Origin of the sequence: Pseudomonas sp. Marseille-Q0931, from assembly GCF_940789645.1 — a bacterium.
Taxonomy (GTDB): domain Bacteria; phylum Pseudomonadota; class Gammaproteobacteria; order Pseudomonadales; family Pseudomonadaceae; genus Aquipseudomonas.
In genome coordinates this window covers 56,619-169,368 of record NZ_CALNWT010000009.1, presented here as the reverse complement: position 1 = coordinate 169,368, position 112,750 = coordinate 56,619, and the positions used below count along the sequence as shown (strand labels likewise).

Annotated in this window: 104 protein-coding genes, 2 tRNA genes, 1 pseudogene and 1 riboswitch (2 of these 108 only partly in view); of the genes and pseudogenes, 61 read left to right on the top strand and 46 right to left on the bottom strand. The window is 63.0% G+C overall.

Annotated elements, in window-relative coordinates; genetic code table 11:
- Positions 1-332, top strand: the 3' portion of a protein-coding gene (locus P3C50_RS15740) for a TetR family transcriptional regulator (RefSeq protein ID WP_074679290.1). The gene continues 325 nt to the left of window position 1, outside the view; 332 of the gene's 657 nt are visible here — the last part of the coding sequence; the start codon falls outside the window, past its left edge; the stop codon is at positions 330-332.
- 81 nt (positions 333-413) lie between these two features.
- Here P3C50_RS15740 and P3C50_RS15735 read toward each other — a convergent pair whose 3' ends face one another.
- The 3 genes from P3C50_RS15735 to P3C50_RS15725 all read right to left on the bottom strand — a co-directional run bounded on the left by P3C50_RS15735 (position 414) and on the right by P3C50_RS15725 (position 2,266).
- Positions 414-596 carry a hypothetical protein gene (locus tag P3C50_RS15735; RefSeq protein ID WP_074679292.1) on the bottom strand — a complete coding sequence of 61 codons (183 nt, stop codon included), beginning with the start codon at positions 594-596 and terminating at the stop codon, positions 414-416.
- 339 nt (positions 597-935) lie between these two features.
- Complete coding sequence (locus P3C50_RS15730; protein WP_275546728.1) at positions 936-1,952, bottom strand: zinc-binding alcohol dehydrogenase family protein; 1,017 nt, start codon at positions 1,950-1,952, stop codon at positions 936-938.
- Between the two features lie 20 nt (positions 1,953-1,972).
- A complete protein-coding gene (locus tag P3C50_RS15725; protein WP_275546727.1) occupies positions 1,973-2,266 on the bottom strand; it encodes a putative quinol monooxygenase in 294 nt (97 codons plus the stop codon).
- A gap of 107 nt (positions 2,267-2,373) precedes the next feature.
- Between P3C50_RS15725 and P3C50_RS15720 the strand changes: the two genes are divergently transcribed.
- From P3C50_RS15720 to P3C50_RS15695, 6 genes are all read left to right on the top strand, one after another.
- Entirely contained in the window at positions 2,374-3,288 is a 915-nt protein-coding gene (locus tag P3C50_RS15720; protein ID WP_275546726.1) for a LysR family transcriptional regulator, read from the top strand.
- 96 nt (positions 3,289-3,384) lie between these two features.
- Positions 3,385-3,771 (top strand): DUF2946 domain-containing protein, encoded by a 387-nt coding sequence (locus tag P3C50_RS15715; RefSeq protein WP_275546725.1) that lies wholly within the window; start codon positions 3,385-3,387, stop codon positions 3,769-3,771.
- An 81-nt stretch (positions 3,772-3,852) separates the two neighbouring features.
- The gene (locus P3C50_RS15710; RefSeq protein ID WP_275546724.1) at positions 3,853-5,253 is read left to right on the top strand and encodes a PepSY-associated TM helix domain-containing protein; all 1,401 of its coding nucleotides are present in this window, start codon (positions 3,853-3,855) and stop codon (positions 5,251-5,253) included.
- Positions 5,254-5,298: 45 nt separating this feature from the next.
- A complete protein-coding gene (locus P3C50_RS15705; RefSeq protein ID WP_275546723.1) occupies positions 5,299-5,790 on the top strand; it encodes a copper chaperone PCu(A)C in 492 nt (163 codons plus the stop codon).
- Positions 5,790-6,164 carry a DUF2946 family protein gene (locus P3C50_RS15700; protein ID WP_275546722.1) on the top strand — a complete coding sequence of 125 codons (375 nt, stop codon included), beginning with the start codon at positions 5,790-5,792 and terminating at the stop codon, positions 6,162-6,164. Before P3C50_RS15705 ends, P3C50_RS15700 begins: the two co-directional genes overlap by 1 nt.
- 59 nt (positions 6,165-6,223) lie before the next feature.
- Positions 6,224-8,308: a TonB-dependent copper receptor gene (locus tag P3C50_RS15695; protein WP_275546721.1), complete on the top strand. Its 2,085-nt coding sequence runs from the start codon at positions 6,224-6,226 to the stop codon at positions 8,306-8,308.
- Positions 8,309-8,443: 135 nt separating this feature from the next.
- Here P3C50_RS15695 and P3C50_RS15690 read toward each other — a convergent pair whose 3' ends face one another.
- The 15 genes from P3C50_RS15690 to P3C50_RS15620 all read right to left on the bottom strand — a co-directional run bounded on the left by P3C50_RS15690 (position 8,444) and on the right by P3C50_RS15620 (position 22,902).
- On the bottom strand, positions 8,444-9,391 hold the full coding sequence (locus tag P3C50_RS15690) for an adenosine deaminase (protein WP_275546720.1): 948 nt from the start codon (positions 9,389-9,391) through the stop codon (positions 8,444-8,446).
- A 206-nt stretch (positions 9,392-9,597) separates the two neighbouring features.
- A complete protein-coding gene (locus P3C50_RS15685; RefSeq protein ID WP_275546719.1) occupies positions 9,598-10,557 on the bottom strand; it encodes a 2-oxoglutarate and iron-dependent oxygenase domain-containing protein in 960 nt (319 codons plus the stop codon).
- 230 nt (positions 10,558-10,787) lie between these two features.
- Positions 10,788-11,870, bottom strand: a complete 1,083-nt coding sequence (locus P3C50_RS15680; RefSeq protein ID WP_275546718.1) for a BMP family ABC transporter substrate-binding protein — start codon at positions 11,868-11,870, stop codon at positions 10,788-10,790.
- A gap of 321 nt (positions 11,871-12,191) precedes the next feature.
- Positions 12,192-13,547, bottom strand: a complete 1,356-nt coding sequence (locus tag P3C50_RS15675) for an 8-oxoguanine deaminase (protein ID WP_275546717.1) — start codon at positions 13,545-13,547, stop codon at positions 12,192-12,194.
- A 198-nt stretch (positions 13,548-13,745) separates the two neighbouring features.
- Positions 13,746-14,195: an REP-associated tyrosine transposase gene (locus P3C50_RS15670; protein ID WP_275546716.1), complete on the bottom strand. Its 450-nt coding sequence runs from the start codon at positions 14,193-14,195 to the stop codon at positions 13,746-13,748.
- Between the two features lie 142 nt (positions 14,196-14,337).
- Positions 14,338-15,264, bottom strand: a complete 927-nt coding sequence (locus tag P3C50_RS15665) for an ABC transporter permease (protein ID WP_275546715.1) — start codon at positions 15,262-15,264, stop codon at positions 14,338-14,340.
- A 100-nt stretch (positions 15,265-15,364) separates the two neighbouring features.
- A complete protein-coding gene (locus tag P3C50_RS15660; RefSeq protein ID WP_275546714.1) occupies positions 15,365-16,462 on the bottom strand; it encodes an ABC transporter permease in 1,098 nt (365 codons plus the stop codon).
- Positions 16,463-16,472: 10 nt separating this feature from the next.
- Positions 16,473-18,020: an ABC transporter ATP-binding protein gene (locus P3C50_RS15655; RefSeq protein ID WP_275546713.1), complete on the bottom strand. Its 1,548-nt coding sequence runs from the start codon at positions 18,018-18,020 to the stop codon at positions 16,473-16,475.
- A gap of 308 nt (positions 18,021-18,328) precedes the next feature.
- The gene (locus tag P3C50_RS15650) at positions 18,329-18,889 is read right to left on the bottom strand and encodes an MFS transporter permease (protein WP_275546712.1); all 561 of its coding nucleotides are present in this window, start codon (positions 18,887-18,889) and stop codon (positions 18,329-18,331) included.
- 149 nt (positions 18,890-19,038) lie between these two features.
- Complete coding sequence (locus tag P3C50_RS15645) at positions 19,039-19,473, bottom strand: GNAT family N-acetyltransferase (protein ID WP_275546711.1); 435 nt, start codon at positions 19,471-19,473, stop codon at positions 19,039-19,041.
- A 64-nt stretch (positions 19,474-19,537) separates the two neighbouring features.
- Positions 19,538-20,224, bottom strand: a complete 687-nt coding sequence (locus P3C50_RS15640) for an SDR family oxidoreductase (protein ID WP_275546710.1) — start codon at positions 20,222-20,224, stop codon at positions 19,538-19,540.
- 217 nt (positions 20,225-20,441) lie between these two features.
- Positions 20,442-20,585, bottom strand: a complete 144-nt coding sequence (locus P3C50_RS15635; RefSeq protein WP_275546709.1) for a hypothetical protein — start codon at positions 20,583-20,585, stop codon at positions 20,442-20,444.
- Positions 20,582-21,166, bottom strand: a complete 585-nt coding sequence (locus P3C50_RS15630; protein WP_275546708.1) for an IMPACT family protein — start codon at positions 21,164-21,166, stop codon at positions 20,582-20,584. Before P3C50_RS15630 ends, P3C50_RS15635 begins: the two co-directional genes overlap by 4 nt.
- Positions 21,166-21,828, bottom strand: coding sequence for a TetR/AcrR family transcriptional regulator (locus P3C50_RS15625; RefSeq protein ID WP_161867267.1), 663 nt, complete (start codon positions 21,826-21,828; stop codon positions 21,166-21,168). The genes P3C50_RS15630 and P3C50_RS15625 overlap by 1 nt, the downstream gene beginning before the upstream one ends.
- A 156-nt stretch (positions 21,829-21,984) precedes the next feature.
- The gene (locus tag P3C50_RS15620; RefSeq protein ID WP_275546707.1) at positions 21,985-22,902 is read right to left on the bottom strand and encodes a LysR family transcriptional regulator; all 918 of its coding nucleotides are present in this window, start codon (positions 22,900-22,902) and stop codon (positions 21,985-21,987) included.
- A gap of 177 nt (positions 22,903-23,079) precedes the next feature.
- Between P3C50_RS15620 and P3C50_RS15615 the strand changes: the two genes are divergently transcribed.
- The 4 genes from P3C50_RS15615 to P3C50_RS15600 all read left to right on the top strand — a co-directional run bounded on the left by P3C50_RS15615 (position 23,080) and on the right by P3C50_RS15600 (position 28,197).
- Entirely contained in the window at positions 23,080-24,426 is a 1,347-nt protein-coding gene (locus tag P3C50_RS15615; protein ID WP_275546706.1) for an aspartate aminotransferase family protein, read from the top strand.
- Between the two features lie 82 nt (positions 24,427-24,508).
- The gene (locus P3C50_RS15610) at positions 24,509-26,005 is read left to right on the top strand and encodes a CoA-acylating methylmalonate-semialdehyde dehydrogenase (protein WP_275546705.1); all 1,497 of its coding nucleotides are present in this window, start codon (positions 24,509-24,511) and stop codon (positions 26,003-26,005) included.
- A gap of 328 nt (positions 26,006-26,333) precedes the next feature.
- On the top strand, positions 26,334-27,161 hold the full coding sequence (locus P3C50_RS15605) for an arylamine N-acetyltransferase family protein (protein WP_275546704.1): 828 nt from the start codon (positions 26,334-26,336) through the stop codon (positions 27,159-27,161).
- Positions 27,162-27,468: 307 nt separating this feature from the next.
- Positions 27,469-28,197: a lysozyme inhibitor LprI family protein gene (locus P3C50_RS15600; RefSeq protein WP_275546703.1), complete on the top strand. Its 729-nt coding sequence runs from the start codon at positions 27,469-27,471 to the stop codon at positions 28,195-28,197.
- On the opposite strand, the gene P3C50_RS15595 is transcribed toward P3C50_RS15600, so the two are convergent.
- From P3C50_RS15595 to P3C50_RS15575, 5 genes are all read right to left on the bottom strand, one after another.
- The gene (locus P3C50_RS15595; RefSeq protein WP_197855409.1) at positions 28,198-28,434 is read right to left on the bottom strand and encodes a hypothetical protein; all 237 of its coding nucleotides are present in this window, start codon (positions 28,432-28,434) and stop codon (positions 28,198-28,200) included.
- Positions 28,435-28,986: 552 nt separating this feature from the next.
- Positions 28,987-30,633 (bottom strand): chaperonin GroEL, encoded by a 1,647-nt coding sequence (groL, locus tag P3C50_RS15590; protein ID WP_197855407.1) that lies wholly within the window; start codon positions 30,631-30,633, stop codon positions 28,987-28,989.
- A gap of 47 nt (positions 30,634-30,680) precedes the next feature.
- Positions 30,681-30,974, bottom strand: a complete 294-nt coding sequence (locus tag P3C50_RS15585) for a co-chaperone GroES (protein ID WP_017675400.1) — start codon at positions 30,972-30,974, stop codon at positions 30,681-30,683.
- 258 nt (positions 30,975-31,232) lie between these two features.
- Positions 31,233-31,682 carry an FxsA family protein gene (locus tag P3C50_RS15580; RefSeq protein ID WP_275546702.1) on the bottom strand — a complete coding sequence of 150 codons (450 nt, stop codon included), beginning with the start codon at positions 31,680-31,682 and terminating at the stop codon, positions 31,233-31,235.
- A 67-nt stretch (positions 31,683-31,749) separates the two neighbouring features.
- A complete protein-coding gene (locus tag P3C50_RS15575; protein ID WP_275546701.1) occupies positions 31,750-32,484 on the bottom strand; it encodes a HugZ family protein in 735 nt (244 codons plus the stop codon).
- 107 nt (positions 32,485-32,591) lie between these two features.
- Here P3C50_RS15575 and P3C50_RS15570 point away from each other — a divergent pair, with 107 nt between their 5' ends.
- Positions 32,592-33,350 (top strand): SDR family oxidoreductase, encoded by a 759-nt coding sequence (locus tag P3C50_RS15570; protein WP_275546700.1) that lies wholly within the window; start codon positions 32,592-32,594, stop codon positions 33,348-33,350.
- A gap of 146 nt (positions 33,351-33,496) precedes the next feature.
- Here the strand turns inward: P3C50_RS15570 and P3C50_RS15565 are convergent, their stop codons facing one another.
- Entirely contained in the window at positions 33,497-34,465 is a 969-nt protein-coding gene (locus tag P3C50_RS15565; RefSeq protein WP_275546699.1) for a polyprenyl synthetase family protein, read from the bottom strand.
- A 246-nt stretch (positions 34,466-34,711) separates the two neighbouring features.
- Here P3C50_RS15565 and rplU point away from each other — a divergent pair, with 246 nt between their 5' ends.
- From rplU to P3C50_RS15540, 5 genes are all read left to right on the top strand, one after another.
- A complete protein-coding gene (rplU, locus tag P3C50_RS15560; RefSeq protein ID WP_004424548.1) occupies positions 34,712-35,023 on the top strand; it encodes a 50S ribosomal protein L21 in 312 nt (103 codons plus the stop codon).
- A gap of 37 nt (positions 35,024-35,060) precedes the next feature.
- Complete coding sequence (gene rpmA, locus P3C50_RS15555; protein ID WP_013717060.1) at positions 35,061-35,318, top strand: 50S ribosomal protein L27; 258 nt, start codon at positions 35,061-35,063, stop codon at positions 35,316-35,318.
- 140 nt (positions 35,319-35,458) lie between these two features.
- A complete protein-coding gene (gene cgtA, locus P3C50_RS15550) occupies positions 35,459-36,679 on the top strand; it encodes an Obg family GTPase CgtA (protein ID WP_197855402.1) in 1,221 nt (406 codons plus the stop codon).
- An 81-nt stretch (positions 36,680-36,760) separates the two neighbouring features.
- On the top strand, positions 36,761-37,879 hold the full coding sequence (proB, locus tag P3C50_RS15545; protein WP_197855401.1) for a glutamate 5-kinase: 1,119 nt from the start codon (positions 36,761-36,763) through the stop codon (positions 37,877-37,879).
- A 15-nt stretch (positions 37,880-37,894) separates the two neighbouring features.
- Complete coding sequence (locus P3C50_RS15540; RefSeq protein WP_197855400.1) at positions 37,895-38,353, top strand: CreA family protein; 459 nt, start codon at positions 37,895-37,897, stop codon at positions 38,351-38,353.
- Positions 38,354-38,541: 188 nt separating this feature from the next.
- On the opposite strand, the gene mqo is transcribed toward P3C50_RS15540, so the two are convergent.
- Both mqo and P3C50_RS15530 read right to left on the bottom strand, forming a co-directional pair.
- Positions 38,542-40,038, bottom strand: a complete 1,497-nt coding sequence (mqo, locus tag P3C50_RS15535) for a malate dehydrogenase (quinone) (protein ID WP_275546698.1) — start codon at positions 40,036-40,038, stop codon at positions 38,542-38,544.
- Between the two features lie 462 nt (positions 40,039-40,500).
- On the bottom strand, positions 40,501-40,731 hold the full coding sequence (locus tag P3C50_RS15530; RefSeq protein ID WP_072424313.1) for a hypothetical protein: 231 nt from the start codon (positions 40,729-40,731) through the stop codon (positions 40,501-40,503).
- A gap of 166 nt (positions 40,732-40,897) precedes the next feature.
- Between P3C50_RS15530 and P3C50_RS15525 the strand changes: the two genes are divergently transcribed.
- Complete coding sequence (locus P3C50_RS15525; protein ID WP_275546697.1) at positions 40,898-41,482, top strand: YajG family lipoprotein; 585 nt, start codon at positions 40,898-40,900, stop codon at positions 41,480-41,482.
- Between the two features lie 61 nt (positions 41,483-41,543).
- On the opposite strand, the gene P3C50_RS15520 is transcribed toward P3C50_RS15525, so the two are convergent.
- On the bottom strand, positions 41,544-41,750 hold the full coding sequence (locus P3C50_RS15520; protein WP_004424534.1) for a hypothetical protein: 207 nt from the start codon (positions 41,748-41,750) through the stop codon (positions 41,544-41,546).
- A gap of 274 nt (positions 41,751-42,024) precedes the next feature.
- Here P3C50_RS15520 and P3C50_RS15515 point away from each other — a divergent pair, with 274 nt between their 5' ends.
- Positions 42,025-42,300, top strand: coding sequence for a hypothetical protein (locus tag P3C50_RS15515; protein WP_074916392.1), 276 nt, complete (start codon positions 42,025-42,027; stop codon positions 42,298-42,300).
- 64 nt (positions 42,301-42,364) lie between these two features.
- Here the strand turns inward: P3C50_RS15515 and P3C50_RS15510 are convergent, their stop codons facing one another.
- Positions 42,365-43,528: a 1-acyl-sn-glycerol-3-phosphate acyltransferase gene (locus P3C50_RS15510; protein ID WP_206418561.1), complete on the bottom strand. Its 1,164-nt coding sequence runs from the start codon at positions 43,526-43,528 to the stop codon at positions 42,365-42,367.
- A 99-nt stretch (positions 43,529-43,627) separates the two neighbouring features.
- On the opposite strand from P3C50_RS15510, the gene P3C50_RS15505 reads away from it, so the two are divergent.
- The 3 genes from P3C50_RS15505 to P3C50_RS15495 are packed head-to-tail and all read left to right on the top strand — an operon-like array spanning position 43,628 to position 44,715.
- Positions 43,628-43,810 (top strand): CPXCG motif-containing cysteine-rich protein, encoded by a 183-nt coding sequence (locus tag P3C50_RS15505; RefSeq protein WP_017675389.1) that lies wholly within the window; start codon positions 43,628-43,630, stop codon positions 43,808-43,810.
- On the top strand, positions 43,810-44,070 hold the full coding sequence (locus P3C50_RS15500) for a putative signal transducing protein (RefSeq protein WP_072424310.1): 261 nt from the start codon (positions 43,810-43,812) through the stop codon (positions 44,068-44,070). The genes P3C50_RS15505 and P3C50_RS15500 overlap by 1 nt, the downstream gene beginning before the upstream one ends.
- Before the next feature lie 27 nt (positions 44,071-44,097).
- Positions 44,098-44,715 carry an SOS response-associated peptidase gene (locus tag P3C50_RS15495; RefSeq protein WP_275546696.1) on the top strand — a complete coding sequence of 206 codons (618 nt, stop codon included), beginning with the start codon at positions 44,098-44,100 and terminating at the stop codon, positions 44,713-44,715.
- 92 nt (positions 44,716-44,807) lie between these two features.
- On the opposite strand, the pseudogene P3C50_RS15490 reads toward P3C50_RS15495, so the two are convergent.
- A pseudogene (locus P3C50_RS15490) lies at positions 44,808-46,958 on the bottom strand (methyl-accepting chemotaxis protein).
- Between the two features lie 195 nt (positions 46,959-47,153).
- On the opposite strand from P3C50_RS15490, the gene P3C50_RS15485 reads away from it, so the two are divergent.
- Entirely contained in the window at positions 47,154-47,975 is an 822-nt protein-coding gene (locus tag P3C50_RS15485; RefSeq protein WP_275546695.1) for a M48 family metallopeptidase, read from the top strand.
- A gap of 53 nt (positions 47,976-48,028) precedes the next feature.
- On the opposite strand, the gene P3C50_RS15480 is transcribed toward P3C50_RS15485, so the two are convergent.
- The 4 genes from P3C50_RS15480 to P3C50_RS15465 form a co-directional block, all read right to left on the bottom strand.
- Complete coding sequence (locus P3C50_RS15480) at positions 48,029-48,472, bottom strand: ester cyclase (protein ID WP_072424306.1); 444 nt, start codon at positions 48,470-48,472, stop codon at positions 48,029-48,031.
- Between the two features lie 111 nt (positions 48,473-48,583).
- Positions 48,584-49,165 carry a TMEM165/GDT1 family protein gene (locus P3C50_RS15475; protein WP_275546785.1) on the bottom strand — a complete coding sequence of 194 codons (582 nt, stop codon included), beginning with the start codon at positions 49,163-49,165 and terminating at the stop codon, positions 48,584-48,586.
- A gap of 83 nt (positions 49,166-49,248) precedes the next feature.
- Positions 49,249-49,381, bottom strand: a riboswitch (yybP-ykoY riboswitch).
- A gap of 37 nt (positions 49,382-49,418) precedes the next feature.
- On the bottom strand, positions 49,419-50,414 hold the full coding sequence (locus P3C50_RS15470; RefSeq protein WP_275546694.1) for a class I SAM-dependent methyltransferase: 996 nt from the start codon (positions 50,412-50,414) through the stop codon (positions 49,419-49,421).
- Between the two features lie 117 nt (positions 50,415-50,531).
- Positions 50,532-51,497, bottom strand: coding sequence for a 2-hydroxyacid dehydrogenase (locus P3C50_RS15465; protein ID WP_275546693.1), 966 nt, complete (start codon positions 51,495-51,497; stop codon positions 50,532-50,534).
- A gap of 79 nt (positions 51,498-51,576) precedes the next feature.
- Here P3C50_RS15465 and P3C50_RS15460 point away from each other — a divergent pair, with 79 nt between their 5' ends.
- Positions 51,577-52,206 (top strand): LysE family translocator, encoded by a 630-nt coding sequence (locus P3C50_RS15460; protein ID WP_275546692.1) that lies wholly within the window; start codon positions 51,577-51,579, stop codon positions 52,204-52,206.
- 43 nt (positions 52,207-52,249) lie between these two features.
- Here the strand turns inward: P3C50_RS15460 and P3C50_RS15455 are convergent, their stop codons facing one another.
- Entirely contained in the window at positions 52,250-53,425 is a 1,176-nt protein-coding gene (locus P3C50_RS15455; protein ID WP_275546691.1) for an acetyl-CoA C-acyltransferase, read from the bottom strand.
- Positions 53,426-53,615: 190 nt separating this feature from the next.
- On the opposite strand from P3C50_RS15455, the gene P3C50_RS15450 reads away from it, so the two are divergent.
- The 4 genes from P3C50_RS15450 to P3C50_RS15435 all read left to right on the top strand — a co-directional run bounded on the left by P3C50_RS15450 (position 53,616) and on the right by P3C50_RS15435 (position 61,736).
- Positions 53,616-55,298, top strand: coding sequence for a fatty acid--CoA ligase (locus P3C50_RS15450; protein WP_275546690.1), 1,683 nt, complete (start codon positions 53,616-53,618; stop codon positions 55,296-55,298).
- A 217-nt stretch (positions 55,299-55,515) separates the two neighbouring features.
- Complete coding sequence (locus P3C50_RS15445) at positions 55,516-57,441, top strand: DUF1302 domain-containing protein (protein ID WP_275546689.1); 1,926 nt, start codon at positions 55,516-55,518, stop codon at positions 57,439-57,441.
- 32 nt (positions 57,442-57,473) lie between these two features.
- Positions 57,474-58,841, top strand: a complete 1,368-nt coding sequence (locus P3C50_RS15440) for a DUF1329 domain-containing protein (protein ID WP_275546688.1) — start codon at positions 57,474-57,476, stop codon at positions 58,839-58,841.
- A gap of 150 nt (positions 58,842-58,991) precedes the next feature.
- On the top strand, positions 58,992-61,736 hold the full coding sequence (locus P3C50_RS15435; RefSeq protein ID WP_275546687.1) for a LuxR C-terminal-related transcriptional regulator: 2,745 nt from the start codon (positions 58,992-58,994) through the stop codon (positions 61,734-61,736).
- Between the two features lie 134 nt (positions 61,737-61,870).
- Here P3C50_RS15435 and P3C50_RS15430 read toward each other — a convergent pair whose 3' ends face one another.
- A complete protein-coding gene (locus P3C50_RS15430) occupies positions 61,871-62,704 on the bottom strand; it encodes a metal-dependent hydrolase (protein WP_275546686.1) in 834 nt (277 codons plus the stop codon).
- Between the two features lie 324 nt (positions 62,705-63,028).
- Between P3C50_RS15430 and P3C50_RS15425 the strand changes: the two genes are divergently transcribed.
- From P3C50_RS15425 to P3C50_RS15400, 6 genes are all read left to right on the top strand, one after another.
- Positions 63,029-64,048, top strand: a complete 1,020-nt coding sequence (locus P3C50_RS15425; RefSeq protein WP_275546685.1) for an AraC family transcriptional regulator — start codon at positions 63,029-63,031, stop codon at positions 64,046-64,048.
- Complete coding sequence (locus P3C50_RS15420; protein ID WP_275546684.1) at positions 64,048-64,695, top strand: MBL fold metallo-hydrolase; 648 nt, start codon at positions 64,048-64,050, stop codon at positions 64,693-64,695. Before P3C50_RS15425 ends, P3C50_RS15420 begins: the two co-directional genes overlap by 1 nt.
- A 64-nt stretch (positions 64,696-64,759) precedes the next feature.
- A complete protein-coding gene (locus P3C50_RS15415) occupies positions 64,760-65,428 on the top strand; it encodes an OmpA family protein (RefSeq protein WP_275546683.1) in 669 nt (222 codons plus the stop codon).
- Between the two features lie 142 nt (positions 65,429-65,570).
- Positions 65,571-66,227 carry an OmpA family protein gene (locus P3C50_RS15410; protein ID WP_197855374.1) on the top strand — a complete coding sequence of 219 codons (657 nt, stop codon included), beginning with the start codon at positions 65,571-65,573 and terminating at the stop codon, positions 66,225-66,227.
- A gap of 242 nt (positions 66,228-66,469) precedes the next feature.
- Positions 66,470-70,183 carry a response regulator gene (locus tag P3C50_RS15405; RefSeq protein WP_275546682.1) on the top strand — a complete coding sequence of 1,238 codons (3,714 nt, stop codon included), beginning with the start codon at positions 66,470-66,472 and terminating at the stop codon, positions 70,181-70,183.
- 45 nt (positions 70,184-70,228) lie between these two features.
- Positions 70,229-72,379 carry a putative bifunctional diguanylate cyclase/phosphodiesterase gene (locus P3C50_RS15400; protein WP_275546784.1) on the top strand — a complete coding sequence of 717 codons (2,151 nt, stop codon included), beginning with the start codon at positions 70,229-70,231 and terminating at the stop codon, positions 72,377-72,379.
- Between the two features lie 15 nt (positions 72,380-72,394).
- Here P3C50_RS15400 and P3C50_RS15395 read toward each other — a convergent pair whose 3' ends face one another.
- The 4 genes from P3C50_RS15395 to P3C50_RS15380 form a co-directional block, all read right to left on the bottom strand.
- Complete coding sequence (locus P3C50_RS15395) at positions 72,395-73,291, bottom strand: acyltransferase (protein ID WP_275546681.1); 897 nt, start codon at positions 73,289-73,291, stop codon at positions 72,395-72,397.
- A gap of 287 nt (positions 73,292-73,578) precedes the next feature.
- Complete coding sequence (pta, locus tag P3C50_RS15390) at positions 73,579-75,672, bottom strand: phosphate acetyltransferase (RefSeq protein WP_275546680.1); 2,094 nt, start codon at positions 75,670-75,672, stop codon at positions 73,579-73,581.
- 9 nt (positions 75,673-75,681) lie between these two features.
- The gene (locus P3C50_RS15385) at positions 75,682-76,866 is read right to left on the bottom strand and encodes an acetate kinase (RefSeq protein WP_275546679.1); all 1,185 of its coding nucleotides are present in this window, start codon (positions 76,864-76,866) and stop codon (positions 75,682-75,684) included.
- Complete coding sequence (locus tag P3C50_RS15380; protein ID WP_275546678.1) at positions 76,867-77,151, bottom strand: DUF3565 domain-containing protein; 285 nt, start codon at positions 77,149-77,151, stop codon at positions 76,867-76,869.
- Positions 77,152-77,162: 11 nt separating this feature from the next.
- Between P3C50_RS15380 and P3C50_RS15375 the strand changes: the two genes are divergently transcribed.
- From P3C50_RS15375 to clpB, 4 genes are all read left to right on the top strand, one after another.
- On the top strand, positions 77,163-77,648 hold the full coding sequence (locus tag P3C50_RS15375; protein WP_197855367.1) for an FKBP-type peptidyl-prolyl cis-trans isomerase: 486 nt from the start codon (positions 77,163-77,165) through the stop codon (positions 77,646-77,648).
- Between the two features lie 185 nt (positions 77,649-77,833).
- Entirely contained in the window at positions 77,834-78,319 is a 486-nt protein-coding gene (locus P3C50_RS15370) for a glutathione peroxidase (protein WP_197855366.1), read from the top strand.
- 132 nt (positions 78,320-78,451) lie between these two features.
- Positions 78,452-79,189, top strand: coding sequence for a nitroreductase family protein (locus P3C50_RS15365; protein WP_275546677.1), 738 nt, complete (start codon positions 78,452-78,454; stop codon positions 79,187-79,189).
- A 270-nt stretch (positions 79,190-79,459) separates the two neighbouring features.
- Positions 79,460-82,024: an ATP-dependent chaperone ClpB gene (gene clpB, locus P3C50_RS15360; RefSeq protein WP_275546676.1), complete on the top strand. Its 2,565-nt coding sequence runs from the start codon at positions 79,460-79,462 to the stop codon at positions 82,022-82,024.
- A 163-nt stretch (positions 82,025-82,187) separates the two neighbouring features.
- On the opposite strand, the gene dld is transcribed toward clpB, so the two are convergent.
- The 3 genes from dld to P3C50_RS15345 all read right to left on the bottom strand — a co-directional run bounded on the left by dld (position 82,188) and on the right by P3C50_RS15345 (position 86,838).
- The gene (dld, locus tag P3C50_RS15355; RefSeq protein WP_275546675.1) at positions 82,188-83,918 is read right to left on the bottom strand and encodes a D-lactate dehydrogenase; all 1,731 of its coding nucleotides are present in this window, start codon (positions 83,916-83,918) and stop codon (positions 82,188-82,190) included.
- A 4-nt stretch (positions 83,919-83,922) separates the two neighbouring features.
- Entirely contained in the window at positions 83,923-85,062 is a 1,140-nt protein-coding gene (gene lldD / locus P3C50_RS15350; protein WP_275546674.1) for an FMN-dependent L-lactate dehydrogenase LldD, read from the bottom strand.
- Positions 85,063-85,146: 84 nt separating this feature from the next.
- Entirely contained in the window at positions 85,147-86,838 is a 1,692-nt protein-coding gene (locus P3C50_RS15345) for an L-lactate permease (RefSeq protein WP_275546673.1), read from the bottom strand.
- A 295-nt stretch (positions 86,839-87,133) separates the two neighbouring features.
- Here P3C50_RS15345 and P3C50_RS15340 point away from each other — a divergent pair, with 295 nt between their 5' ends.
- Positions 87,134-87,901: an FCD domain-containing protein gene (locus tag P3C50_RS15340; protein WP_197855360.1), complete on the top strand. Its 768-nt coding sequence runs from the start codon at positions 87,134-87,136 to the stop codon at positions 87,899-87,901.
- A 56-nt stretch (positions 87,902-87,957) separates the two neighbouring features.
- Here P3C50_RS15340 and smpB read toward each other — a convergent pair whose 3' ends face one another.
- The gene (gene smpB / locus P3C50_RS15335) at positions 87,958-88,440 is read right to left on the bottom strand and encodes an SsrA-binding protein SmpB (protein ID WP_013717015.1); all 483 of its coding nucleotides are present in this window, start codon (positions 88,438-88,440) and stop codon (positions 87,958-87,960) included.
- A gap of 127 nt (positions 88,441-88,567) precedes the next feature.
- Between smpB and P3C50_RS15330 the strand changes: the two genes are divergently transcribed.
- The 3 genes from P3C50_RS15330 to P3C50_RS15320 are packed head-to-tail and all read left to right on the top strand — an operon-like array spanning position 88,568 to position 90,719.
- A complete protein-coding gene (locus P3C50_RS15330) occupies positions 88,568-89,971 on the top strand; it encodes a sodium-dependent transporter (RefSeq protein ID WP_275546672.1) in 1,404 nt (467 codons plus the stop codon).
- A complete protein-coding gene (locus P3C50_RS15325) occupies positions 89,972-90,406 on the top strand; it encodes a type II toxin-antitoxin system RatA family toxin (protein ID WP_104729453.1) in 435 nt (144 codons plus the stop codon).
- Entirely contained in the window at positions 90,399-90,719 is a 321-nt protein-coding gene (locus tag P3C50_RS15320) for an RnfH family protein (RefSeq protein ID WP_275546671.1), read from the top strand. The genes P3C50_RS15325 and P3C50_RS15320 overlap by 8 nt, the downstream gene beginning before the upstream one ends.
- A gap of 75 nt (positions 90,720-90,794) precedes the next feature.
- Here the strand turns inward: P3C50_RS15320 and P3C50_RS15315 are convergent, their stop codons facing one another.
- Positions 90,795-91,313 carry an outer membrane protein assembly factor BamE gene (locus P3C50_RS15315; protein ID WP_275546670.1) on the bottom strand — a complete coding sequence of 173 codons (519 nt, stop codon included), beginning with the start codon at positions 91,311-91,313 and terminating at the stop codon, positions 90,795-90,797.
- Positions 91,314-91,407: 94 nt separating this feature from the next.
- On the opposite strand from P3C50_RS15315, the gene fur reads away from it, so the two are divergent.
- Positions 91,408-91,812: a ferric iron uptake transcriptional regulator gene (gene fur, locus P3C50_RS15310; protein WP_013717010.1), complete on the top strand. Its 405-nt coding sequence runs from the start codon at positions 91,408-91,410 to the stop codon at positions 91,810-91,812.
- A 104-nt stretch (positions 91,813-91,916) separates the two neighbouring features.
- On the opposite strand, the gene recN is transcribed toward fur, so the two are convergent.
- Entirely contained in the window at positions 91,917-93,593 is a 1,677-nt protein-coding gene (gene recN, locus P3C50_RS15305) for a DNA repair protein RecN (RefSeq protein ID WP_275546669.1), read from the bottom strand.
- Between the two features lie 158 nt (positions 93,594-93,751).
- On the opposite strand from recN, the gene grpE reads away from it, so the two are divergent.
- The 8 genes from grpE to P3C50_RS15265 all read left to right on the top strand — a co-directional run bounded on the left by grpE (position 93,752) and on the right by P3C50_RS15265 (position 103,970).
- The gene (grpE, locus tag P3C50_RS15300) at positions 93,752-94,321 is read left to right on the top strand and encodes a nucleotide exchange factor GrpE (RefSeq protein WP_275546668.1); all 570 of its coding nucleotides are present in this window, start codon (positions 93,752-93,754) and stop codon (positions 94,319-94,321) included.
- Positions 94,322-94,420: 99 nt separating this feature from the next.
- Complete coding sequence (gene dnaK / locus P3C50_RS15295) at positions 94,421-96,337, top strand: molecular chaperone DnaK (protein ID WP_275546667.1); 1,917 nt, start codon at positions 94,421-94,423, stop codon at positions 96,335-96,337.
- Positions 96,338-96,472: 135 nt separating this feature from the next.
- Positions 96,473-97,600 carry a molecular chaperone DnaJ gene (gene dnaJ, locus P3C50_RS15290; protein ID WP_197855353.1) on the top strand — a complete coding sequence of 376 codons (1,128 nt, stop codon included), beginning with the start codon at positions 96,473-96,475 and terminating at the stop codon, positions 97,598-97,600.
- A gap of 85 nt (positions 97,601-97,685) precedes the next feature.
- The gene (gene dapB / locus P3C50_RS15285) at positions 97,686-98,489 is read left to right on the top strand and encodes a 4-hydroxy-tetrahydrodipicolinate reductase (RefSeq protein WP_197855352.1); all 804 of its coding nucleotides are present in this window, start codon (positions 97,686-97,688) and stop codon (positions 98,487-98,489) included.
- A gap of 190 nt (positions 98,490-98,679) precedes the next feature.
- Positions 98,680-99,828 (top strand): glutamine-hydrolyzing carbamoyl-phosphate synthase small subunit, encoded by a 1,149-nt coding sequence (carA, locus tag P3C50_RS15280; protein ID WP_275546666.1) that lies wholly within the window; start codon positions 98,680-98,682, stop codon positions 99,826-99,828.
- 29 nt (positions 99,829-99,857) lie between these two features.
- Entirely contained in the window at positions 99,858-103,079 is a 3,222-nt protein-coding gene (carB, locus tag P3C50_RS15275; RefSeq protein WP_275546665.1) for a carbamoyl-phosphate synthase large subunit, read from the top strand.
- Positions 103,076-103,552, top strand: a complete 477-nt coding sequence (greA, locus tag P3C50_RS15270; RefSeq protein ID WP_197855349.1) for a transcription elongation factor GreA — start codon at positions 103,076-103,078, stop codon at positions 103,550-103,552. The genes carB and greA overlap by 4 nt, the downstream gene beginning before the upstream one ends.
- Positions 103,530-103,970, top strand: coding sequence for a DUF4149 domain-containing protein (locus P3C50_RS15265; protein ID WP_275546664.1), 441 nt, complete (start codon positions 103,530-103,532; stop codon positions 103,968-103,970). Before greA ends, P3C50_RS15265 begins: the two co-directional genes overlap by 23 nt.
- A gap of 86 nt (positions 103,971-104,056) precedes the next feature.
- Here P3C50_RS15265 and yhbY read toward each other — a convergent pair whose 3' ends face one another.
- On the bottom strand, positions 104,057-104,368 hold the full coding sequence (gene yhbY / locus P3C50_RS15260) for a ribosome assembly RNA-binding protein YhbY (RefSeq protein ID WP_275546663.1): 312 nt from the start codon (positions 104,366-104,368) through the stop codon (positions 104,057-104,059).
- A 90-nt stretch (positions 104,369-104,458) separates the two neighbouring features.
- On the opposite strand from yhbY, the gene rlmE reads away from it, so the two are divergent.
- From rlmE to nusA, 10 genes are all read left to right on the top strand, one after another.
- Positions 104,459-105,085 carry a 23S rRNA (uridine(2552)-2'-O)-methyltransferase RlmE gene (gene rlmE / locus P3C50_RS15255; protein ID WP_275546662.1) on the top strand — a complete coding sequence of 209 codons (627 nt, stop codon included), beginning with the start codon at positions 104,459-104,461 and terminating at the stop codon, positions 105,083-105,085.
- Between the two features lie 168 nt (positions 105,086-105,253).
- The gene (gene ftsH / locus P3C50_RS15250; protein WP_197855345.1) at positions 105,254-107,167 is read left to right on the top strand and encodes an ATP-dependent zinc metalloprotease FtsH; all 1,914 of its coding nucleotides are present in this window, start codon (positions 105,254-105,256) and stop codon (positions 107,165-107,167) included.
- Positions 107,168-107,175: 8 nt separating this feature from the next.
- Positions 107,176-108,027, top strand: a complete 852-nt coding sequence (gene folP / locus P3C50_RS15245) for a dihydropteroate synthase (protein ID WP_275546661.1) — start codon at positions 107,176-107,178, stop codon at positions 108,025-108,027.
- Between the two features lie 171 nt (positions 108,028-108,198).
- Positions 108,199-109,536, top strand: a complete 1,338-nt coding sequence (glmM, locus tag P3C50_RS15240; protein ID WP_275546660.1) for a phosphoglucosamine mutase — start codon at positions 108,199-108,201, stop codon at positions 109,534-109,536.
- 66 nt (positions 109,537-109,602) lie between these two features.
- Positions 109,603-110,358, top strand: a complete 756-nt coding sequence (gene tpiA, locus P3C50_RS15235) for a triose-phosphate isomerase (RefSeq protein WP_275546659.1) — start codon at positions 109,603-109,605, stop codon at positions 110,356-110,358.
- 3 nt (positions 110,359-110,361) lie between these two features.
- Positions 110,362-110,739 (top strand): preprotein translocase subunit SecG, encoded by a 378-nt coding sequence (gene secG / locus P3C50_RS15230; RefSeq protein ID WP_275546658.1) that lies wholly within the window; start codon positions 110,362-110,364, stop codon positions 110,737-110,739.
- 7 nt (positions 110,740-110,746) lie between these two features.
- Positions 110,747-110,832, top strand: a tRNA-Leu gene (locus P3C50_RS15225).
- A gap of 97 nt (positions 110,833-110,929) precedes the next feature.
- A tRNA-Met gene (locus tag P3C50_RS15220) sits at positions 110,930-111,006 on the top strand.
- 126 nt (positions 111,007-111,132) lie between these two features.
- Positions 111,133-111,591 (top strand): ribosome maturation factor RimP, encoded by a 459-nt coding sequence (rimP, locus tag P3C50_RS15215; RefSeq protein WP_013716994.1) that lies wholly within the window; start codon positions 111,133-111,135, stop codon positions 111,589-111,591.
- A 159-nt stretch (positions 111,592-111,750) separates the two neighbouring features.
- Positions 111,751-112,750, top strand: partial view of a transcription termination factor NusA gene (nusA, locus tag P3C50_RS15210; protein ID WP_197855340.1) — the 5' portion only. It continues 482 nt past the right edge of the window; 1,000 of the gene's 1,482 nt are visible here — the first part of the coding sequence; it begins with the start codon at positions 111,751-111,753; its stop codon lies off the right edge, out of view.

Here is a 112,750-nt window from a genome sequence, read left to right as displayed (position 1 = left end):
TCCACGACATCCTGCGTTACAAGTGCGAATACACCGGTGAGCTGCTCGGTCTGCGCGAGCGCATGCAGGCGCTGAGCCTGGAATGCGATCAGCGCATCGCCAAGGCGCTGAGCAACGCGGTCAACAAGGGCCAGTTGCCGGGCGAGCTGGACTGCGCGCGTGCGGCCGTCTGCTTGCATGCCTATATGGAAGGCATCGAGGCCAACTGGCTGCTGGTGCCCAACTTCGACCTGGCGCAGCAGGCGCCTGCACTGGTCGATACCGTGCTGGACATGCTGCACAGCCCGGCGTTGCGCCTGACGCCGGGCGGTCAGGTGTCTGGCAAGGGGTAGGGTGCGTTGTGCGCATCAGGGGCTAGCCCGTTTTTTCGGTGCGCACAGCGCACCCTGCGACAGCGCAATCAGGGCTGAGCTTCAGCTCGCGCGGCGCTGTTCGGGCAGCTCCGGCAAACGATGTGGCGCGCGCAGTCGTGCTTCCAGCCTGGCGACGAACTGGTGCGCCTCTGCTTCGCTGCGAAAACTCACGCAATGTTGATCCAGGCGAACCTGCCACAGGCGTTCGCCGCCCTGGTTCTGCGGTTGGACGACAATCTTCATGCTGACCACCTCCTTGAGCTGCGACGAGTCGTCGGCGCTACTTGGGGACAGTCAGGATAGTCCGCTTGCATGACCATTTTCTGATCTGGGTCAAACAGCCGACCAGCGTGACGGCCGCTTTGCGATAAGCGGTAGCGCGAGGGAAATGTGACTGGGCCGGGCGAGGTGGGGCTGAAGCAGAGAGGCAGGGTGCGCTGTGCGCACCAGGTACTAGCCGGTTTTTTCGGTGCGCACAGCGCACCCTACGACATCGCAATCAGGGCTGAGATTCAGTCTGTAGAGCGGGCCGGGCGGCGTTCCGTTTCAGCTCACCACACCGACCCAGCCCACCGTCGCGCCTCAAAAGCCTTCGAGCACGATCTTGCCCTTGGCCTTGCCACTTTCCAGCAGCGCATGAGCGCGACGCAGGTTGGCGGCGTTGATGGTGCCGAAATGCTCACCGAGGGTGGTCTTGATCACGCCGGCGTCGACCAGCCCGGACACCCGCTGCAGCAGGCGATGCTGCTCGATCATGTCGTCGGTCTGGTACAGCGAGCGAGTGAACATCAGTTCCCAGTGCAGCGACAGGCTCTTGCGCTTGAGCTGCATCACGTCGAGCGGTTGCAGCGGGTCATCAATCAGCGCCAGGCGCCCCTGCGGCTGCAGGCACTCGACCAGTTGCGCGTAGTGCTGGTCGGTCTGGGTCAGGCTGGCGACGTGGGTGACCTGGCCGACACCAATACGCGCCAGCTCTTCGCTCAGCGGCTTGCCGTGGTCGATCACGTGATGCGCACCGAGCTGGCGTACCCAGGCCTGGGTCTCCGGGCGCGAGGCGGTGCCGATCACGGTCAGGCCGGTCAGGCGCCGCGCCAGCTGGGTGAGGATCGAGCCGACGCCGCCGGCGGCGCCCACGATCAGCAGGCTCTGGCCCTGATCGGCCGAACCCTCGGCGATCTGCAGGCGCTCGAACAGCAGCTCCCAGGCGGTAATGGCCGTCAGCGGCAGCGCCGCTGCTTCGGCGAACGACAGGCTGGCGGGCATGGCGCCGACGATGCGCTCGTCGACCAGGTGCAGCTCACTGTTGGCCCCGGCACGGTCGATGGCGCCGGCGTAGAACACCCGGTCGCCAGGTTGGAACAGGGTCACTTCGCTGCCCACCGCCTTGACCACGCCAGTGGCGTCCCAGCCGAGCACCTTGGCCGCGCCGTGCTCAGGCGCGACACCCTGGCGGATCTTGGTATCGACCGGGTTGACCGAGATCGCCCGAACCTCCACCAGCAGGTCGTGCGCGCCGGGAGACGGGGCGTCGAGTTGCACGTCCTGCAGCGCTTCAGGATGGTCGGCCGGGAGGGATTGGTAGTAGGCAATGGCTTTCATCTGGTGGGTCCTCTCTGAGTTCAGGCAATGTGTTGCAGCGGGAGCAGATCGACGCCAATGAGCCGCTCGCCGAATGCGTGGGTGAAATGCAGGAAGTGGGGCGTTGCGCGGTGCTGGTCCAGCGCTTCGGCGTCGCGCCATTGTTCGACCATCACGAACTGATCCGTCGCTTGCTGGTTGCGGTGCAGCGCGTACTGCAGGCAGCCCGGCTCTGTGCGACTCGCGGTGACCAGGGCTTGCAGGCCTGCGGCCACTGCCTCGGCATGCCCCGGCAGAACGTTGATGGTGGCGATGAGCGTTAGTGCGCTGGTCATGACTGGTTCCGGTTTGGTGGCGGGAAGCCATGCTCGTTTATTTGTGTGGCGAGAAAAAGGAGGTGGTTATAGAGTCTCTTTCATCATTATTTTGAAAGTGAGCGGCCATGCTGCGTTTCGATGACCTGCAACTCTTCGTGCGGACCGCTGAAAGCGGCAGCCTGTCGGCCGCGGCGCGGCTACTCGATGTATCGCCGGCGGTGGCGAGCGCCGCGCTCAAGCGCCTGGAACAGCAACTGCAGGTGCGGCTGCTGGCGCGCTCGACGCGCAGCCTGCGCCTGACGCCCGAAGGCGAGCTGTATCTGGTGCACGCGCGCCTGGCCTTGCAGAGCCTGGAGGAGGGACGCCAGCAACTGGCCGGCAGCCAGGACGGTATTCGTGGTGTGCTGCAGCTTTCGGCGCCCTCGGACTTCGGCCGCAACACCCTGTTGCCCTGGCTCGACGAGTTCCAGGGCGAGCATCCGCAACTGCAGTTGCGCCTGCTGCTGGCCGACCGCGTCACCGATCTGTTTCGCGAGCCGGTAGATATCGCCCTGCGCTATGGCGCACCGGAAGACTCCAGCCTGGTTGCCCTGCCGGTGGCGCCGGACAATCGCCGCGTGCTCTGCGCCTCGCCGGCCTATCTTGCGCGGCACGGGACGCCGCAGACGGTAGAGGAGCTGCGCCAGCACAACTGCCTGCTGTACATGCTGCACGGCCGCGTGCATGACCGCTGGCGCTTCCAGGACGGCAAGCGCGAGATGGTCATGAACGTTGCCGGCAACCGGGTGTGCGACGATGCCGATGTCACCCGGCGCTGGGCCGTGGCCGGGCAGGGCGTGGTGTACAAGTCCTGGCTGGACGTGGCCGACGATGTCCGTGAAGGGCGCCTGCAGGTGCTGTTGCCCGGCTGGCTGGGCGAGCCGACGCCGCTGTATCTGGTCTGCGCACACCGGGCGCAACTGAGCAAGGCGGTGCATCTGCTGCGCGAGTTCCTCCAGGCGCGTTGCGAGCGCCTGCTGGCGGCGGCGCCCTGGCGTTGACGATAAAGTGCCGGGCGCCTGCTAAACTCCCTACCAGGCCGCTGCGGCAACGTACCGCAGTGTCGCGCTGCCATCCTCTGTTTAGAGTCACGCTCCATGAAACTGGCCCGCAAAGACCGCTCACTGACCGCCTGGGTGCTGTACTTCAGCATTCTGTTCAGTGCGTTCGTCTGCGCCATCAGCCACGGCCAGATGGCCGGCATGCAGCTCAGCGGTCTGGACGGGCAGTACTGTTCGTTCGAGGGCAACTTCGGCGCAGGGGCTGATCTGGACGGCTCCGGTATCGTCGCGCCGAACCCGGCCACCGGCTCCAACTGCGCCCTGGCCAGCCTGTTCAGCGCCATCATTCTCGCGGCCTTCTTCGGCCTGCTCGGGCTGCTGGCTGTCGAGCGCAGTTGGTCGCTGTCCGCGCTGCATCTGCCGCGTATCACCCGTTATCGCTGGCCTCCGGCCAATCCCCGCGCTTCTCCTCTCTTCGCCTGATCCGTCCGCCCGTTCCGGGCGTCCCTATCATGCGAATGCCTGACCGCGCGTCCACGACCGCGGCGGGCTGGAGAAAGCTTTATGGCGTCTTCCCCCAATAGCACCGCACCTGCTCGTGAGCGTGTGGCCCCGTCTTTCTACAATCTGGCCTGGCGCTGGCATTTCTATGCCGGGTTGTTCGTCATCCCGTTCATGATCCTGCTGTCGATCACCGGGATGATCTACCTGTTCAAACCGCAGCTCGATACCTGGCTATACCCGCACCTGATGCTGGCGCCGGTGGCCGAGCAGCGCGTCAGCGCCGACCAGCAACTGGCATTGGTCGAGCAGCTGTACCCCGGTGCCGTAGTGAGCAAGTACCTGCCTCCGCTCGGCGAAGGGCGCAGCGCGCATTTCGTCATCGACAACAACGGGCGACTGCTCAACCTGTTCGTCGATCCCTACCGCGGCACCCTGCTCGGCGAGCAGGACGCGCAGTGGAACCTGCAGGCGGCAGCGCGCACCCTGCACGGCGACCTGATGATCGGCACCTTGGGTGATCGGCTGATCGAGTTGGCTGCCGGTTGGGGCATCGTGCTGGTGGTGTCCGGTCTGTACCTGTGGTGGCCGCGCGGCAACAACCCGGCCGGCGTGCTCTGGCCACGCCGGCATGCGCGAGGGCGCCTGCTGTGGCGCGACCTGCATGCGGTGACCGGGTTCTGGGGCTCCCTGCTGCTGATGTTCATGCTGCTTACCGGGATGACCTGGACCGGCTACTGGGGCGCCCAGTTCGCCGGCGCCTGGAACCAGTTCCCCGCGGCGATGTGGGATGACGTGCCGAAATCCGGGCAGCTTGCCGGCAGCCTCAACAGCAGCCGCGAGCAGACCGTGTCCTGGGCGGCGGAGGTCACGCCGCTGCCGGCATCCGACCCGCACGCTGCGCATCGCGGCCATGCCGGTCACGATCACGGCCCGGCGGCGCCACGCATCAGCCTGCAGCAGGTGGTCGACACCGCCGATGCGCGCGGCGTGCAGCGCGGCTACAGCATCAGCTTCCCGCAGGGGGCCACGGGCGTATACAGCATCGGCCTGTTCGCCGACGACCCGCGCAACGATGCCACCCTGCATCTGGACCAATACAGCGGCGAGGTGCTGGCCGATGTGCGCTGGGCGGACTACGGCCTGGTGGCGCGGGCTGTGGAGAGCGGGGTGAAGCTGCACGAAGGCAAGATGTTCGGCCTGGCCAACCAGATACTGATGGCGCTGGTCTGCCTGCTGATCATCTTCAGCTCGGTCAGCGGCCTGGTGCTCTGGTGGAAACGCCGCCCGGCCGGTCGCCTCGGCGTACCGCCGCTGCGCCATGACCTGCCACGCTGGAAGACCGCCATCGGCGTGATGATCGTGCTGGGCATGGTCTTCCCGCTGGTGGGCGCCTCGCTGTTGCTGATGTGGGCGCTCGACCGCTGCCTCTGTCTGCTGCCCAGAACCCGACTTGCCAATTGAAGAAGTGCCATGATTTTTGACGATACCCACCTGGAGACAATCCATATGAACCTGCGCAAAACCCTGTTCGGCCTCGCTCTGATCCTCCCCGCGATGCTGGCCCAGGCCCACGAGTACGATGTCGGCCAACTGCATATCGATCACCCCTGGTCGCGCGAGATGCCGCCAGTGGCACCCACCGCTGCCGCCTACTTCGTCGTGCACAACAAGGGCAATGAGGCTGATCGCCTGCTTTCGGTCAGCAGCCCGGTGGCCGGCAAGGCCGAACTGCACGAGCATGCGCACGCCGATGGCGTGATGAAGATGCAGCAGGTGCAGGACGTGGCCGTTCCCGCTGGCGGCGAGGTGAAGTTCGAGCCCATGGGCTACCACGTCATGCTCTTCAACCTGAAGCAGCAGGCCAAGGCCGGTGAGCGCTTCCCGCTGACCCTGACCTTCGAGAAGGCCGGTAGCGTCGAGGTGGAAGTGGTGGTGCAGCAAGAGGCTCCGGCCGGCCATGACCATGCCGGCCACGGCGCGGACGAGCACCAGCACTGATGATGATCACGGCACGCAAGCGGACCTTCGCCGCCCATCTCGGGCTGCTGGCGTTGGTCCTCGCGCTGCTGGCGCCCCTGGCGTCGCAACTGCGTGCCGAGCCGGCCGACTGGCGCTGGCTGAGCGAGCTGACCTGTCACGAGGGCGCTGATCCCGCTGCGCGTGCCAGCGATGTCAGCGAGCCGCTGCTGCAGGTGGATGCCTGTGGCTACTGTTCGCTGTTTTCCCATTGTCCTGCATTGGCAGACAGTTGCTGGTCGGTAGCCGGACGGTTGCCGCCGGCTCATGGAACTGGCGCAGCGCTGCCGCTATCGCCGCGCACTGACCCTCACTTCCCCCGTGCGCTGTCACGCGCACCGCCCATGCGCGCCTGATTTCTCTTCAGCGAGGGCTGGACCGCCCTTATTCGCAAATCGACCATTCAGGTATCCGCATGTCCGTTTCCTTCATTCCGGGCCGCACTTGCGTGCGCGCTCGTTTTCCCCTCTCTGCCCTGGCCATCGCCTGTGGCCTGTGCACCATCACCTCGCTGCATGCCGAGGAGCATGTGCATGAACTGCCGCCCACGGTGATCACGGCAATCCAGCAAAGCTCGCCGCTGACCGTGGTGGCCGATCCCAAGGACCCGCGTCAGCCGGTGCCGGCCAGTGATGCCGCCGATTACCTCAAGACCATTCCCGGCTTCTCGGCGATTCGCAGCGGTGGCAGCAACAGCGACCCGGTGCTGCGCGGCATGTTCGGCTCGCGTCTGCTGCTGCTCACCGACGGTGGCCAGATGCTCGGCGCCTGCCCCGGGCGGATGGACGCGCCCAGCTCCTATATCGCCCCGGAAACCTATGACCTGCTGACCGTGACCAAAGGCCCGCAGACGGTGATCTGGGGCCCCGGTGCTTCGGCCGGCGTGGTGCGCTTCGAGCGCGAGCCGGAGCGCTTCGGCGAGCTTGGCGCGCGCCTGCACGCCAGCGTGCTGGCTGGTTCCAACGGTCGCTTCGACCGCCTGATTGACGGCGCCGTCGGTGGCGAACAGGGCTACCTGCGGGTGATGGCCAACCGTTCGCATTCGGATGACTACGACAATGGTAATGGCGACACCATCGGCTCGCGCTGGGACAAATGGAACACCGACGTGGCGCTGGGCTGGACGCCGGATGCCGACACCCTGATCGAGCTCAGTGCCGGCCGTGGCGATGGCGAGGCGCGCTACGCCGGGCGTGGCATGGATGGCACCCAGTTCAAGCGCGAAAGCCTGGGTTTGCGCGTCGAGCGCAGCAACCTCGGCGGTGCGCTGGATAAGGTCGAGGCCAAGGTCTACTACAACTACGCCGACCACATCATGGACAACTTCCGCCTGCGCGTACCGGACCCGACCAGCATGATGGCCATGCCCATGGCCTCGCAGGTCGACCGGCGCACCCTCGGTGCCCGACTGGCGGCGACCTGGAAGTGGGACGACCTCGAACTGGTCACCGGTATCGATGCGCAGCGCAGCGAGCACCGTGGCCGCCGTTCCACCTACAGCATGATGACCGGCTACACGGACGCCGACCGTTTCCCCTGGGACAAGGACGCCCTGATGCACAACTACGGCGCGTTCGCCGAGGCCACCTGGAGCCTGGCCGAGCGTGACCGTCTGGTGAGCGGCGCGCGGGTGGATCGTGCCTCTGCCAAGGATTACCGGCAGAGTTTTCGCAGCATGATGGGCATGGCGCGGCCCAACCCGACGGCGGGCGAGACGCGTGCCGAGACCCTGCCCAGCGGCTTCGTGCGCTACGAGCATGACCTGTCCGGCTCGCCGACCACCCTCTACGTCGGCCTCGGCCATGTGCAGCGTTTTCCGGACTATTGGGAGTTGTTTTCCGCAGGGCTGAACGGCCCGGCCGGTTCGCCCAATGCATTCGACGGCATCGAGCCGGAGAAGACCACCCAACTCGACATTGGCATCCAGTACCAGGACGACAAGCTGCAGGCCTGGGCCTCGGCCTATGCCGGGCAGATTCGCGACTACATCCTGTTCGACTATCGCGGCATGGGCACCCAGGCCGACAACGTCGATGCGCGCATCATGGGCGGTGAGTTGGGCGTGGCCTATGCCTTCGCCGCCAACTGGAAAGCCGATGCGACCCTGGCCTATGCCTGGGGAAAGAACAGCCGCGACGGCGAAGCATTGCCGCAGATGCCGCCGCTGGAAGCGCGCCTGGGGCTGAGTTATCAGCGCGAGAACTGGAGCGCCGGCGCCCTGTGGCGTGTGGTCGACGGCCAGGGCCGCACCGCCGACGGGCGCGGCAACGTGGTGGGGCAGGACTTCGGCGACAGTGCCGGTTTCGGCGTGCTCTCGCTCAACGGCGCCTACCGCGTCAGCCAGCAGGTCAAGCTCAGCGCCGGTGTGGATAACCTGCTCGACAAGCGCTACGCCGAGCACCTCAACCTGGCGGGTGACGCCGGTTTCGGCTTCCCGGCCGAAACCCGCATCGACGAGCCGGGCCGCACGCTCTGGGCCAAGGTCGATTTCGACTTCTGAGCACCTGCCCAAGGCTGCTGCGCGTCCCCGCCTGTTCTGGTGGGGGCTGCGCCGAAATCTTTTGGGTCGGGAATGTGGGAGCGGACTGGTCCGCGAACGAAAAAGCTCGCGGACAAGTCCGCTCCCACAGGTGGTTTAAGCCAGGCGCGCGTCCAGGCTGTTCTGCGCCAGGCGCTTGGCCTGATCTTCGGTCATGCCCAGGTGCTCGTGCAGGGCGGCGAAGTTCTCGCCGACGTAGCCGCCGAAGTAGGCCGGATCGTCCGAGTTCACCGTTACCTTCACGCCGCGCTCGAGCATGTCGAGGATATTGTGCTGGCCCATGTGCTCGAACACGCAGAGCTTGATGTTGGACAGCGGGCACACGGTCAGCGGGATCTGCTCGTCGATGATGCGCTGCATCAGACGCTCGTCCTCGATGGCACGCACGCCATGGTCGATGCGCTTGACCTTGAGCAGGTCCAACGCTTCCCAGATGTACTCGGGCGGGCCTTCCTCGCCAGCGTGTGCCAGTGCGTGCAGGCCTTCGCTGCGCGCCTTGGCGAACACGCGCTCGAACAGCCGCGGCGGGAAGCCCTTTTCCGAACTGTCGAGGCCGACGCCGATGAAGGCATCGCGAAACGGCATGGCTTGCTCCAGGGTCTTGAACGCCTCTTCCTCGGGCAGGTGGCGCAGGAAGCTGAGGATCAGGCCGTGGCTGATGCCCAACTGCTTCTCACCGTCGAGCAGCGCTTGCTGGATGCCGCGCAGCACCACTTCGAAGGGCACGCCGCGGTCTGTGTGGGTTTGCGGATCGAAGAAGGGCTCGACGTGGATGACGTTCTGCGCCTTGCACTTCTGCAAGTAGGCCCAGGTCAGGTCGTAGAAGTCCTGTTCGGTACGCAGCACGTTGGCACCGGCGTAATACAGGTCGAGAAATTCCTGCAGGTTGTTGAAGGCATAGGCCGCGCGCAGGGCCTCGACATCGTTCCAGGGCAGGGCGATCTGGTTGCGTTCGGCCAGGGCGAACAGCAGCTCGGGCTCCAGCGAGCCCTCCAGGTGCAGGTGCAGTTCGGCCTTGGGCAGGGCGTTGAGCCATTCGGGCATGGTGGGTTCTCGTGGTCAGGCTTGGGTAACCGGTAAGTTTAACCGTTCGGACAGGATCGTGCTGCGCCGGCGGGCGGGGTTCCCCTTGTGGGAGCGATTTGTCCGCGAATGCCGGGCGTGTCTTGAGTATCCTGTAGGAGCGGATTCATCCGCGAATTTCGCGACTGAAGTCGCTCCTACAGTTGGCGGCGACGGCGGCTTCAGCCCTACGCCTCCTCGCGCCGATAGGCATAGGTATCGGCGAAGCGTGACAGCAGGTACTCGGCGCTGGTGACCGGTTGATACTTGGCCGGGTTGTCCGCGCTGGAGCAATTCGGCAGGCAGTCGATCAGCGTATCGGGATGCGGCTCGGCGAAGAACGGCATTGAGTAGCGATCCACTCCCAGCGGGCTGATCACCCGGTGCGGCGTCGAGGTATAACGATCGTTGCTCCAGCGCGCCATCATGTCGCCGATGTTGACCACGAAACTGCCGGCCATCGGCGGCGCGTCGATCCAATCGCCATTACGTGCGCGCACCTGCAGGCCGCCGGCATCGTCCTGGTAGAGCAGGGTGACGCAGCCGTAATCGGTATGCGCGCCGGCGCCCTGCTGTTCGGCGCTGCTGGCAGTATGGCGGGGTGGGTAGTGGATCATGCGCAGCACGCTGATCGGCTCATGAAAGCGCGCGTCGAAGAAGTCGTCTTCGATGTCCAGCGCCATGGCCATGGCGCGCAGCAGGGTCCTGGCCAGGTCCTGCATGTCGGCGTAATGGGCCTCCAGCAGTTCTGCCCAGCCCGGTAGATCCGGATGGCGATTCGGCCCGCGCAGCGGTTTGCCGGCCAATACCTCGGGGTGATCGGCGGGCAGGTGAAACCCCATGTCGAAGGTTTCCTTCAAATCGCTCGGCTTGCTCGGGTCGAGCTGCTCGGTGGCAATCGCCCCGTAGCCGCGGTGGTGAGCGGTCTGGGTGATGTCGATCCTGAGTTTCTCTTCGGCGGGTTGGGCGAAGAAGGTCTTCGCCGCACTGAGCAGGGCGTCGATGCGCTCGGTGCCGATGGGATGGCCGACGATATAGAAGAAGCCCCATTCGCGGCAGGCGCGGTCGATCTGTTCGGCGACGGCGGGCCAGGCTGATTCGTCGTTGCTGTAAAGGGGGACGATATTGATGATGGGTAGGCTGTTCATAAAAGCTCCGGGGTGTTGCTGCGAGTCTTCTCGTACCCAGGGCAGCGGAAAAGGACGCCTCTGGCGAAGCGTCCCCTTGATGCGGTTCTGCCGGTAGCAGGGACGGCATCTCTGTCAGTTCGTGGGAGGGGCTTTAGCCGCGAGCCATTTGCTTGTCGCGGCTAAAGCCCCTCCCACAAGGTTTAGCCGGTGGGGCGGGAGTAACCCGCCACAGGGCCGCGATGGCCTGTTTACTTCGGCATTTCGGCCTTCACGTTCTCCACGTAGTAGTTCATCGAGGCCAGTTCGGCGTTGGTCGCGCTGACGCCTTCGGCGATGCGCACCGCGCCGCTCTGATCCTTGATCGGGCCGGTGAAGGGGTGGAACGTGCCGCTGCGGATATCGGCGATGATCTGCCCGGCCTCGCTCTTGACGTCAGCCGGCACTAGGTCGCTGATCGGCAGGGAGACGGTGTCTTCGGCCAGGCCGCCCCAGAAATCCTGCGGCTGCCAGTTGCCGTCGATCACCGCCTGGGCGGATTTGACGTAGTGCGGGCCCCAATCGTTGACGATGGAGGTGAGCACGGCCTTTGGCCCGAAGTGGGCCATGTCCGAGGCGTAGCCGACGGAGTAGATGCCACGGCGCTCGGCGGTCTGGATCGGCGCCGGGCTGTCGGTGTGCTGGAACAGCACGTCCACGCCCTGGTCGATCAGCGCGTTGGCGGCGTCGGATTCCTTGCCCGGATCGAACCAGGTGTTGACCCACACCACCTTGATTTCGGTGCCCGGGTTGTACTTGTCCAGGGCCAGCTGGATGGCGTTGATGTCGCGGATCACCTCGGGGATGGGAAAGGAGGCGATGTAACCGATCTTCTTGGTCTTGGTCATCTTCGCCGCGAGGAAGCCGCCGACGTAGCGCCCCTCATAGGAGCGCGACAGGTAGGTGCCGACGTTCTTGTCCTGCTTGTAGCCGGTGGCGTGCTCGAAGGTCACCTTGGGAAATTGTTTGGCCACCTTGAGCGTCGGGTTCATGTAACCGAAGGAGGTGGTGAAGATCAGGTCGTAACCGCCCTTGGCCATGTTGCGGATGACCCGCTCGGCGTCGGCGCCTTCCGGCACGTTCTCGACGAAGCTGGTGGTGACCTTGTCGCCCATTTCCCTGATCAGCATCTGCCGGCCCTGTTCGTGCTGATAGGTCCAGCCATGGTCGCCGATGGGGCCGATGTAGACGAAGCCGACCTTCAACGGATCGGCGGCCGAGGCGCTGAGCATGGCGCCAAAACCCAGGGCGGCGACGAGGGTGCGCAGCAGCGGTTTCTTGCTCTTCTTGTGCATGGTGGGTGCAGCTCCAGTCTTGGTGTTGGGATGGCCTTTGGTTGGCTGATCCCATGACTGCAAAAAACTGACCAACAGGACAGATAGGCGTGCTGCTGCCGTTCTGGCTGCTGGCCTGGCTCGATGCTGGAGCTGGATTGGTGCGCGGTGTTGTGGTGTGCCGTGTTGTGGTGCGTTGCTCCTGGGCTCGCATTGATGAAACGACAGTCGCGGCTGAAGCCCCTCCCACAGGTCGGCGCTGTTTTTGTGGGAGGGGCTTTAGCCGCGACTCAGCCGGTAGGCTGGGCATCGCTGTGCTCGACCCAGCCTGTGTAACCGATGTCAGCCTGCGATCAGCTCACGCGCCGCCTGCCGGTGATCGGCAATCAGCTGCGCCACGTCCAGCCCTTCGATCTGCCCGTCGACCACTCGCCAGCTACCGCCGATCATCACCCGGTCGGCACGGTCGGCGCCGCACAGCAGCAACGCTGAAATCGGATCATGGCTGCCGGAAAAACGCAGCTCATCGAGCTTGAACAGCGCCAGGTCGGCCTGTTTGCCCACCGCCAGCTCACCGATATCGCTGCGCCCCAGCAGCTTCGCCGAGCCACGGGTCGCCCAGCCCAGGGCACGCTCCGGAGTGATCGCCTCGGCGCCGTAGCGCAGGCGCTGGATGTACAGGGCCTGGCGCGCTTCGAGAATCATGTTTGAGGCATCGTTGGAGGCCGAGCCATCCACGCCCAGGCCGACCGGCGCGCCGGCTGCTTCCAGGTCGTGCACGGGGCAGATGCCCGACGCCAGGCGCATGTTCGAGCAGGGGCAATGGCAGACGCCGGTGCCGGCGGCGCCGAGACGGGCGATTTCGTCCGGGTTGAAGTGGATGCCGTGTGCCAGCCAGGTGCGCGGGCCGAGCCAGCCGACGCTTTCCAGGTAATCGACGGTGCGCAGGCCGAACTGGCGCAGGCAATAATCTTCCTCGTCGAGAGTCTCGGCCAGGTGGGTGTGCAGGCGTACGTCCAGTTCGTCGGCCATTTCGGCGCTGGCGCGCATGATGTCGCGGGTGACCGAGAAGGGCGAGCAGGGCGCCAGGGCGATTTGGATCTGCGCGCCGTCGCCACGCTCGTGGTACTGGTCGATCAGGCGCCGGCTGTCAGCCAGGATCGCCTCGCCACTTTGCACCGTGTGCTGCGGCGGCAGGCCGCCGTCGTCCTCGCCCAGGCTCATCGAGCCGCGGCTGAGCATCGCGCGCATGCCCAGTTCGCGCACGGCCTCGACCTGCACGTCGATGGCATTCTCCAGGCCGCCGGGGAACAGGTAATGATGATCGGCTGCGGTGGTGCAGCCAGACAGCAGCAGCTCGGCCAGCGCCACCTTGCTGGCCAGAGCCAGTTTCTCGGGCGTGAGGCGTGCCCAGACCGGATAAAGCGTCTTCAGCCAGGGGAACAGCGGCTGGTTGACCACCGGCGCCCAGGCGCGGGTGAGGGTTTGGTAGAAGTGGTGATGGGTGTTGATCAGGCCCGGCAGCACGACGTGCTCGCGGGCATCGAAAACCTGCTGGCAGGGCGCTGAGGGTTGCTGGCCGGCGGCGAGCACTTCACTGATGCGGCCATCGGCGATCATCAGGCCGCCGGCAGCGTCCAGGTCGTTGGCGGTGAAGATGGCGAGCGGGTTCTTGATCCAGATTCGGGTAGCAGCCATGAGTGGCTCCTCTGAGGTTGATGTCAGGTAAGCCAGCTCAGTGTTGACCCTGTCTGCTGATCCAGGTTCGTCGGAAAAGACGTGCGGGGACGATAGCTGACTCCGAGGTCAGGAGCAATAAGGCTGTCGCGGCTAAAGCCCCTCCCACAGATTGGTGTAGTCCTTGTGGGAGGGGCTTCAGCCGCGAGCCTCCCAAGCTCAGAGCCACACCGAATCCCATAATGGATAATCGCCAACCCGGCTGACCAGACCCGCCCTTAGAGGATTGGCGACGATGTAACGCGCGGCAGGCAGAACATCTTCCTCGCGGCGCAGCGCTCGGTCGTGAAAGCCGTCCTGCCACAGCTTTCCTTGGCGGCCTGACACCGTGTTGATTCGCTTGGCGCTGCGTCCCTTGATGCGCCGCATCAGGTCGCTGATCGAGCCTTGCTCCAAGGCGATCAGCCAGTGAAGGTGATCCGGCATGAGCACCCAAGCCAGTGATTCGGCTAGACCATCTTGCTGGGTGTTTTTCAGTTCCGCGACGACGAGTCGACCCACAGTGAAGTCCGAAAAAAGCGTTTCGCGGTTTTCGGTCGTTGCGGTGAGGAGATAGATGCGCTGCGTTTCCGAGAAACGGCCTGCGCGCAAGCTGGCTGAGTGGGGCATTCCTTTGCCTCTCGATTAGGGTGTGACACAGGTATAGCCGAAATTTTCTTGTCGCGGCTAAAGCCCCTCCCACAAAAGCCGGGCGGCAGGTCGCTCTATTGCTGTGGGAGGGGATTCAGCCGCGACTAATAATTGTCGAGCCTCAATGCCCCGGCTGCCACGGCTGGCCGAGCGACACCGGTGCATACAATCGGGTCTTGATCGCATCGCGCGAGAGCAGCACCAGCACCACGATGGTGGCGACGTAGGGCAGCATGGCCAGCAGGTTCGACGGGATCGACAGGCCGATGCCCTGCGCCACGAGGTGGAGGATGCTGGCCAGGCCGAACAGGTAGGCGCCGAGCAGCACACGCAGCACCCGCCAACTGGCGAACACCACCAGCGCCAGGGCGATCCAGCCGCGCCCGGCGGTCATGTTCTCGGCCCACATAGGCGTGTAGGCCAGCGACAGGTAGCCGCCCGCGAGGCCTGCCATGGCACCGCCGAACAGCACCGCCAGGGCGCGCACGCGCAGCACCGGCAGGCCCATGGCGCTGGCGGCGTCCGGGTTCTCGCCGACGGCCTGGATGATCAGGCCGATGCGGCTTTTCAGCAGCACCCAGGCCACCAGCGCGAACAGGGCGAAGGACAGGTAGATCAGCACGTCCTGGGCGAACAGCATGCGTCCGATCAGCGGGATGTCCGCCAGCAGCGGAATGACGATGGGCTCGAAGCCGCTCAGCGGCTTGCCGACCCAGGCGGCGCCGACGAAGGTGGAAAGGCCGACGCCGAAGATGGTCAGGGCCAGGCCGGTGGCCACCTGGTTGGCGTTGAAGCCCAGCGCCACGGCGGCGAACAGCAGCGACAACAGCATGCCGGCGGCAATCGCCAGCAGCACGCCGAGCCACAGGCTACCGCTGCTGAAGGCGACGATAAAGCCGATCACCGCGCCAAACAGCATCATGCCTTCCTGGCCGAGGTTGAGCACGCCGCTCTTCTCGCACACCAGCTCGCCGAGGGCCACCAGCAGCAGCGGCGTACCGGTGCGCACCATGGCGTAGAAGATATTGGTCAACAGGTCGAGATCCATGGGGATTCCTTTGCATTCGTGCTCTTCGTGGGAGGCGCTTCAGTGGCGAGCTTTTGTCGCGGCTAAAGCGGAATGCCGCCCAGCCACTCCCACAAAAAAATTAAGTGGTCGCCTCGGTGAGCTTCTCGCGTTTCGCCCATTTCCACTTCAGCCGCGGCCGGTAGAGGATCAGCACGTCGCAGGCCAGCAGGTAGAACAGCATCATTCCCTGGAACAGCTGGGTGATCGCCTGCGGCAGATTGAGGGTCATCTGCGCGTTCTCGCCGCCCAGGTAGAGCAGCGCCATCAGCAGGCTGGCGGCGAGGATGCCGAGCGGGTTGAGACGGCCGAGAAAGGCCACGGTGATCGCCGCGTAGCCGTAGCCGGGCGACACCTGCGGCACCAGTTGGCCAATCGGCCCGGCCACTTCGCCGACGCCGGCCATGCCCGCCAGCGCGCCGCTGACCAGCAGGGCGAACCACACCAGGCGCTTCTCGCGAAAGCCGACGAAACCGGCGGCGCGCTTGTCCAGGCCGAGCACCTTGATCTGAAAGCCGAGAAAGCTCTTGTGCAGCAGCACCCACACTGCCACCAATGCCAGCAGCGCCAGGTACAAGCCGCCATGCAGGCGCCCGTCCTCGCTGACCAGCGGCAGGCGGCTGGCATCGCCGAACATGGCCGATTCGGGGAAGTTGAAGCCGGCCGGGTCTTTCAGTGGCCCATGCACGAAGAACAGCAACAGGTTCAACGCGATGTAGTTGAGCATGATGCTGGTGAGGATTTCGTTGGCATTGAACCGCGTGCGCAGCCAGGCGGTAAGCCCGGCCCAGGCCGCTCCGGCAGCGGTGCCGGCCAGCACCACCCAGGCCAGTGCCCAGCGGCTTTCCCAGTCGATCAGTTGCAGCGCCATGGCGCTGCCGGCCAGGGCGCCGAGCAGCAGTTGGCCTTCGGCGCCGATGTTCCAGATGCGCGCCTGGTAGGCCACCGCCAGACCGAGGGCGCAGAGCAGGATCGGCAGCGCCTTGACCAGCAGTTCGGACACGCCGTACCAGTCGCCGACCGGGGCGATCAGCAGGGTGTGCAGAGTCTGCAGCGGATCATGGCCAAGCAGGGCGAACAGCAGCATGCCGCTGACCAGGGTGAGCACGGCGGCCAACAGCGGCGACAGCCAGAGCATGGGGCGCGACTCTTGGCCGCGCGGTTCCAGGGATAACAGCATGACGGCTCCGTCAGCAGGCCGCAGCGGCGGCGGGTTGATCGAATTCACCGGCCATCCAGCGGCCGACTTGCACGGTGCATACCTGCGCCGTCTCGACCAGCGGCGACAGCCGCCCGCTGCACAGCGCACCGATGCGGTCGCTGATCTGGAACAGCTCGTCGAGGTCTTCGGAGATCACCAGGATCGCTGCGCCGGCATCGCGCAGGGCGATCAGCGCGCGGTGGATGGCGGCAGCGGCGCCGACGTCCACGCCCCAGGTCGGGTGCGCGGCCACCAGCAGCTTGGGCTGTTGCAGAATCTCGCGGCCGAGGATGAATTTTTGCAGGTTGCCGCCGGACAGGCTGCGCGCGGCAGTGTCGGCATCCGGCGTCTTCACCGCGAAGCGCTGGATGATCTCGTCCGCCAGCGCGCGCACCTTGCCGCGCTGCACCAGGCCGCCCTTGACCAGGCCCTGGCCGAATGCGGTGAGCAGGGCGTTGTCCACCAGGCTCATCTCAGGCACAGCGCCATGGCCGAGGCGTTCGGCCGGCACGAAGGCCAGGCCCAGCCTGCGCCGCGCATCCGGGTGCAGGTTGGCTACCGGCGCGGTATCGATGCTGACCCGCTCACGCTCGCCACGGGGCAGGCGGGTTTCGCCGCTGAGCAGGGCGAGCAGCTCGTCCTGGCCATTGCCGGCCACGCCAGCGATACCGACGATCTCGCCGCTGCGTACTTCCAGGCGAATGCGTTCTAGCGAGCAGCCGAACGGATCGGGGTTGCGCCAACTGAAGTCGTCGACGCGCAGCCGCGGCCGGCCGCCGCTGGCTTTTGCATAGCTGTTTTCCAGCCCCTCAGCGTCGCTGACCATCAGCCGCGCCAGTTCCAGGTCGCTGCACTCGGCCGGCAGGCAATGGCCGGACACCCGCCCGCCTCGCAGCACCGTGGCGCTCTGGCACAGCGCGCGCACCTCGCCGAGCTTGTGGCTGATGAAGAGGATGCTGCAGCCCTCGGCAGCCAGGCGGCGCAGGGTGACGAACAGCTCGTCGGCCTCCTGTGGGGTGAGCACCGAGGTCGGCTCGTCGAGGATCAGCAGCTTGATGTCCTGCATCAGGCAACGCACGATCTCCACCCGCTGGCGCTCGCCGATGGACAGGCTGTGCACCAGGCGGGTCGGCTCCAGTGCCATGCCGTAATGCTGCGACACCTCGCGGATCTTCGCCTCCAGCTGCTTCGGCGTGCCGGCATCGCTGCCCATGGCCAGGGCGATGTTCTCGGCCACGGTGAGCGTCTCGAACAGCGAGAAGTGCTGGAACACCATGCCGATGCCCAGGCTGCGCGCCATGGCCGGATCGCGCATCTTCAAGGCCTGGCCTTGCCAACGGATTTCGCCGCTGCTGGGCTGGGTGACGCCGTAGATGATCTTCATCAGCGTGCTCTTGCCGGCACCGTTCTCGCCGAGCAGGGCGCGGATCTCGCCGGGGACGATGGCGAGGTCGATACGGTCGTTGGCCAGGCAGCCGGGGTATTGCTTGCTGATGGCGGTCAGCTGCAAGCGTGGAAGATCGGATGAGGCAGGCATGGGAAGCGCTCGTTGCGATAACTGAGCGGTGCTAAAGCAAAAACTTGGCCAGCAGGTCAGAAAAGCCAGGCGGCAGGCGTTTACGTCTGCCGCCAGTCCTGGCTCATGCGCGGGATTGGTGCGAACCACTGCGTAGGGTGCGCCGTGCGCACCGCATTCGAGCGTTCGCGGCTAAAGCCCCTCTCACCAAGCTGTTCTGTAGCCGGATGCAATCCGGGGACGCCGCTGCGTCGCTCGGTGCCCACGCCCGGCAGACGCCAAGACGAGTCGCAGGTGCGGGCGCGGTCAGGGCGCAAGCGCTGCGGGTCTTAGACGAAGAATGCGCCCATCAGGAACAGCCACAGCAAGGCCCCGGGGGCCATGCACAGAATGTTGAGACCGCTGATGGACGCGTTGCTCTGTCCCTCGTCGTCGCCGCTCGCCTGGTTGGCCTGTTGCTGGATCAGCGCCAGGGGCAGGGCTGGCACCATGATGACGGCGAACAGCATCAGCAATTCAAGACCGCCGCCTGGGCCGTCGATCCGCGACAGGCGATTGGTGACGATAGTCAGCAGCACGTACATCCAGGCGGTACCCGAGTAGCTCCAGGCCGCCTGGCCCAGACGCTGCTTGTGCTCGTTGATCAGGCTGCATAACGAATGGGTGAAGAAGATCTGAAAGATCGAGCGCGCCGCCGGCCAGATCTTTTTCGGCAGCATCGCGCCGCGCTGAAGATCCCACTGTTTGTAGAACCAGTAGAAGGAGTACAGGCTGAAAGTGGTGAAGTACAGCAGGTAGAACTTCTTCAGTGAGGTGACGAAGAAGGCGCTACGGGCCTGGGATCGTTCGTCGAGCAGTTCGGCTTTGGGCGGCTGATACAGGTTGTCCATTGACCTAGTCCCGGATAATGGCTGTGGGAGGCTCGCATCCTGCGAGTGTTCAGGGCGCCGATTATACGGATATCGTGGCGCGCTGACTGTGCGCGCCGGCGCATCTGGCACGGTAGCGCCGCAGAGCGGCGCGGTATTGCCTTATGCGGTTATGTGCACGCCAGTTGGCATCGCATTTCAATGAGCTGATGTTCGCCCACGATTTCAACCTCCTTGATGAACTCGAAGCCAAATTTTTCGTAGTAGCCTTTCAGGTGGCTGTGAGCATGAAGTTCAATGGAGGTGGCGCCTATATCTTGCGCATGCTGCATCAATGCCTGGACAACGGCCGAAGCAACTCCCGTGCTCCGATAAGCCTCACTGACCGCCACCCTGGCCATGGTAGAAGAGCCGTCCTCTTTCAGTGTCAGGCGGGCAGTGGCAATTGGCTCACCCTGTTCTGTCGCCAGTGCATGGAAGGACTCTTCATCCAGTCCATCGAGGTCCAGCTCCGCAGGAATCCGTTGTTCACATGTGAAGACCTGATAGCGGATACCTTGAGCCAGGCGGATCAACGCCGGGTCATTACCGATGTTTACGTCCATCGTTATTCTTCTCCAACAGAATTACACGGCCTGCCTGGTGGCAGGCCGATACCAGCGCTGACGCTCACCAGGGCAGAGGCTCACCTTGGTAGTCCAGGTAGCGCAAGCCGGGCCGGCCGACGGCGGCGCTGACCTGTTCGACCATGCCCTTGCAACTGCTGTCGATATCCAGCGGGGCGTCGGCGCCGCCCATGTCGGTGCGCACCCAGCCCGGGTGCATCAGCAGTACGCCGAGCTGCGGATTGTCCTGAACACGGACGAAGCACTGTACGAGGTGGTTGAGTGCGGCCTTGCTGGCGCCGTACAGCGGCATGCCCAGGCCGGCGCCGGCCTCGATGCTGCCAAGGATGGAACTCATGAACACGATCAGCCCGTGCCCGGCGGCCAGATTCGGCAGCAGGCGTTCGGCCACGCGCAGTGGCGCGACGGCGTTGGTCAGAAACAGTTGGCCCATTTCTTCGGCGCTGGCCTGTGCGGTGCTGTGGTGCGTGGGGCCGGCAACCCCGGCGTTGACGAAGATGACGTCGAACTGCTGGCCGCTCAGGCGATTGGCCAACTGTTCGAGGCTGGCCGGGTCGGTCATCTCCAGTTGCTCCACGCGCACGCCGGGCACTGCCTGCAGCGGCGCTTGCGGCGTGGCGCTGCGCACGGTGGCGGTCACGGCCCAACCCTGGGCAGCGAACTCACTGGCCAGACCCAGGCCGAGGCCGCGCGAGGCGCCGATGATCAGAATGGATCGGGAGGCGGACATTTTCAGGCTCCGTGGTGGATGAGAAAGAAAATCAGCATAGCGAATGTCGATTCGATAATCCCGGCAAGGTAATCCTCTGTCCGGGGCGAAATTTTTCGAGTGCGCCTGCCACCATTCGCGGCGGGGCGCCGCTCCTACATCTTGAGCTGTTGTTCCGTCACCTGGCGTCCTGGCTGCGGCCGTGCCCGGTACTGCCGCTCATGCTCACGCAGTGCGCTCAGGTATCGCTCGAAACGCTGGCGCGGCTGAGGGGCACGCCGCACGCCAGTGGCAGGTCGTAGTGGTGCTCCTGGACGTCTACCTGGGCCGGCAGGGCCAGCCACTGCGGCAATGCCAGCAGCGCAACGATCGGCCGTTTCATGGCGCTGTCAGGCTCTCGCGGCCACGGCTGATGTCGCCGAGCAGCCGTTCCAGTGTCGCGTGTTCGGCCGGCGCCACGGCCAGTTGCAGGCGCGCGCCGGTGGCGTCGTAATCCTCGCGCTCGATCAGGCTGTCGAACTCGCTCAGGCGCGCCTTGAACAGCGGCAGTTCTGCGAACTGCAGATGGCAACTGAAGGCCCGGCGCAAGACCAGTTCGCGCCGCTCGCCGGCCTGCAGGCACTTGGCTGCGCTGCCGCCGTAGGCGCGGGCCAGGCCGCCGGTGCCGAGCTGGATGCCGCCGTACCAGCGGATTACCAGCACCACCACCTGGTCGCAGTCCTGTCCTTCGATGGCGGCGAGTATCGGCCTGCCAGCGGTGCCGCCCGGTTCGCCGTCGTCGTTGAAGCGGCACTGGTTGCCGACCTTCCACGCCCAGCAGTTGTGCGAGGCGGCCGGATCGCCGTGGCTGTCGATGAAGGCCTGTGCGTCCGCCGCGCTGGCAACCGGCGCGGCGAGGGCGAGAAAGCGGCTCTTGCGAATCTCCTCGCGGTATTCGCAAGGCGCGGACAGGGTGAAGGCCATCAGGCTTTGGCGACGGGCGTCAGGCCGCAGCCCTTGAGGATGATCTGTACCAGCTGGTCGGAGGCTTCCTCGAAGTCCTGCTTGGTCAGGCGCGAGCACTGCTTCACCCGGCAGATCTGCGAGGCGAAGTCGGCGTAGTGCTGGGTGCTGCTCCACAGCAGGAAAATCAGGTGGATCGGATCGACCGGGTCCATCTTGCCGGCGGCGATCCAGCCTTCGAACACCGCGGCACGGCCACGGAACCAGTCCAGATAGTTCTGGTTGAAGTACTGCGACAGGCAGTCGCCGCCGCTGATCACTTCCATGGCGAAGATGCGCGAGGCCTTCGGCTGGCGCCGGGAGAACTCCATCTTGGCGCGGATGTAGCGCTCCAGTGCCTCGGCCGGGTCGTCCTCGACGCTGAGGTTGTTGAAGGTGCTGTCCCAGAGCTCGAGGATATTGCTCAGCACCGCCAGATAAAGGCCCAGCTTGTTGTTGAAGTAGTAATGCAGGTTGGCCTTGGGCAGGCCGACGTTCTGCGCGATGGTGTTCATGCTGGTGCCCTTGAAGCCGTGCCGGGCGAACTCTTCCTCGGCAGCCTTGATGATGGCTTCTTCGTTCTTCTGGCGAATGCGCCCGGCGGGTTTGCCGGTGGTGCCGTGGGCGGGGACTTCGAAGGTCATGGGTGATTCCGAACTGATCAGGGAGCCGAGCGATTGCACAGATACCCCAGCGCCGCCTGGGTGACAAGTGCGCTGCAAGGAAAATCGCCGTGATAGCACAAATGCACCAGGGCTGTGCATGCTCGAGCCGTTTTTCGGTACGGTCGTTCTATGTGTTCAGGCTTCAGCCAGGGCGTTTAGAAAGCTCTCCAGCACCAGGTGCGCGCGACGGCCCTTGCGCGTTACCGCTGCCAGGTTGATGTCGTAGTAGCGAGTGGACGCCTTCAGCGCGCGCAGGCGACCCTGCTGCACCCAGGCCTGGGCGTAGTGGTCGGGCAGGTAACCGATATAGCGACCGGTGAGGATGAGAAAGGCCATGCCTTCGCGGTCCGATGCGCTGGCCGTACAGTTCAGCGCCTGGTAATGGTTCTGCACCTCGGGCGGCAGGCGGAAGGTCGGGGCGATGGCTTCCTGGGCATTGAGCCTGTCGTCTTCAAGCTGTTGGTCGTCGACGTAGAACAGTGGATGGCCGACCGCGCAGTAAAGCAGCGAGCGTTCATCGTATAGCGCCTGGTATTCCAGGCCGGATAGGGCACCGACCTGTGGCACCACGCCGATATGCAGGCGGCCGTCGAGCACCCCCTGTTCCACTTCCGACGGGGGCGTCATGCGGATGTTGATACGCACGTCCGGCCCCTGCACCTTGAGGCGGGCCAGGGCGTTGGTGATGCGCATGTGCGGGATGGTCACCAGGTTGTCGGTCAGGCCGATGTTCAGCTCGCCGCGCAGGTGCTGATGCAGGCCGTTGACCTCGGTGCGAAAGCTCTCCAGTGCCGCCAGCAGTTGCAGGGTGCTCTGGTACACCTCGCGGCCTTCTTCGGTCAGGGCGAAGCCGGCACGGCCGCGCTGGCACAGGCGCAAACCGAGGCGTTGTTCGAGGTCGCTCATCTGCTGGCTGATGGCCGAGCGGCCGATGCCCAGCGCGCTCTCGGCTGCGGAAAAACCACCGCATTCCACCACGCTGCGAAACAGTTTGAGCAGGCGGATTTCAAAGTCGCTGACCTGGGCCAGCGGGTCGGGGCGGCGGCTGCTCATTTGTTTAGTCGACCTTGAACTGAAGATAATAAGAGTATTGTTTTACTGACTCTATGCCCGTGGCACCTTAACTGGCAACTGACGCTGTATCTGTGGGAGGCGCTTCAGCGGCGACAGTCGCGGCTAAAGCCCCTCCCACATTGTCCCGAACACGCCGCCACTGCCGAGGCCATCCCGATGAACATGCCGCAGACCGCAACTCCGTCCCTGGCCAGCCAGCTCAAGCTGGATGCGCACTGGATGCCGTTCTCCGCCAACCGCCAGTTCCAGCGCGACCCGCGCATCATCGTCGGTGCAGAAGGCAGCTGGCTCACCGATGACCAGGGCCGGAAGATCTACGACAGCCTGTCCGGCCTGTGGACCTGCGGCGCCGGCCACTCGCGCAAGGAAATCCAGGAGGCCGTGGCCAAGCAGCTCGGCACCCTCGACTATTCGCCGGGCTTCCAGTACGGCCATCCGCTGTCGTTCAAGCTGGCCGAGCAGGTCGCCGACCTGATGCCTGGCGAGCTCAACCATGTGTTCTTCACCGGCTCCGGCTCCGAGTGCGCCGACACCGCGGTGAAGATGGCCAAGGCCTACTGGCGCCTGAAAGGCCAGGCCTCCAAGACCCGCTTCATCGGCCGTGCTCGTGGCTACCACGGCGTCAACATCGCCGGCACCTCGCTCGGCGGCATTGGCGGTAACCGCAAGATGTACGGCCAGCTGATGGATGCCGACCACCTGCCGCACACCCTGCAACCGGGTATGGCCTTTACCAAGGGCATGGCCGAAACCGGCGGCGTGGAGCTGGCCAACGAACTGCTCAAGCTGATCGAACTGCACGACGCCTCCAACATCGCCGCGGTGATCGTCGAGCCGATGTCCGGTTCGGCCGGCGCCATCGTGCCGCCGGTGGGCTACCTGCAGCGCTTGCGCGATATCTGCACGCAGCACAACATCCTGCTGATCTTCGACGAAGTGATCACCGGCTTCGGCCGCATGGGCAAGTGGAGCGGCGCGGAGTTCTTCGGCGTCACCCCGGACCTGATGAACGTCGCCAAGCAGATCACCAACGGCGCCATCCCGCTGGGCGCGGTGATCGCCAGCAGCGAGATCTACAACACCTTCATGCAGCAGCCGTCGCCGGAGCACATGATCGAGTTCACCCACGGCTATACCTACTCGGCGCACCCGGTGGCCTGCGCCGCCGGCCTGGCGACGCTGGAGCTGCTCAAGCGCGAGAACCTGATTCAGCAGTCCGCCGAGCTGGCGCCGAAGTTCGAGGCCGCGCTGCACGGCCTGAAAGGCACCAAACATGTGGTCGACATCCGCAACTGCGGCCTGGCTGGCGCGCTGCAGATCGCACCGCGTGATGGCGATGCGGTGATCCGCCCCTTCGAGGCCGGCATGGCCCTGTGGAAGGCTGGTTTCTACGTGCGCTTCGGTGGCGATACGCTGCAGTTCGGCCCAACCTTCAATGCCAAGATCGAAGATCTCGACCGCGTGTTCAACGCCGTTGGCGACATACTGAACAAACTCGACTGATTCCTGTGGGAGGGGCTTTAGCCGCGACTGAATGAGCGTCGCGGCTAAAGCCCCTCCCACCAACCTGACTTTGGAGATCCCCATGAGCCATATCCCCCACCTGATCAACGGCGAGCGCGTTGCCGGCAACGGTCGCAGCGCTCCGGTGTACAACCCGTCCACCGGCGACTCCACCAGCGCAGTCGGCCTGGCCGACCGCGCCACCATGCAACTGGCCATCGACGCTGCCAAGGCCGCCTTCCCGGCCTGGCGCAACACCCCGCCGGCCAAGCGCGCGCAGATCATGTTCCGCTTCAAGCAACTGCTGGAGCAGAACGAGAACGAAATCGCCGCGCTGATCAGCGCCGAGCACGGCAAGACCATCGAGGACGCCGTTGGCGAACTCAAGCGCGGCATCGAGAACGTCGAGTTCGCCTGCGCTGCGCCGGAAATCCTCAAGGGCGAGTACAGCCGCAACGTCGGCCCGAACATCGACGCCTGGACGGATCTGCAGCCCATCGGTGTAGTGGCCGGCATCACCCCGTTCAACTTTCCGGCCATGGTGCCGCTGTGGATGTACCCGCTGGCCATCGTCTGCGGCAATTGCTTCATCCTCAAGCCGTCCGAGCGTGACCCGAGCTCCACCCTGTTCATCGCCGAGCTGGCGCAGCAGGCCGGCCTGCCCAAGGGCGTGCTGAACGTGGTCAACGGTGACAAGGACGCAGTCGATGCGCTGATCGAAGCGCCCGAGGTCAAGGCCCTGAGCTTCGTCGGCTCGACGCCGATCGCCGAGTACATCTACAGCGAGGGCACCAAGCGCGGCAAGCGCGTGCAGGCCCTGGGCGGCGCCAAGAACCACGCCGTGCTGATGCCCGATGCCGACCTGGACAACGCCGTCAGCGCACTGATGGGCGCGGCCTACGGGTCCTGCGGCGAGCGCTGCATGGCCATCTCCGTGGCCGTGTGCGTGGGCGACCAGATCGCCGATGCACTGGTGGAGAAGATTGTTCCGCAGATCCAGGCACTGAAGATCGGTGCCGGCACCTCCTGCGGCCTGGACATGGGCCCGCTGGTCACCGCCGCTGCGCGCGACAAGGTCAAGGGCTACATCGACGCCGGCGTGGCCCAGGGCGCAAAGCTGGTGGTCGACGGCCGCGGCCTGGTGGTACCGGGCTTTGATAATGGCTTCTTCGTCGGCGGCACCCTGTTCGACCGGGTCACCCCGGAAATGACCATCTACACCGACGAAATCTTCGGCCCAGTGCTGTGCATCGTCCGTGTCGGCAGCCTGGAAGACGCCATGGCCCTGATCAACGATCACGAGTACGGCAACGGCACCTGCATCTTCACCCGTGACGGTGAAGCCGCGCGCCTGTTCTGCGACGAGATCGAAGTCGGCATGGTCGGCGTCAACGTGCCGCTGCCGGTGCCGGTGGCCTACCACAGCTTCGGCGGCTGGAAGCGCTCGCTGTTCGGCGACCTGCATGCCTACGGCCCGGACGGCGTGCGCTTCTACACCCGCAAGAAGGCCATCACTCAGCGCTGGCCGGCGCGCAAGAGCCACGAGGCGGCGCAGTTCGCCTTCCCCAGCAATGGCTGAGTGAGCTGACACGTTGCACGAAAGGGCCGGTCGCGAGACCGGCCTTTTTCATTGGTGGGCGTTATGAGGCAGACACCGGGACACCTGTAGGAGCGGCTTCAGCCGCGAAACTCCGCAGCCACCTGGGCGTTTGCGTGATCGCTCCCACGCTCAGCATGGGGGCCTGTAGCCTCGGCCTCTCTGCGGCCGTTACGGTGGATGCGCGGAGCGTCACGGGCTGCATACCCACGCGGAGCGTGAGGACGATCAGACGGGCTATCGACCCGATAGATATCTCCCCTCTGCCGCCTCTGGTACAACAGCCGGCAGGTAAAAAGGGAGAAGCACGATGACCGAAGCATTCCAGCTGGATCTGCACACATACCTAGGGCGCCTGGGTTACTCGTCGGCGCCGCCAGCGACGCTCGAAGCCCTGCGCGAGCTGCAGGCGCGGCACACCGCCGAATTTCCCTTCGAAACCCTGGCCAGCATGCTGCGCGTGCCGGTGGAGGTCGAACCTGCCGTGATCCAGGACAAGCTGCTGCGCCAGGGCCGTGGCGGTTACTGCTTCGAACTCAACCGTCTGTACCTGCTGCTGTTGCAGGCGCTGGGCTTCGACGCGCGCGGGCTGACCGGCCGCGTGGTCATGGGCGGCCCGGAAGATGCCCTGCCGGCGCGCACTCATATGCTGGTGCTGGTGACCATCGATGGCGTGCGCTACATCAGCGACGTCGGCTTCGGCGGCATGGTGCCGACCGGCCCGCTTTTGCTCGACAGCGAGGCGGAGCAGGCCACGCCGCACGAGCACTATCGCCTGACGCTGGTGGATGGCACCTACACCCTGCGCGCATTGGTGGCGGGTAGCTGGCGAGCCATGTACGTGTTCGATCTGCAGCAGGTGGCTGATATCGATTACGTGGTGGGCAACTGGTACGTGTGCACCCACCCGGACTCACCCTTTCTCGGCCAGATGATCGCCGCCCGCACCGGGCCAGGCCTGCGCAAGACGTTGAACAATGGCAGCTTCGCCATCCACCGCCTGGGGCAGGCGAGTAAGCGGGTGCAGTTGCAGAGTGTCGATGAGGTGCTGAGGGTGTTGCGCGATGAATTTGGCATTCAGGTGCCGGAGCATCCTGAGCGGCGGGAAATTATCGAGCGGCTGATCACGGGGGCCTGAAGGCAAGGCCACTGGTATTGCCACGTTCTTGTAGGAGGGGCTTCAGCCGCGACCCGAAGCCACCTAAATCCTGTAGGAGCGGCTTCAGCCGCGAAAACCTTTCAACCAACCGAGATTGCTGACGGAACGCACTTGGTGAAGGATTCTTACTTTAGGCAAAACTGAACGAGCTGTTTTAAACGCCACTATCGGCGTTTCCGCTTGATGCGGTGAGACCCACGGCTCGCTACCAAGGCCACCTGCTTGTCAGGCCGCGTCGCGCTGGAGATGATGTGGGTCCAGTTGCCGTTACCAGGGAAGGTTATCCATGCGCATGCCCGTGTTGCTCGCTCTGTGGCTGTCACCGCTCTTCGCGGCTGCCGAAGGCACACTTACTGCCACCGTCGTTCACGCCGACTTTTCCCAGGCACCGGAAGTGCGTTTGTTGGTACGTGTGCTGGACGAGGCCTTCAGTACCGATCAGGAGTCCATCGTCAGCAAATGCCCACTGGCCAGCGAGCCGGGCCAGCACCTGGCTCCAGACAGTTGCTTCGAGGTAAGTATCGACGAAGGCAACGGCCCGCAGCAGCCGATCTATCAGACCCTACTGGCCAGGCCGGAGCGCGCCAGCGACCCGATCTATCTTGAACTGGTCTATCGCACCCAGTTGCAGCCGCTCTACGACGACGTCTACAGCCGACCCACGGCACGCTTGCGGGTGGAGACCAATGGTTTCTACAACTGGAACCAGGAGATGCCCCAGGCGCTGCCGCAGAACGTGATGGCGCTGGGTGGAATCAGTGCGCTGGTATTGGGCGATGCCGATGCGCTGCTCAATGCAGCCTATCGCGAACGCCAGCGGCAGCTGTCGGACGAGGCGAGTACCGCACTGCGCCAGGCGCAGCGTAACTGGATCGCGATGCGTGATGCCGAATGCAAGCCCTACGGTGAGGAGCAGCCCTACTCGGTGTTCGGCGAATTCAGCTACGACTGCCTGGTGCGCCTGACGCTTGATCGTGCTCGCCAACTGGCAGTGGTGCGCGGTGATCAGAGTTGATCAGTACTCGCCTTTCATCGCGCCGCTGAGTCCGAACATCAACACCAGCAGGTTGGCATCCGGCTTCACGGCTGGTTGCACCTGTTTGCGCAAGGGCGCGGTGGGGCAGGGCTCGGCCATGGCACATTCGCGCGCTTCCAGCACGCGTGGGCCGGGCTCCTGCCAGGCAGCGGCGGCAATCGCCGTTACGCTGAGGGCAAGGCCGAGGAACAAACCTCGTGCTATTTCTAGTTTCATTTTGCTAACCCCTTGAAAGCGCTGCCAAACGCTGTTCGCTAAACCTAGATCACATATCGCCTGGTCGTTGCCTTATGCGACGAATGGTCATCGAGCCTGGCTAGCACCCGCCGGGACTGTGCTGGGACACGGCCCTTATCGGTTGGTTCAGAACGATGCAGGTAACGCCTAACGTAACCTTAGGTGCCGGTTATGACCCTTCTGTAACGACCGGCCCTGGCCACTTCTATCGCCTGCTGCCTTCTCGCTACTTGGCGCAAAGGGGGAGGGTAGAGCTACTTCCTGGTAAGGGTGAGGCAAATGGAGCGAGGTATTGCAAGTGGAACATTACCGACGCTGCTTCAGCGGTCGATTGATTAGGCAAGAGCTGTGCCGAAGCAGCCGCAATCGATCACGTCGGTCCGGTCCGCTGCGAAAAGGAGCGCTTGCTGCAGGCCCATGACAAATGACCCGATGCCGCTTTCTTCTTGGCACTACGGATTCGCTTTCTTCGGGCAATAAAAAACCCCGCGACTGGCGCGGGGTTCTCGTGCTGCGTGGGAGCCGGTCGGCTTACATCATGCCGCCCATGCCACCCATACCGCCCATGCCACCCATATCAGGCATGGCCGGGGCTTTGTCGTCAGCCGATTCGGCAACCATGGCCTCGGTGGTGATCATCAGACCGCCGATGGAGGCAGCAGCCTGCAGCGCCGAACGGGTGACCTTGGCCGGATCGAGAATACCCATCTCGATCATGTCGCCGTAGGTGTCGGTAGCGGCGTTGAAGCCGAAGTTGCCCGAACCCTGCTTGACCTTGTCGACCACTACGCTCGGCTCGCCGCCGGCGTTGGAAACGATCTGACGCAGCGGCGCTTCGACAGCGCGACGCAGCAGAGCGATACCGACGTTCTGGTCTTCGTTGTCGCCTTTCAGGCCTTCGATGGCCTGCAGGGCACGCACCAGAGCTACACCACCGCCAGGTACCACGCCTTCTTCCACGGCAGCGCGGGTAGCGTGCAGGGCGTCTTCAACGCGGGCTTTCTTCTCTTTCATCTCGACTTCGGTGGCAGCGCCAACCTTGATCACGGCAACACCGCCAGCCAGCTTGGCCAGACGCTCTTGCAGCTTCTCTTTGTCGTAGTCGGAAGAAGTTTCTTCGACCTGCTTGCGGATCTGCGCAACGCGGGCTTCGATGTCGACCTGAGCACCAGCGCCATCGATGATGGTGGTGTTGTCCTTGTTCAGGACGACGCGCTTGGCGTTACCCAGATGCTCCAGAGTGGCGCTTTCCAGGGACAGGCCAACTTCTTCGGAGATCACGGTGCCACCGGTCAGGATGGCGATGTCCTGCAGCATGGCCTTGCGGCGGTCGCCGAAACCCGGAGCCTTGACCGCAGCGACTTTGACGATGCCGCGCATGTTGTTGACCACCAGGGTAGCCAGCGCTTCGCCTTCGACGTCTTCAGCCACGATCAGCAGCGGACGACCGGCCTTGGCAACGGCTTCCAGAACCGGCAGCAGTTCGCGGATGTTGCTGATTTTCTTGTCGACCAGCAGCAGCAGCGGGCTTTCCAGCTCGGCAACCATGGTGTCCGGCTTGTTGATGAAGTACGGCGACAGGTAGCCGCGGTCGAACTGCATGCCTTCTACGACGGACAGTTCGTTTTCCAGGCCCGAGCCTTCTTCAACGGTGATGACGCCTTCTTTACCGACCTTATCCATGGCTTCGGCGATGATGTCACCGATGGAGCTGTCGGAGTTGGCGGAAATGGTGCCTACCTGAGCGATGGCCTTGGAGTCGGCGCACGGCTTGGCCAGGTCTTTGAGCTGAGCAACGATGGCGGTGGTGGCCTTGTCGATGCCGCGCTTGAGGTCCATCGGGTTCATGCCGGCAGCGACGGACTTCAGGCCTTCGTTGACGATGGCTTGAGCCAGAACGGTAGCGGTGGTGGTGCCGTCACCGGCAGCATCGTTGGCCTTGGAGGCAACGTCTTTCACCAGCTGGGCGCCCATGTTTTCGAAGGCGTCTTTCAGTTCGATTTCCTTGGCAACCGAAACACCGTCTTTGGTGATGGTCGGGGCGCCGAAGGATTTGGCCAGAACCACGTTACGACCTTTCGGGCCGAGGGTGGCTTTGACGGCGTCGGCCAGTACGTTGACGCCAACGAGCATTTTCTTGCGAGCGGAATCGCCAAACTTGACTTCTTTAGCAGCCATGTTGATCAGTCCTCAAATTCTTGAAGGTTAAACGGAGATTCGTGGAATCAGGCTTCGACGACAGCGAGGATTTCGTTCTCGCCCATTACCAGCAGGTCTTCGCCGTCGACCTTGACGGTGTTGCTGCCGGAGTAAGGGCCGAATACCACCTTGTCACCGACCTTGACGGCCAGCGGACGGACTTCGCCGTTATCCAGAACCTTACCGGTACCGACGGCAACGACTTCACCCTGGTTCGGCTTCTCGGCGGCCGAACCCGGCAGCACGATGCCGCCTGCGGTTTTGGTCTCTTCTTCGCTGCGACGGATCACGACGCGGTCATGCAGAGGACGAAGTTTCATTGTCGATCTCTCCTAACAATTGAATGGCCAACTTGCCGACTCTTGATTGGTCAGCGGGTTTGTAAAATCCGGCGAGGCCGGGTGCGGCGCGCTGGGCGCACCGCGAAAGTTGGACTGCCTCAGTGGGCAGGTACCTTGCGGTGACTGCTACATGTGGGCGGGCAATAGCATTTCAAGGGGGCTGACGTAAATTTTTTACATGCGCCCGGCAGGGCGACGGAGGCGGGCACCAAGGCGTGGTGCCCGGCGTGAGGCAGGTCAGTCGCGGCGCTCGTACTCGCCTTCGAGAACATTTGGACGGGTTTGCCCGGAGCGGGCTGCCTGGTCGTCAAAGAAGGCCCGCTGACGCAGGGCCTGCTCCTCGGCGCGGCGGCGAATCTTGCCGACCAGCAGGCGCCGGGTGAAGGGAATCAGGCAGAACACGCCGAAGATGTCACTGATGAAACCCGGCAGCAGCAGTAGGCCGCCGCCGACGGCGATCAGCAGGCCTTCGAGCATTTCCTGCTCGGGCAGCTCACCGCGCGCGAGTCGTTCCCGGGCGCGCCAGGCAGTGGCGACGCCGGCGACGCGCAGCAGGATGCTGCCGAGCACCGCGGTGCCGATGATCAGCAGCAGCGTAGGCAGCACGCCAATGGTACTGCCGACCTTAATCAGCAGGGCCAGCTCGATGATCGGGAACAGCAGAAAGAGAAACAGAAACGCGCGCATGAGTCGAAATGTCCTTGGCGGAAGACAGGCTTCCCGTAGGGTTTAAATATGGCGCTCTGCGCTTAATTCAAGCTGAAGGCGTGCCATTGGTCGGCCAGCTTTCGGCGCGAGCCAGCATCACCAGGGCTTCGCGCACCTGGCCAGGGTTGTTGCAGGATGTTGGGAAGGCTAGCCAGTGCAGGCTCTGGCCAATGCGCAGGTGGAAACCTTCGGAGTCGATGGCGGCCATCTGTGCCGGCTCGTGCTTGGGCAGGCCGGCCAGTTCGACATAGTGGGCGATGGCCTTGGCGTGATCTTCGTTCATGTGCTCGACCATGCTCGCTTCGCTGCCATCGGCGGCAAAGGGGTTGGCCAGGGTCACCTGATCGAGCCAGTGGATGGCACCGAAGCCGCCGATGAAGCGCCAGCGCACCGGTTCCAGTCGCCAGAAATCGAAGTCATGCGCTCGATGGTAGTCGCGCGATTGCGGAAAAAAGCGGTAATAACGCTGGGCGGCCGCTTCGATTTCGCGCTCGTCATGCAATTGTCGCGCTTCGGCGAGCAACGTAAGGCGGCCGACCGCCTGCACATCCTCTGCGCCACGCTCGCCGACCAGCAGCGAGCATTTGGCGTCCTGCCCGAGATTATGGGTGTGCTGGGCGATGCGGCTGATCAGGATCAGCGGCCGGCCCTCGGCGTCCAGGCAGTAAGGCACCACTGATCCGAATGGAAAACCCGGCATGGCCTTGGAGTGGGTGCTGAGCACGCCACGGTATTCCTTGAGCAGCAAATCTCGTGCATGCTTGCCGGCTTTCACGCTCACCTTATGACTCCTCGCAGAAGATCCGTCATTAACGGACAGACGCCCTAGCATAGCGGTTAGCGGCATCAGCGGGGTCGGTAAATGCTGCACCTTGAGGGAATAAAGCGATGCAACTGAAAGACAAAGTCATCATCATCACTGGCGGTTGCCAGGGACTGGGTCGCGCCATGGGTGAGTACCTGGCGGCCAAGGGCGCCAGGCTGGCGCTGGTCGATCTAAACCAGGAAAAGCTCGACGAAGCCGTGGCTGCCTGCAAGGCCGCCGGTGGCGATGCCCGCGCCTACCTATGCAACGTGGCCAATGAAGAGCAGGTCACGCACATGGTCGCCCAGGTGGCGGAGGATTTCGGTGCCATCAACGGCCTGGTCAACAATGCCGGCATCCTGCGTGATGGCCTGACCATCCGCGTGAAGGATGGCGAGATGACCAAGATGAGCCTGGCGCAATGGCAGGCGGTGATCGACGTCAACCTGACCGGCGTGTTCCTCTGCACTCGCGAAGTGGCGGCGAAGATGATCGAGCTGAAGAACGAAGGCGCGATCGTCAACATTTCCTCGATTTCCCGTGCCGGCAACATGGGCCAGGCCAACTACTCCGCGGCCAAGGCAGGCGTCGCCGCCGATACCGTGGTCTGGGCCAAGGAGCTGGCACGTTACGGCATTCGCGTAGCGGGCGTGGCGCCAGGCTTCATCGAAACCGAGATGACCGCCAGCATGAAGCCGGAGGCACTGGAAAAGATGACCTCGGGCATTCCGCTCAAGCGCATGGGCAAGCCGGCCGAGATCGCTCATTCGGTGGCCTACATCCTGGAAAACGACTACTACACCGGTCGCATCCTGGAGCTGGATGGCGGCCTGCGTCTGTAATCGACTGCGCCTGAACGCAAAACGCCCCGACTGGTTCGGGGCGTTTTTGTTTGAGCTGGTGCTGGTATCGCGAATTCGTAGCCCGGATGCAATCCGGGAAAGGCCATATCCCGTCAACCCGCCCCGGATTGCATCCGGGCTACTTCTTAGTGTGTACGGGCCACGGCGAAGCGGCTCAGCTCGATCAGCGCGTCGCGGTACTCGCCGGCGGGCAGCACGTCCAAGCAGGCGATGGCGCGTTCGGCGTAATCGCGGGCGAGTTGTGCGGTGTAATCCAGGGCACCGGCTGCGTCGACGGCGGCGCGGATGCTTTCCAGGTCTTCGATACCGCCTTTCTGAATCGCGCGGCGCACCAGAGCGGCCTGCTCCTCGGTGCCTTCACGCATGGTGTAGATCAGCGGCAGGGTGGGCTTGCCCTCGGCGAGGTCGTCGCCGACGTTCTTGCCCAGGCTGGCAGCGTCGCCTTTGTAGTCGAGCAGGTCGTCGACCAACTGGAATGCGATGCCCAGATGGTCGCCGAAGGTGCGCAGGGCTTCGCGCTGCGCTTCGTTGGCGCCGCCCAGTGCGGCGGCTGCATGAGTGGAAGCCTCGAACAGCATCGCTGTCTTGCCGCGGATGACCTCCATATAGGTCTCTTCCGTGGTGCTGGCATCGCGCACCTTGGACAACTGCAGCACTTCACCTTCGGCGATCACGCGGGTGGCGTGGGAGAGAATCTTCATCACCGGCATGGAACCGAGCTCGACCATCATTTCGAACGAGCGTGAATAAAGGAAGTCGCCCACCAGCACGCTTGGTGCGTTGCCCCATTGGGCATTGGCGGTGCTGCGGCCACGGCGCATGTCGGACATGTCGACAACGTCGTCATGCAGGAGGGTGGCGGTGTGCAGGAATTCGATGGTGGCGGCCAGCAGGCGCAGGTCGTCGGCCTGGTAACCCAGAGCGCGGCCGCTGAGCAGTACCAGCAGTGGACGCAGGCGCTTGCCGCCAGCGGAAATGATATAGTCGCCGATCTTTTCCACCAGCGGCACGCGGGAAACCACCTGTTGGCGAATGATGCCATCGACGGCGGTGAAATCGTCCGCTACCACGCGGTAGAAAGCCTGGGGTTGCATCGGCGACTAGTGCTCCTCTGAGGTTGCGCGGCATGCTAGGTGGCAGGGTAGGGGCTGTCAAGGCAAGCACGGGCGCCCCTTGCGTAGCGTTCGGCGCTTGCGTACAATCGCGCACCCTGAACTTCCCCCTGGGCATTTCCCTGCCTTACGCAATTGCAAGGGTGTCACTTCCGGCCCCAAGCAGCCATGCCAGCCAATAACGCCTTTTCTAAAGCGCTGGGTGAGCAGGATTAACGGAGATTTACCATGTACGCAGTAATTGTTACTGGTGGCAAGCAATACAAAGTCACCGAAGGCGAATTCCTCAAGATCGAGAAGCTCGAAGTCGCTACCGGCGAAGCCGTGACTTTCGATCGCGTTCTGCTGATCGGCAATGGCGACGACGTTCAGATCGGCGCTCCGGTCGTAGACGGCGCTAAAGTGGTTGCCGAAGTCGTTTCGCAAGGCCGTCACGACAAAGTGCGCATCATCAAGTTCCGCCGTCGTAAGCACCACATGAAGCGTCAGGGCCACCGTCAGTGGTTCACTGAGATCAAAATCACCGGTATCCAGGCCTGATTCGTCGGCCCCGATCCCTTTATAGGAGTATTGACTCATGGCACACAAAAAAGCTGGCGGTTCTACCCGTAACGGCCGCGATTCCGAAAGTAAACGCCTTGGCGTGAAAATGTACGGTGGTCAGGTCATCAAGGCCGGCAACATCATCGTTCGTCAGCGCGGCACCGAGTTCCACCCGGGCTTCGGCGTGGGCATCGGCAAAGACCACACCCTGTTCGCCAAGATCGAAGGCGTGGTCAAGTTCGAAGTGAAGGGTGCTTTCGGCCGTCGCTACGTGAGCGTCGTTCAGGCCTAATCGCCTACGCGCTGGAAAAGCCCTGTCCGTAGGACGGGGCTTTTTTGTTTGTGTATCTTTGGTTCGCTTGCCAGATCCGCTAGTTCTGGATGATCCGGCAAGCGTTCCCCTAGCCCGCAGATGAGGCGGGAGGCATATCCATGAAATTTGTCGACGAAGTTTCGATTTTTGTAAAAGCCGGTGACGGCGGTAACGGCATGATGAGCTTCCGCCGCGAGAAGTTCATCGAGAAGGGTGGCCCCAACGGGGGCGACGGTGGCGACGGTGGCTCGGTGTTCCTTGAGGCCGATGAGAACCTCAATACCCTGATCGATTACCGCTACACCCGCAAATTCCACGCGCAGAATGGCGAGAAGGGCGGCAGCACCGACTGCACCGGCGCCAAGGGTGAAGACCTGATCCTGCCGGTGCCGGTCGGCACCACGGTGATCGACGTGGCCACCCAGGAGGTGATTGGTGACCTGGTCAAGGCCGGTCAGCGCCTGATGGTCGCCCAGGGCGGCTGGCACGGGCTGGGCAACACTCGCTTCAAGTCCAGTACCAACCGCGCGCCGCGCCAGACTACGCCAGGCAAGCCGGGCGATTCGCGTGATCTCAAGCTCGAGCTGAAGGTGCTGGCCGATGTCGGCCTGCTGGGCCTGCCCAATGCCGGCAAGAGTACCTTCATCCGCGCCGTGTCTGCGGCCAAGCCGAAGGTCGCCGATTATCCCTTCACCACCCTGGTGCCGAACCTGGGTGTGGTCAGCGTCGACCGCTTCAAGAGCTTCGTCGTCGCCGACATCCCGGGGCTGATCGAAGGCGCTTCGGACGGTGCCGGCCTGGGCATCCGCTTCCTCAAGCACCTGGCGCGCACCCGCCTGCTGCTGCATCTGGTGGACATGGCGCCGCTCGACGAGAGCGATCCGGCCGAGGCGGCTCAGGTGATCATCGATGAACTGGGCCGCTTCAGTCCGGCGCTGGCCGAGCGTGACCGCTGGCTGGTGCTGAACAAGATGGACCAGATTCCCGAGGACGAGCGCGAGGCGCGCAAGGCCGATATCGTCGCCCGCCTGAATTGGCAGGGGCCGGTTTACGTGGTGGCGGCCATCAGCCGTGACGGCACCGAGCGCATCACTCGCGACATCATGCATTACCTGGAGGTGCGAGCCGAGCGTATCGCCGAAGATCCGGTGTTCGCCGAGGAACTGGCCGAGCTGGATCAACGCATCGAGGACGAGGCGCGTGCCCGTCTGCAGGCGCTGGATGACCAGCGTGCGCTGCGTAAATCCGGTGTGCGTAGCGTCGACGATATCGACGAAGACGACGACTTCTTCGATGAAGAAGACGACGACGGCCCGGAAATCATTTACGTCCGGGATTAAGCAAATTTCCAACGCCGCTTAATTGCGGCGTTTTTGTAGGTGGGGCGGAACCCATCGTTTTCTGGCTAAGGTTGGAAGATCATGCGTGACAAGGTGACCGGCGCGCGGCGCTGGGTGGTGAAGATCGGCAGTGCGCTGCTGACGGCCGACGGGCGTGGCCTGGATCGTGCGGCCATGGCGGTGTGGGTCAAGCAGATGGTGGCACTGCGTGAGCAGGGCGTCGAGTTGGTGCTGGTGTCCTCCGGCGCCGTGGCGGCTGGCATGAGCCGCCTGGGCTGGACCAGCCGACCTAGCGCGATGCACGAGCTGCAGGCGGCCGCGGCCATTGGCCAGATGGTGCTGGTTCAGGCCTGGGAGTCGAGTTTTGCCGAGCACGGCCGGCGCACCGCGCAGATCCTTTTGACCCACGACGATCTCTCCGACCGCAAGCGCTACCTCAATGCGCGCAGCACCCTGCGCACCCTGGTCGACCTCGACGTGGTACCGGTGATCAACGAGAACGATACCGTGGTTACCGATGAGATCCGCTTCGGCGACAACGACACCCTGGCTGCGCTGGTGGCCAACCTGGTGGAAGCCGACTTGCTGGTGATCCTCACCGATCGCGACGGCATGTACACCGCCGATCCACGGCACAACCCCGATGCCGAGCTGATCCATGAGGCGCGCGCCGACGACCCAGCACTGGATGCCGTGGCCGGTGGCGTTGGTGGTGCGTTGGGCCGTGGCGGCATGCAGACCAAGCTGCGTGCGTCACGCCTGGCGGCGCGCTCCGGCGCGCATACGGTGATCGTCGGCGGCGCCATCGAGCAGGTGCTGGCGCGTCTCAAGGCCGGTGAGCGCCTGGGCACGATGCTGGCGCCCGAGCGTGGTCTGCTGGCGGCGCGCAAGCAATGGCTGGCCGGCCACCTGCAGACCCGCGGCACCCTGGTGCTCGACGCCGGCGCGGTTAAGGCGCTGAGCCAGGACCGCAAAAGCCTGCTACCGGTGGGCGTGAAGGCGGTGCAGGGCAGTTTCCGCCGTGGCGAAATGGTGGTTTGCGTTGCTCCGGACGGCCGCGAAGTGGCGCGTGGCCTGGTCAACTACAGCGCGCTGGAAGCGCAGAAGATTATCGGCAAGCCTTCCGATGCCATTGAGGGGCTGCTGGGATATGTGGATGAACCAGAGCTGGTGCATCGGGATAACCTGATTCTGGTTTGAAGAAAGGAGAGTACGATGCGTCTGTTCAAGGGATGTGTACTGGGCCTGCTGATGTTGCCCGGCCTGGCACTGGCCGAGACCATCGGCGAAGTGTCCACGGTGTTCAAGTGGGTCGGTCCGAACGACAAGATCGTCGTCGAGGCCTTCGATGATCCCAAGGTGGCGGGCGTGACCTGTTATCTGTCACGCGCCAAGACCGGCGGTGTGAAAGGCGGCTTGGGTCTGGCCGAGGATCGCGCCGAAGCGTCCATCGCCTGTCGCCAGGTCGGCCCCATTGAATTCAAGGGCAAGCTCAAGGATGGCGAGGAAGTGTTCAAGGAGCGCACCTCGCTGGTGTTCAAGACCATGCAGGTGGTGCGCTTCTTCGACGCCAAGCGCAATACCCTGGTGTATCTGGTCTATAGCGACCGGGTGATCGAAGGCAGCCCGCAGAACGCGGTGACGGCCATTCCGATCCTGCCCTGGGGCCAGTAGAGCGAGGGGAGCAGGGATTGTGGGAGCGGACTTGTCCGCGAATAGGATCAGCAGAGAAAATCGCGGACAAGTCCGCTCCCACAACATTTATGTTCCCCCGCATTAAGGTGCCATCTGCACCGACTGAGTCCGGCAGCGATGCCGCATAAAAAAACCGCCCCGAGGGGCGGTTTTTTCATACCTGCTGATCAGCTAGGTATGTCCAGTTGCAGGCGCTTGTTCGATTGCGTCTGCACCTCATGGTAGCGCTCGGCATCCTTGGACAGGACATCGGCCATGGCCGGGAATATCTCGTCCAGCTTGGTGCGCCAGCCTTCGCTCTTGGCCTGCTCGGGGAAGCAGCGGCGAATCAGGTCGAGCATGATCGACACGGTCACCGAGGCGCCCGGCGAGGCGCCGAGCAGCGCAGCGATGGTGCCGTCCGCAGCCGCCACCAGTTCGGTACCGAACTGCAGGATGCCGCCGTTCTTGGCGTCCTTCTTGATGATCTGCACGCGCTGGCCAGCCACTTCCAGGCGCCAGTCCTCGGCCTTGGCCTCCGGATAGAAGCCGCGCAGGGTGTTCAGGCGCTGTTCCTCGGACTGCATCACTTCCTTGATCAGGTAGCGGGTCAGGTCCATGTTGTCGCGCGCCACCGCCAGCATCGGGCCGAGGTTGTTGGGGCGTACCGACAGCGGCAGGTCGAGGAACGAGCCGTGCTTGAGGAACTTGGTGGTGAAGCCGGCGTAGGGGCCGAACAGCAGGGACTTCTTGCCGTCCACCACGCGGGTGTCGAGGTGCGGTACCGACATGGGCGGCGAGCCCACGGCGGCCTGGCTGTAGACCTTGGCCTGGTGCTGCTTGACGATTTCCGGGTTGTCGCAACGCAGCCACTGGCCGCTGACCGGGAAGCCGCCGAAGCCTTTGCCCTCTGGGATGCCCGACAGTTGCAGCAACGGCAGTGCGCCGCCGCCGGCACCGAGGAAGACGAACTTGCTCTTGAGCTTGCGCGTGGCGCCGGAGCGGGTGTCCTTGATGTCCACCAGCCAGCCTTCGCCGTCGCGCCTGAGGTCGGTGACCTTCTGGTTGCAGGTGACCGTGGCGCTCGGCTGCTTGGTCAGGTAGGCGAGCATCTGCTCGGTGACCGCGCCGAAGTTGACGTCGGTACCGGCCTGTACGCGGGTCATCGCCAGCGGCTCGCTGGTGTCACGGCCCGGGATCAGCAGAGGTGCCCATTCGGCGATGGTGGCGCGATCCTCGGTGAATTCCATTTCGGTGAAGGCGTGATGCTGACGCAGGGCCTCGAAACGCTTCTTGAGGAAGGCGATGCCGCTTTCGCCGCGCACGAAGCTCATGTGCGGCACCGGATTGATGAAGGTCTTCGGCGAGTTGAACGCGCCTTTTTCGATCAGGTAGGCCCAGAACTGCTTGGACTCCTCGAACTGGGCGTTGATGTTCACCGACTTCTTGATGTCGATGCTGCCGTCCGCGCCTTCCGGGGTGTAGTTCAGCTCGCAAAGCGCGGCGTGACCGGTGCCGGCGTTGTTCCAGGGGTTGGAGCTTTCCACTGCGCCGGACTCGCGCAGCTCTACCACTTCCAGGGCGATGCCGGGGTTGAGTTCCTTGAGCAGTACGCCCAGGGTCGCGCTCATGATGCCAGCGCCAACCAGCACCACATCTACGCTTTGGTAATCGTTATGCGCCATTAACCTCTCTCCAAGAAAACTGCACCAGATGGATGGCCGTTCGGCCTTTCAGGGCGATACCGGCAGACTCAGGCGTGATGCCCTGTCGTTCGGCGGGGAGGGGCAAGGCTGGGATTTGCGGACGCAAAACTGTTCATCTGTTCGCCACACTCTTGTGAAGTTTGTAAAAACCGTTTTTTCACGCTCTTTTGGAGCGGTGAACCTCAAAAGCTCGACTGCCTCGGCGCGCTTTTACCCGTGCAAAACATGCAATGCATGGCTGCTATCGGCTCTGCATATGGGCTGAAAGCGGCTGGCCGGAAGCGGCAGCTCGAAGTGGGCGACTCTCTGGGGCGGGGCGATGACGTTGCATCGGCGAGGTCGTGCGGCCCGATCAGGAGACGTCCTTATAATCGGGGCGCGATTATAACGGTGAATGAGGGGAAATTGATCGCCCCTGCGTGACTTTTATTCTTCCGCCGGTCAGGCCGCCAACGGGCGAGCGGCTGGTGCGTGTGTGACGACCGGGGTGATTCGGGCGCTGGCAGGCAAGGGGGAGCCCAGCCAGGAGATGCTCGGCTCGCGAACTTCCACCCAGCCAGGCTGGCTCGGGTGTTCCTGCATCTGCCGCAGGGCACGGCAAAGCCCCTGACCATCGATCAGGGCAAAATGGCGCATCGGGCGAGCGCGGCTGAACAGACGGCGCAACAGCATGGCGAAGGCTCCAGCGTGGTGACGGGTATCTTTATGCCAGGGCGCGGTGACAGGCTGATGACAGGAACCGCAATGCTGTGCTGGCGGTCCTATGCTGCACCACTGTCGGCCTCAGGCCGCGCTGGGTATACTGCCGGCCACTTTTACCTCACTCGGAGAGATGAGCATGCTGCACCGTGCGTTGATCGCCTTGCTTGCTGCCGCCAGCCTGACTCTGGCCGGTTGCGCCCTCAGCCCTCAGCAACTCACCCCGCAACCCAAGCTCACCAGCTCATTGACTCCCGTGGGTCAGGGCCAGCCGGTGGTGGTGCGCGTGGTCGATGGCCGTCCTTCGCCGGTGCTTGGTACCCGCGGTGGCCTGTATCCAGAAACCAGTTCGATCAGCGTGAGCAGCGAGCACGTACTGCCCAATCTACAGGCCGAGGCCGAGGCTGCCGTGCGTCTGCTCGGCTTCACCCCGTCGGCCAATGCCTACAACGCGCCGCAGCTGACCATCACCCTGGCGGAGCTGAAGTACCAGTCGCCGAAAGAAGGCATGTACGTCACCGAGGCCGATATCTCCGCTTCCATTCGCGCCGACGTGCAGGGCGGTAGCCGTCGCTATACCGGTCGTTACGGTGCCTCGCTGAATCAGCGTTTCGGCACCGCCCCGAACCAGCAGACCAACACCAAGCTGGTGGGTGACGTGCTCAGCGACGCGCTGACCCGTGCGTTCAAGGACCCGACCATTGGCCAGGTTCTGCTGCAGTAATTCCTAGCATCGCTACGAAAAACGCCCCGCATTGCGGGGCGTTTTCATTTGTCCTGGGTCTTCATGCCGCTTCGGCGTAGAACTCCGGCAGGCTCATGCCGGTGCGGTTGTCGATGTCCGGCAGGTCGTAATGCTCGTGGCCGCCAAGGGCGCAGTACACCAGCCAGTGCTGGTCCTGCACGTTGAAGGAGAGTTCGTCGACCACGGCGTCCACTTCATCCAGCGAGTCGATCAGGTAATCGCGATCCAGCGGTTGTGAATTAAGCATGGCAGGTCCTCCAGGGACGTTGAGGTTTGGCTCCAGCGACAGTCGTGACTGTTTGGTCACTATTGGAGATACAAACCCTAGGCCAGGCATATGACAGTTTTCAGACGATTTCGGGATAGCGGGCCGCGTTCGTCGGAAACGAACCTTATAAAAGCGCTAGTTCAGTACACTGCGCGACGACTTTTCGAGGGTCGAGACGTACCGTTTCTCGGCCGAAATCCCCATTCTGGTGCAGTGGCGGGGTTGCTGCACCATGCTGTTCTCGAGGTGTTGCATGTCGCTGCAGATGTTGTGGTCGCTGTTTCTCGTCCATCCGGCCGGGGTGGTGAATTCGCTGGCATTGTTCTTCGCGTTGGCGGGTGCCTGGCTGTGTCTGATGACTCGCGTGCGTGAGCAGCGCGGTATGGCGCGAGTGCTGGCTCAGGGTGAGCTGGACGAAAGCGAAGCACAGGATGAGCGCACTGTGCGCATCAACCGCTTCTTCTACCGTTTTGGCGCCGTCTGCCTGGGCGCAGCCCTGCTGCTGTCCTGGCTCAGCACACGGCTTTGATGCTTGAGCGCTAAACGAAAACGGCAGCCATCAGGCTGCCGTTTTCGTTTGTAGCGCGGGCCTCTTACAGAGGCAGACCCGCCTTGATCCGATACTGGTTGCGCACCGGATTGGCGTACTGCAGGACCAGGAACGGTTTTTCTTCGGCGCTGCAGGCCGCCAGGCGTTTGTTCCATTGCGCTTCGGCCTTGGCCAGTTCCGCGGCATCGAATACGTCGCTTGCTGCTGGCACGTTCAGCTCGGCCTCGCGGCCTTCCCACATGGCGTAGGCCAGATAGTGCACGGGGAACAGGCGATACTGGCCGAGAATGTGACGATCCATCTCCTGGGCAAGCTGCTTGGTGTCCTCCAGGCCGGCGACAGGCGGACTGAAGTGCAGATGCACGCGCCCTTTGTAGCCGGTGATGCCCAGGGCGATGCTGGCGTCGTCTTCGCCCGGCGCCTTGGTATAGCTGCCCGTGGCGGCGCGTACGCAGAGTTCGCGGGCCTTGGCCAGGTCGCAGGGATCGTACTCGTAGCTGATCGACACCGGGATCAGGTTCAGCGAATCGATCACGGCGGCGAACGGCTCATCCTTGCGGCTCATGTGGAACATCTTGAGGATGGCCGAGTCGGTACGGTCGTCACCGTCCTTGGCGCGGCCCTCGGCCTGGGCGATCCAGATCGACTCGCCATCTTCGCGAATCGAGTGGTTGATATAGGCCGAGAGCAATTGATAGGCCGCCAGCTTCTCGCGTCGCCCGCTGATCGAGCGGTGCACGATGAAACTCTTGTTCAGGCGCATCAGGTCGCTGACGAAAGGGCGCTGCAACAGGTTGTCGCCGATGGCGATACGTGGCGTCTGCAGGCCTGCATGGTAGACGGCGTAGTTGACGAAGGCCGGGTCCATGACGATATCGCGATGGTTGGCCAGGTACAGGTAGGGTTTGCCGGGTTGCAGGTGTTCCAGGCCGGAGTAGCTGATGCCATCACTGGCATGCTCGATGGTGCGATCAATATAGGGTTCGATCTTTTCCTGCAGCTTGGAAACCGAATCGATGCTGGCGAACTCGCTGCGCAGCCGCGCGGCGATCAGCGGCTTGAGCAGCCAGCCGAGTGGCCCGGCCAGGCGCGGGAAGCGAAAACGGGTGAGGGTGCCGAGAAACGCCGGGTCGGCGAGCAGGCGCGCCAGTACGGGGCGCACTTCTGCATCGGCATAGGGTCGGATGGCATCGAATGCGCCCATCATGCTCTCTTGTTCTAGAACGGCTAAGGTTGAAAGGGGGTCTGCTTAAACAGGGTGAGCAGTAGACCGGCGATTATACCGCCAAGTCACAAGGAGGCCGCGATGCTGGAAAGCCAGTTGTATTATTGCCCCTATTGCGGCGAGCCGGCCGAGGCGCTGCTGGATTTGTCGGGTGGTGATCAGTCCTACATCGAAGACTGTCCGGTGTGCTGTCGGCCGATCGAGTTCGAGCTGCGTACGGACGGCACCGAGTGGGAGTTGGACGTTCGCGGGGAGAACGACTGATGCAACGAATCTACGAACCGGAAAACCTGCTGGAAGGGCAGATGCTGGTGGACATGCTGGCCAGTGAGGGCGTTGAGGCGCATCTGCTCGGTCAGCATCTGGTCGGTGCGGTGGGGGAGTTGCCGGCGTGTGGCCTGCTCGGCTTGGTCGTCGCTGATCACTACGCCGAGCGGGCACGGACGCTGATCGCTGAGTACAATGCGGCGCAACCTGTGCCTGGCGACGAGCCAGAGTCCTTTCAGGGCGTGTTGCTCTGTTGACGCGCCCCCTGCCTGTCGAGTCGTTTCATGTGTGGACGTTATGCCCTGTTCCGCTGGTCGCCCGCTTTTGCGGCGTTGCCTGGTTTTCCCGCTGACCAGAAGCCGCACTGGAACCTGGCGCCCAACGGTCAGGTGCTGATGTTGCGTGCTGGCGAGCAAGGGCCGCAAGCGGCCGCGGCGCGTTGGGGGCTGACGCCGGCGTGGCTCAAGGATCTGTCCAAGACCCCGGCTCATGCCCGCGCCGAAACCCTGACCGAGCAGCCGATGTTCCGTGAGCCCTTCCGCCAGCGCCGCGCGCTGCTGCCGGCCAATGGCTTTTATGAGTGGCGCGGTGGCGCGCGCAAGCGGCCGTACTGGATGAGCAACGGTGAGCCCCTGATGTATTTCGCGGCATTGTGGGAGCTTTATCCGGTGGGCGGGCAGGAGTACCTGAGCGTGGCGCTGATCACTCAGGAAGCTGCCACGCTGCGGCGGCCCTTGATTCTCGGTGAGCACGAACAGGCGTTGTGGTTGAGCAACGACACGCCGCCCGAGCAACTGGCAGCGCTGCTGCTCAAGCCGCAGATGGCGCTGCGTGAGCGCGCGCTGGCAACGTTGGTCAACGATCCACAGCTGGATGCGCCGGAGTGTCTGACTCCGGCTTGAGCCTGCGCAGGGTGTCGAGGGTCGTCCATGCTGTGCACGCCGCGGCTGGCCTAGAGCCGGTGCATGCGGTGCACCCTACCTGATGAAGTCCCTTACACCTTGAACTGGTTGATCAGCCTACGTTGCTGTTCGGCCAGCTTGGTCAGTTGGGCGCTGGCCTGGCTGGCTTCGTCGGCACCGCCGGCCACCTCGTTGGCGACCTGGCCGATATTGGTGACGTTGCGGTTGATATCCTCGGCCACGGCGCTCTGTTCCTCGGCCGCGCTGGCGATCTGCGTGTTCATGTCGTTGATCACCGATACCGCCTGGGTGATGGACTCCAGCGATTGAGCGGCCTGGTTGGCGTGCTCCACGCTATCGTCGGTCTTGCTCTGGCTCTGCTCCATCACCTTGACCACTTCGCGGGTGCCCTGCTGCAGCTGTTGGATCATGTTCTGGATTTCTTCGGTGGCCTGCTGGGTCTTCTGCGCCAGGTTGCGTACCTCGTCGGCGACCACGGCAAAGCCTCGACCTTGTTCGCCTGCGCGGGCTGCTTCGATGGCCGCATTGAGGGCGAGCAGGTTGGTCTGCTCGGCAATGCCGCGTATGGCAACGAGGATGGCGTTGATGTTCTCGCTGTCCTTGGCCAGGTTCTGCACCACGCCCACGGCGCGGCCGATTTCGCTGGCCAGGGCGGCGATGGCGCTGGAGGTTTCCTGCACCACCTGCTTGCCTTGATTGGCCGCGCGGTCGGCGTGGTTGGCCGCCTCGGCAGCATGAGTGGCGTTGCGCGCGACGTCCTGCGCGGTGGCCGTCATCTCGTGTACCGCCGTGGCCACCAGTTCTATCTCGGCCAGTTGCTTCTGCACGCCCTGGTTGGTACGGATGGCGATGTCGGCAGTGTGCTCGGAGGAATCGTTGACCTGCTGCACCGAGGTCACCACGGAGGCGATCATCGTCTGCAGTTTGGCCAGGAAGGCATTGAAGCCTTGAGCGATCTGTCCCAGCTCGTCCGTACGGTCGACCTGCAGGCGCACGGTCAGGTCGCCGTCGCCCTTGGCAATGTCATCGAGCATGCCGACCATCTGCCGCAGCGGGCGGGCGATGCCGTAGCCGACGAACCAGATTACCAGCAGACCAAGGCCGGCGATCAGCAAGCCCACCAGCGTCATGCCCAGGGTATCGCTGTCGCGTTGGGTGACAAGCTCAGCCTGCACTTGGCGCAGGTCTGCCATCACGGTGTCCAGCGGCAGTACCAGCATCAGCACCCACCGAGCGTCGGTCTGGCCGATGGTGAAGCTGAGGAATAGCTCGATGTGGCTGTCGGCGGGATCGTCCTCGACATGCACGTCGTACTTCGGCATGCCAGGCTGCAGGCTGCTCAGGTTGGCCAGTTCGTTGGCGTCGAGCAGCTCGGTTGCGGGCTCGCCAAGCTTTTCCGGTGCCTGGGTCGAGGCGACGATACGGCCATTGCTGGCAATCAGGGCGATCTCGCCGGCGCCGCCATAGAGCTGGGCGTCGGCCTTGACCAACAGTTCCTGGATGAAGTTGACCGCCAGATCAGCACCGGCGATACCACGAAACTCGCCGTTGACCAGAATTGGCGAGGTGAAGGAGGCGAGCATGGTCATCTTGCCGCCGACGTCGTAGGGAGCTGGATCGATCACGCAGGGGCGTTTGCGTTCCTTGGGGCACAGGTAGTATTCGCCCGCGCGCACGCCGGTCGGCAGCAGTTCCTCGCTCTCGGTCGAGCCGATGGCATCGACACCGAGACTGCCGTCGGCATTGCGATACCACTAGGGCAGGAAGCGGCCGGTGCCGTCGTAGCCGTTTTCCTTGCTACCGGCATAGATGTCGTCGCTGGCATCGAAGGCGTTCGGCTCCCAACCCAGGTAACTGCCAAGTAATTTAGGGTTCTGCGCCGTGGTTTCATGCACCAGGTTGGCCAGTTCTTCGCGGCAGATGCTGAGCATCGGGCTGCCGTTGGCATCGGTCATGCCAAGCATGGCATTGACGCGTGCCAGGTCGGCGGTGATCTGCAGGGGAGCTTCCAGTTCGCGCTGGATTTCGCTGACCTGGGCTTGCGCCAACGCAGACAGGCGCTGCTCGATGACTTGTTCCAGTAGCTTCTGCGTGCGTTCCTGCACCAGATTCTGGGTTCGGCCACTGGCGAACAGGGCGTAGAGCACCAGAGCCACAACGACCGCGAGTACGCTGGCGCCAGCAAGGAATGCGACGGAAAACTGGATCGACTTGAACTTCATGAGAGCTCCCGAGCGCAGAGTGCGCCTGTCACGAACTATCGGCAGTGACAGATGAAAACCTTAATGGACTGGTGGTGACGAACAGGCTGGTGTCGTATTCAGCAAAGATGGCGTACGGCTATCGCGCAAGTAACGCGGTTGCTCGTGCTGCGGGGGCGGCCTAGCATAGGGCGTCCGATTCAAGGAGGTAGCTCGATGAGCAAGGTTCTATATCTGAGTGGCCTGGCGGCGGCCGTGCTGCTGGCAGGTTGTCAGGCCGTCAATACCACCAGTGGTGGTGCGGTTGGCGTGGAGCGCAAGCAGTACATGTTCAGCATGCTGTCAGCTGATGAAGTCAATCAGATGTACGCGCAGTCCTATCAGCAGACGCTGAGCGAGGCGTCGAGCAAGGGTGTGCTGGACAAGACCAGTAACAATGCCAAACGCCTGCAGGCCGTCGCCGCTCGCCTGATTCCGCAGGCGCCGCGTTTTCGTCCGGATGCCGCCAACTGGCAGTGGGAGGTCAATCTGATCAAGAACCCCGAGCTCAATGCCAACTGCGGGCCGGGCGGCAAGATCATTTTCTACAGTGGCATCATCGAGCAGCTGAAGCTGACTGACGATGAAATCGCCGCGATCATGGGCCACGAGATGGCGCATGCCCTGCGTGAGCACAGCCGTGAGGCGATGTCCAAGGCATACGGTATTCAGGTGGCCAAACAGGGCGCCAGTGCCTTGCTCGGACTGGGAGAGAGCGGGATGGCCATGGCGGATACGGTGGTGCAGTACAGCCTGACATTGCCCAACAGCCGCAGCAACGAGAACGAGGCCGACCTGATTGGCCTGGAGCTGGCCGCACGCGCGGGCTACAACCCGAATGCGGCCATCAGCCTGTGGCAGAAGATGGAGGCCGCCGGTGGTGGGGCACCGCCCGAGTTCATGAGTACCCACCCGTCGTCCAGCAGCCGTATCGCCTCACTGCAGGCGGCGATCCCCAAGGTGATGCCGCTGTACGAGCAGGCCAAGGCCGGGCGTTAATTTCGGGCCAGAAAACGGCGCGGCGTGATTGTTCACGGCGCGCCGTTTGCGTTTCAGGGCAGGGCGATTTCTGCAAGTGGACGGGGTTGCAGGCCCAACTGAGCGCGGAAGCTTTCCATGTCGAACATGGTGCAGATTTCCTGGATCTCATTGCCCGGTGTCAGGGTCCAGAAGGCCATGGCCGAGATGCTGAGGACCTTGTCGCTGGGTGGATAACCTAGGGCGGGTTTCTGGATGGTGCCGATCAGGGTACTCCAGGTGACCACCTTGTAGTTCTCGGCGATGCATTCCTCGACCAGTACCTGCAGGTCCGGCATAGCGTAACGGATGTTCTGGACCATCTGGGCGAAGCCGGCGCTGCTGAGCGGGGTGCCGATGAACGAGCTCTTGTAGAGAAAGTCGCGGCTGTGCAGTTGTTCGGCCAGCGCCAGGCGCCCCTTGTTCCAGGCCAGGTCGATGTGCTGGCACACCACCTTCTTGCGATCATCCAATGACATGCTGTCCTCCCGGCTGCAGGCCGTCTCCATGTGACGTGGCACGCACTTTAGCAGCAGGGAGGAGGGGGCTGGGATTGGCCGAAATGCCGGCTCGTTGACGTCAGTGGTTCGTCAGATCGGGCCGCTCAGCTTCAGTGCCTGGTAGCCGGCATAGATTGCCAGCGCGGCGAAGGCACAGGCTGCCAGCCGGCGAATCAAGGTCAGCGGCAAGCGCTCGGCAGCGAAGTTACCCGCCAGCACGACCGGCACGTTGGCCAGTAGCATACCCAGTGTGGTGCCAATCACCACGAGGAGGAAATGCGGGTACTGCGCTGCCAGCATGACGGTGGCGACCTGGGTTTTATCGCCCATCTCGGCAAGGAAGAAGGCGATCAGGGTGGTGAGGAAGGGGCCGTATTTCTTCAGGCCGGATGCTTCGTCGTCGTCGAGTTTGTCCGGTACCAGGGTCCAGGCCGCCACGGCGACGAAGCTGGCAGCGAGAATCCAGCTGAGAGTGGCGGGGGAGAAGAAACCGGCGACCCAGTTGCCGACGGCGCCAGCGGCGAAGTGGTTGGCCAGGGTGGCGACGACTATGCCCCAGATGATCGGCCAGGGTTTGCGAAAACGGGCGGCCAGCAGCAGGGCGAGCAACTGGGTCTTGTCACCAATTTCGGCGAGGGCAACGATCAGGGTGGGGACGAACAGCGATTCCAGCATCAGGTTTCCTACAGGGGGGCGGGTCGACACGGCTTATGACACGAACGACCTTCCCGCCCCGGGTATAGGTTGTACGTGTCATAGGTCTTGTCAAACCGCAGGCCTCTCTATGTAGGCCTTGGGTCGTATACGCCATGCTCTGCGGAGCAAGTGTGTTGACGTATACCGGGCGAGCAGGGCGCTCGCGGGAGACTACTCCCCTAGGACGGGCGCAATTGTGCCCAAGCGCCGCATTGGGAGCAACCCCAATTCAGCGTCGGGCGCCGTAGATGCGGAATCCATCGGCGTCTGCCAGGGTGCGGCAGGGGCCGAGATGACGCTCGATCAGGGGTGGATACTTGAGAAAACTGTTGGCCACCAGGCGCAGCTCGCCACCCTTGAGCAAATGGCGCGCAGCCTGGGCCAGCAGGTTCTCGCTGGCCTGATAGTCGGTGTGCACGCCCTGATGGAATGGCGGGTTGCTGACGATGGCGCTCAATCCTTCAGGTGCAGATTCTATCCCGCTGCCGGCGATCAGGTTGGCCGACAGGCCATTGCGTGCGAGGGTCAGGCGGCTGCTTTCCAGGGCGAAGGCATCGACGTCCAGCAGGCTCAGCTCGCTGGCCGGGTAACGCCGTTTGAGGGCGACGCCGAGCACGCCGGCACCGCAACCGAAGTCCAGCAGGTGGCCGGCCGGCAGGCCGTCCAGGTGTTCCAGCAGCAGTGCGCTACCGCGATCGAGTCGGCCGTGGGCGAACACGCCAGGCAGGGTGACGATCTCCAGTGCGCCATCGGCCAGTTGCAGTGAGTAGCTTTGCGCGAGGGCATGCAGGTCGGGAGCCTGCGGCGCCTGCTCTACCTCGACGCACCAGAGCTGGCAGTGCCGTGCGCTGTCGAGTTTGCGCGGTTTGCCATAGGCGGCCAATTGCTTCGAGGCGCGCTCGATGCCACCACGTTTTTCTCCGACCAGGTACAGAGGCTTGCCGGCCAGGCGCGAAGCCAGGGCTTGCAGCAGGTAGTCGGTCAGCTCGCGTGACTTGGGCAGGAACAGCACAGCGGCGCGGTAGTCGCCTTCCGGCAGGCGTGTGTCGAAGTGGCTGCGACCGGCAAATCGTGCGGTGAGCAGTGCCTGGTCGCCCGCATGCCAGTTCCAGCCACGAGCCTGCGGCAGGGCGCCAAGCAGGTTGTCAGCCGGCAGGCCGGCCAGTAACAGCTCGCCACTGAATAGCTCGGCGTGGCGCAGGAGAACTTCGCTTCGCGGGTCCATGGTATTTCCTGAGAATCTGTTTACGGCGCGCGGTGTAGGAGCGAGCTCTGCTCGCGAAGATTTTGCTGTTGACCGTGTTCGCTCGCGACGCACGCTCCTACAAGAAAGCTGCGCAGCTTACCCGACGACTCGCAGTGGCGCACCAGCGAAGAAACCAGCGGCGTTTTCCACGACCTGGCCAACGATGCGCTGGCGCGCTTCCTGGCTGCCCCAGGCGCTGTGCGGGGTGACGATCAGGCGGGGAATGTCGGCGGCCAGCAGCGGGTTGCCGTCCTTCGGTGGCTCCTGCAGCAGTACGTCGGTTGCGGCGCCGCCCAGATGGCCACGGCGCAGGGCATCGGCCAAGGCCTGTTCGTCGACCAGGCCGCCACGCGCGGTGTTGATCAGGAATGCGCGCGGCTTCATCAGGGCCAGCTCCTCGGCGCCGATCATGTTGCGGGTCTGCTCGTTGAGTGGGCAGTGCAGAGTCAGCGCATCGACTTGCGGCAGCAGTTCGTGCAGCGGCAGGCGATCGGCGCGCGCGGGACGGCCGGGCAGTTGGCCAAGCAGCACGCGCATGCCGAAGGCTTCGGCCAAGCGGGCGACGGCGCCGCCCAGTTCGCCATGGCCGAGCATGCCCAGAGTCTTGCCTTCGAGTTCGACGATGGGGTGATCGAGCAGGCAGAACTGACTGGCTTGTTGCCAACGACCGGCAGCGATATCGCGCTGGTAGTCGGGCAGGCGTGTGGCCAGGGCCAGCAGCAACATCAAGGTGTGCTGTGCCACGGACGGGGTGCCGTAGCCCTGGCAGTTGCATACGTTTACGCCGTGGTCACTGGCGGCTTTCAGGTCGATGTTGTTGATGCCGGTAGCGGTTACCAGCACCAGCTTCAACTCGGGGCAGGCCGCGAAGGTGGTGGCGTCCAACGGCACCTTGTTGCTGATGGCGACCTGGGCCCCTTGCAGGCGTTCGGCGACCTGATCCGGACGCGTGTGCGCGTGCAGGGTCAGCTCGGCGAACGCCTGATGCAGCGGTTGCATGTCGAGGTCGCCAAGGTCGAGGGAGGCATGGTCGAGGAAGACGGCGCGTGGGCTGTTGCTCATCAGCTGTACCTTTTCGCAGGTGGGTCGCAAGAGTAGATTGGCGAGCCTACCAGACCTTCAGCGTCGATGCGGAGCCGCCATGTACTGGAGTGAATTTCTCACTGTTGCCCTGATTCACCTGCTGGCAGTGGCCAGTCCTGGGCCGGATTTCGCCATCGTCGTGCGCGAGAGCGTCGGCTACGGTCGGCGCGCCGGGTTGTTCACCGCTTTTGGTGTAGGCACCGGGATTCTGGTCCACGTTACTTATTCGTTGCTCGGTATCGGCCTGATCGTGTCGCAGTCCATTGTCCTGTTCAACGCGCTGAAATGGCTGGCGGCGGCTTATCTGTTGTATATCGGCATCAAGGCGCTGCGCACGCGACCGGCCGATCCGGCCAGTGCCGAGCTGAACCTGGCAGCAGGCGAGCGCAGCGGTCGTGGTGCCTTCGTCACCGGGTTCATCACCAACGGGCTCAACCCCAAGGCAACGCTGTTCTTCCTGTCGCTGTTCACCGTAGTGATCAATCCGCATACGCCAGTGGCGGTGCAGGCCGGTTACGGCCTTTATCTGGCGCTGGCCACCGCTTTCTGGTTCTGCCTGGTGGCCTGGCTGTTCAGTCAGCAGCGCGTGCGCGCCGGCTTTGCCCGCATGGGGCACTGGTTCGATCGGTTGATGGGCGCAGTGTTGGTCGGGATCGGTGTGAAGCTGGCGCTGAGCGAAATGCGCTAAACGAAAGAGCCCCGCAACTGCGGGGCTCTTTGGATGGGCTGGTTTACAGCAGTTCGATGGCGACTGCAGTGGCTTCGCCGCCGCCGATACACAGTGAGGCGACGCCGCGTTTGCCGCCTTTCTTCTGCAGGGCGTTGATCAGGGTGAGGATGATCCGCGAGCCGGTGGAGCCGACCGGATGACCCTGGGCGCAAGCGCCACCGAAGACGTTGACCTTGGCGTGATCCAGGCCGTGTTCGCGCATGGCGAGCATGGTCACCATGGCGAAGGCTTCGTTGATCTCGAACAGGTCGATCTCGTCCTTGCTCCAGCCGGTCTTCTTCAGCAGGTTGCTCATGGCGCCGATGGGGGCCAGGGTGAACTCGCTCGGGTCCTGACTCTGGGTAGCATGGGCAACCACCTTGGCCAGTGGTTTGAGACCGCGCTTGGCGGCTTCATCAGCAGTCATCAAGAGCAACGCGCTGGCGCCGTCGGAGATCGAACTGGCATTGGCGGCGGTAATGGTGCCCTCCTTCTTGAAGGCAGGCTTGAGTGCGGGGATCTTGTCCAGGTTGGCCGTCAGCGGCTGCTCGTCATCCTTGACCACCACCTCACCCTTGCGCGAGGTGACGGTGACCGGGACGATCTCCGCGTCCAGCGAGCCGTCCTTGATCGCCACCTGCGCGCGGCGCAGCGATTCGATGGCATAGGCGTCCATTTCCTCGCGGCTGATGCCGTACTGGTCGGCCGTTTCCTGGGCGAAGGAGCCCATCAGGCGGCCAGTGCGCGCGTCTTCCAGGCCGTCGAGGAACATGTGGTCCTTGATCTCGCCATGGCCCATGCGCAGGCCGGTGCGGGCCTTTTCCAGCACATAGGGCGCGTTGGACATGCTTTCCATGCCGCCTGCGATCATTACCTGGTTGCTGCCGGCCTTGAGCGAGTCGAAAGCCATCATCACCGCCTTCATGCCCGAGCCGCATAGCTTGTTGATGGTGGTGCAACCGGTGGCAGAGGGCAGTCCAGCATTGAGCGACGCCTGGCGGGCCGGACCTTGCTTGAGACCAGCCGGCAGTACGCAGCCCATGATCACTTCCTGCACGTCGGCCGGCTCGATACCGGCACGCTTGACTGCCTCGCGAATGGCAGCAGCGCCCAGCTCGACAGCGGGTACGCTGGCCAGGCTGCCTTGAAAACCGCCCATGGGAGTACGGGCGCCGCTGACGATGACGATATCGGACATGGTGTTACCTCGAACGAAAGTATTGGGCGATGAAGCCTGTTTCAGGACTGACTAGCTGGATTGATTCTAACCTGTGACCAAAAGTGGCCATAGAGTCACGTGGCAAATCATTCTTTGGGCTGATTTAGCTGTGCATGAGCCGCTCTAGAGTCGTTGCATACCTATTCCTCGCGTGCCTCAAGGTGACTTCATGCTGCAGACTCGACTGATCCCTCCCGCCAATAACGCCCACGCTTATCCGCTGCTGATCAAGCGTCTGCTGCTGTCCGGTAGCCGTTACGAGAAGACCCGCGAAATCGTCTATCGCGACAAGCTGCGTTACAGCTACGCCACCTTCAACGAGCGTGTCGCGCGCCTGGCCAACGTGCTTAGCCAGGCGGGGGTCAAGGCCGGTGATACCGTGGCTGTAATGGACTGGGACAGCCACCGCTATCTGGAGTGCATGTTCGCCATTCCCATGCTCGGCGCGGTGCTGCACACCATCAACATCCGCCTGTCGCCGGATCAGATTCTCTACACCATGAACCATGCCGAAGACCGTTTCGTGCTGGTCAACAGTGAGTTCGTGCCGCTGTACAACGGTATTGCCGGTCAACTGACCACGGTGGAGAAAACCCTGCTGTTGACCGATGGCGAAGACAAGAACGCCGACCTGCCGAACCTCGTTGGCGAGTACGAGAGCCTGCTGGCTGCGGCCAGCCCGCACTATGACTTCGCCGATTTCGATGAGAACTCGGTGGCTACGACCTTCTATACCACTGGCACCACTGGTAACCCCAAGGGCGTGTACTTCACTCATCGGCAACTGGTGCTGCACACCCTGTCCATGGCGACCACCATGGGCGGCCTGGACAGCATCCGCCTGATGGGCAACGATGATGTCTACATGCCGATCACCCCGATGTTCCACGTGCATGCCTGGGGCGTGCCGTACGTGGCCACCATGCTCGGGGTCAAGCAGGTATATCCCGGCCGCTACGAGCCGGACATGCTTTGCCGCCTGATCAAGGAAGAAAAGGTCAGCTTCTCCCACTGCGTCCCGACCATTTTGCAGATGGTGCTGGGAGCACCCGGTGCGCAGGGCCATGATTTTGGCGGCATGAAGATGATCATCGGCGGCAGCGCACTGAATCGCGCCCTCTACGAGGCGGCCAAGGCTCGTGGTATCCAGCTGACTGCGGCCTACGGGATGTCCGAGACCTGCCCGCTGATTTCCTGTGCCTACCTCAATGAAGAGTTACGTGCCGGCAGCGAGGACGAGCGCACCACCTATCGAATCAAGGCCGGTATTCCGGTGCCGCTGGTGGAAGCAGCAATCATGGATGCCGACGGCAAATTGCTGCCGAGCGACGGTGAGTCCCAGGGCGAGTTGGTGCTGCGCGCGCCCTGGCTGACCCAGGGCTATTTCCGTGAGCCTGAGAAGGGCGAGGAGCTTTGGGCACATGGTTGGCTCCACACGGGTGATGTGGCGACCATCGACGGTATGGGTTTCATCGAAATCCGCGACCGAATCAAGGATGTGATCAAGACTGGCGGTGAGTGGATTTCCTCGCTGGAGCTGGAGGACCTGATCAGTCGTCACCCGGCGGTACGTGAAGTGGCGGTTGTGGGTGTGCCCGATCCGCAGTGGGGTGAACGGCCATTCGCCTTGGTGGTGTTGCGTGACGCGCAGGGTTTGGATGCCAAGGGGCTAAAGGAGCACCTCAAGCCTTTCGTCGAGCAAGGCCACATCAACAAGTGGGCGATTCCCACGCAAATCGCCCTTGTTACCGAAATTCCCAAGACCAGCGTCGGCAAACTGGACAAGAAGCGCATTCGCGTCGAAATCGCCCAGTGGCAGGAGGCGGGTAGCACGTTCCTGTCCACGCTGTGAGGTGCGAATTGACTGGGCGGTGAAAGTGACCGCTCAGTCAAACAAGCGTTTGGCTTGCTAATTGCTGTTTCCCGTCCATGCTTGGCTAGGGGCAGGGCCTGAAACCTGCGAGCCAGAGTGCCTGGAGGCTGCAAATCACACTTTCGAGGGATCAAGCAGTACCCCCCACTGGCTATAGTCAAAGCATCCATAACAAAAAATAGATGGAGTAGCGTCGATGACAAAAACAATATCTCCCTGGCGCCTGGCAAAACTGCCGCTGGCCGTCAGCCTCGCTTCCACCCTTGCCGCTCCGGCATTCGGCGTCACTTTCAATATCGGTGAGATCGAAGGACAGTTCGATTCACAGCTATCCGTAGGCGCTAGCTGGGCTACAGAGAAAGCGGATAAAGACCTTATCGGCGTGAATAATGGTGGTCGCGGCCTGTCTCAAACCTCCGACGACGGTCATCTAAATTTTAAGCGTGGTGAGACCTTCTCGAAGATCTTCAAGGGTATCCACGACCTCGAATTGAAGTACGGTGACACCGGCGTATTCGTCCGCGGCAAATACTGGTACGACTTCGAGCTGAAGGATGAAAGCCGCCTCTTCAAGGACATCAGTGACAGCAACCGTAAAGAAGGTGCGCAGTCCTCCGGCGCTGAAATTCTTGATGCCTTCGTCTACCACAACTATGCCATCGGCAATCAGCCAGGCTCGGTTCGTTTGGGTAAACAGGTGGTTAGCTGGGGGGAAAGCACGTTCATCCAGAATGGGATTAACGCGATCAACCCTGTAGACGTTGCTGCGTTCCGCCGCCCTGGTGCTGAAATCAAGGAAGGCCTGATTCCGGTCAACATGTTCTATGTGGCGCAGAGTTTGACCGACAACCTGTCGATGGAAGCGTTTTACCAGCTTGAGTGGGATCAGACTGTGGTGGATAACTGCGGCACATTCTTCTCTCAGGCCGATGTTGTTGCGGACGGTTGTGACCAGAACCTGGCAGTGCTGACCAACGATCCTGCTTCCATTGCGTTGATCAACAGTCTTCTGGGATCTGCTGGTGTTACACCTTCGCCCTGGGATGAAGGTTTGTTGGTTGAACGTGGCCCTGATCGTGACGCACGTGACAGCGGGCAGTTCGGCGTTGCCTTCCGCTATCTATTCGAGCCGCTCGATACCGAGTTCGGCGCCTATTTCATCAACTATCACAGTCGTCTGCCGATCTTCAGTGGGCGGGGGGCTGATCAGGCTATCGTCGACCAAATCAATACCATCGCTACTGGCGCAGCAGGACTTGTTGGAGCTTCCACCGCCGCTGGCTTGGCTGCCGCAGCCATGGCGGGAAACTCCAGCTATTTCATCGAGTACCCCGAAGACATTCGTCTCTATGGTTTGAGCTTCTCCACTACGCTGCCTACCGGCACTGCTTGGAGTGGTGAGCTGAGCTATCGCCCCAATGCGCCTGTTCAGCTCAATACAACCGACATTCTATATGCGGGGCTTGATCCGATTAGCGTTGGCGGTGTGCCGGTATATGGCAATGGTTCGGTTTTGGATGGTCAGCCAGGGGCTGATCTGCATGGTTACCGGCGCAAGGAAATCACTCAACTGCAAACGACCTTCACGCATTTCTTCGATCAAGTCATGGGCGCCAGCCGTCTGACATTGGTCGGTGAGATCGGTTGGACTCACGTTGGCGGTTTGGAGAGCAACAGCGAAGCGCGTTATGGGCGTGACCCAGTGTTTGGCCCGGGCCCGCTTGAAGGTGAACTCAGCGGTTTGCCAACCTGCCAGGCGCTCAACGCCGGTACTATTGGCAATCCCACTGATCAGAATGTCGGACGTTATTGTGAGAATGACGGTTTCACCACCTCCGACTCGTGGGGCTATCGCGCTCGCGCAATTTGGGATTACCCGAACGCAGTCGCTGGTGTGAACCTTCGCCCGAGTGTGGCTTGGTCGCATGACGTGAAGGGCTACTCTCCAGGTCCTGGCGCCAACTTTGAGGAGGGTCGCAAGGCTGTGAGTCTCGGCCTCAACGCCGAGTACCAGAACACCTATACCGCCGACCTGTCTTACACCAGCTTCTTCGGTGGCGGAAAGTACAACACCCAGCGTGACCGCGACTTCGTCGCGCTCAGCTTCGGTATGAGCTTCTAAGCGGACAGGAATTTCGAGGAATCATGATGCGTATGAAAACAACAAAAAAACTGTGGCAAAGCGGTGTCCTGACCCTGTCTCTGCTGGCGACCGGCGTGATGGCGGCAGTGTCGCCTGACGAGGCTGCGAAGTTGGGCACCACCCTGACTCCGGTCGGCGCCGAGATGGCAGGCAATGCCGATGGCTCGATCCCGGCCTGGACTGGCGGCCTGCCGACCAATGCCGGCGCGGTCGATTCGCGTGGCTTTTTGGCCGATCCGTTTGCCAACGAGCAGCCGCTGTTCACCATCACCGCGCAGAACGTCGAGCAGTACAAGGACAAGCTGACCCCTGGCCAGTTGGCGATGTTCAAGCGCTACCCGGAAAGCTACAAGATGCCGGTCTTCCCGACCCACCGCTCGGCTAGCCTGCCGGCTGCCGTGCTGGAGGCGACCAAGCAGAACGCGGTTAGCACCAAAATGGTGCAGGGTGGTAACGGCCTGGAGAACTTCCAGACCGCCAACCCCTTCCCGATCCCACAGAATGGTCTGGAGGTCATCTGGAACCACATTACCCGCTACCGTGGCGGCAGCGTGCGTCGACTGGTGACCCAGGCCACTCCCCAGGCCAACGGTTCGTTCTCGCTGGTGTACTTCCAGGACGAGTTCGTCTTCCGCGACGCGCTGACCGACTCCGACGCGAGCAAGGAAAGCAACGTACTGTTCTACTTCAAGCAGCGCGTAACGGCTCCGTCGCGTCTGGCGGGTAACGTGCTGCTGGTGCACGAGACCCTCGACCAGGTAAAGGAACCGCGCCTGGCCTGGCTATACAACGCCGGACAGCGTCGTGTGCGCCGCGCCCCGCAGGTGTCCTACGACGGTCCGGGTACCGCGGCTGACGGCTTGCGCACCTCGGATAACCTGGACATGTACAACGGTGCGCCGAATCGCTATGACTGGGAGTTGGTGGGCAAGAAAGAGATCTATATCCCCTACAACGCCTACAAGCTCGATTCGCCGAGCCTGAAGTACTCTGACATCATCAAGGCCGGTCACATCAATCAGGACCTGACCCGTTACGAGCTGCACCGCGTGTGGCACGTGACCGCGACCCTGAAGTCGGGTGAGCGCCACATCTATGCCAAGCGTGACTTCTACATCGACGAGGACACCTGGCAAGCCGCTCTGATCGACCACTACGATGGCCGTGGCACCCTGTGGCGTGTAGCAGAGGCGCATGCCCAGTACTACTACGACAAGCAGGTGCCGTGGTACACCGTGGAGACCCTTTACGACCTGCTGTCCGGTCGCTACCTGGCCCTGGGTATGAAGAACGAGGAGAAACAAGCCTACGACTTCAACTATAAGGCCTCGGGCAGCGACTTCACCCCGGCGGCTCTGCGTCAGGCTGGCGTTCGCTAAAACCTGCCTCAAGCAACACGACGAAGCCGGCCTTGCGCCGGCTTTTTCGTTACGGACTGTAGCGGGTGCTTCAAATGGCCATTGCAAGTCGCTAGGCTGGGTTCAGATCGAGCCCGCCGATGCAGATAGAAGACTTCCAAGAATAGGCCGATGACAGATCTCTCCCGCTCGCCAGGTTTTCCATACATGCCGGCCACACCGGTGGAAGCGCGTTTCTATCGTCCGCCACTGCCAGCAGGGCATATGCCGCGACCCAGGCTGTGCGAGCGTCTCGAAGAGGGCCTGCAAGGGCGATTGCTGCTGGTCAGTGCGCCAGCAGGCTTTGGCAAAAGCTCGCTGGCCATCGAGTTCTGCGAACGACTACCCGATCACTGGCACAGCCTCTGGCTCGGGCTGAGCGAGCGCGATCATGATCCGGGGCGCTTTCTCGAGCGTCTCCTGAACGGGCTGCAGCAGCTCTACCCTGGCCTCGGCGAGGAAGCGCTCGGGCTGCTGAAGATGCGCCAGCGCCACCAACCCTTCGCATTCGAGCAGTGGCTTGACGGTTTACTCGATGAGCTGACCCAGCAACTCGATGATGGTCAACCGCTGTTGCTGGTGCTGGACGACTACCATCTGGCGCAGGGGCCGGTGCTGGATCGTTGTCTGCAATTCTTCCTCAACCATTTACCTCCTGGTGTGCTGCTGTTGGTCACCAGCCGTCAGCGGCCTGACTGGCACCTGGCGCGCCTGCGTCTGTCGCGACAGTTGCTGGAACTCAACGAGCAGGATCTGCGTCTGACGGCTGCCGAGTTGGACGCGCTGTTGGCAAGTCAGGGCGCGCGCCTCGAGAAGGAGCAGGTCAGCGGGATTCTGCAGCGTAGTGAGGGATGGATCGCTGGTTTACGCCTCTGGCTGTTGGCTGTCGAGGAACTGGCGGAAGCTGGCGAGGTGCTTCAACTGCACGGCGGTGAAGGGCTGATCCGTGAATACCTGCTCGAGGAAGTCATCGACCGGCAGCCCGCCGAGGTGCAACAGTTCCTGTATGAAACCGCCTGCATGGAGCGCTTCTGCGCTGAGCTGTGCGATGCAGTTCGTGACAGCCATGACAGCGCCGCGATCATCCGTCATCTGCAGGCCAATCAGGTGTTTCTGGTGCCGCTCGACGAGCAGGGGCACTGGTTTCGCTATCACCACCTGTTCTCCGACTTGCTCAATGCGCGCTCTGCCGACGGATTGAGTCGTTCGCACGGTAGCGCCCACCTGCGTGCCTGTCGCTGGTTCACTGCGCAAGGCATGCTGGATGCCGCCATCGAGCAGGCGCTGCTGGCGGGGCAGGCAGACGTGGCCGCCAGCCTGGTGCAGAACCTGTCCGAGGAGCAGATGCTGGCGGAACAGAACATCGCCATGCTGCTGCGCTGGAAAACCAATCTGCCGGACGATCTGCTGGCCAGCACACCACGACTGATCATGCTCTATGGCTGGGCACTGGCATTGGCCTGCCAGCTGGATGCCGCCCAAGAGCTGCTTGATCAGCTCGCACGCTTCCTGCCGGCTGCCGAGCCTGCCGCCCAGCGCAGCCTGCTGGCGCAATGGCAGGCGCTCGATGGGGTCATCGCCCGTGGCCGTGGCGATGGTGTGCGTGCCGAACGGCAATGCAGTGAGGCCTTGGCCGCTTTACCGGCGGAGCGTTACGGTCCGCACTTCATGTGCCTGTCGGCGTTGTCCAACCTGGCCATGGTGCGTGGCGATCTGTGGCGTGCGCGTGGGCTGAACCGCGACGCTCTGGAGCTGGCGCAGCGTATCGACAACCCTCTGCTCGAGGCGCTTGCCCACTACGAGCGTGCCCGCGTGCTGCAGGCCCGTGGTGAGGTGCTGCGCGCGCAAGAGGAGGTGCATCAGGGATTGTTGCTGGTGCAGCGTTTGTCGGCACAGCGTAGTTACTCGGTGCGGGCGCGGTTGACGATTTATGAGGGCTATCTGCTCAGTTTGCGTCTGCAGCCTCAGGCCGTGGAGCGCTTACGAGTGGGGATTGCCGAAGCCAGGGCTTGCCGCGACGTCGGTGCGTTGATTGGCTATTGCGTGCTGGCCAGCCTGGAAGGGCGTGATGGACGGCCAGCCGAGGCGTTTGCTCTGCTGGGTGAGGCCGAACGCTTGATGCATGTCTGGGATGTGCCGGCGATCTATTACCTGGCGATGATCACGCTGATCAAGTGTGAGCTGTGGCTGCGGCAAGGGCAGGTGGAGTTGGCTGCCGCCTGGCTGCCTCAGTTGGCGGAAACCTATGGTGAGCAGGGGCGAGCACTGGCGCCGGAGTTTCACCCGCAGCTGGCGTTGCATATCGATCTGCAGCAGGCGGCTCTGGAGCGCTTACAGGGCGAGCTGGAGCATGCGGAGCGCCGTCTGCGTGCGTTGCAGCAGCGTGCACAGGGGCTGGGTGGTCAGTTGGTCGGTCTGGCGGCGCAGGCGCAGCTCGCCCAGTTACTGAAGCAGACCGGGCGAGAGCGGGAGGCGCAGCAGCAGCTCGACAGTTGTCTGGATCTCGCTCAGGGCGGTGCGCTGCTGCCGTTCATCGAACTGGTGCAGCATCAGCCGCAGTGGCTGCGTGAGCGCTTGCAAGAACGTACATCGTCCTGTCAGGTACGTGACGCCTTGTTCGCACAACTTCCGACGCAGCAGCCCATTGACGAGTTGCCTGAAGCCGAGCAGGAGCCGCTTACCGAGAAGCTCAGCGGCCGCGAGCTGGCGGTACTGCAGTTGATTGCGCGTGGCTGTTCGAACCAGGAGATCAGCGAACGTCTGTTCATCTCCCTGCACACGGTCAAGACTCATGCCCGGCACATCAACAGCAAGCTCGGCGTCGAACGGCGCACCCAGGCCGTCGCCCGGGCCAAGGGGTTGGGTTTGTTGCACTGAGATTGGCGCCGCTATGCCAGACAGGACGTCCAGTCTTCTCGTCAGCCGCGGTCGACAAGGCGTGCCTCGAGAAGTGGTATGCATGAGCATCAGCAAGATGTACTGATTTCGCGCAGCCTGACAAGAGGCTGCGGTTAAGCCGAGCTGGCTGCGCCGTCGAACTCCACGCGCGTGGCGTGCAGCAGGTCCAGGTTGTTGTGCTCCCAGGGGTGGAAGCCGGCCTTGAAGAAGTCCAGGTAGGTGCTGATCAGCGGGCGGAACACGCCTTCCTTGCCCCACATCCAACGGATGCCGTCGCGCCACACGCGCCAGTTCCACAGCAGGCCGTCGACCTTGAGCATGTGCGCCAGGCCGCGCGTGGTATCGAGTACGAAGAAGAAGGTGCTCATGATCATCGCCCGGCGCAGTAGCTTGCGGCTGCCGCATACCTGGTTGTAGACGTCGAAGGCCACCGCCTTGTGCTCGGTTTCTTCCAGCGCATGCCAGCGCCACAGACGCTTTAGGGTTGGGTGAGCGTCAGCCATATAGGCATCATTTCTCAGCAAACCATCGGCCATGATCGCGGTGATGTGCTCCAGTGCTGCGGTCGCGGCCAACTGGCGCTGGGGCGAGAACTTCTTCTGGGTGTAGCGGATACGCGCGCGGGCGCGCTTTTCGAAGCGCTCGACGTCGTAGCCCAGGTCGCGCAGGCGCTGGCTGTATTCCAGATGTTCACGGCTGTGGTGGCCTTCCTGACCGATGAAGCCGCGAATCTGTTCCTTGAGTACCGGGTCTTCGATACGGTCGCGGAACTGACGCACCGAGTCGATGAAGAAACGCTCGCCATCGGGAAACAACACTGACATGGCATCGAACAAATGGGTCTTGAAGGCGTCGCCGCCGTTCCAGTGGCGCGGCAGCGGATTGGGCAGATCGAAATCCATATGCCTGGGGCGGATCTGCAATCCTTCCGGAGTGGTGCTGGCCATGAGGGCTCCATTGCACTGTTTGACTGCTTGTCACTATGAGCGCGGCGAGCGTCGGCGCACAGGTTCGTAACAGCCAAGGTTGCGGTCATATCTGGCCACTCGCCGCCGTCGGAGAAAAAGTTGAGGTTTGGTAGGCCGCTGATCCGGCCGCTGCGGCTAAACCGGAACCCGATTACTGGAACCTTCAGAGAGCTTTTGCAGGCCAGGCAAAAAAGTCGTGGTGGCATTCGCTGCTCGATGAGCGGGGTTGTCGGAGCGTCGTGGGCAAGGTTAAGGTCTTCGAATAACGGGTCATTTGCGGCCAGCCGCCAGAACAACAAGCCCATGAAGCAAACCCTCTTCACTGCCGAACTGGTTCCAGTGGCCTACGCCGAGGCGCTGCTGGCGCTCGCCGAGGAGCTTGGCCTGGCCCGTGCCGAGCTGTTTGCCGCTGCGCGGGTACGCCCGCAAGTGCTCGGTAGCCCCAATGCGCGGTTGTCCTTTCTCGACTTTCATCTGCTGACCCAGGCCGCGCTGGAGCGTTGCGGTGAGCCGGCGCTGGGGCTGTTGCTGGGCCAGCGCCTTAACGTTTCCACCCACGGCATTCTCGGTTACGCGGTGCTGTCCAGCGCCAATCTGGGCAAAGCGCTGCAGTTCGCCCTCAAGTACTATCGGGTGCTCGGTCTGTCATTCGAACTGGAGCTGGTGGAGCAGGGAGAGGACATGCAGTTGCGCGCCGTGGAGACCTTTCCTGCGGGGCCGCAGTCGCGTTTTACCGCCGAGGGCCTGCTGACCAGCATCCACACCATCGCGCGTTTTCTCCTGGGTGAAGAACTGCAGGGCCTGGCCGTCGGTTTTGCGCATTCGGCGCCCGAATACGCCCAGCGCTATGTCGAGGTGTTCGGCGTGGCGGCGCAGTTCGAACAGCCTTACAACTGGCTGCGCGTGCCTCGGCACTATCTGCAGCGCCCCATGGCGCTGGCCAACCCGGCCACGGTGTTAATGTGCGAGCAACAGTGCGAGGCGCTGCTGGCCAGTCTCGATGTGCGGGATGGCCTGCTTACGCGACTGCGCCGCCTGTTGTTGACGCGCCCGGGTGACTTTCCCGACCTGGAAAGCGCCGCGAGCGCCCTGCACACCAGCGGCCGTAGCTTGCGCCGGCATCTGGCGCAGATGGGCACCAGCTATCAGCAGGTGCTCGACGAGGTGCGCAAGCGTCTGGCTCTGCAGTACCTGACCACCACGCACTTGCCGCTTTATGAAATCGCTCATTTACTGGGCTTCAGCGACCCGTCCAATTTCCGCCGTGCATTCCGCAAATGGACCGGTAAACTGCCCGGCGACTACCGCAACGAGGTTTCCTGATGAGCACCGCCGAACGCCCCGCCCTGATTCGCGAAACCTTCCCCGTCGGGCCTTTGCAGTGCAACTGCACCATCATCGGTGACCCGATCACGAAGAAGGCCATCGTGGTCGATCCGGGCGGTAATCCCGATCTGATCATGGCGCGGCTCGAGGCCCTTGGTCTGAAGGTGGTGAGCATCATTCACACGCATGCCCATCTCGATCATTTTCTCGCGTCCGGGCAGATGAAGGAGAAGACCGGCGCCACGCTGCATCTGCACAAGGATGATCAGTTCCTCTGGGACAACCTGGAGATGCAGTGCAACATGTTCGGTGTGCCCTATACGCCGGTGCCGGCACCGGATCGCTGGCTGGCCGATGACGAGGAGCTGGCCTGCGGCTGCGGCGTGGCCCTGCATACGCCCGGGCATACGCCGGGCTCGATGAGTTTCTGGTTCGCCGACGCCAAGCTGCTGATCGCCGGCGATACCCTATTCCGTCGGGGTATCGGCCGTACCGATCTGTGGGGTGGCGACTACGCCACCATCGAGCGTTCGATCAAGCAGCGTCTGTACAGCCTCGACGAGGAGGCCACCGTGGTTACCGGCCACGGCCCGGACACTCGCCTGGGCGAGGAGATGCGCGAGAACCCCTTTATTCGCGCGTGACAGGGCACTAATGGCGGTACGCTGACTCAAATGGCCATCATCCACCGTTCATGGAGATGCCTTCATGTTCCGCCTTTCCCTGATTGCCCTTTGCTCGTCTGCGTTACTGCTCGCTGGTTGCGCCTCGCAGAATCCGTACGACCAGAGTGCGCCGAGCTCCAATCGCACCGCCACCTATGGCGGGATCGGTGCGTTGGCCGGTGCGGCTGCCGGCGCCCTGATCAATCATGACAACCGCGGCAAGGGCGCGCTGATCGGCGCGGCGGTGGCCGGTGCCGCCGCGGCGGGCTATGGCTACTACGCCGACAAGCAGGAAGAAGAGCTGCGTCGCAGCATGCAGGGCACGGGCGTCGAAGTGCAGCGCCAGGGCGACGTGATCCAGCTGATCATGCCCGGCAACATCACCTTTGCCACCGACTCGGCGCAAATCGCCAGCAGCTTCTACCAGCCGTTGAACAACCTGGCCAACTCCTTCCGCCAGTACAACCAGAACAGCATCGAGGTGGTCGGTCATACCGACAGCACCGGTTCGCACAGCCACAACATGGCGCTGTCGCAACGCCGCGCACAGAGCGTGGCCGATTACCTGCTGGCGCAGGGTGTCGACCCCAGTCGCCTGAGCACCCGCGGCATGGGGCCGGATCAACCGGTGGCGAGCAATGCCACGGCAGATGGTCGCGCGCAGAACCGTCGTGTCGAGGTCACACTGCGGCCGTTGCCCGGCGTGCAGTGACCTGCGCGTATCGCTCCGACCTGCTCTAGATCGCAGTCCTTACCCGCTCAGGCTGATAAGCTTGGGCGGAACTTCGCCGCGCCCTAGCGGTTCGAAGGCTGTGGCATGTCTGCCCGATACCAAGAAATCCTAAGGAAACGTTATGAAGACCAGACGTAATCTGATCGCAGCCACTGCGCTCATGGCCATGCTGGCTGGCTGCACCACCAATCCGTATACCGGCGAAAGCCAGGCTGGCAAAGCCGGCATCTATGGCGGTATCGGCGCTGCGACCGGAGCGGTGATCGGCGCTGCCACGTCGAGCAAGAAGGACCGCACCAAAGGTGCACTGATCGGTGCGGCCGTCGGTGGCGCTGCCGGCGGTGGTTATGGCTATTACGTCGATACCCAGGAAGCCAAGCTGCGTCAGACCCTGCAGGGCACGGGCGTGCAGGTGCAACGCAATGGCGATGATCTGAAACTGATCATGCCGGGCAACATCACCTTCGCCAGCAACTCGGCAGATATCTCCAGCAGCTTCTACCCGACTCTCAATTCGCTGGTGCTGGTGTTCAAGGAGTTCGACAAGAACGGCGTGAACATCGTCGGCCACACCGACAGCACTGGTTCGCAGGAGCTGAACCAGAGCCTGTCGCAACGTCGCGCGCAGAGCGTGGCCAACTACCTGACCGGCAACGGTGTGCCCGGCCAGCGTATCTCCGCATACGGCGCCGGTCCGAGCCAGCCGATCGCCAGCAACGCCAGTGACGCAGGCCGTGCGCAGAACCGTCGCGTCGAGATCAACCTGCGTCCGCTGTAACGCCGCTCAGTCTCGCTCGAGGCCTCCCGACGGGAGGCTTTTTCATATCCGCCGTTAGCTTCTGCTGCGTCGCCACACAGCATGAAAGAAGGCGTTTGCGCCAATATTCCGGACCGCCCGTCGAGTCTCTTCTGGCCAAAGGCCATCCATTCCAAACCTGACTAGAATGCCTGCTAAGGTTCAGTGCAGCCCACGCACGGATGACCTGTGCGCGTTGGTTCTGGATGACCGAGGGAGAGCGAATGGACGACAGAGCTGTCGAGCGGCCGCCAAGGCCCTGGATACCGCTACTGGTTGCCTTGAGTCTGTTGTTCGGGCTGGGGGGCCTGATCTTCTGGCAATGGAGCGTCTTGCAGGAGCGGGAGCGGGAGGAGAGCCAGCAGCGCTTTCAGCTCGAAGCGCAGGATATCGGCCAGCGGGTCGTGGCGCGGATGCAGGCCTATGAAATGGCGCTGCGTGGCGTGTCCGGGCTGATGACCGGCAGCGACCGCGTGTCGCCCGTGGAATGGCAGCGTGCGCTGGACCAGCTGCAGTTGCAGGACCGCTACCCTGGTATTCAGGCCGTAGCCTGGTCGCGTTACCTGACGGCTGAACAATTACCTGATTTTCGCGCCGAGGTGCTGGCCGACGGGCGGCTCGACTATCAGATGTTCCCGGCGCAAGAGCGCGAACACTACCTGCCGATCGATTACGTGAGCCCCCTGGATTGGCGAAACCGGCGCGTGCTGGGGTTCGACATGCTCAGCGAGCCGACTCGCCTGGACGCCATCGAGCGCAGCATCGAGAGTGGCGAGGCGAGCCTGAGCGGACCTGTGGTGCTCCGTCAGGAGATCGATGTCAACGTGCAGCAGGGCGTGCTCCTGTTCCTCCCGGTCTTCCGTCCGGGTGTGCCCCTCAATACGGCGGAGCAACGTCGTGAGGCCTTGCTGGGAGTGGTGCATGGCGCCTTTCGCAGCCATGACCTGATGGAGGGCATTCTCGGCTCCCAGACCCGGCTTTTCGATATCGTCCTGACGGACCTGCGAGCGCCGGATACGGATCTGCTCGCTGGTGAAAGCCAGCCCAACGGCTGGCAACCGAAGTTTCGCGATCACCTGGAACTGCCGCTATATGGCCGGGTCTGGAGCCTGGATGTGATCGGCACGGTCGAGTACGAGCGCAATCTGATCGATCGAACGGGGACCCTGGGATTGTGGGCCGGCTTCGCTGCGACCGTGCTGCTGGCGCTCCTGGTCGGCGGCTATCTCTACCAGCGTGAGCGCAAGCTGCACCTCAGCGAGAAAACCGCGGTCAAGCTGCGGGAGCGTGAAGAACGTTTTCGCCTGCTGGTCGAGCGCCTGCCGGTGGCGACTCTGCTGTGCGACGACAAGGGTCGTATCGAAATGGCCAACCGCAGTGCCGCCGAGCTGTTCGATTGCCCGCTCAATGCGTTGCCGGGTGAAACCATACTGCGGGTGCTACCCAATATCGAATCACCGAGAGACCTGCATGAGCAGTTGGCCGAGGGCGACGAGCGCATCGTGCGCACGTTACGTGGCGAGTCCATTCCGGTCAGCATCAGCCTCAATCCACTGCACGAGGGCAGTAGCTACCTTATCAATCTGGTGGATCTGCGCGCCCGCAAGGTGGCCGAAGAACGCTTCCGTCTGGTGGTCGAGGCCTCGCCCAACGCCATTGTGCTGGTCGACGGTCTGGGGCGCATCGCCATGGTCAATCGGCAGACCGAGCTGTTGTTCGGCTACGAGCGCCAGATGCTGCTTGGCGAACCGGTGGAACTGCTCTTGCCGGCCGCACAGCGCGGCGGCCATGTGGCGATGCGTCGTGGTTACCAGGCCATGCCCGAGCAGCGCCGCATGGGAGGTAATCGCGAACTGTTCGGGCTGCACCGCGAAGGTCGGATGATCCCTCTGGAAGTCGGCCTGTCGCCGATTCGCAGCGGCGATGAAAATCTGGTTCAGGCGGTGATCATCGACATCAGCGAGCGCAAGGCGGCCGAGCAGAAACTGCGTGAGCAGGCCGAGCAACTGTTGTTGGCCAACCGCTATAAATCCGAGTTTCTCGCCAATATGTCCCACGAGCTGCGCACGCCGCTCAACAGCATCCTGATCCTCAGCGATCAGCTGCGGCAGAACCTGGCCGGCAATCTCACCGAGAAGCAGACCAAGCACGCCGATATCGTGCACCGCGCCGGCAGCGATCTATTGCAGTTGATCAACGATGTGCTCGACCTGGCCAAGGTCGAGTCCGGGCGCATGCAGCTCAAACTCGAGCCGATCAACATGCAGGACGTGCTGGTGGAGCTGGATGCCAGTCTGCGGCCGATGGCCGAGCTCAAGGGGCTGCGGTTGCACACCGAGCTGGAGGCCGGCGTACCTCGGGTTATCCACACCGATCGCGTGCGCCTGCATCAGATATTGCGCAACCTGCTGTCCAATGCGCTGAAGTTCACCGATCAGGGCGAAGTCACGCTCAGTGTCAGTAGCCAGGGCCGTCAGGAGGACGAGCGCGAGCTGCTCTGCTTCAGTGTGCGTGACACCGGCATTGGCATCGATCCGGCTCAGCATGAACAGGTATTCCAGGCCTTCCAGCAGATCGACGGCTCCATCAGTCGGCGTTTCGGCGGGACCGGCTTGGGGTTGGCCATCACCCGTCAACTGGTACTGGCGCTGGATGGCGACATCAGCCTGCAGAGTGCACCCGGTCAGGGCGCCGTCTTCACGGTTCGTCTACCGGTTCAGGCCGGTTCGCTCAGTATCGAGGCGCCGGTCGAGGGGCCGCAGCGCGCCGGCGACGGACCGCCGCTGCTGATCATCGAGGACGACGTCAATTTCGCCGCCGTGATCGCCGAAGAGGCCCACACTCACGGCTTCTCGAGCGTGCACTGCCGCACGGGGCTGCAGGCCCTCGGGCTGTTGCAGCAGGAGTCGTTCAACGCGGTGATCCTCGACATCCTGCTCCCCGATCTCAGTGGCTGGCAGCTTTTCCGTCGTCTGCGTGCACAGCCGACCCACCGCCACACGCCGGTGCATATCATCTCCTGCGTCCCGCAGCCGGCTGGCTGGAACGATGACGGTACGCGCTACCTGGTCAAGCCTATCGGCCGCGACGAGCTGGAGCAGGTGTTCATCGACCTGCAGCATGGCGCCCAGCAGGGGCAGGCGTTGCTGCTGGTGGAAGATGTCGAGGTGGAGCGCGAGCACTACCGCGAGCAACTCACTGAACTGGGCTTTCAGGTCACCGCCTGCGCCGACGGCGAGCAGGCGCGCGCGGCCTATGCGCAGGGGCCGTTCTTTGCGCTGGTAGTGGACCTGGACCTGCCGGATCAGGACGGCTTCGCCCTGCTCGAGAGCCTGAACCAGTTGCGGCCGCTGCAGGGCATGCGTGTGGTGATCAACACGGGGGTGGACGTCACCCAGCAGACGCTGCAGCGCCTGCGCCGCTACAGCGCGGTGGTGGTGCGCAAGCATGGCGATGACACCGGCGCGCTGTGTCAGGCGGTGCAGGGCTTCCTTGGTGACGTGCGTGCGCCGCAACCGGCCAATGCGCCGAGCCTGCTGCAGGGCAAACGCATCCTGCTGGTGGATGACGATGTGCGTAACGTCTATGCGCTGACGGCGCTGCTGGATGAAGTGGGGTTGCGCGTCAGTTCCGCCAAGGATGGCATCGAGGCCATCGCCAGCTACCAACGCGACCCCTTTGATCTGATCCTGATGGACATGGCCATGCCCAACATGGATGGTTATACAGCCACGCGCCTGCTCAAGCAGGAGCATGGCTGCGTGATCCCGATCATCGCGCTCACGGCCCATGCCATGAAAGGCGACCGGGAGAAGTGCATCACCGCCGGGGCGGACGATTACATGGCCAAGCCGATCAAGCGCGATGAGCTGCTGGCGCTGCTGGAGCGTTGGCTGGGGATGCCAACCCTACCTTCCTCCGACGATGGACTAACCTGATGGTGGGAGTGAGTCGTGCAAGGGCAGATGGATAGGGGAGTGACGATGGCCCAGGCGCAGAGCAAGAACGCCGCCGTACCCGCCAAGCAGGTTCTGCTGGTGGTCGATGACCGTATGGAAAACCTCGAGGCCATGCAGGCGCTGCTCGAGGATGGTGAGTGGCAACTGCGCTGCGCCAGTTCCGGCGAGGAAGCGCTGCGCTGCCTGCTCGAAGAGGATGTCGGGCTGGTGCTGCTCGACGTGCAGATGCCGGGCATGGACGGCTTCGAAGTCGCCCGGCTGATGCGCGGCAACCCGCGTACGCGGCTGACGCCGATCATCTTCGTTTCCGCCATCGCCCAGACTCATGACGCGGTACTGCGCGGTTACAGCTCTGGCGCGGTGGATTTCGTCCTCAAACCCTTCGATCCCAGTGTGCTGCGGCACAAGATCCACAGCCTGCTGGAGCACGAGCACAATCGCTGCGAGTTGCAGACACTGTCGCAGCAGCTGGAACGAGCTCGAGCCTTCAATGCCTCGGTGCTGGACAATGCCGCCGAGGGCATTCTGGTGGTGGGTGAGGACGGCCGCATCCAGTTCGCCAACCCGGCCATGGCGCAGATGCTCGATGGCGAGGTGGGCGACCTGGAAGGCGTCGATCTGCTGTCGTTCCTGAAGAATCCGGCCAGCGAAGGTGGCTGGCTGCAGTCAGAGTTCTACCGGCACTTCAAGCGCGATGCGACTTACCGCGTGCACGAAGCGATGATGCGTACGTTCAAGGGCGGTTGCCTGCCGGTGGCGCTGTCGTGCTCGCCGTTACCCCGGCAACAGCGCGCCATGGTACTGATCGCCCTGGACATGTCAGTGGTGCGCAACCTGCATGCGCAGCTGGAGTCGCAAGCGGTGACCGATTCGCTGACTGGCCTGCTCAATCGTCGAGGTTTTCATCAGGCGCTGGAGTCGGCGCTGGCGCGTATCGAGCGCAGCGGCCAGCGGGTCGCGGTGCTGTATCTCGATCTGGACGGATTCAAGCGCATCAACGATTCGCTCGGCCACGATGTCGGCGACCAGTTGCTGCGTCGTGTCGGTGAGCAGCTCAAGGCCTGTCTGCGCCCGTATGACAGCCTGGCGCGTATCGGCGGTGACGAGTTCACCGCGCTGCTGGACAACCTCGGCCATCCCGAGGACGCGGCCAAGGTCGCGGAGAAGCTGATCGAGCTGGTCTCGGTGCGCCACACCCTTGATGGCGTGGACTTCACCCTGGGCGCCAGCGTCGGCATCGCCTGTTTTCCCGAGTGCGGTCAGAGCGTCGAGGGCCTGCTGCGCTCCGCCGACATGGCGATGTATGAGGCCAAGCGCGCCGGTCGCCAGCAGTACCGTTTCTTTTCCCCGGAGATGAACGGCCGCGCGCGGTCGCGGCTGATGCTCGAGGAGAGCCTGCGCCACGCCATCGAGAACGATGATTTCGTGCTGGTGTACCAACCGCAGTTCCAGCTGGAAACCGGCCGCCTGCGAGGGTTCGAGGCCCTGCTGCGCTGGCAGCACCGCGTCGCCGGCACCGTTGCGCCGAACGTGTTCATTCCGCTGCTCGAGGAAACCCGACTGATCAACCGTGTCGGCGACTGGATCTTCCGCGAAGGCGCCAGGCAACTGGCGGACTTCAAGCAGCAGTTCGGCGAGGACATGGTGCTCAGTCTCAACGTCAGCCCGGTGCAGTTCGGCATGCCGCAACTGGTCACCGACCTGCAGCGGGTGCTCGATGCCCACGGCCTCAAGCCCAGCCAGCTGGAGGTGGAGGTCACCGAGAGCGCATTGATGCAGGATCTGGAGCTGACCCAGGCGCAGTTGCGTCATCTGCGCGAGCTGGGGGTGAAGATCGCCATCGACGACTTTGGCACCGGCTATTCGTCACTGGCGTACCTGCGTCATTTCGAGCTGGATACGCTGAAGATCGACCGCCTGTTCATCTCCAACATGCTCGATTCACCGCGTGATGCCGCGGTGGTCAGCACCATCATCGATCTGGGCCGGCACCTGGGGCTGGAGGTCATCGCCGAAGGCGTCGAAACCCAGGAGCAGCGCGAATGGCTGACGCGGCATCACTGCACCATCATGCAGGGCTTTCTGGTGGCGCCGGGCGTGCCGGCCAGCAGCGCGTTGCAGGTGCCGGCCCAGCTGGATTGGAGCAGGCTGCCCCTGCCGCGCGGCGATGAATGAAGCGCCGCTGGCGCTTCAGGCTTGTCGGTGCAGGCTGGCGAGCTCGGCGTCCTTCTCTTCCCACAGGCGGTTGACCCACTGCTGGAAGGCCAGACGGTAGTCGCTGTCCTGATCGTAGTTGCGACCGATGAATTCGCGGGGAATGTCGACCTGCTTGAAGTTCACCTGCACGGCATCCAGACGGCCGCAGAGCAGGTCCCAGAAGCCCGGCACGCCATGCGGGTAGTGGATGGTGACGTTGACGATGGCGTGCAGTTGCTCGCCCATCGCATCGAGCACGAAGGCGATGCCGCCAGCTTTGGGTTTCAGCAGGTGCTGGAACGGTGACTGCTGCTGCGCATGCTTGGCCGGGGTCAGTCGCGTGCCTTCGAGAAAGTTGAATACCGCCACCGGGTTGCTCTTGTAACGCGCGCAGGCACGGCGCGTGGTGGCCAGGTCCTGGCCGCGCTTTTCCGGGTACTTGGCCAGGTACTCCTTGCTGAAGCGCTTCATGAAGGGAAACTCCAGTGCCCACCAGCACAGGCCGATCACCGGTACCCAGATCAGCTCCTGCTTGAGGAAGAACTTCAGCAGCGGCATGCGTCGGTTGAGCTGGTACTGCAGCACCAGGATGTCCACCCAGCTCTGGTGATTGCTGGTCACCAGGTAGGAATGGCGTGTATCGAAGCGTTCCAGGCCCTGGACGTTCCAGTCGATATGGCCGACTAGGCGCATCCAAAACTTGTTCACGTCGATCCAGCTTTCCGCGATGCCATGCATGATGAAGCGCAACGCACGCTGGGCGGGTGCGAAGGGCAGCAGCAACTTGAGCAGGGCGACGAAGAACAGCGGCCAGCACCAGAACAGCGTGTTCAGGGCCAGTAGCAGGCTCGCGATCAGGCCGCGCAGTGGCGCGGGAAGAAAGTGCAGCATCGGGCGAACGCCTCCGTAGGCAGGCTGCACGCCCGGCGGGCAGCCTGAGAATGGGGCTTTCTCTGTGCCCCGTATCGGTCGAAAGAGCTGCGGCGTTCCGTGCCGCGAGCTGGTTCGGCGCCAAGGTTAACGCTTGTGCACTGACCTGCAAGTGCCAGTGTTGACCATCTGGTTCCGGTAGTCGCAAAAGCCCAAACCTCAGCCCGGAGGCAATCCCGGGGAAGGCTGGCCCAGCGCTCCCAGGTTGCCTGCGGACCGATTGCATCCCTTCTGCTGGCCGCTTGATCTCAGCTCGGCAAGTCGGCTGCCTGGATCGCGGTGAGGGCGATGGTGTAGACGATATCGTCGACCAGGGCGCCGCGCGACAGATCGTTCACCGGTTTGCGCAGGCCCTGCAGCATCGGGCCGACACTGATGCAGTCGGCGCTACGCTGTACGGCTTTGTAGGTAGTGTTGCCGGTATTCAGGTCAGGGAACACGAACACCGTGGCGCGGCCGGCCACCGGGCTGTTCGGCGCCTTCTGCCGGCCGACGCTTTCGATGGCGGCGGCGTCGTATTGCAGCGGGCCGTCGAGCAGGAGATCCGGGCGCTTCTCGCGGGCTAGTCGGGTAGCGGCGCGTACCTTTTCCACTTCCTCGCCACTACCGGAGTCGCCGGTGGAGTAGCTGAGCATGGCCACGCGCGGCGGGATGCCGAAGGCCAGTGCCGAGTTGGCGCTCTGCAGGGCGATCTCGGCCAGTTGCTCGGCATTCGGGTCCGGGTTCACGGCGCAATCGCCATAGACCAGCACCTGGTCCGGCAGCAGCATGAAGAACACCGAGGACACCAGGTTGTAGCCGGGGGCAGTCTTGATCAGCTGCAGCGCCGGGCGAATGGTGTTGGCCGTGGTATGGATGGCGCCGGAAACCAGGCCGTCCACTTCATCCAGCGCCAGCATCATGGTGCCGAGCACCACGGTGTCTTCCAGCTGCGCTTCGGCCATCGGCGCATTGAGGCCCTTGCCCTTGCGCAGCTCGACCATCGGCTCGACGTAGCGACCGCGAATCAGGTCAGGATCGAGAATTTCCAGGCCTTCCGGCAGCTCGATGCCCTGTGCCCGGGCGACTGCGTGCACGTCTTCCGGCTTGGCCAACAGCACGCAGCGGGCGATGCCGCGCGCCTGGCAGATGGCCGCCGCCTGCACGGTACGCGGTTCGCTGCCTTCGGGCAGGACGATACGCTTGGCCGCGGCCTTGGCTCGTTGCACCAGTTGATAACGGAAGGCCGGCGGCGACAGGCGCAGCTCGCGCGGCGTGCCGCAGCGGTTGGCCAGCCAGTCATGGTCGATATGGCTGGCGACGAAGTCGGAGACCTTGCTCGCACGCTCGCGGTCATCCAGCGGGATTTCCTTGTTCAGGCGATTGAGGTTGGTCGCCGTGTCGTAGGAGCCGGTGCTCACCGTCATCACCGGCAGGCCGCTGGCCAGAGCGCCCTGACATAATTCCATGATGCGTGGATCAGGGGCGAAATCGCTGCACAGCAGCAGGCCGGCCAGGGGCACGCCATTCATCGCCGCCAGGCTGGCGGAGAGGATGATGTCGTCGCGATCACCCGGCGTCACCACCAGGGTGCCGGGCTTGAGCAACTGCACGCTGTTGGCCACAGCTCGGGCGCAGAGCACGATCTTCATCATGCGCCGTTGCTCGTAGTCACCGGCGTTGAGGATGCGTGCGCCGAGCAGCTCGGCGATGTCCTTGGTGCGCGGCGCGTTCAGTTCTTCCTGCCAGGGAATGCAGCCCAGCAGGCGGAAGTTCTCGGTCTTGATCAGTGGCGAAAACCCTTCCAGGCGTTCGGCGAAGGCTTCGATGCCGTCCTCGCTACGCACCTTGTTGAGGATCACGCCGAGGACTTTCGGGTCCTTCGGGCCGCCGAACAACTGCGCCTGGATTTCGATGCGGTCGGACAGTTCGGTGAGGCTTTCGTCTTCCGGTGCGCTGACCAGGATCACGTCGGCGTCCAGGCTCTTGGCCAGGTGGAAGTTGACCCGTGCGGCGTAGCTGGCATGGCGCGTTGGCACCATGCCTTCGACGATGACCACGTCCTTGTCCACGGCAGCCTGCTGATAGAGGCTGATGATCTCTTCCAGCAATTCATCCAGCTGGCCGTCGCCGAGCATGCGCTCGACATGGCTGAGCGGCAGCGGCTTGGGCGAGTTCAGACCATGGGTGCGCGCGACCAGTTCGCTGGAGCGCTCCGGGCCGAGGTCGCCCGCATGCGGCTGGGCGATGGGCTTGAAGAAACCGACCTTGAGGCCGCTGCGCTCCAGTGCGCCGACCAGCCCCAGGCTGATGGAGGTAAGACCGACACCGAAACCGGTGGGGGCGATGAAGAAGGTATGCATGAAATAACCTCAGTCGAGCAGGGCAAGGGTATCGAGGGCGATCTGCCGCTCCTCGTTGGTCGGCACCACCAACACGCGGGTATGACTGTCGGCGTGGATCGCACCCGCGACGCCACGCACGCAACGGGCGTTGGCCTCGGCATCGAGTTTCAGGCCGAGCAGGCTCAGGTGGTCGAGCGTCTTGCTGCGAATCAGCGCCGAGTTCTCGCCGATACCGCCGGTGAAGATCAGCCCGTCGAGGCGACGCAGTGCGCAGCTCATCGAGGCCAGTGATTTGGCCAGGCGGTAGCAGAACACCTCGATAGCCAGGCTGGCGCCGATGTGTCCCTGATCGCGCGCCTGCTCCAGGGTACGCATGTCGTTGGACAGGCCGGACAGGCCGAGCAAGCCGCTGTCCTTGTTGAGCATGCTGTCGATCTGCTCCAGGCTCCAGCCCAGGGTGCGCGACAGATGGCTGTGCAGGTTGGGGTCGACATCGCCGCTGCGCGTGCCCATCACCAGGCCTTCCAGCGGTGTCAGGCCCATGCTGGTGTCGCGGCTGTGGCCGTTCTCCACGGCGCAGGTGGAGCTGCCATTGCCCAGATGTGCGACCAGCCAGCTGCTGGCGTCGAATGCCAGGCCGCTCATTTGTGCGGCCTGGCAGCTGACGTAGCGATGACTGGTACCGTGGAAACCGTAGCGACGCACGCCGTGTTCGGCGTAGAGCGCCTGCGGCACGGCGTAGCGGTAGGCGTGCTCGGGCAGGCTCTGGTGGAAGGCGGTGTCGAATACGGCCACCTGCACCAGGTCGGGGAACAGCTTCATCGCCGCTTCGATGCCCTGCAGGTTGGCCGGGTTGTGCAGCGGCGCCAGTGGCGCGATACGTCGGATCGCCTGCAGGCTGGCGGCATCCAGGCGCGTGGCACCGGAGAAATGTTCGCCGCCATGCACCACGCGGTGGCCGATGCCGTGCAGCTCGCCAGCGGCGGCCTGCTGCACGATGGGCAGCAGGTGAGACAGGGCCAGGCGATGGTCGGCTCCTGGCAACACCAGGCTGTCCTTGTGTTTGTCCTGTTGCCAGTGCAGCACCGCCTCGGGGCTGCCCAGGCGTTCGGCCAGGCCGCTGAGCATGAAGGTTTCCTGCGCTTCGTTGACCAGGGCGAACTTGATCGACGAACTGCCGCAGTTGATCACCAGAATGTTGCGTGCAGACATTTAAGCTTCCTTGAAGTCATCGTGCGACCGATCCAGGGCGCACCAGCCGCAGGGGAAGAAGCTACCCTGCCTGGCCTGGCGCTGCCCGGGATCGAGTACCCAGGGCCGATTCTGCCAGGGCGGTCGGTGACGCACATGCTGAGTATGGCCACAAGATAAGACTGCCACCCAGTCGCCGTGCTCGTCCTGACGAAAATCAAGGATTCGCACGACCCGTTTGTCCGGGCTCGGGTCGCAATCCCGGCTGGCCTTGGTTAGACTTGGTCGTTCATTTCTCTTTCGCAAAAGGTCTCCCCATGCTGATCGCCGCCAACAAGGCCGTCTCCATCGACTATACCCTGACCAACGATGCCGGTGAGGTGATCGACAGCTCCGCTGGCGGCGCGCCGCTGGTTTATCTGCATGGTGCCGGCAACATCATCGCCGGCCTGGAAAAGGCCCTGGCCGGCAAGAAGGCCGGTGACGACGTCGAAGTCTCCGTCGAGCCGGAAGAAGCCTACGGCGAATACAGCGCCGAGCTGGTCGCTACCCTGAGCCGCGCCATGTTCGAAGGCGTCGACACCCTGGAAGTGGGCATGCAGTTCCACGCTTCCGGCCCGGACGGCAGCATGCAGATCGTCACCATTCGTGATATCGACGGCGACGACGTGACCGTCGACGGCAACCACCCGCTGGCTGGCCAGCGCCTGAACTTCAAGGTCAAGGTCGTCAGCGTGCGTGACGCCAGCGAAGAGGAAGTGGCTCACGGTCACATCCACGGCGAAGGTGGTCACCACCACTGACAGGGCGAGTTGCCGGTCAGGCGACTTGCGGTCGTACCTACCGGGTCAACCGCTGCTAAGCTCAAGTTTGTGATTAAGGCGCCTCAGGGCGCCTTTTTCACGCATGGCGGCTTGCCTGATCGAGCCGCCTCTAGGATTACCGGGCATTGCGCCCCGCTGCACTGAATTCGCTGAGGAAGTTCGTCATGAGTGCCTTTCACGATCTCAATCTGCGTGCGCTGGATGGCCAGGAACTGCCGTTGGCGCCCTACAAGGGCCAGGTGGTGCTGGTGGTCAATGTCGCCTCCAAGTGCGGTTTGACGCCTCAGTACGCCGGGCTGGAAAAGCTCTATCAGCAATACAAAGGCAACGGCTTCACCGTGCTCGGCGTGCCTTGCAATCAGTTCGCCGGTCAGGAGCCGGGCAGCGAGGACGAGATCCGTTCGTTCTGCAGCCTCAACTATGGTGTGACCTTCCCACTGGGTAGCAAGCTGGAGGTCAACGGCCCCGGTCGCCACCCGCTGTATCGCCTGCTGGCGGGCGAGGGCGCGGAGTTTCCCGGCGAAATCACCTGGAACTTCGAGAAGTTCCTGGTCGGCCAGGACGGCCGCGTGCTGGCGCGTTTCTCGCCGCGCACCACGCCGGACGATCCGGCGCTGGTCCAGGCCATCGAAAAGGCACTCGGCCTTTAGGTCCTGGCTCCTGCGTTCTCGACCCGAGGCGCAGGTGAGGCTAATCGGCCAAATCCACGGCCGTTTCCTCCCGTACTCTTGTTCGCAGAGCCGCCCGGTTGCTTAATCGGGCGACTGCCCAGGAGTGCGCCCATGACCAGCTTTCCCCACGAGCAAACGCCCGCCATGGCTTCACCGGCCGAACTGCGTGCGCTGATCGAAAGTCGCCGCGCGGTACGCCGCTTCACTACCGAACCGGTACCTGAGACGGTGATTCGCGATTGCCTGGAGCTGGCCGTGCTGGCGCCGAACTCCTGCAACCTGCAGCCCTGGAGCTTTCAGGTGATTCGCGATGCGGGGCTGCTGGCGCAGTTGCACCCGGTGTGCATGAGCCAGAACGCCGCCCGTGCGCCCCTGATCATTGCCGTGCTGGCGCGCCCGGATACTTGGCGTCAGGCCTGTCGCAACGTCATCGAGCACTGGCCTGAAGCCGAGGTGCCGGCGCGCATCCGTAGCTTCTACAGCAAGACCGCGCCGTTCCAGTACAACCAGGGGCCGTTGGGCCTGCTGGGGCTGTTCAAACGTCAGTTGGTGCGTCTGATGGCCTTGCGCAAGCCGCTGATGCGCAAGCCCAACAGCAACGCCGATATGCGCCTGTGGGCGGTGAAGTCCACTGCGCTGGCTGCCGAAAATCTGATGCTCGCTTTCCAGAGCCATGGCTATGCCACCTGTCCGATGGAAGGTTTCGATGAAGTGCGTTTGCGCCGCGTGCTGGACATTCCGCGCCAGGCCATTCCGATCATGCTCCTGGCCGTGGGGCGCCAGGGCGAGAAGGGCGTGTACAACCCGCGCCTGCGTTTTCCGCTGGAGCAGCAGGTCACCTGGCTATAAGCAGGTTTGACCTGGATCAAATGGCCTCGTCTTGAATACGGCGTAATCGTCCTTATCTAGTCTTCATCTCGGCGGGCTTCTACGGACGCCTCTAAAAACTACCTGCGTTGTCATCACTGCGTTAAAAACAAGCTCAAAATGCTCATTTACAGCTCGTAAACTCCGCTTTTTCGCCTGTTTTTGCCTTGTGCTGACTGCCTCGCCTACGTTTTTAGAGACGCCCTTTTTTCGGGGAAGTAGTCCCGGCCCGCCATTCTGGAGGAAGGACATATGCGTATCGACCGTTTGACCAGCAAGTTGCAACTTGCACTTTCCGACGCCCAGTCGGTGGCCGTGGGCATGGACCACGCCGCCATCGAGCCGCTGCACCTGATGCAGGCGCTGCTCGAGCAGCAGGGCGGTTCGATCAAGCCGCTGCTGATGCAGGTGGGCTTCGATATCAACAGCCTGCGCCAGGGCCTGACCCGCGAGCTGGACCAGCTCGGCAAACTGCAGAACCCCACCGGCGACATCAACCTGTCGCAGGATCTGGCGCGCCTGCTCAACCAGGCCGACCGTCTGGCGCAGCAGAAGGGCGACCAGTTCATTTCCAGCGAGCTGGTGCTGCTCGCCGCCATGGACGAGAACACCAAACTGGGCAAGCTGCTGCTCGGCCAGGGCGTGTCGAAGAAGGCGCTGGAAAATGCCATCGCCAACCTGCGCGGCGGCCAGGCCGTCAACGACCCTAATGTCGAGGAGTCGCGCCAGGCGCTGGACAAGTACACCGTCGACCTGACCAAGCGTGCCGAGGACGGCAAGCTCGACCCGGTGATCGGCCGTGACGACGAGATTCGCCGCACCATCCAGGTGCTGCAGCGTCGCACCAAGAACAACCCGGTGCTGATCGGTGAGCCCGGCGTGGGCAAGACCGCCATCGCTGAGGGCCTGGCCCAGCGCATCATCAACGGCGAAGTACCCGATGGTCTGAAAGACAAGCGCCTGCTGTCGCTGGACATGGGTTCGCTGATCGCCGGTGCCAAGTTCCGCGGCGAATTCGAAGAGCGCCTGAAAGCCGTGCTCAATGAGCTGAGCAAGCAGGAGGGGCGCGTCATCCTGTTCATCGACGAGCTGCACACCATGGTCGGCGCCGGCAAGGCCGAGGGCGCGATGGATGCCGGCAACATGCTCAAGCCGGCGCTGGCCCGTGGCGAGCTGCACTGCGTCGGTGCCACCACGCTGGACGAGTACCGCCAGTTCATCGAGAAGGACGCCGCGCTGGAGCGCCGCTTCCAGAAAGTGCTGGTGGACGAGCCGAGCGAGGAAGACACCATTGCCATCCTCCGTGGCCTCAAGGAACGCTACGAGGTGCACCACGGCGTGACCATCACCGATGGCGCGATCATCGCCGCGGCCAAGCTCAGCCATCGCTACATCACCGACCGCCAGCTGCCGGACAAGGCCATCGACCTGATCGACGAGGCCGCCAGCCGCATCCGGATGGAAATCGACTCCAAGCCCGAGGAGCTTGATCGCCTGGATCGTCGCCTGATCCAGCTGAAAATCGAGCGCGAGGCGCTGAAGAAGGAAGACGACGACGCGGCGCTCAAACGCCTGGAAAAACTCAAGGAAGACATCGTCCGTCTGGAGAAGGAATACGCCGACCTGGATGAAATCTGGAAGTCGGAAAAAGCCGAGGTGCAAGGTTCGGCGCAGATCCAGCAGAAGATCGAGCAGGCCAAGACCGAGCTCGAGGCCGCGCGGCGCAAGGGCGACCTCAATCGCATGGCCGAGCTGCAGTACGGCATCATTCCGGACCTGGAGCGCAGCCTGCAGATGGTCGACCAGCACGGCAAGAGCGAGAACCAGCTGCTGCGCAACAAGGTCACCGACGAGGAGATCGCCGAGGTCGTGTCCAAGTGGACCGGCATTCCGGTAAGCAAGATGCTCGAAGGCGAGCGCGAAAAACTGCTGAAGATGGAAGGCCTGCTGCACCAGCGTGTGATCGGCCAGGACGAAGCGGTGGTCGCTGTTTCCAACGCCGTGCGCCGTTCCCGTGCAGGATTGGCCGATCCGAACCGGCCGAGTGGCTCGTTCCTCTTCCTCGGCCCCACCGGGGTGGGCAAGACCGAGCTGTGCAAGGCGCTGGCCGAGTTCCTCTTCGACACCGAAGAGGCGCTGGTGCGCATCGACATGTCCGAGTTCATGGAAAAGCACAGCGTCGCCCGTCTGATCGGTGCGCCGCCCGGCTACGTCGGCTACGAAGAGGGCGGTTATCTGACCGAAGCGGTGCGTCGCAAGCCGTACTCGGTGGTGCTGATGGACGAGGTGGAGAAGGCTCACCCTGACGTGTTCAACGTGCTGCTGCAGGTGCTCGAAGATGGCCGCCTGACCGATAGCCACGGGCGCACCGTGGACTTCAAGAACACCGTGATCGTGATGACCTCCAACCTTGGCTCGGCGCAGATCCAGGAGCTGGTCGGCGACAAGGAAGCGCAGCGCGCGGCGGTGATGGATGCGGTGAGCAGCCACTTCCGTCCCGAGTTCATCAACCGTATCGACGAGGTGGTGGTGTTCGAGCCGCTGGGCCGCGAGCAGATCGCCGGTATTGCCGAGATTCAACTGCAGCGCCTGCGTGGCCGTCTGGCCGAGCGCGAGCTGAGTCTGGAGCTGACGCCGGAGGCGCTCGACAAACTGATCGCCGTCGGTTACGACCCGGTTTATGGCGCACGTCCGCTCAAGCGCGCGATCCAGCGCTGGATCGAGAACCCGCTGGCGCAGCGCATCCTGGCTGGCGACTTCGCGCCCGGCGCGCAGGTCAAGGCCAAGGTGGACGGCGAAGAGATCGTCTTCGCCTGATCGCTTGCCGCGTAAACGCAAGGCCCGCCAATTTGGCGGGCCTTTGTGTTTCAGGTTGCACGATTTCGTGTAGGAGCGGATTTATCCGCGATGGGGATTACCGCGATCGCGAATAAATTCGCTCTTACAGCTGTGAGCTCTGTACGTCCACCGCCATTCCAGCTCAATGCTCCTGCCCGCAACACCCACCCCAATGCTTCTTCTTCGAGGTATGGCCGATGCCAGGGTTGAAGGTGTTGGTCGGGTCCAACTCGCGGTAGAAGCCGGCCAGCGCCGGCTTGGCCACGTACAGGTGGCCGACGTTGTGCTCGGCCGGGTACTCGGCGCGGCGTGCGTCCAGTAGTTTCCACATGCGGTGCTCCATCTCGATCGGGTCGATGCCCTTCTTGACGATGTAGTCCTGATGGAACACATGGCAGAAGAAGTGCCCGTAGTAGAGCTTGTGGATGATCTGCTCTTCCATCTCCTGCGGCAGCGTCTCGACCCAGTCGCGGTCGTTGCGGCGCAGGGCGATATCCAGGGCGAGAATGTCCTCGACGCTGCTGCGGTGTGCCTCGCGGTAGCGAATGGCCGCGCCGGCGATGGCGAAACGATGCAGGAAGGCCTTGCGCCCTTCATCGGCGTCGCACTCGAAGTAGCCGCCGCTGGTGCTACCGGTGAAATACTCGGTGAGGAAGGCGCGGGTCTGCTCCAGGGTGTCGTTGGACACGCGCACCAGCAGGTGATGCTCGTAACGGTCACGGTACTCGCACATGCGCGCCGGCAGGTGGCTGGGCAGGAGATTCATCAGCGTCTGGATCACCTTGTCGGTCACCCCGCGCAGGCCGAAGCGCTCGAAGAAACCGTCGACCCGGCTCTTCATGGCGAAGGCGGCCGGCACCTTGGCGGTGCCGAATTTGTCGATCACCAGGAAGGTGTCCTTGCCGTACTTCTCGCCAATGTCGAAGGCGGTGCGGTGGATGTATTCCCCGGCAATCGGCAGACGCGGCAGTTTGGCCAGCAGGTGACGGCGCACTTCGGTGAGATCGTGCGGGTCGTTGCTGCCGATGTAGAACACCGTGCTCGGCTCCTTCGGGAAGGTGTCCAGGCGCACGGCGAACAGGCACAGCTTGCCGGCCGAGCCGGAGGCCTCGAACAGGCGCGAAGGGTCGGCATTGAAGCGCGCCGGAGTGTCGGCGTCGACATCGCGCACGTGCTCACCGTAGCGCGCATCGGAGGCCTTGGCGGTTGCCTCGTTGCGCACCTGCTGCGGTGTGTAGTCGCCGCTCTGCAGGCGGCTGAGGATTTCTTCCGGGGTGTCGCCCAGTTCGATCCCCAGGTGGTTGACCAGCTCCAGCGAGCCGTCATCCTTCACCTGCGCGTACAGCGCCAGTTCGGTATAGGCCGGGCCGCGGCGCACCAGGGCACCGCCGGAGTTGTTGCAGATGCCACCGAGTACCGAGGCGCCGATGCAGGACGAGCCGATCACCGAATGCGGTTCGCGGTTCAGCGGCGCCAGCGCCTGTTCCAGGCGATCCAGGGTTGCGCCGGGCAGACAGACCACCTGCTGGCCATCGTTGATCAGTTGCACGCCAGTGATGCGCAGGGTACTGATCAGCACGATCTCGCGGTCGTAATCGGCGCCGTCCGGGGTCGAGCCACCGGTCAGGCCGGTGTTGGCCGCCTGCATGATGACGATGCGATCGGCCGCCACCGCCGCCTGCAGGATACGCCATTGCTCCAGCAGCGAGCCCGGGCGTACCACCGCCAGCACATTGCCCTCACCGGTGCGATGGCCCTTGCGAAAGCGCCGTGTCGATTGCTCATCGGTCAGCACGTGGCTGGCTCCGACAATCTGGCGCATCTGCGCCAGCAGAGCGTCACGGGTGACGGAGGTGGTGACGGCGGCAGTCATTGGATCAGCGCTCCTTTACCAGTAAATCCGAGCTGATGTCGGCGATGGACTTGGCACCGGTCAGCACCATGGCCACACGCATTTCCTTCTCGATCAGGTCGAGCAGGTTGCTCACGCCGGCGCCACCGGCCGCGGCCAATGCGTAGAGGAAGGCGCGGCCAAGCAGCACGGTGTCGGCGCCGAGGGCAATCATGCGCACCACGTCCAGACCGGTGCGGATGCCGGAGTCGGCGAGAATCTTCAGGTCGCCCTTGACCGCGTCGGCGATGGCCGGCAAGGCGCGGGCGCTGGACAGCACACCATCGAGCTGACGACCGCCATGGTTGGACACGATGATGCCGTCGGCGCCGAAGGTCACAGCATCGCGGGCATCTTCGGGGTCGAGGATGCCCTTGATCACCATCGGGCCGTCCCAGAAATCACGGATCCATTCCAGGTCTTTCCAGGAAATCGACGGGTCGAAGTTGGCGCCCAGCCAGCCGATGTAGTCGGCCAGCCCGGTGGGGTTGCCGCGGTAGGCGGAGATGTTGCCCAGGTCATGCGGTCTGCCCAGCAGGCCGACATCCCAGGCCCACTGCGGATGAGTCATGGCCTGCAGCATGCGGCGCAGCGCCGCGTTCGGGCCGCTCATACCGGAATGGGCGTCGCGGTAACGTGCGCCGGGTACGGGCATGTCCACGGTGAACACCAGGGTCGAGCAGCCAGCGGCTTTGGCGCGCTCCAGGGCGTTCTTCATGAAGCCGCGGTCTTTCAGCACATAGAGCTGGAACCACATCGGCCGGTCGATGGCCGGCGCCACTTCCTCGATCGGGCACACCGACACGGTGGACAAGGTAAAGGGAATACCCTTGGCCGCTGCCGCCTTGGCGGCCTGCACCTCGCCACGGCGGGCGAACATCCCGGTCAGGCCGACCGGCGCCAGGCCGACCGGCATCGACATCTTCTCGCCGAACAGCTCGGTGGACAGGTCCAGTTCGGACATGTTCTTCAGCACGCGCTGGCGCAGTTCGATATCCGACAGGTCGGCGACGTTGCGGCGCAGGGTGTGCTCGGCGTAGGCGCCGCCATCGGCGTAGTGGAACAGGAAGGGCGGCAGCTTGCGTTGAGCCGCAGCGCGATAGTCGGTGGAGGCAGAAATGATCATGGGCTCATCCTGTTGCTGAAAAGGGGAAGCGTAGCCTGACGGCAAGAGCCCCGGCTTGGCCGGGGCGCTTTCTAGCGATGCGGGTCAGTGCACCAGCGGGTCGCTGACACCCAGCACGTAGATCGCGACCATCGCGATGATGCCGGTGAACAGCACGTAGTACAGCGTCGGCCAGATGGTCTTGCGCAGGGTACTGCCTTCGCGGCCGAGCAGGCCAACGGTGGCCGAAGCCGCGACCACGTTGTGGATCGCCACCATGTTGCCGGCAGCGGCGCCCACGGCCTGGACCGCGACGATCAGGGCGCTGGAGATGCCCAGGCTGCTGGCCACGCCGAACTGGAACTGGCTGAACATCATGTTGCTGACGGTGTTGGAGCCGGCGATGAAGGCACCCAGGGCGCCGATACTCGGCGCCAGCAGCGGGTAGATGCCGCCAACGCTGTCGGCCACCCAGCGGGCCATAAGGATCGGCATGCTGGCCAGCTCAGCGCTGTTGACCCCGGAGTTGATCAGGATACGTACCATCGGCACGGTGAACAGCAACACGAAGCCGGCGCTGAGCAACACGCTGGAGGATTCCTTCACCGCCTTGCCCAGATCGCGCGCCTTCATGCCATGCAGGAAGAACGTGGCCAGGACCACGGCGACCAGAATGCCGCCGGGCAGGTAGAGCGGCTGGAAGTTGGCGCTGACGCCGGCCTCGCCGAGCAGGTCGGGGAAGTTAACCACCACTGCCTTCAGAGCGTTACCCACTTCCGGGAATACGCGGCTGACCACCAGCAGGGCGCCGACCAGTACGTAGGGCAGCCAGGCGCGCAGTGCGCTCATCGGCTTGGCGGTCAACTCGTCCAGTTTCATCTCGACGGTGCCCAGCCATTCGCTCGGCCATTTGTCGGCCGGGGCGAAGTCCCAGGTCTTCTTCGGCACCAGGAAACCGAAACGTGCGGCACTGGTGACGATCGCCAGGCCGATCAGGCCGCCCAGCAGCGAGGGGAATTCCGGGCCGAGGAACACGCCGGTGAAGACGTACGGCACGACGAAGGCGATGCCGGCGAAGATGGCGAACGGCAACACTGCCAGACCGGCTTTCCAGCTTTTCTCCTGGCCGAAGAAACGGGTCAGCATCATCGCCATGATGGTCGGCATGATCACCCCGACAGTGGCGTGGATGATCGCCACTTCACTGGTGATCAGCTGCAGGAACTGCGCCCAGGACGAGCCCTGTTCGACCAGCTGGGCACCGATGGTGGCGGTGTCCAGGCCGGTGTTGAGGCCGACGATGATCGGCGTGCCGACCGCGCCGAAGGAGACCGGCGTGCTCTGCACCAGCATGCCCATCAGCACCGCGGCCATGGCCGGGAAGCCGATGGCGACCAGCAGCGGGGCGGCGATGGCGGCCGGTGTGCCGAAGCCCGAGGCGCCCTCGATGAAGCAGCCGAACAGCCAGGCGATGATGATGGCCTGGATGCGGCGGTCAGGGCTGATGGTGGTGAACCCTGCACGAATCGCGGTGATGCCACCGGAGTGCTTGAGGGTGTTGAGCAGCAGGATCGCGCCGAAGATGATCCACAGCAGGCCAAGGGTGATCAGCAGGCCTTGCAGCGTGGAGGCGAGAACGCGGTTGAGGGTCATGTCCCAGGCGAACAGGCCGACTGCGGCAGTCAGCAGATAGACCAGCGGCATGGCGTGTTTGGCCGGCCAGCGCAGGCCGATCAGCAGGATGGCTGCAAGCAGGATCGGCGAAAACGCCAGCAGGGCGAGAATTCCGTTGGACATTGGGACTTACTCCACACGAGCGCGCGGGTCGCGCGGCAGGGATGAGGCGTTATCGAACAGGCGTGCAGCGTGTAGAGCTGTCATGGCGTGACCTCGATGGTTTGTTGTTCTTGTTGGCTAAATTGGTAAGACCAATTTACAAAGTAGCGGGCTCAGGTTAAAAGTTGCCCAATAGGCTGTCAAATCGGGAGGCTAAGACTTTGGTCGTATGGTGCTTGCTTGTTCAGGCGGTACGGGCGCTATAGGCTTGCGCCATGAGGCTTGAGGCCTGGTCAAATCAATGGAGATGCGGGTGATGGAAGTAGGTCTGGTGCGGCAGCGGCGTCTTTCGGATGACATCGTCGCGCAACTGGAAACCATGATTCTCGAGGGCACCTTGGGCGCCGGTGAGAAGCTGCCTGCCGAGCGTGCGCTGGCGGAGCAGTTCGGCGTTTCCCGCCCGTCCCTGCGTGAAGCGATCCAGAAACTGGTGGCCAAGGGGTTGTTGGTCAGTCGCCAGGGTGGTGGCAACTACGTGGCCGAAACTCTTGGCTCGACCTTCAGCGACCCGTTGCTGCAGTTGCTGGAGAACAAGGAGGATGCGCAGCGCGATCTGCTGGAGTTTCGCCATACGCTGGAGGGTTCCTGCGCCTATTACGCGGCCCGGCGGGCGACCGATATCGACCGGCAGCGGCTCGCCGAGGCGTTCGAGGCGTTGCAGGATTGCTATGCGCGGGTTGGCAAGGTGACCCGTGCGGAGGAGGGCGCAGCCGATGCGCGTTTTCACCTGGCGATTGCGGAGGCCAGCCACAACGCCGTTCTGCTGCACACCATTCGCGGGCTGTTCGACCTGCTCAAGCGCAACGTGGTGACCAACATCGGCGGCATGTACGCCCAGCGCGAGGAAACGCGCGACATGCTGATCGGTCAGCACCGCGCGCTATACGAGGCCATCATCGAAGGGCGTGCGGAAGACGCGCGCGATCTGTCCAACCAGCACATCGACTATGTGCAGGAAGTGCTGTCGGAAGTGCAGCTGGAAGCTCAGCGCGTGGCGCGTGCGCAAAGGCGACAGGGGCTGTAGAACCGCGTGCAACGGCGATAATGCCAGACATTATCGCCTTCGCTTGAGGCGCGTGCTTACTCGTCCTTGCCTTTGCTGCGCATGGCACGCTGGACTTCGCGGTTGGCGTCGCGCTCTTTTTCGACGTGACGTTTGTCAAAGTCCTTCTTGCCCTTGGCCAGGGCGATCTCGCACTTGACCAGGTGCTGTTTCCAGTACAGCGACAGGGCTACGCAGGTGTAGCCTTTCTGCTGCACGGCGCCAAACAGCTTGTCCAACTCGCGCTTGTTCAGCAGCAGCTTGCGCGTGCGGATCGGGTCGGCGATGACGTGAGTGCTGGCGGTCTTCAACGGGGTGATATGTGCCCCCATCAGCCAGGCCTCGTCGTCCTTGAGCAGCACGTAGCTGTCGACCAGCTGCGCTTTGCCGGCGCGCAGGCTTTTCACTTCCCAGCCGGCCAGGGCGACGCCCGCCTCGAACTTCTGTTCGACGAAGTAATCGTGCAGCGCCTTTTTATTCAGCGCGATGGTGCCTTGAGGATGTTTCTTTTGCTTAGCCATAGGCCGCGCATTATAGGGGGTCGCCCGCGCCTGCGCCATGGGGCTTTACCGAGCCAAACTTGAGCCCATGCCTCGAATCTCCGACAATGCGCGATCTTTTTTCCCGCAATCTGGGGTCTTGGCCGCAATGGCGAGCGACAACGTTTCAATTCATGGTGCCTGGGCCAGCCGCTGGGTGTTCATTCTGGCGGCCACCGGTTCGGCCGTGGGCCTCGGCAATATCTGGAAGTTTCCTTACATGACGGGCGTCTACGGCGGCGGCGCGTTCGTCGTGATGTACCTGTTCTGCATCGCCCTGGTTGGCGTGCCGATCATGCTGGCGGAAACCCTGATCGGTCGCCGTGGCCGGCAAAGCCCGGTCAACGCGATGAAGAGCCTGGCGATCGAAGCCGGCGCGTCGAAGCGCTGGTCGCTGGCGGCATTGATGGGCATGGTCGCCGCGCTGTTGATCCTGTCCTTCTACAGCGTGGTGGCAGGCTGGTCGCTGGATTACATCCTCAGCATGGGTCGTGGCGACTTTACCGGTATCAGCGCCGATGGTGCCGGTGCGGCGTTCGGCGGCCTCACCTCCGACCCGTGGCGGCTGACCCTGTGGCACAGCCTGTTCATGCTGGGGACCGCATTCGTCATCCCCAAAGGCGTGGTGGCCGGGCTGGAGCGCAGCCTGCGCATCATGATGCCGCTGCTGTTCGTGCTGCTGCTGGTACTGCTGGGTTACAGCTTCACCACCGGGCATTTTCGCGAAGGCTTCGACTTCCTGTTCCATTTCGATCCGAGCAAGGTACAGGACGGCATTCTCGCGGCCATGGGCCATGCGTTCTTTACCCTGAGTGTCGGCGTCGGCTCGATCATGGTCTACGGCGCCTATATGCCGAAGAAGGCTTCGATTGGCGTCACGGTACTGACCGTTGGCCTGCTCGACACGCTGGTGGCGCTGACCGCCGGCCTGGCGCTGTTCCCCATCGTATTTGCCGCTGGCCTGGAGCCGGGTGGCGGGCCGGGGCTGATGTTCGTCACCTTGCCGATCGCCTTCGGCAACATTGCCTTCGGCCAGGTGATGGGGCTGATCTTCTTCGTGCTGGTGGCTGTCGCTGCCTGGAGCTCATCGATCTCCATGCTGGAGCCGGCCGTTGCCTACTTCGTCGAGAAAACCGGGCGCAGCCGCACCCAGGTAACCGCGGTACTGGCGCTGTTCTGCTGGGTTTTCGGCATGGGCACGGTGCTCTCGTTCAACCACTGGGCCGACGCCAAGTTCTTCGTCTTTGCCGAGGACGGCTTCCACCTGTTGCAGTGGGGCGCCGAGGGCGGCAAGACCTTCTTCGACAGTATCGATTACCTCACCAGCCGCATTCTGCTGCCGCTGGGCGGGTTGTCCTTCGCCCTGTTCGCCGGCTGGGTGCTGAGTCGCGACGTCGTGCGCGAAGAGTTGGCCATCAGAAGCCCGCTGCTGTTCAATCTGTCCCTCTGGCTGATTCGCGTCGTGGCGCCAATCGGCGTGCTGATTGTATTCATCGCGGAGCTGAGCAAGTAAATGACTACTCGAATCCAGCGCTCGGCGTTGTTGCCTTATCCGGCGCAGGCGCTGTATGACCTCGTTAACGATGTGGCCAGCTACCCGCAGTTCCTACCTTGGTGTAGCTCCAGCGAAATATTGGAAGTCAGCGAGACGCACATGCTGGCCAGCCTCGAAGTGGCCAAGGGCGGGATCGGCCAGCGCTTCGTCACGCGTAATGTGCTGCTGCCGGGGCAGCGCATCGAGATGAATCTTCAGGAAGGACCGTTCACCAGCCTCAATGGTGTCTGGGAGTTCAAGGCGCTGGGCGACAAGGCCTGCAAGATCAGCCTGGACCTGACCTTCGACTACGCCGGGCCGCTAGTGCGCGCCACGCTGGGCCCGTTGTTCAACCAGGCGGCCAACACCATGGTCGACGCCTTCTGCCAGCGAGCCAAGCAGTTGTATGGATAAGCCCAGTATCGCCATCGAGGTGGTCTATGCCCTCGCTGAGCGGCAGAAGTTGCTGCGCCTGTCGGTGCCGGTCGGCACCACGGTGCGGGAAGCGGCACTGCGCTCAGGCATGCAGCAGTTCTTTCCGGAGCTGGATCTGAACCAGGCGCCGCTGGGCATTTTCGGCAAGGCGGTGAGCAAGCCGCAAGAGCGAGTGCTGGAGGAGGGGGAGCGAGTCGAGATCTACCGACCGCTGATTGCCGATCCGAAAGAAGTGCGCAAGCAGCGGGCGGCCAAAGCCAAGGCGCGGGAAGAGGGCGAAGAGTCAACCTGATTACTACAAGGCTGCTCAGCAGATCGCAGATATGAAAAAGCCCGGATTCGCTCCGGGCTTTTTCGTGTCCGCTTGTTACTGCGGATCGGTGTCCAGCGGCTCGGGGGTCGGAACCGGGACGGTCTCGACATCATCTACTTCGCGCTGGATCTGTTCCAGCAGCGAGCCGGGTGCCGGCGGAGTATCTTCCTGCGGTTCGGCTTGCGGCTGTGCGCTGCCGGTGTCGCTGCCTTCGCCCATGATCGCCTGGTCACGGCTGACGCCTGGCATGAAGTCGCCGGCCAGGCCGACCAGTTGGTCGCTGCCGTCGAACACCAGGCTGACGCGCTCCTGCAGGCGCTGGCCGCCGCCTGGCTGGATGCTGTACAGGTAATCCCAGCGATCGGCATGGAAGGTGTCGGTGATCAGCGGGTTGCCCATGATAAACCGCACTTGGCGCCGGGTCATTCCAGGGCGCAGCTGGTCTATCATGTCCTGTGTCACGACATTGCCCTGTTGAATGTCGATCTTGTAAACCCCGGGGAATGAACAACCGGCGAGTGCGAAGAGCCCGGTCAGCGACAGGCTGGTCAGCAAGAGCTTGGTTTTTTGCATCGGAGGGTGACTTCCACTATCTTGGGCAACTTGAACCCCGGATCATACCCGTATTGAAGGGTGCTGCGAAGCAGCATCCATGAGAAAGCAGACCATGGTTGAAAATAACGAACTGCGCAAAGCTGGACTGAAGGTGACTCTGCCACGGGTCAAAATCCTGCAGATGCTCGATAACGCCGAGCACCGCCACATGAGTGCGGAGGATGTGTACAAGGCGCTGATGGAGGCAGGTGAAGACGTTGGCCTAGCCACCGTGTACCGCGTGCTGACTCAGTTCGAGGCCGCCGGCCTGGTGGTGCGTCACAACTTCGATGGCGGCCATGCCGTATTCGAGCTGGCCGACAGCGGCCACCACGACCATATGGTCTGTGTCGATTCCGGTGAGGTGATCGAGTTCTTCGATTCCGAGATCGAGAAGCGCCAGAAGGAAATCGTCAAGGAGCACGGCTTCGAGCTGGTCGATCACAATCTGGTGCTGTACGTACGCAAGAAGAGCTGATGCTTCTGCGGTAATGAGAAAGGCGACCCTCGGGTCGCCTTTCTGTTTTATGGCTTCGATGCAAGCCGGATCGCCGTTTGCCGATCGCATCCGGCTGCAACGCTTCACGCAGCCTGTGCGCTGGTCACCATCTTGCGCGCATGGGCCAGGGATTCCTCGGTCAGGTCGACGCCGCCGAGCATGCGCGCAATTTCCTCGACGCGGCCGCTTTCGTCCAGCTTGCTCACCGCAGTGGAAGTGGCATCTTCGCCGCGACGCTTGTGCACGAACAGGTGCTGATGACCTTGCGCGGCGACTTGCGGCAGGTGGGTGACGCAGAGCACCTGGCCGCGTTCGCCAAGGCGGCGCAGCAGCTGGCCGACCACTTCCGCCGTCGGGCCGCCGATACCGACGTCCACTTCGTCGAATACCAGGGTCGGTACGCGCGAGGTCTGGGCAGTGATCACCTGGATCGCCAGGCTGATACGCGACAGCTCGCCACCGGAGGCCACCTTCGCCAGGCCGCGCAACGGCTGGCCGGGGTTGGCGCTGACCAGGAACTCCACGGTTTCCAGGCCATTGGCATGCGGCTCTTCGCAGCTCATGGATTGCAGCTGGATGCTGAAACGCCCGCCTGGCATACCCAGTGCCTGCATCTCCTGTTCCACGGCCGCGGACAGGCGCTCGGCGGCGTTGCCACGCAGGGTGCTGAGTTCGGCTGCCTTTTCCTGATAGTGGCGCTCATAGGCGGCCAGTTCCTCGGCCAGGCGTTCGCTGGCCTGGTCGTCGGCATTCAGGCCTTCGAGTTCCTCGAACAGTTGCTGCTGCAGGGCTGCTAGCTCGGTGGGCTGGATGCGGTGCTTGCGCGCCAGGGTATAGATGGTGTCCAGGCGCTCCTCGAGAAACTGCTGGCGCTCGGGATCGGCGTCGAAGTGATCGACGAAGCGGTTCAGCTCACCGACGGCTTCTTCGACCTGAATCTGCGCGCTGGCCAACAGGTTGCTCGCTTCACCCAGCGCGCTGCCCTGGCCGCCGAACGCGCCCAGGCGGTTGAGGCTGGCGGTCAGCGCCGCCAGCACGTTGCCGGCGTCGCTCTCGCTGCACAGGTCGAGCACCTGACGGCAGGCGCCGAGCAGCGCGTCGGCATTGCTCAGGGCCTTGTGCTCCTGCTCCAGTTGTTCCAGTTCGTTGTCGCCGAGGGCGAGATTCTCCAGCTCTTCGAGCTGATAGCTGAGCAACTGGTGGCGGGCGCGCTGTTCGTCACCCTGGCTGGAGATGCGCTCCAGCTCGTTGCGCGTCTGCTTCCAGCGCTGCGCGGCGAGTTGCACCTGACGCGCCAGCTCCTGGCTGCCGGCGTATTCGTCGAGCAGGCGGCGATGGGTGTCGGTCTTGAGCAGCGATTGATGTTCGTGCTGGCTGTAAATATCGATGATCAGCTCGCCAATGGCCTTGAGGTCGGCCTGCGGACAGGGGCTGCCATTGATGTAGCCGCGTGATCGACCTTCAGCGGTGATCACCCGGCGCAGGATGCACGGGCCGTCGCTGTCCAGATCGCGTTCGGCGAGCCAGGTGCGGGCTTCGGGAATGTCCGCCAGATCGAAGCTGGCAAGAATGTCCGCCTTGTCCGCGCCTGGGCGTACCACGCCGCTGTCGGCGCGATCACCCAGGCACAGGCCGAGGGCGTCGAGCATGATCGACTTGCCGGCACCGGTCTCGCCGCTGATGGCGCTCATGCCGGCATCCAGTTCGAGATCCAGGTGGTCGACGATGGCGTAGTTGTGAATGGACAGGTGCACCAGCATGGCGAACGCTCCCGAGTTGATGTCTGGTTATTTATACAGTGTTTTTTCTTTTCCTGGCAATCCTCGTCTATCGCCCCTTGAAAGCTGTGGAATTGGCTCCATATAGGCGGCAGGAGCGCGAGCCGGACTCGCGCCGATTCATTCGAGAGGAGATAGGCATGGCTGACGAACAGTACCTGGATACGCAGAACCCCGAGACTCAGGCGGCCGAGAACGTCGCGTCGAGCGACGACCTGGCGGCTCGCGTACAGGCCCTGGAAGAGCAGCTGGCTGCGGCGCAGGATCAGTCGTTGCGCGTAGCGGCCGAGCTGCAGAATGTGCGCCGTCGCGCCGAGCAGGATGTGGAGAAGGCGCACAAGTTCGCCCTGGAGAAGTTTGCCAACGACCTGCTGCCGGTGGTCGACAGCCTGGAGCGTGGCCTGGAGCTGTCCAGCCCGGACGACGAAGCCATCAAGGGCGTGCGTGAGGGCATGCAACTGACCCTCAAGCTGTTCCTCGACACCCTGGCGCGTCATCAGCTGGAAGCGATCGAGCCGCATGGTGAGCCGTTCAACCCCGAGCATCACCAGGCCATGGCGATGGAAGAGAGCACCAACGTCGAGCCGAACTCGGTGCTCAAGGTGTTCCAGAAGGGTTATCTGCTCAACGGTCGTCTGCTGCGCCCGGCCATGGTCGTGGTCAGCAAGGCGCCTACCACGCCGCCGCCGTCCATCGACGAGCAGGCTTGAAATTTCCGGGGGCGACCCCATTTTTGAGTCAAGCGTTTTAGTGCTGCCGGCGCCTGTGAAACGAGGCGACGGATAAATCAAAGTTTCGGGAGAATTTTCATGGGTAAAATCATCGGTATCGACCTGGGGACCACCAACTCCTGCGTCTCCATTCTGGAAAACGGCAACGTCAAGGTGCTGGAGAACGCCGAAGGCGCTCGCACCACGCCGTCCATCATCGCCTACGCGGGCGACGGCGAAATCCTGGTTGGCCAGTCGGCCAAGCGCCAGGCCGTGACCAACCCGCACAACACCCTGTACGCGGTGAAGCGTCTGATCGGTCGTCGTTTCGACGAGGATGTCGTGCAGAAAGACATCCAGATGGTTCCGTACAAGATCGTCAAGGCGGACAACAATGACGCCTGGGTCGAAGTGAACGGCCAGAAAATGGCGCCGCCGCAGATCAGCGCCGAAGTGCTGAAGAAGATGAAGAAGACCGCCGAGGACTACCTGGGCGAGCCAGTCACCGAAGCGGTGATCACCGTTCCGGCCTACTTCAACGACAGCCAGCGTCAGGCCACCAAGGACGCCGGCCGCATCGCCGGTCTGGACGTCAAGCGCATCATCAACGAGCCGACCGCGGCTGCGCTGGCCTATGGCATGGACAAGGCCAAGGGCGACCACACCGTGATCGTTTACGACCTGGGCGGCGGTACCTTCGACGTATCGGTGATCGAGATCGCCGAAGTCGATGGCGAGCACCAGTTCGAAGTACTGGCCACCAACGGTGACACCTTCCTCGGTGGTGAGGACTTCGACATTCGCCTGATCGATTACCTCGTCGACGAATTCAAGAAAGAAACCGGCATGAACCTCAAGGGCGACCCGCTGGCCATGCAGCGCCTGAAGGAAGCTGCCGAGAAGGCCAAGATCGAGCTGTCCTCGAGCCAGCAGACCGACGTCAACCTGCCGTACATCACTGCAGATGCCACCGGTCCGAAGCACCTGAACGTGAAGATCTCCCGTTCCAAGCTCGAATCGCTGGTCGAAGACCTGGTGCAGCGCACCATCGAGCCGTGCCGCACTGCGCTGAAGGACGCCGGTATCGACGTCAGCAAGATCGACGACGTGATCCTGGTCGGCGGCCAGACCCGTATGCCGCTGGTGCAGAAGACCGTTGCCGAGTTCTTTGGCAAGGAGCCGCGTAAGGACGTCAACCCGGACGAAGCCGTGGCCATGGGCGCCGCCATTCAGGGCGCGGTTCTGGCTGGTGACGTCAAGGACGTTCTGCTGCTGGACGTCTCCCCGCTGACCCTGGGTATCGAAACCATGGGCGGCGTGATGACTGCGCTGATCGAGAAGAACACCACCATCCCGACCAAGAAGTCGCAGGTGTTCTCCACCGCCGACGACAACCAGAACGCCGTGACCATTCACGTGCTGCAGGGTGAGCGTAAGCAGGCTGCGCAGAACAAGTCGCTGGGCAAGTTCGACCTGGCCGAGATTCCGCCGGCTCCGCGTGGCGTGCCGCAGATCGAAGTGACCTTCGATATCGATGCCAACGGCATCCTGCACGTGTCCGCCAAGGACAAGGCCACCGGTAAGCAGCAGTCCATCGTGATCAAGGCCAACTCCGGTCTGTCCGAGGAAGAGATCGAGCAGATGGTGCGTGACGCCGAGGCCAACGCCGAGGAAGACCGCAAGTTCGAAGAGCTGGCCACTGCCCGTAACCAGGGCGATCAGCTGGTGCACGCCACCCGCAAGATGCTCACCGAAGCGGGCGACAAGGCCACCGACGACGAGAAGGCGACCATCGAGAAGGCCATTGGCGAGCTGGAAGTAGCCGTGAAGGGCGATGACAAAGCGGCCATCGAAGCCAAGATGAACGCACTGTCGGAGGCCACCACGCCGCTGGCGCAGAAGATGTACGCCGAGCAGCCGCAAGGTGGTGCCGCGCAGGCTGATGCCGGCGACGCCAAGGATGCCGGTGACGACGTGGTCGACGCTGAGTTCGAAGAGGTCAAGGAGAACAAGTAAGGGATGCGGCCTGCTCAGCGGGCCGCCTCTGCTTTTTGCTCCACCGTCGCTCGCGACGGGCAGGATTCGCCGCGCGGGAGCCTTCTCCCGCGTCGGCGTATCTGGAGCTCACGAATCTGAGAGTGCAGCACAACTATGGCAAAACGTGATTATTACGAGATCCTGGGGGTCGAGCGCGGCGCCAGCGAGGCCGACCTGAAGAAGGCCTATCGGCGCCTGGCGATGAAATACCATCCGGATCGCAACCCGGACGACAAAGACGCCGAGGAGAAATTCAAGGAGGCCAACGAGGCCTACGAAGTGCTCTCCGACGCCAGCAAGCGTTCAGCCTACGACCAGTACGGCCATGCCGGGGTCGACCCGCAGATGGGCGGTGGCGGCGGTGCCGGTTTCGGTGGCGCCAACTTCTCTGACATCTTCGGTGACGTGTTCAGCGACTTCTTCGGCGGCGGCCGTGGCGGTTCGCGCGGCGGTGCCCAGCGTGGCAGCGACCTGCGCTACACCCTTGAGCTGGACCTGGAAGAGGCGGTGCGTGGCACTACCGTGACCATTCGCGTGCCGACTCTGGTCGGCTGCAAGACCTGCGATGGCAGCGGCGCCAAGAAGGGCACCAGCCCGGTCACCTGTACTACCTGCGGTGGTATCGGTCAGGTGCGCATGCAGCAGGGCTTCTTCTCCGTGCAGCAGACCTGCCCGCGCTGCCATGGCAGCGGCAAGATGATCACCGATCCCTGTGGCAGCTGCCATGGTCAGGGTCGGGTGGAAGAGAGCAAGACGCTGTCGGTCAAGGTGCCGCCAGGTGTCGATACCGGTGATCGCATTCGCCTGTCCGGCGAAGGTGAGGCCGGCGCGCATGGCGGCCCGGCCGGTGACCTTTACGTGGTGGTCAACGTCCGTGAGCATGCGATCTTCCAGCGCGACGGCAAGCATCTGTACTGTGAAGTGCCGATCAGCTTCGCCGATGCGGCGCTGGGTGGCGAACTGGAAGTGCCGACCCTGGATGGTCGGGTCAAGCTGAAGATTCCGGAAGGCACCCAGACCGGCAAGCTGTTCCGCCTGCGCGGCAAGGGCGTGGCCCCGGTACGTGGCGGTGGTGCGGGCGATCTGATGTGCCGGGTGGCGGTGGAGACGCCGGTCAACCTGAACAAGCGTCAGCGCGAGCTGCTCGAGGAGTTCCGCAAGTCGCTGCAGGGCGACGACTCCCACTCGCCCAAGGCCAGTGGCTGGTTCGAAGGCGTCAAGCGCTTCTTCGGTGACGTTTAATTGAGCGTCAAGCGGCAAGCCAGAAGCGGCAAGAGGTTATTGCGCTTGGCTTGCAGCTTGAGGCCTGCAGCTTGGAGCTGATGTTATGCAACGTATTGCAGTGATGGGCGCCGCCGGGCGTATGGGCAAGACCCTGATCGAGGCCGTGAGTCAGGCCGAGGGCGCCAAGCTCAGCGCCGCTGTAGATCGTGCCGATAGCAGCCTGATCGGCGCCGATGCTGGTGAGCTGGTCGGTTTGGGCAAGATCGGCGTGACCCTGGCAGGTGACCTGGCGGCGGTGCTCGATGATTTTGACGTGCTGATCGATTTTACCCATCCGTCGGTGACGCTGAAGAACCTGGAAGTCTGCCGTCAGGCGGGCAAGGCCATGGTGATCGGCACCACCGGTTTTAGCGTGGAAGAGAAACAGCAGCTGAGCGAAGCGGCCAAGCAGATCCCGATCGTCTTTGCCGCCAACTTCAGCGTCGGCGTCAACCTGTGTCTGAAGCTGCTGGATACCGCCGCCCGCGTGCTGGGCGATGACGTGGATATCGAGATCATCGAGGCGCATCACCGGCACAAGGTCGATGCGCCCTCCGGCACTGCGCTGCGCATGGGTGAAGTGGTCGCCGATGCGCTGGGGCGTGATCTGCGGAAGGTGGCCGTGTATGGCCGTGAAGGTCAGACCGGGGCGCGCGAGCGCGAGACCATCGGTTTCGCCACCGTGCGTGCCGGCGATGTAGTAGGGGATCACACCGTGCTATTCGCTGCCGATGGCGAGCGCGTGGAGATCACTCACAAGGCCTCCAGTCGCATGACCTTCGCCAAGGGAGCGGTGCGTTCCGCGTTGTGGCTGCAGCAGCGTTCGCCTGCCCTGTACGACATGCAGGACGTGTTGAGCCTGCGTTGACGCGAATGTGTGACTGAGGCGTCTTATCGGGTGGACCGAAAAAGGGTTTTCCTGTAAGCTTCCTGTTTTAGTGTGTCCACTAAAAGTTACGCAGAATGGCTCAAATAAAAAAGCGGGATGACCTTCACACGTCATCCCGCTTTTTTACAACCTGCGTTTGCTTCAAGCCTTGATCGTGACGGAGGTCTTCTTGACTAAGCCAGCCCCCAAACCTGCCATTTTAGCCCTTGCTGACGGCAGCATTTTTCGCGGCGATTCCATCGGGGCCGATGGCCAGACCATCGGAGAGGTGGTGTTCAACACCGCCATGACCGGCTATCAGGAAATCCTTACCGATCCATCCTATGCCCAGCAGATCGTTACCCTGACTTACCCGCATATCGGCAACACCGGCACCACGCCGGAAGATGCCGAGTCCAACCGCGTCTGGGCCGCCGGCCTGATCATTCGCGACCTGCCGCTGATTTCCAGCAACTGGCGCGACAAGCAACCGCTGGACGAGTACCTGAAAGAGAACGGTACCGTCGCCATCGCCGGCATCGATACCCGTCGCCTGACCCGCATCCTGCGTGAGAAGGGCTCGCAGAACGGCTGCGTCCTGGTTGGCGACGACGCCACTGAAGAAAAAGCGCTGGAGCTGGCGCGCAGCTTCCCGGGTCTCAAGGGCATGGATCTGGCCAAGGAAGTCAGCTGCACCGAGCGCTACGAGTGGCGTTCCAGCGTGTGGAATCTGGAGAACGACAGCCATCCGGAAATCGCCGCTGCCGATCTGCCGTACCACGTCGTGGCCTACGACTACGGTGTGAAGCTGAACATCCTGCGCATGCTGGTCGCTCGCGGCTGCCGCCTGACCGTAGTGCCTGCGCAGACCCCTGCCAGCGAAGTGCTGGCGCTGAACCCCGATGGCGTGTTCCTCTCCAATGGTCCTGGCGATCCCGAGCCGTGCGACTACGCGATCAAGGCGATCCAGGAAATCCTGGAAACCGAAATTCCGGTGTTCGGCATCTGCCTCGGTCACCAGCTACTGGCCCTGGCCTCCGGTGCCAAGACCCTGAAGATGGGCCACGGCCACCACGGCGCCAACCACCCGGTACAGGACCTCGACAGCGGCGTGGTGATGATCACCAGCCAGAACCACGGTTTCGCCGTGGACGAGAGCAGCCTGCCGAGCAATCTGCGCCCGATCCACAAGTCGCTGTTCGACGGTACCCTGCAGGGCATCGAGCGTACCGACAAGGCCGCCTTCAGCTTCCAGGGTCACCCCGAGGCTAGCCCAGGCCCGCACGACGTTGCGCCGTTGTTCGACCGTTTCATCAATGAGATGGCCAAACGCCGCTAAGCCCGCCGAGCAGAGAATTCGAGAAGACCATGCCAAAACGTACAGATATCAAAAGCATCCTGATCCTCGGCGCCGGCCCCATCGTCATCGGCCAGGCCTGTGAGTTCGACTACTCCGGCGCGCAGGCGTGTAAGGCGCTGAAGGAAGAAGGTTTCCGCGTCATCCTGGTGAACTCCAACCCGGCCACCATCATGACCGACCCGGCCATGGCCGACGCCACCTACATCGAGCCGATCAAGTGGGCCACCGTGGCCAAGATCATCGAGAAGGAGCGCCCGGACGCGCTGCTGCCGACCATGGGCGGCCAGACCGCACTCAACTGCGCGCTGGACCTGGAGCGCCACGGCGTGCTGGAGAAATTCGGCGTCGAGATGATCGGTGCCAACGCCGACACCATCGACAAGGCTGAAGACCGTTCGCGCTTCGACAAAGCCATGAAGGATATCGGCCTGGCCTGTCCGGTTTCGGGTATTGCCCACAGCATGGAAGAAGCCTACGGCGTGCTGGAGAAAGTCGGCTTCCCATGCATCATCCGCCCAAGCTTCACCATGGGCGGCACCGGTGGCGGCATCGCCTACAACCGTGAAGAATTCGAAGAAATCTGCGCCCGTGGTCTCGATCTGTCGCCGACCAACGAGTTGCTGATCGACGAATCGCTGATCGGCTGGAAGGAATACGAGATGGAGGTGGTCCGCGACAAGAAGGACAACTGCATCATCGTCTGCTCCATCGAGAACTTCGACCCGATGGGCGTGCACACTGGTGACTCGATCACCGTCGCACCGGCGCAGACCCTGACCGACAAGGAATACCAGATCCTGCGTAACGCCTCGCTGGCGGTGCTGCGTGAGATCGGTGTGGAAACCGGCGGCTCCAACGTGCAGTTCGGCATCTGCCCGAACACCGGCCGTATGGTGGTGATCGAGATGAACCCGCGCGTATCGCGTTCCTCGGCGCTGGCTTCCAAGGCCACCGGCTTCCCGATCGCCAAGATCGCCGCCAAGCTGGCCGTCGGTTACACCCTCGACGAGCTCTCCAACGACATCACCGGCGGTCGCACTCCGGCGTCGTTCGAGCCGGCCATCGACTACGTGGTGACCAAAGTTCCGCGCTTCGCCTTCGAGAAATTCCCCAAGGCCGACGCCCGCCTGACCACGCAGATGAAGTCCGTCGGTGAAGTCATGGCCATCGGCCGTACCTTCCAGGAGTCGCTGCACAAAGCCCTGCGTGGCCTGGAAGTCGGCGTTGCCGGCTTCGATCCGAAGCTCGACCTGAACGACCCGGAAGCCGAAAGCACTCTGCGTCGCGAGCTGACCGTGCCCAGCGCCGACCGCATCTGGTACGTGGCCGATGCCTTCCGCGCCGGCAAGACCGTCGCCGAAGTGTTCGAGCTGACCCGCATCGACGAGTGGTTCCTGGTGCAGATTGAAGATCTGATCAAGGACGAAGCCACCGTGCAGACCCTGGGGCTGTCGGCCATTGATTACGACCTGATGTTCAAACTCAAGCGCAAGGGCTTCTCCGATGCGCGTCTGGCCAAGCTGCTGGGCGTTTCCGAGAAGAGCCTGCGTGCCCACCGGCACAAGCTGAAAGTGCTGCCGGTGTACAAGCGCGTGGACACCTGCGCCGCCGAATTCGCCACCGACACCGCCTACATGTACTCGACCTACGAGGAAGAGTGCGAGGCCAACCCGAGCGGTCGCGACAAGATCATGATCCTCGGCGGCGGTCCCAACCGTATCGGCCAGGGCATCGAGTTCGACTACTGCTGCGTGCACGCCGCACTGGCCATGCGTGAAGACGGTTACGAGACCATCATGGTCAACTGCAACCCGGAAACCGTCTCCACCGACTACGACACCTCCGATCGCCTGTACTTCGAGCCGGTGACCCTGGAAGACGTGCTGGAAATCGTCCGCGTCGAGCAGCCCAAAGGCGTGATCGTGCAGTACGGCGGCCAGACGCCGCTGAAGATCTGCCGCGCGCTGGAAGAAGCCGGCGTGCCGATTATCGGCACCAGCCCCGAGGCCATCGACCGCGCCGAAGACCGCGAGCGCTTCCAGCAGATGGTGCAGCGCCTGAACCTGCGTCAGCCGGCCAACGCCACTGCGCGTAGCGAAGACGAAGCGCTGGCGCTGTCCAAGAACATCGGCTACCCGATGGTGGTGCGCCCGTCCTATGTATTGGGCGGCCGGGCGATGGAAATCGTCTACCAGGAAGAAGAACTCAAGCGCTACATGCGCGAAGCGGTGAAGGTGTCCAACGACAGCCCGGTGCTGCTCGATCGCTTCCTCAACTGCGCCATCGAAGTGGACGTGGATGCAGTCAGCGACGGCGAAACCGTGGTGATCGGCGCGATCATGCAGCACATCGAACAGGCCGGTGTGCACTCCGGTGACTCCGCCTGCTCGCTGCCGCCTTACTCGCTGCCGGCGCACATCCAGGACGAAATCCGCGAACAGGTCAAGAAAATGGCCCTGGAGCTCGGCGTGATCGGCCTGATGAACGTGCAGATGGCCGTACAGGGCGAAGACATTTACGTCATCGAAGTGAACCCGCGCGCCTCGCGTACCGTGCCGTTCGTCTCCAAGTGCGTGGGCGAGTCGCTGGCCAAGGTGGCTGCTCGCGTCATGGCCGGCAAGACCCTGGCCGAGGTGGGCTACACCCAGGAAATCATTCCGCCGTTCTTCAGTGTCAAGGAAGCGGTGTTCCCCTTCGCCAAGTTCCCGGGTGTCGACCCGATCCTCGGCCCGGAGATGAAATCCACTGGTGAAGTGATGGGTGTCGGTGACAGCTTCGGCGAAGCCTTCGCCAAGGCCCAGGTCGGTGCCAGCGAGATCCTGCCGAACACCGGTTGCGCCTTCATCAGCGTGCGTGAGGATGACAAGGAGCAGGCGGTACAGGTTGCCCGTGATCTGGTCAGCCTCGGCTTCGAGGTGGTCGCCACCGCTGGCACCGCCAAGGTGATCGAGGCTGCCGGTCTGCCGGTGCGCCGCGTGAACAAGGTGACCGAAGGTCGTCCGCACGTGGTCGACATGATCAAGAACGACGAAGTCACCCTGATCATCAATACCACCGAGGGGCGTCAGTCCATCGCTGACTCCTACTCGATCCGTCGTAACGCTCTGCAGCACAAGATCTACTGCACCACCACCATCGCGGCGGGGCAGGCGGTCTGTGAGGCGCTCAAGTTCGGTCCCGAGAAGACCGTGCGCCGGCTGCAGGATCTGCATGCAGGAATCAAGGTATGAACAAGTACCCCATGACCGTCCAGGGCGCTCGCGCCCTGGAAGAAGAGCTAGCGCACCTGACCAAGGTGCGTCGTCCCGCACTGAGCCAGGCGATTGCCGAGGCTCGCGAGCTGGGCGACCTCAAGGAAAACGCCGAATACCACGCCGCGCGTGAAGAGCAGGGCATGGTCGAGGCGCGCGTGCGTGATATCGAAGGACGCCTGCAGAACGCGGTGATCATTGATGTCACCAGCATCGAGCACACCGGCAAGGTGATCTTCGGCACTACCGTGGAAATCGCCAACGTCGAAACCGACGAGAGCGTGACCTACCAGATCGTTGGTGAAGACGAAGCCGACATCAAGCAGGGCAAGATCTCCGTCGGTTCGCCCATCGCCCGTGCCCTGGTTGGCAAGAGCGAGGGTGATGTGGTCGGCGTGCAGACGCCCAGTGGTCTGGTCGAGTACGAGATTGTCGAAGTCCGTCACGTCTAAGCCACACCTGCCGTCGCGGGCCGCTGCCGTCAGTTGGCAGCTGGCCCAGACCCTCTGGGTCGGCGGCTTGTGGTTATTGCATTTCGTCATTCTGCCGGCCATCGGCCAGACCGGCCTGGCACCTCTGCTGGTGCAGGAAATAGCCGAGCGCCTGGCGCCGCTGCTGGTTGGCCTGACGGCCGTATGCGTGGCGCTGCAGGCCGTTGCGCTACTGCGCAGTGACGGGCTCTCGAGTCTGTGGCGGGATATGCGCGGGCAGCTTTTGTTGACCGTTGCGGTCATGGCCCTGAGTTATTTCGTCGCGTTGCACCAATGGCCGCAGGCCGAGTACTGGTTACGCTTCAGCTATCTGGTGATGGCATTCTGTGGGCTATTGCTGGTGCTGCAGCCGGTTCCGGGCACGCCGGCGAGGCGCTAGCGGGTGTTCTGCAGGAGCGAATTCATTCGCAATCAACGCGTGGCGCTGGCCCGCTGTGACGCGAACAAATCCGCTCCCGCGCCTGCTCAGCCCTGGTAGCGGATCACGTTGGACAGGTTGCGATTCGGCTTGGGATTCTTGCGATAGACCAGGGCGACCTTGCCGATCGACTGCACCAACTCGGCGCGGCCGGCTTCGCACAGGGCGGCGATGGCAGCCTGGCGATCCTCGCGTTCGGCGAGACGCAGCTGTACCTTGATCAGCTCGTGATCGTTCAGAGCGCGGTCCAGTTCGGCCAGCACGCCCTCGGTCAAACCATTGTCAGCCACGATCAATACAGGTTTCAGGTGGTGGCCGATAGATTTGAATTGTTTCTTCTGCTCTTGAGTGAGCGGCATAATCGTTAGTACCTAATTCGGTCTGGAAAACGGCGCCTATCTTACCCGAGCCCGCGCAGTTATTCATGACCCGTTGAATTCGAGGTTTCAGTGGCACGTTCCAAAACCAGCCAGCGTTGGCTGAAAGAACATTTCGACGATCCCTACGTGAAGATGGCGCAGAAGGACGGCTATCGTTCGCGCGCCAGCTACAAGTTGCTGGAAATCCAGGAGAAGGATCGCATTCTGCGTCCCGGCATGACCGTGGTCGACCTTGGCGCTGCGCCAGGTGGCTGGTCGCAGGTGACCAGTCGGGTAATTGGTGACAAGGGCCGCCTGATCGCCTCCGATATTCTGGAAATGGACGCCATTCCCGACGTTACCTTCATTCAGGGCGACTTTACCGACGATGCGGTGTTTGCCCAGTTGCTCGAAGCCATTGGCGAAAATCCGGTCGACCTTGTTATTTCCGATATGGCCCCCAATATGAGTGGGGTGAGGACCGCTGATCAGGCGCGCGCCATGTACCTATGTGAGTTGGCGCTGGACCTCGCGGGGCGAGTGTTGCGGCCTGGCGGTGATTTCCTGATCAAGATTTTCCAGGGCGAGGGCTTCGATGCGTACCACAAGCAGGTGCGCGAGACTTTCGACAAGGTGCAGATGCGCAAGCCGCTGTCGTCACGAGATCGTTCTCGTGAGCAATATCTCTTGGCGCGCGGTTTTCGTGGGGTGAGTTGAAACTGGTGCCCGCAGTGTCGGTCTCAGTGGCAGAAACCTCATAAAGGGTTACAGACGGTGCCTGCGGGACGCGGGCGTTTGGTGTAAGTTAGGTCGGTATATCATTGGTCGTCATGGGAAGCCTGCTTCGCCACGAGGCCTGCTTCAGAGGGTAGCTAATTGAACGACATGGCAAAGAATCTGATCCTGTGGCTGATCATCGCGGCGGTGCTGGTTACCGTGATGAACAACTTCTCCAGCCCGAGCGAGCCGCAGACCCTGAGCTACTCGCAATTCATCGAGCAGGTCAAGGAAGGGCGCGTCGAGCGCGTCACTGTTGATGGTTACGTGATCACCGGCAAGCGCACCGATGGCGAAGGCTTCAAGACTATTCGTCCTGCTATCCAGGATGGTGGTCTGATCGGCGACCTGATCGACAACAATGTGGTCATCGAAGGCAAGCAGCCCGAGCAGCAGAGCATCTGGACTCAGTTGCTGGTCGCCAGCTTCCCGATTCTCGTGATCATCGCCGTGTTCATGTTCTTCATGCGCCAGATGCAGGGCGGTGCGGGCGGCAAGGGCGGCCCGATGAGCTTCGGCAAGTCCAAGGCGCGCCTGCTTTCTGAAGACCAGGTCAAGACCACCTTCGCCGATGTCGCCGGTTGCGACGAGGCCAAGGAAGAAGTCAGCGAACTGGTCGAATTCCTCCGTGATCCGGGCAAGTTCCAGCGCCTGGGTGGTCGTATCCCGCGCGGCGTGCTGATGGTCGGCTCGCCGGGTACCGGTAAGACGCTGCTGGCCAAGGCAGTGGCCGGCGAGGCGAAAGTGCCGTTCTTCACCATTTCCGGTTCCGACTTCGTCGAAATGTTCGTCGGTGTCGGTGCCAGTCGCGTTCGCGACATGTTCGATCAGGCGAAGAAGCACGCCCCGTGCATCATCTTCATCGACGAGATCGACGCCGTCGGTCGCCATCGTGGCGCCGGCATGGGCGGCGGTCACGATGAGCGTGAGCAGACCCTCAACCAGTTGCTGGTGGAGATGGACGGCTTCGAGATGAATGACGGCATCATCGTCATCGCTGCCACCAACCGTCCTGACGTGCTCGACCCGGCGCTGCTGCGTCCGGGCCGCTTCGACCGTCAGGTAGTCGTTGGCCTGCCGGATATCCGTGGTCGTGAGCAGATTCTGAAAGTGCACATGCGCAAGGTGCCGATGGGGGACGACGTCAATGCGGCGGTCATCGCCCGCGGTACGCCGGGCTTCTCCGGTGCCGACCTGGCCAACCTGGTCAACGAAGCCTCGCTGTTCGCCGCTCGTGCGGGCAAGCGCCTGGTGGAAATGAAGGAGTTCGAGCTGGCCAAGGACAAGATCATGATGGGCGCCGAGCGCAAGACCATGGTCATGTCCGACAAGGAGAAGCTCAACACCGCCTACCACGAGGCCGGTCATGCCATCGTTGGTCGCCTGGTGCCCGAGCATGACCCTGTCTACAAGGTTTCCATCATTCCCCGCGGTCGCGCTCTGGGTGTGACCATGTTCCTGCCGGAAGAGGATCGCTACAGCCTCAGCAAGCGTGCCCTGATCAGCCAGATCTGCTCGCTGTTTGGCGGCCGTATCGCCGAGGAAATGACCCTGGGCTTCGACGGCGTCACCACCGGTGCCTCGAACGACATCATGCGCGCCACCCAGCTGGCGAAGAACATGGTCACCAAGTGGGGCCTGTCGGAGAAGCTCGGTCCGCTGATGTATGCCGAGGAAGAGGGTGAAGTGTTCCTTGGTCGCAGCATGGGCAGCCAGAACAGCAATGTTTCCGGCGAGACCGCCAAGCAGATCGACGAAGAAGTGCGCCGCATCATTGACGAGTGCTACGCCACTGCCAAGAAGCTGCTGGTGGAGAACCGCGACAAGCTCGATGCCATGGCTGAAGCGCTGATGAAGTACGAAACCATCGACTCCGAGCAGATCGACGACATCATGGGTGGTCGTGAGCCTCGCGAACCGCGTGGTTGGGACGGTGGTGGCGACTCCGGTGCGCCGCAGGCCAAGGTCGACGAACCCAGTCGTCCCGAGAACCCCATCGGTGGGCCAGCGGCCGAGCATTAAGGTTCCATATGCTTCGACAGCAACACCCGAGCCGGCTGCCTTGTGGCAGCCGGCTTCTTGATTTCTCCCGTCCGCAAGTGATGGGCATCCTCAACGTCACCCCTGATTCCTTCTCCGATGGTGGTCGTTTCACGGCGCGCGATGCTGCCTTGCGTCATGCCGAGCAGATGGTGGTCGCGGGTGCGACGCTGATCGATATCGGTGGTGAGTCCACGCGCCCGGGCGCGCGAAGCGTTTCGCCGACAGAGGAACTGGAGCGCGTTGCGCCGATGGTCGAGGCTATCGCCCGCGAGCTGGATGTGATCATTTCCGTGGATACCTCGACACCGGCAGTCATGCGCGAAAGCGCAAGACTCGGCGCAGGGCTGATCAATGACGTGCGTTCGCTGCAGCGCGATGGCGCTCTCGATGCTGCGGCCGACACGGGGCTGCCGGTGTGTCTGATGCACATGCGCGGTGAGCCGGGCAACATGCAGGACAATCCGCAGTATCCGGATGTCCTCAGCGAGGTGCGCGATTTTCTCGTCGAGCGCATGGCGGCATGCGCGACGGCTGGTATTTCCGCCGAGCGGATCGTGCTCGATCCGGGCTTTGGCTTTGCCAAGACCCTGGAGCACAATCTGACCCTATTCAAGCGCATGAGTGAACTCTCTGCCTTGGGCTGCCCTCTGCTGGTCGGTGTCTCGCGCAAGAGCATGATCGGCAAGGTGCTAGGGCATGAAGTTGGCGGGCGTCTGTACGGCAGCCTGGCATTGGCCGCCCTGGCGTTGACCAAGGGTGCACATATTCTGCGTGTGCACGATGTCGCCGAGACGGTGGACGTGGTGCGCATGATCGCTGCGGTCGAGGCAGCGCAATAACAGGCTTTTGAACGCGTAGACGAGGTGGTCTGGGCTAGGCAAAAACAGCCGAAAAAAACGCTCGGAGTCGCGCTCGATCTTACGTGTTGTAAATGAGCATTTTGAGGCTGTTTTTAACGACGGCCGTACAAGGCAGGTAGTTTTCAATGTCCTGCTAATAAGGAAAGCGTTATGGCTAGAAAATACTTCGGCACCGACGGTATTCGTGGGCGCGTCGGTCAGTTTCCCATTACCCCCGATTTCATGCTCAAGCTCGGCTGGGCGGCCGGCATGGCGTTTCGCAAGGAAGGCAAGTGCCGCATTCTGATCGGCAAGGACACGCGAATCTCCGGCTACATGTTCGAGTCCGCTCTGGAGGCCGGCTTGGCTGCTGCTGGCGCGGACGTGCAGTTGCTCGGTCCGATGCCGACGCCGGCCATCGCCTACCTGACGCGCACCTTCCAGGCCGATGCGGGCATCGTCATCAGCGCCTCGCACAACCCGCACGATGACAATGGCATCAAGTTCTTCTCCAGCGAAGGCACCAAGCTGCCGGATGACGTGGAGTTGATGATCGAGGAGCTCCTCGACCAGCCGATGACGGTGGTCGAGTCTGCCGGGATTGGCAAGGCATCGCGAATCAATGATGCCTCTGGCCGCTACATCGAGTTCTGCAAGGGCAGTGTGCCCAGTGGTACCAGTTTCAAGGGGCTGAAGATCGTCATCGACTGCGCCCATGGTGCTGCCTACAAGGTGGCGCCGAGCGTATTTCGTGAGCTGGGCGCGGAAGTGCGGGTCATCTCGGCACAGCCCGATGGCCTCAATATCAACGATGGTTGTGGCTCCACGCACATCGCGGCGCTGCAGGCCGAAGTGGTCGCGCAGCAAGCCGATCTGGGCATTGCCTTCGACGGTGACGCGGATCGTGTGCTGATGGTCGATCAGCATGGGGCGGTGGTCGACGGCGATGAATTGTTGTTCATTATCGCCCGCGATCTGCAGGAGCGCGGGCGACTGCGCGGTGGTGTGGTCGGTACGCTGATGAGCAACCTGGGCCTGGAGTTGGCACTGGCCGATCTGAATATCCCGTTCATTCGCGCCAATGTCGGTGACCGTTACGTGATCGCCGAGCTGCTGTCGCGCAACTGGCAGCTGGGTGGTGAGAACTCGGGGCACCTGGTGTGCTTCCAGCACACCACCACCGGCGATGCGATCATTGCCGCGCTGCAGGTGCTGATGGCGCTCAAGCGCCGTGGCCAGAGCCTCGTCGATGCGCGTAGCGACCTGAAGAAATGCCCGCAGGTACTGGTCAATGTGCGCTTCTCCGGCGCGGTCGACCCGCTCGAGCATCCTTCGGTCAAGGAGGCCTGTGCGCGGGTTACCGAGAGCATGGCTGGGCGCGGTCGCGTGCTGCTGCGCAAGTCCGGCACCGAGCCGCTGGTGCGGGTGATGGTCGAAGGTGACGATGAATCCACGGTTCGCGGCTATGCCGATGAATTGGCTAAGATTGTTGCCGAAGTCTGTGCTTGAATTGAGCTTGCTACCGGGGGTGCTCTTGGGTAATATCTGCGCCCTCTTTGATCGACGAGGTAAAGCATGCGTCGCCCCTTGGTTGCAGGTAACTGGAAAATGCACGGTACCCGCGCCAGCGTCGCAGAGCTGATCGAAGGGTTGCGTCAACAGGCCTTGCCCGCTGATGTGGATGTCGCGGTTTTCCCCTCCAGTCTGCATCTCGCCCAGGTCGTCGAAGGCCTGGGTTCGAGGGCGGTGAAGGTTGGAGCGCAGGATTGCGCAGCGCAGGTGGAGCAGGGTGCCTTGACCGGTGAGTTGGCTGTTAGCCAGCTGGTCGATGGCGGTTGTGAGCTGGTGCTGGTCGGTCACTCGGAGCGTCGCCTGATCCTGGGTGAAAGTGACGAAGTGGTCGTGAGCAAGTTTGCCGCGGTGCAGAAGGCGGGTTTGATGCCGGTGCTCTGCGTCGGTGAAACCCGTGAGCAGCGTGAAGCGAATGCAACGCTGGGTGTGGTGGGTGGCCAGTTGGCCGCAGTGGTAGATGCCCTAGGTGTCGAAGCACTGAAGAATGCCATAGTTGCCTATGAGCCTGTCTGGGCTATCGGTACCGGCCTGACCGCTACGCCTGAGCAGGCTCAGGAAGTGCACGCAGCGATTCGCGCGCAGGTTGCGCAGCTGGATGCTGAGGTGGCGAGCGAGCTGAGAATTCTTTATGGCGGCAGTGTGAAGGCCGCCAGTGCAGCCGAGCTGTTCGGCATGCAGGATATCGATGGGGGGCTCGTAGGTGGCGCCTCTCTGAATGCGGATGAATTCGGTGCGATCTGTCGCGCTGCAGGAAACTGAAGAATGCTGGAAACCGTCATTGTTGTTCTGCACCTGCTGGGTGCGATCGGGATTGTAGTGCTGGTTTTGCTGCAGCAGGGTAAAGGCGCTGACGCGGGTGCGTCGTTCGGTTCGGGTGCTTCGGCAACTGTATTCGGAAGCCAAGGTTCCTCTACCTTTCTGAGTAAGTTTACTGGTATACTTGCCGCAGGTTTTTTCATTACCAGCTTGGGTTTAGCGTTCTTTGCTAAAGAAAAAGCTGATGCGCTGACTCAGGTTGGTCTGCCAGATCCAGCGGTTCTGGAAGTTCAACAAAAGCCGGCCGTCGAAGACGTGCCGGTGCTCGAAGAGCAAGCTCCAGCATCCGATGCTTCGGATGTTCCGGAGGATCCAGAGCAGTAACCGTTTTGCCGAGGTGGTGGAATTGGTAGACACGCTACCTTGAGGTGGTAGTGGCCATAGGCTGTAGGGGTTCGAGTCCCCTCCTCGGTACCATACTCAAGAAAGCCCGCAGTTAGCGGGCTTTCTTGTTGCTGGAGTGTTTGGTTGACCCTTGCCAGGGGGTGGCCGTATAATTCCGGCCCAGCTTTGACGCGGGGTGGAGCAGTCTGGTAGCTCGTCGGGCTCATAACCCGAAGGTCGTAGGTTCAAATCCTGCCCCCGCAACCAGTTTCAGAAGCCCCTTTTAAGGGGCTTTTTGTTAGCTGAAACACAGTGTCCGCTGCTCTATCGCGGACAGACGGGATGGGCGTTTCGCCCATTTTTTATTTGCACAGCATGCACGAGGGCCGTTAAGTGTCGAGCAAGCTAGAACAGTTGCAGGCCTTGTTGGCCCCGGTAATCGAGGCGCTCGGTTATCAGTGTTGGGGCATCGAGTTCCTGTCGCAGGGGCGTCATTCGCTGCTGCGTGTCTATATCGATAAGGCCGACGGTATCCTGATCGACGATTGTGAAATCGTCAGCCGTCAGCTCAGTGGTGTACTCGATGTCGAGGACCCGATTTCCTCCGAGTACACGCTGGAAGTTTCTTCTCCCGGGATGGATCGCCCGTTGTTCACCCTTGAACAGTTTGCGGCGCATGTCGGTGAGCAAGTGAAGATCAAGCTGCGTTCGCCTTTCGACGGGCGTCGTAACTTCCAGGGCCTCCTTCGCGGTGTGGAGGAGCAGGACGTGGTGGTGCAGGTGGATGACCACGAGTATCTGTTGCCGATCGACCTGATCGACAAGGCCAATATCATCCCCCGATTTGATTGAAATGCGAATCTGCGTCGCTGCCGGGCTGCCAGCCTTCTGTGCAGTTCGAGCGACTCAGATGGCGCGAAGGTAGCGCGGCAGCTCACGTGTTTGGCGCCCATGGCGTAAACGTGACGCGGATTGCGCATAACCAATGGATTGCGAAAGGCGAGGCGTACGATGAGCAAAGAAGTACTGCTGGTTGTTGAGTCGGTATCCAACGAGAAGGGTGTACCGGCCGGCGTGATTTTCGAGGCGCTGGAGCTGGCTCTGGCGACCGCCACCAAGAAGCGGTTCGAGGACGAAGTCGATCTGCGTGTGTCGATCAACCGACACAACGGCAGCTACGAGACCTTCCGTCGCTGGACCGTGGTCGACGAGTCCGAATTCGACGATCCGGCTCACCAGCTGACCGACGACATGCCGCAGGCCGTCGAGGCCAACGCCAAGATCGGTGATGTGCTCGAAGAGAAAGTCGAGTCCATCGAGTTCGGCCGTATCGCCGCGCAAACCGCCAAGCAGGTCATCGTGCAGAAAGTGCGTGAGGCCGAGCGTGCGCAGGTGGTCGATGCCTACCGCGAGCGCCTGGGGGAGATCATCTCCGGCACCGTGAAGAAAGTCACCCGCGATAACGTCATCGTCGACCTAGGCAACAATGCCGAGGCGCTGCTGGCCCGCGAAGACATCATCCCACGCGAGACTTTCCGCGTTGGCGTGCGTCTGCGTGCCCTGCTCAAGGAAATTCGTACCGAGAACCGCGGCCCGCAGTTGATCCTGTCGCGTACCGCTCCGGAAATGCTGATCGAGCTGTTCCGCATCGAAGTACCGGAAATCGCCGAAGGGCTGATCGACGTCAAGGCCGCCTCCCGTGATCCGGGCTCGCGCGCCAAGATCGCCGTGCGCTCCAAGGACAAGCGTATCGACCCGCAGGGCGCCTGCATCGGCATGCGCGGTTCGCGCGTTCAGGCCGTTTCCGGCGAGCTGGGTGGCGAGCGTGTCGATATCGTGCTGTGGGACGACAACCCCGCGCAGTTCGTGATCAATGCCATGTCGCCGGCTGAAGTGGCTGCGATCATCGTCGACGAAGATGCCCATGCCATGGACATCGCCGTTGGCGAAGACAACTTGGCTCAGGCCATTGGTCGTGGCGGTCAGAACGTACGTCTGGCCAGTCAGTTGA

Bases quoted from the DNA above. Each gene is read 5' to 3' on its own strand.
- P3C50_RS15735 (WP_074679292.1), bottom strand. From the start codon at position 596: ATGAAGATTGTCGTCCAACCGCAGAACCAGGGCGGCGAACGCCTGTGG.
- P3C50_RS15730 (WP_275546728.1), bottom strand. From the start codon at position 1,952: ATGAAAGCCATTGCCTACTACCAATCCCTCCCGGCCGACCATCCTGAA.
- P3C50_RS15725 (WP_275546727.1), bottom strand. From the start codon at position 2,266: ATGACCAGCGCACTAACGCTCATCGCCACCATCAACGTTCTGCCGGGG.
- P3C50_RS15720 (WP_275546726.1), top strand. From the start codon at position 2,374: ATGCTGCGTTTCGATGACCTGCAACTCTTCGTGCGGACCGCTGAAAGC.
- P3C50_RS15715 (WP_275546725.1), top strand. From the start codon at position 3,385: ATGAAACTGGCCCGCAAAGACCGCTCACTGACCGCCTGGGTGCTGTAC.
- P3C50_RS15710 (WP_275546724.1), top strand. From the start codon at position 3,853: ATGGCGTCTTCCCCCAATAGCACCGCACCTGCTCGTGAGCGTGTGGCC.
- P3C50_RS15705 (WP_275546723.1), top strand. From the start codon at position 5,299: ATGAACCTGCGCAAAACCCTGTTCGGCCTCGCTCTGATCCTCCCCGCG.
- P3C50_RS15700 (WP_275546722.1), top strand. From the start codon at position 5,790: ATGATGATCACGGCACGCAAGCGGACCTTCGCCGCCCATCTCGGGCTG.
- P3C50_RS15695 (WP_275546721.1), top strand. From the start codon at position 6,224: ATGTCCGTTTCCTTCATTCCGGGCCGCACTTGCGTGCGCGCTCGTTTT.
- P3C50_RS15690 (WP_275546720.1), bottom strand. From the start codon at position 9,391: ATGCCCGAATGGCTCAACGCCCTGCCCAAGGCCGAACTGCACCTGCAC.
- P3C50_RS15685 (WP_275546719.1), bottom strand. From the start codon at position 10,557: ATGAACAGCCTACCCATCATCAATATCGTCCCCCTTTACAGCAACGAC.
- P3C50_RS15680 (WP_275546718.1), bottom strand. From the start codon at position 11,870: ATGCACAAGAAGAGCAAGAAACCGCTGCTGCGCACCCTCGTCGCCGCC.
- P3C50_RS15675 (WP_275546717.1), bottom strand. From the start codon at position 13,547: ATGGCTGCTACCCGAATCTGGATCAAGAACCCGCTCGCCATCTTCACC.
- P3C50_RS15670 (WP_275546716.1), bottom strand. From the start codon at position 14,195: ATGCCCCACTCAGCCAGCTTGCGCGCAGGCCGTTTCTCGGAAACGCAG.
- P3C50_RS15665 (WP_275546715.1), bottom strand. From the start codon at position 15,264: ATGGATCTCGACCTGTTGACCAATATCTTCTACGCCATGGTGCGCACC.
- P3C50_RS15660 (WP_275546714.1), bottom strand. From the start codon at position 16,462: ATGCTGTTATCCCTGGAACCGCGCGGCCAAGAGTCGCGCCCCATGCTC.
- P3C50_RS15655 (WP_275546713.1), bottom strand. From the start codon at position 18,020: ATGCCTGCCTCATCCGATCTTCCACGCTTGCAGCTGACCGCCATCAGC.
- P3C50_RS15650 (WP_275546712.1), bottom strand. From the start codon at position 18,889: ATGGACAACCTGTATCAGCCGCCCAAAGCCGAACTGCTCGACGAACGA.
- P3C50_RS15645 (WP_275546711.1), bottom strand. From the start codon at position 19,473: ATGGACGTAAACATCGGTAATGACCCGGCGTTGATCCGCCTGGCTCAA.
- P3C50_RS15640 (WP_275546710.1), bottom strand. From the start codon at position 20,224: ATGTCCGCCTCCCGATCCATTCTGATCATCGGCGCCTCGCGCGGCCTC.
- P3C50_RS15635 (WP_275546709.1), bottom strand. From the start codon at position 20,585: ATGAAACGGCCGATCGTTGCGCTGCTGGCATTGCCGCAGTGGCTGGCC.
- P3C50_RS15630 (WP_275546708.1), bottom strand. From the start codon at position 21,166: ATGGCCTTCACCCTGTCCGCGCCTTGCGAATACCGCGAGGAGATTCGC.
- P3C50_RS15625 (WP_161867267.1), bottom strand. From the start codon at position 21,828: ATGACCTTCGAAGTCCCCGCCCACGGCACCACCGGCAAACCCGCCGGG.
- P3C50_RS15620 (WP_275546707.1), bottom strand. From the start codon at position 22,902: ATGAGCAGCCGCCGCCCCGACCCGCTGGCCCAGGTCAGCGACTTTGAA.
- P3C50_RS15615 (WP_275546706.1), top strand. From the start codon at position 23,080: ATGAACATGCCGCAGACCGCAACTCCGTCCCTGGCCAGCCAGCTCAAG.
- P3C50_RS15610 (WP_275546705.1), top strand. From the start codon at position 24,509: ATGAGCCATATCCCCCACCTGATCAACGGCGAGCGCGTTGCCGGCAAC.
- P3C50_RS15605 (WP_275546704.1), top strand. From the start codon at position 26,334: ATGACCGAAGCATTCCAGCTGGATCTGCACACATACCTAGGGCGCCTG.
- P3C50_RS15600 (WP_275546703.1), top strand. From the start codon at position 27,469: ATGCGCATGCCCGTGTTGCTCGCTCTGTGGCTGTCACCGCTCTTCGCG.
- P3C50_RS15595 (WP_197855409.1), bottom strand. From the start codon at position 28,434: ATGAAACTAGAAATAGCACGAGGTTTGTTCCTCGGCCTTGCCCTCAGC.
- groL (WP_197855407.1), bottom strand. From the start codon at position 30,633: ATGGCTGCTAAAGAAGTCAAGTTTGGCGATTCCGCTCGCAAGAAAATG.
- P3C50_RS15585 (WP_017675400.1), bottom strand. From the start codon at position 30,974: ATGAAACTTCGTCCTCTGCATGACCGCGTCGTGATCCGTCGCAGCGAA.
- P3C50_RS15580 (WP_275546702.1), bottom strand. From the start codon at position 31,682: ATGCGCGCGTTTCTGTTTCTCTTTCTGCTGTTCCCGATCATCGAGCTG.
- P3C50_RS15570 (WP_275546700.1), top strand. From the start codon at position 32,592: ATGCAACTGAAAGACAAAGTCATCATCATCACTGGCGGTTGCCAGGGA.
- P3C50_RS15565 (WP_275546699.1), bottom strand. From the start codon at position 34,465: ATGCAACCCCAGGCTTTCTACCGCGTGGTAGCGGACGATTTCACCGCC.
- rplU (WP_004424548.1), top strand. From the start codon at position 34,712: ATGTACGCAGTAATTGTTACTGGTGGCAAGCAATACAAAGTCACCGAA.
- rpmA (WP_013717060.1), top strand. From the start codon at position 35,061: ATGGCACACAAAAAAGCTGGCGGTTCTACCCGTAACGGCCGCGATTCC.
- cgtA (WP_197855402.1), top strand. From the start codon at position 35,459: ATGAAATTTGTCGACGAAGTTTCGATTTTTGTAAAAGCCGGTGACGGC.
- proB (WP_197855401.1), top strand. From the start codon at position 36,761: ATGCGTGACAAGGTGACCGGCGCGCGGCGCTGGGTGGTGAAGATCGGC.
- P3C50_RS15540 (WP_197855400.1), top strand. From the start codon at position 37,895: ATGCGTCTGTTCAAGGGATGTGTACTGGGCCTGCTGATGTTGCCCGGC.
- mqo (WP_275546698.1), bottom strand. From the start codon at position 40,038: ATGGCGCATAACGATTACCAAAGCGTAGATGTGGTGCTGGTTGGCGCT.
- P3C50_RS15530 (WP_072424313.1), bottom strand. From the start codon at position 40,731: ATGCTGTTGCGCCGTCTGTTCAGCCGCGCTCGCCCGATGCGCCATTTT.
- P3C50_RS15525 (WP_275546697.1), top strand. From the start codon at position 40,898: ATGCTGCACCGTGCGTTGATCGCCTTGCTTGCTGCCGCCAGCCTGACT.
- P3C50_RS15520 (WP_004424534.1), bottom strand. From the start codon at position 41,750: ATGCTTAATTCACAACCGCTGGATCGCGATTACCTGATCGACTCGCTG.
- P3C50_RS15515 (WP_074916392.1), top strand. From the start codon at position 42,025: ATGTCGCTGCAGATGTTGTGGTCGCTGTTTCTCGTCCATCCGGCCGGG.
- P3C50_RS15510 (WP_206418561.1), bottom strand. From the start codon at position 43,528: ATGATGGGCGCATTCGATGCCATCCGACCCTATGCCGATGCAGAAGTG.
- P3C50_RS15505 (WP_017675389.1), top strand. From the start codon at position 43,628: ATGCTGGAAAGCCAGTTGTATTATTGCCCCTATTGCGGCGAGCCGGCC.
- P3C50_RS15500 (WP_072424310.1), top strand. From the start codon at position 43,810: ATGCAACGAATCTACGAACCGGAAAACCTGCTGGAAGGGCAGATGCTG.
- P3C50_RS15495 (WP_275546696.1), top strand. From the start codon at position 44,098: ATGTGTGGACGTTATGCCCTGTTCCGCTGGTCGCCCGCTTTTGCGGCG.
- P3C50_RS15485 (WP_275546695.1), top strand. From the start codon at position 47,154: ATGAGCAAGGTTCTATATCTGAGTGGCCTGGCGGCGGCCGTGCTGCTG.
- P3C50_RS15480 (WP_072424306.1), bottom strand. From the start codon at position 48,472: ATGTCATTGGATGATCGCAAGAAGGTGGTGTGCCAGCACATCGACCTG.
- P3C50_RS15470 (WP_275546694.1), bottom strand. From the start codon at position 50,414: ATGGACCCGCGAAGCGAAGTTCTCCTGCGCCACGCCGAGCTATTCAGT.
- P3C50_RS15465 (WP_275546693.1), bottom strand. From the start codon at position 51,497: ATGAGCAACAGCCCACGCGCCGTCTTCCTCGACCATGCCTCCCTCGAC.
- P3C50_RS15460 (WP_275546692.1), top strand. From the start codon at position 51,577: ATGTACTGGAGTGAATTTCTCACTGTTGCCCTGATTCACCTGCTGGCA.
- P3C50_RS15455 (WP_275546691.1), bottom strand. From the start codon at position 53,425: ATGTCCGATATCGTCATCGTCAGCGGCGCCCGTACTCCCATGGGCGGT.
- P3C50_RS15450 (WP_275546690.1), top strand. From the start codon at position 53,616: ATGCTGCAGACTCGACTGATCCCTCCCGCCAATAACGCCCACGCTTAT.
- P3C50_RS15445 (WP_275546689.1), top strand. From the start codon at position 55,516: ATGACAAAAACAATATCTCCCTGGCGCCTGGCAAAACTGCCGCTGGCC.
- P3C50_RS15440 (WP_275546688.1), top strand. From the start codon at position 57,474: ATGAAAACAACAAAAAAACTGTGGCAAAGCGGTGTCCTGACCCTGTCT.
- P3C50_RS15435 (WP_275546687.1), top strand. From the start codon at position 58,992: ATGACAGATCTCTCCCGCTCGCCAGGTTTTCCATACATGCCGGCCACA.
- P3C50_RS15430 (WP_275546686.1), bottom strand. From the start codon at position 62,704: ATGGCCAGCACCACTCCGGAAGGATTGCAGATCCGCCCCAGGCATATG.
- P3C50_RS15425 (WP_275546685.1), top strand. From the start codon at position 63,029: ATGAAGCAAACCCTCTTCACTGCCGAACTGGTTCCAGTGGCCTACGCC.
- P3C50_RS15420 (WP_275546684.1), top strand. From the start codon at position 64,048: ATGAGCACCGCCGAACGCCCCGCCCTGATTCGCGAAACCTTCCCCGTC.
- P3C50_RS15415 (WP_275546683.1), top strand. From the start codon at position 64,760: ATGTTCCGCCTTTCCCTGATTGCCCTTTGCTCGTCTGCGTTACTGCTC.
- P3C50_RS15410 (WP_197855374.1), top strand. From the start codon at position 65,571: ATGAAGACCAGACGTAATCTGATCGCAGCCACTGCGCTCATGGCCATG.
- P3C50_RS15405 (WP_275546682.1), top strand. From the start codon at position 66,470: ATGGACGACAGAGCTGTCGAGCGGCCGCCAAGGCCCTGGATACCGCTA.
- P3C50_RS15400 (WP_275546784.1), top strand. From the start codon at position 70,229: ATGGCCCAGGCGCAGAGCAAGAACGCCGCCGTACCCGCCAAGCAGGTT.
- P3C50_RS15395 (WP_275546681.1), bottom strand. From the start codon at position 73,291: ATGCTGCACTTTCTTCCCGCGCCACTGCGCGGCCTGATCGCGAGCCTG.
- pta (WP_275546680.1), bottom strand. From the start codon at position 75,672: ATGCATACCTTCTTCATCGCCCCCACCGGTTTCGGTGTCGGTCTTACC.
- P3C50_RS15385 (WP_275546679.1), bottom strand. From the start codon at position 76,866: ATGTCTGCACGCAACATTCTGGTGATCAACTGCGGCAGTTCGTCGATC.
- P3C50_RS15375 (WP_197855367.1), top strand. From the start codon at position 77,163: ATGCTGATCGCCGCCAACAAGGCCGTCTCCATCGACTATACCCTGACC.
- P3C50_RS15370 (WP_197855366.1), top strand. From the start codon at position 77,834: ATGAGTGCCTTTCACGATCTCAATCTGCGTGCGCTGGATGGCCAGGAA.
- P3C50_RS15365 (WP_275546677.1), top strand. From the start codon at position 78,452: ATGACCAGCTTTCCCCACGAGCAAACGCCCGCCATGGCTTCACCGGCC.
- clpB (WP_275546676.1), top strand. From the start codon at position 79,460: ATGCGTATCGACCGTTTGACCAGCAAGTTGCAACTTGCACTTTCCGAC.
- dld (WP_275546675.1), bottom strand. From the start codon at position 83,918: ATGACTGCCGCCGTCACCACCTCCGTCACCCGTGACGCTCTGCTGGCG.
- lldD (WP_275546674.1), bottom strand. From the start codon at position 85,062: ATGATCATTTCTGCCTCCACCGACTATCGCGCTGCGGCTCAACGCAAG.
- P3C50_RS15345 (WP_275546673.1), bottom strand. From the start codon at position 86,838: ATGTCCAACGGAATTCTCGCCCTGCTGGCGTTTTCGCCGATCCTGCTT.
- P3C50_RS15340 (WP_197855360.1), top strand. From the start codon at position 87,134: ATGGAAGTAGGTCTGGTGCGGCAGCGGCGTCTTTCGGATGACATCGTC.
- smpB (WP_013717015.1), bottom strand. From the start codon at position 88,440: ATGGCTAAGCAAAAGAAACATCCTCAAGGCACCATCGCGCTGAATAAA.
- P3C50_RS15330 (WP_275546672.1), top strand. From the start codon at position 88,568: ATGGCGAGCGACAACGTTTCAATTCATGGTGCCTGGGCCAGCCGCTGG.
- P3C50_RS15325 (WP_104729453.1), top strand. From the start codon at position 89,972: ATGACTACTCGAATCCAGCGCTCGGCGTTGTTGCCTTATCCGGCGCAG.
- P3C50_RS15320 (WP_275546671.1), top strand. From the start codon at position 90,399: ATGGATAAGCCCAGTATCGCCATCGAGGTGGTCTATGCCCTCGCTGAG.
- P3C50_RS15315 (WP_275546670.1), bottom strand. From the start codon at position 91,313: ATGCAAAAAACCAAGCTCTTGCTGACCAGCCTGTCGCTGACCGGGCTC.
- fur (WP_013717010.1), top strand. From the start codon at position 91,408: ATGGTTGAAAATAACGAACTGCGCAAAGCTGGACTGAAGGTGACTCTG.
- recN (WP_275546669.1), bottom strand. From the start codon at position 93,593: ATGCTGGTGCACCTGTCCATTCACAACTACGCCATCGTCGACCACCTG.
- grpE (WP_275546668.1), top strand. From the start codon at position 93,752: ATGGCTGACGAACAGTACCTGGATACGCAGAACCCCGAGACTCAGGCG.
- dnaK (WP_275546667.1), top strand. From the start codon at position 94,421: ATGGGTAAAATCATCGGTATCGACCTGGGGACCACCAACTCCTGCGTC.
- dnaJ (WP_197855353.1), top strand. From the start codon at position 96,473: ATGGCAAAACGTGATTATTACGAGATCCTGGGGGTCGAGCGCGGCGCC.
- dapB (WP_197855352.1), top strand. From the start codon at position 97,686: ATGCAACGTATTGCAGTGATGGGCGCCGCCGGGCGTATGGGCAAGACC.
- carB (WP_275546665.1), top strand. From the start codon at position 99,858: ATGCCAAAACGTACAGATATCAAAAGCATCCTGATCCTCGGCGCCGGC.
- greA (WP_197855349.1), top strand. From the start codon at position 103,076: ATGAACAAGTACCCCATGACCGTCCAGGGCGCTCGCGCCCTGGAAGAA.
- yhbY (WP_275546663.1), bottom strand. From the start codon at position 104,368: ATGCCGCTCACTCAAGAGCAGAAGAAACAATTCAAATCTATCGGCCAC.
- ftsH (WP_197855345.1), top strand. From the start codon at position 105,254: ATGGCAAAGAATCTGATCCTGTGGCTGATCATCGCGGCGGTGCTGGTT.
- folP (WP_275546661.1), top strand. From the start codon at position 107,176: ATGCTTCGACAGCAACACCCGAGCCGGCTGCCTTGTGGCAGCCGGCTT.
- glmM (WP_275546660.1), top strand. From the start codon at position 108,199: ATGGCTAGAAAATACTTCGGCACCGACGGTATTCGTGGGCGCGTCGGT.
- tpiA (WP_275546659.1), top strand. From the start codon at position 109,603: ATGCGTCGCCCCTTGGTTGCAGGTAACTGGAAAATGCACGGTACCCGC.
- secG (WP_275546658.1), top strand. From the start codon at position 110,362: ATGCTGGAAACCGTCATTGTTGTTCTGCACCTGCTGGGTGCGATCGGG.